This is a genomic window from Streptomyces sp. NPDC047982 (genome assembly GCF_043204165.1).
Classification (GTDB): Bacteria; Actinomycetota; Actinomycetes; order Streptomycetales; family Streptomycetaceae; genus Streptomyces.
In genome coordinates this window covers 115,344-222,053 of the sequence record NZ_JBIDBS010000009.1, presented here as the reverse complement: position 1 = coordinate 222,053, position 106,710 = coordinate 115,344, and the positions used below count along the sequence as shown (strand labels likewise).

The following is a 106,710-nucleotide window of genomic DNA, read 5'->3' as shown; positions in this document are numbered from 1 at the left end:
TCTCTCCCCCGACAACCTTTTTCTCCCGCCCACCCGGGCCCTTAATTAATACCCAACCCGGGGGGGGGGCCGGGGGGGGGCGCCCCCCCCGGGGGGGGGCCCCCCCCCCCCGCCCCGGCCATCACCTGCCCTTCGGACTGGCGGGTTTCGGCGGCGGTGGGGCGGCCGACGGGGTCGGCCGCTGTTGCTGTTGACGTCAGCGGCTGCTGTTGCCGCTGACGGCAGCGACTACTTGACGACGCCGAGCGAGACGTAGTCGTAACGGCCGTTGTAGGCGTCGGACATGTAGACGTTCGTCAGTCGCTTGCCGCGCCAGGTGATGTTCTTCTCGTAGATGAAGGGCATCCAGTCGGCCTGGTCGAGGATCCGCTTGTCGATCTGCGCGTAGATCTCACCGGCCTTGTCCGGGTCGGTCTCCGCGATCGCCTGGTCGAAGAGCTTGTCGATCTGCGGGTCCTCGATCTGCGACTCGTTGTAGTTACCGGTCTCCGAGAGGAAGCGGCTGTCCCACAGCGGCTGTCCGAAGCCCTGCCCGGACGGGAAGTCGGGGCCCCAGCCGCTCATGGTCATGCCGTAGCCGCGCTGCTTCACGACGGACGGCGAACCGCTGATGCTGGCCGCCTCGGCACCGTTGATCGGGTCGACCGCGACCTTGATGCCGACCTTGGCGAGCTGCGCCTGGAGCGCCTCGGCGGCGTCGACCTCGCCCGGGTTGTTGTTGCGGGCGGTGAGCTTGGTGGCGAAGCCGTTCGGCTGGCCGCACTGCTTCAGCTCGTCCTTGGCCTTGGCCAGGTCCGGCTTGCCCTTGCGGGCGAGGACGCCGTACGGGTCGTAGTCGCTGTGGCCCTTGATGGACGCCGGGAGGGCGCTGTTGGCGATCGCGCCACCGGCGATCTCGCCGCCGCGGACCTGCTGGAGGGCGGCGAAGTCCGTGGCGTAGAAGACGGCCTTGCGGCAGTGGACGTCGTCGAACGGCTTCGCGGCGTGAACGAGCGCGACATAGCGGATGAAGGACGTCTGCATGTTGTCCACGCTGTCCTTGTGCTTCTGGATCGCGGTCACGCGGCCGGACTGGGTCATGCCGGTGCCGTTCATGTCGACGTCGTAGTCGCCGTCCATCAGCTTCTTGTCGTTCTCCTCCAGGTTGGCGGAGATCGTCACGGTGATCTTGTCCGGGAGCGCGGCGCGCACCGGGTCCGACGACTTCTGCCACTTGTCGTTGCGGACGAGCACGATGCTCTTGTTCGGCTTGTACGACTCGAACTTGTACGGGCCCGAGGAGAACGGCCGCTGGGTGTACTTGGCCTTGGTGTCCTCGGACGCCTTCACCGGCGAGCCGGACGGCATGGCGAGGAACTGCTCGAAGTCACCGTTGGGCTTGGGCAGTTTGAAGATGATGGTGTTGTCGTCGGGCGTCTCGATCGCCTTCAGGCCGAGCTTGTCCGGGGACGAGTCCTTGTACGGGCCCTTGTACTCGCCCTTCGGGTCCAGCGTCTGCTTCAGGTACTGCGGGCCACCGGTGATGGTGTCCGTCGCCCAGATGCGCTCGATGCCGTACTTGACGTCCTTGGAGGTCAGCTTGGAGCCGTCCTCCCAGGTCAGGCCCTCACGCAGCTTGTACGTGTACGTCTTGCCGCCGTCCGTGATCTCGGCGGGGCCGGTGGCGAGGTCACCGACCAGCTTGGTCGAGGCGACGCCCGGCTTGGTGTCGTACGTGACCAACTGGCGGGTGTAGAAGCGCATGAAGTCCCAGGCCATGCCGTAGTAGGCACGCTGCGGGTCGGCCGAGTCCAGGTCCTGCTTGCCGACCATCTTCAGCGTCCCGCCCTTTTTGGTGGACGGGTTGGCGACCTTGTTGAACGCCGCGTTGAAGCCCGCGCCCTTCGCGCTGCCGCCCTCGCTGTCGCCGTCGCCGCCGCCGCACGCCGTGGTGGTCATCAGCGCCGCGACCACGAGAGCCGCACCAGCGGTGAGACGTCTTTTCGTGGAAACCGTGGACATTTTCTCGCAACCTCCGAGATCGCGGTCCCAGGCCGTTGCATGCCGGAGAACCATGGGAGAAGCCACCTGACGGTGCGGCAGGGGCAAGTCGTGGGTCATCGGGTCCCCTTGGGGTCGAGGGCGTCGCGCAGCCCGTCCCCGAAGAGGTTGAAGGCCAGTACGGTGATGAAGATCGTCACGCCGGGAAAGACCATGAACATCGGGTCGTGCTCGTACGTCTCCAGGGCGTCGCGCAGCATGCCGCCCCAGGAGGCCGTGGGCGGCCGGACACCGGCACCGAGGAAGCTGAGGGCCGCTTCGGTCAGGATGTTGGTGGGGATCATGAGCGTCGCGTAGACGGTGATCGGCGCCACCAGGTTCGGCAGCAGTTCGCGGAAGAGGATGTGCCCCCGCCCGCCGCCGAGGCTCCGCGCGGCCTCCACGTACTCGCGTTCGCGCAGCGACAGCGTCTGCCCCCGGACGATGCGTCCCACGTACGGCCAGCCGAAGAAGCCGATGACGGCGACGAGTACGGCGATACGCACCCCGCTGCCGGTGAGGCCGAGCAGGTCGTCGGGGAGGACGGAGACCAGGGAGATGATGAAGAGCAGTTGCGGGAAGGAGAGCAGCACGTCCATCACGCGGCTGATCACGGCGTCGATCCAGCCGCCGAAGTACCCGGCGACGATGCCGAAGAGCGTGCCCAGCGCCACGGCGACCAGGGCCGCCAGGAACGCCACGAGCAGCGAGATGCGGGCGCCGTAGACGATCCGGCTGAAGACGTCGCGTCCCTTGTTGGGCTCGACCCCGAAGAGGAAGTCGCTGCTCATGCCGCCCAGCGGCCCCGTGGGGAGGTTGGTGAGCGGATCGAGCTCGTCCTGGTGGAAGTCGTTCGGCGGGTGCCCCAGCAGGGAGACGATCACCGGCGCGAAGACCGCCACCGCGATCAGGAAGAGGACAACGATGCCACCCGTCAGAGCGACCTTGTCCTGCTTGAGGCGGCTCCAGGCGATCTGCTTGAGGGACCGCCCCTCGACCTTCTTCGCCCCGGAGCCGGCCGCGGGCCCACCGGTCGCGTGCGGATCCGTCTCCGTGGTCGGCTCGTGCAGTGGTGCCGTCATCGTGGCAAGGACCCCTCTCAACCGGCGGTGGCCGGGCCGAACTGGCCGCTGTGCGGCACGGATCAGTCAAGTCGTACGCGGAGGCGGCAAGACGCCCTTGCTGCGGGAGTCTTCATCGCCGCCGCGCGCGGTAGCCATACCGACAGGCGAATGGATGCCTAACCGTGATGCGGACCGGGGTGATCCGTTATCCGGACGGAACTGAACGGCCCCCGAACACAGGCCAGTTGAGGTTCAACGTGGCGATGAAACCCATACTCTTCGCTTTCGCCACCAGACGGTTCCTGAACGGAGATGCGCGACATGAAGGGCGCATGACATACGTCGGGACATTCCGGTCGAGCGACCGCGCTCAAGGCGTGAGGCAGGAGTCAACTCGTCGTGAAGCACGGGTACTCGGGCGCCCGCGTACGCGTCGCGCGGTACGGCGCACGCCCCCGTCGGAGACGGTGTCAGTACGCGCCCTGCGGCGGGTAGCCGTAGCCGGCCGCCGGGGCGTGGGCCTCGCGGTCGTAGAACGGACGGGAGTTGGCGCGCAGCCACATCGCGACCGGGTCGTACTCGTCGGACATCGCGACGGTGGAGACGGGCAGACCCTCCGGAACCGCGGCGACCGACTGCCGCATCATCGCGCGCACCGCGTCGACGGACGGCCGGCTCGTGTCGTACAGGTCGAGGCCGATGGCGAGGTACGCCGTCCCGAGCGCGGGCTGCACCCAGGCGCGGCGCAGCGAGCGGATCGCGGGAGTGCGGTGGGCGTTCTGCGCGAGCAGGGCGTAGAACTGCGGGATCTCGATGGCCGGCTCGGTGAGCCGGAGCGGACCGGCGGGCATCCGCTCCAGGCCGGTGGCGATCCGGCGCAGGTCCAGCCAGGGGATGCCGACGCCGCCGCCGGGGGCGTGCGGGTTGAGCCAGATGCCCCAGCGGTCGGGGAACAGGGCGCGGGCGATGTCGAGGCCGGTGACCACCTCATGGGCCCGGGTCCAGCCGCTGGCCGAGAGCTCCTGGGCGGAGGTCACGCAGGGGGCGTAGCCGAGGCCGTCGATCTCCATGTTTCCGTACTGGGCGTCGGGCGAACCCGCCTGGCCGTTCCAGAGAAGCATCCAGACGCGGCCGTTCGCGAGTGTCTGGAGCAACGCCTCGTACGCGTCGTAGCGCCCGGGCGTCACTTGGCGCAGCATGTGCTCGACCTGCCCGGCCGCCGCGGTGCCTGACGCACTCACTGGTTCCGCCCCTCTTCGATCCACTGTGCCGGCCCACCGCTCCCGGGGCACCCGGGCGCGGCATGATGCCGTCACACCCGCCATGAAACCAGCTTATGTGCCGGTCCTGACACCGACTTGACGCCTCGGGCCGGGAAGGTGGTCCGCGGCGTGCGCGGTGAGCGGTCCGCCCACCGCGCGTCCCGCACTGGCGTTCGCTACCGCGGGACGCGCTGGTAGAACGGACGGATCCGCTCCCGCATCCAGTCCCCGACCGGGTCCTGCGCCACGTCGAGCAGGACCAGGTTGACCGGCCAGGGCACCGTCACGCGGCCGAGCGCGCGGCCCAGCGCGTCCATCGGGGCGTCGCGCGCGGCCTCGTCCCAGGCGGCGAACTCGACGCCGATGAAGAGGACGGGGTCGCCGCCCTCGATGCTGGCCAGCGTGCGGCGGGCGGTGAGCACGACGCCGCTCTCCTCGAATTCCCCGGCGGCGGCGGAGAGGAAGTCGACAGGCTCCTCCTGCCAGTCCGGCTCGTACAGGCGGACCCGGCCTCCGGTGGCCGGTCCGTCCAGCGGGGTGCGTCCGGAGCGGCAGAGCTCGGCCACGGCGGGCGGCGGGAGCGGCATCCCGACCACGCCGCCGGGGTTCACGGCGATGCCGAGCTGCGGGGGCAGGCCGCGGGCGAATTCGACGGCGGGGGCGACGGTGTAGGACATCCGGTCGCCGACGCAGCCGAGGAACTGCTCTTCGGAGCTGAAGACGGGGACGTACGCGGCTCCGTCGATCTCCAGCGTCGGCAGGTCGAGGTCCGTGGAGTCGGGGCCGCCGCCGCCCGGCAGCGGCACCCATACGTGGCTGCGCCCGAGCACCTCGACGAGGCGCCCGCCGGCCTCCGCGACTCCCACCGAGGCCATCAGCACCTCTTCGAGCTCGTTGGCCGGCCATCCGCCCTGCGGATGGGACTGGACCTGCGCCGGAATGTCCACTGCTTCCCCTTCTTTCCCGAGCTCCTGCCCGAGCCTTCCGGCAGAAGGTTACGACCTGGGGCGGCAGGGCGGATCAGGGAGCGTCGTCGTGCGGCTTCGATCGCGAGGTGCAGGGGGGAGTCGATGCGGCGCGGAGGGGGTCTCCCCCAGGTCGAGCGAAGCCGGGACCCCGGGGAGGACCGACGGCGACGCGGCAAGCGCAGTCGCGGGGCGGCGCCGGCCCGCCCCCTGCCGTCCCGAGGTCGTCAGCGTCCCTCCCGGAGGTCGTCCGGGCCCGCTCCGGGCTCCGTGAACGTGATGTGGTCCAGCAGCCCCGCCGCCTCCCGGTCCAGGAGCACCGCCGAGGCGCAGCCGGACGGCAGCAGCCCCTTCTCGGCGTCCCGCAGCAGCCGGCCCACGGCCCTGCGGTGCCGGGCGAACGCGTACCCGGAAACGCCCCGGCCGCGTTCTCGCTGTCCCTCGCGCGCGGTCCGCGGCGTGACGTCGAGCAGGAGCAGGTGGAGGTCCCGGCCCCGGCGCCGTGCGTCACGGGCCAGCCAGCGGCGTACCCATGCCTGCGTTCCGCAGTCGTGCACGACGACGGACTCGCCCGAGCGCAGCGCCCGCCGCAGCCCCGCATAGTGGGCGAGGCGGACGAGAGGGCGGTAGAGGGCGTACGGAAGCAGGCGGGGCATCAGCCGCGCCCAGCGGTCCCGGGTGTCCTGCGAATCGATGGCGCGGACCGTGGCCGCGCGCCGGATGAGGGTGGATTTGCCGCTGCCGGGCAGCCCGGAGACCACCACCACGTCGCCCGCCGCGAAGCACAGGCCGCGCGGGGTGTGTCCGCCGCGTCGCCGCAGGTCGCGCACGACCGGCTCGGGACGGCCGAGCGCCGCCCCGGCCGAGGCCCCGGCCTGCGCGGGCATCGCGCCGTGCGCGGCCCCCGCGGTCGTCGCGTACCGCCGTGACGTCATCGCCCGCCCCCCTGTCGGATGTCCGCCCATGGCCGAAGTGTAAAGAAGTGGTAATGCGACACAACCGTCCACGCCGTTGAACTGCCCCGGGGACCGGGGCTCCACTCCGGCGCGATGCGTGCGATGATGGCCCGGCCAACTGCATACAGGCCGTTTGAATCCGCGCGGGAGAGTTCCGGTTCACCGCGTGGGCCGGGCGCCGAAGGAGCAAGTTCCTCCCTTGAATCTCTCAGGCCCCGTACCGCGCGGATGAGGCAGATCTGAAAAGCGGGCCGCTCGGCGGCTCCACCCAAGGTGCAAGCCGAACCGGACCCTTCCGGGGCTTTCGGCGAACCTCTCAGGTTCCGATGACAGATGGGGAGGGATCGTCCTCGCCGTCGTGCCCCCGGGAGCCACACCATGACCACCGCACCCCGCCGTACAGCCCACCCGTCTCCCACCACCACCCTGTCCGAAGGCGCTTCGCGCCACAGCCCCATTCAGGCCCTGCACCGTTCGCTGGGCGCGACCATGACCGACTTCGCGGGCTGGGACATGCCGCTGCGGTACGCCAGCGAGCGCGACGAGCACAACGCGGTCCGTACCAAGGCCGGCCTCTTCGACCTGTCGCACATGGGTGAGATCACCGTCACCGGCCCCGGTGCGGTGGACTTCCTGAACTTCGCGCTGGTCGGCAACATCGGCACCGTCGCCGTCGGCCGCGCCCGTTACACCATGATCTGCGCCGAGGACGGCGGCATCCTCGACGACCTGATCGTGTACCGGCTGGGCGAGGCCGAGTACATGGTCGTCGCCAACGCGGGCAACGCCCAGATCGTGCTGGACGCGCTCACCGCGCGGGCCGAGGGCTTCGACGCCGAGGTGCGCGACGACCGCGACGCGTACGCGCTGCTCGCCGTGCAGGGCCCCGCCTCCTCGGCCATCCTGGCCTCGGTCACCGACGCCGATCTGGACGGTCTGAAGTACTACGCCGGGCTGCCGGGCACGGTCGCCGGTGTCCCCGCGCTGATCGCCCGTACCGGCTACACCGGCGAGGACGGCTTCGAACTGTTCGTCGCGCCCGAGCACGCCGAGCAGCTGTGGAAGGCCCTCACCGAGGCGGGCGCCCCGCACGGCCTGGTCCCGTGCGGACTCTCCTGCCGCGACACGCTGCGCCTGGAGGCGGGCATGCCGCTCTACGGCCACGAGCTGACCACCGCGCTGACCCCGTTCGACGCCGGTCTCGGCCGGGTCGTGAAGTTCGAGAAGGAGGGCGACTTCGTCGGCCGCGAGGCCCTGAAGGCCGCCGCCGAGCGCGCCGAGACCGCCCCGCCCCGCAAGCTCGTCGGGCTGGTCGCCGAGGGCCGCCGGGTGCCGCGCGCCGGCTACCGCGTGGTCGTCGGCGGCGAGGTCGTCGGCGAGGTGACCTCGGGCGCCCCGTCGCCCACGCTCGGCAAGCCGATCGCCATCGCGTACGTCGACGTCGCCCACGCCACGCCCGGCGCCGAGGGCGTCGGAGTGGACATCCGGGGCAACCACGAGCCGTACCAGGTCGTGGCACTGCCGTTCTACAAGCGCCGGAAGTGACGCCCGTCCGCGGTGCCGGAAGAGGTCCCGGCGCCGCGAGCGGCCTCCGCACGCCCAAAAGTGACGTAATCGCGTCTCATACCGTAAGACCACCGTTCATCAGCACTCCCCCGCGTACAGGAGAATTCAGGTCATGAGCAACCCCCAGCAGCTGCGTTACAGCAAGGAGCACGAGTGGCTGTCGGCCGCCGAGGACGGTGTCGCCACGATCGGCATCACCGAGTTCGCCGCCAACGCGCTCGGTGACGTCGTCTACGCGCAGCTCCCCGAGGTCGGCGACACGGTGACCGCGGGCGAGACCTGCGGCGAACTGGAGTCGACCAAGTCGGTGAGCGACCTGTACTCGCCGGTGACCGGCGAGGTCACCGCCGCGAACCAGGACGTCGTGGACGACCCGTCGCTGGTGAACTCCGCTCCCTTCGAAGGCGGCTGGCTGTTCAAGGTACGTGTCGCGGAGGAGCCGAAGGACCTGCTCTCCGCCGACGAGTACACCGAGTTCTCCGGCAACTGAGACCCCAAGGGACCACCTGATGTCGCTTCTCAACTCCTCCCTCCACGAGCTGGACCCGGACGTCGCCGCCGCCGTCGACGCCGAGCTCCACCGCCAGCAGTCCACCCTCGAGATGATCGCCTCGGAGAACTTCGCTCCGGTCGCGGTCATGGAGGCCCAGGGCTCCGTACTCACCAACAAGTACGCCGAGGGCTACCCCGGCCGCCGTTACTACGGCGGCTGCGAGCACGTCGACGTCGTCGAGCAGATCGCCATCGACCGGATCAAGGCGCTGTTCGGCGCCGAGGCCGCGAACGTCCAGCCGCACTCGGGAGCGCAGGCCAACGCCGCCGCGATGTTCGCGCTGCTGAAGCCGGGCGACACGATCATGGGCCTGAACCTGGCCCACGGCGGTCACCTGACCCACGGCATGAAGATCAACTTCTCCGGCAAGCTCTACAACGTGGTCCCGTACCACGTGGACGACACCGGCCTCGTGGACATGGCCGAGGTCGAGCGCCTGGCCAAGGAGGCCAAGCCGAAGCTGATCGTCGCCGGCTGGTCCGCCTACCCCCGTCAGCTGGACTTCGCCGCCTTCCGCCGGATCGCGGACGAGGTCGGCGCGTACCTGATGGTCGACATGGCGCACTTCGCCGGGCTGGTGGCGGCGGGCCTGCACCCCAACCCGGTGCCGCACGCCCATGTCGTCACGACCACCACGCACAAGACCCTCGGCGGTCCGCGCGGCGGCGTCATCCTGTCGACGCAGGAGCTGGCCAAGAAGATCAACTCGGCGGTCTTCCCGGGTCAGCAGGGCGGTCCGCTGGAGCACGTGATCGCGGCCAAGGCGGTCTCGTTCAAGGTCGCGGCGACCGAGGAGTTCAAGGAGCGCCAGCGGCGCACGCTGGAGGGTGCCCGCATCCTCGCCGAGCGCCTGGTCCAGCCGGACGTCACCGAGGTCGGTGTCTCCGTGCTGTCCGGCGGCACGGACGTCCACCTGGTCCTCGTCGACCTGCGCGACTCCGAGCTGGACGGCCAGCAGGCCGAGGACCGGCTGCACGAGATCGGCATCACCGTCAACCGGAACGCCGTCCCGAACGACCCGCGGCCGCCGATGGTCACCTCGGGTCTGCGGATCGGCACGCCGGCCCTGGCCACCCGCGGTTTCGGGACCGAGGACTTCACCGAGGTGGCGGAGATCATCGCCGCCGCGCTCAAGCCGTCGTACGACGCCGACGCCCTGAAGGCCCGTGTCGTCGCGCTGGCCGAGAAGTTCCCGCTGTACCCCGGCCTGAAGTAGGCCGCGCGCGGACCGTGTCCCGGAACGGTCCGGGACACGGTCCGTCGTCTCTCGGACGGGGCACCGCGCACACTGGGCAGTGGGCAGTGGGCATGGTGCCCCGTCCCCCGGGCCCTGCCCTCCGCTCTTGCCCGGCCCCGTCCCCTGTTCTTCCCCGACCACCCTGCTCTTCGGGCCGACCGGCCCGTACGCGCACCACCGGCGGACAACGGCGTCTACCAACCCTGAGGAGTACCCGTGGCCATCTCGGTCTTCGACCTGTTCTCGATCGGCATCGGCCCGTCCAGCTCCCATACGGTCGGCCCGATGCGCGCCGCCCGTATGTTCGCGCGCCGGCTGAAGAACGAGGGGCTGATCGCCCACACCACCTCGATACGGGCGGAGCTGTACGGCTCGCTCGGCGCGACCGGCCACGGCCACGGCACTCCGAAGGCCGTCCTGCTCGGTCTGGAGGGCGATTCGCCCCGGACCGTCGACGTGGAGACCGCCGACGAGCGGGTCGAGCACATCCGCTCCACCGGCCGGATCAACCTGCTCGGCATGCACGAGATCGACTTCGACGCCGACGAGCAACTGGTCCTGCACCGACGCAAGGCCCTCCCCTACCACGCCAACGGCATGACGATCCTCGCCTTCGACCGCGACGGTGCGACGCTGCTGGAGAAGACGTACTACTCGGTCGGCGGCGGCTTCGTCGTGGACGAGGACGCGGTAGGCGCAGACCGGATCGTCCTCGACGACACGGTGCTGAAGCACCCCTTCCGCACCGGCGACGAACTGCTGCGGCTGTCCCGTGAGACCGGTCTGTCCATCTCCTCGCTGATGCTGGAGAACGAGAAGGCGTGGCGCACCGAGGACGAGATCCGCTCGGGTCTGCTCGGCATCTGGCACGTCATGCAGGCGTGCGTCTCACGCGGCATGTCCCGTGAGGGCATCCTGCCCGGCGGCCTCAAGGTCCGCCGCCGCGCCGCGACCACCGCCCGCCAGTTGCGCGCCGAGGGCGATCCCCAGGCCCACGCAATGGAGTGGATCACCCTCTACGCCATGGCGGTCAACGAGGAGAACGCCGCGGGCGGCCGGGTCGTGACGGCGCCGACCAACGGCGCCGCCGGGATCATTCCGGCCGTGCTGCACTACTACATGAACTTCGCGGCCGGCGGCGCCACCGAGGCGGAGAAGGAGGACGGCGTCGTCCGCTTCCTGCTGGCCGCCGGGGCCATCGGCATGCTGTTCAAGGAGAACGCCTCCATCTCCGGCGCCGAGGTTGGCTGCCAGGGCGAGGTCGGCTCCGCCTGCTCGATGGCCGCGGGCGCCCTCGCAGAAGTCCTCGGCGGCACCCCCGAGCAGGTCGAGAACGCCGCCGAGATCGGCATGGAACACAACCTCGGCCTGACCTGCGACCCGGTCGGCGGCCTCGTCCAGATCCCGTGCATCGAACGCAACGGCATGGCCGCGGTCAAGGCCGTCACGGCGGCGAAGATGGCCCTGCGCGGCGACGGCAGCCACAAGGTCTCCCTGGACAAGGTCATCAAGACCATGAAGGAGACGGGCGCGGACATGAGCGTGAAGTACAAGGAGACCGCGCGCGGCGGGCTGGCGGTCAACATCATCGAGTGCTGAGTGGGTGGGCCCCGCCCAGCGCTCCTGCCCCCGTCTCCGGCCCCCACGCCGCGAGGAGGGCCGCCGCCGAGCGGGCCAGGGGGTCGTCGCGGTGGCCGAGGCGTTCGGCGGCGCGCAGGACGTCCGTCAGGACGGCCGGGTCGTGGGCCCGGACGGCGAGGGCGAGCAGGGGGCCGAGGCACGCCGCCAGTTCCGCGCGCGCGGCGGGCGGGGCGGTCCGGGCCGCCTCGGCCGCGCCTCGGGCCCAGTGCCGGATCTCCTCGGGGTGTGCGCGGGGCAGCGGGAATCCGGTGGGTTCTGTGGGGCCCGAGGGGCCCGGCGCCTCAGCCGGCTTTCGCGCGGCGGAGGCGAGGGCCGAGGCGAGCGTGGTGTGGTAGCAGGTGCCGAAGAGGTACGCGGCGGCCTTGTCCCCCGCGAGTCCGGCCAGGATCTCGGGGCGGTGCACCGGACCGGGTACGGCGCCGTCCGGGCGCTGGGCGGCGGCCAGCGCGTTCCAGCCGGCCCGCCGCCACGGCCCCGCGACGGTCCTCGGAACGGGAGCGGTGTCCGGCCCCGTGCCCGGCCCCCCGCCGGCAACCGGAAGCAACCACCTGGACCCCGGACCGCGCCGGGAACCGGGCCCGCCCCTCTGTCCCGTGTCCAGGGCCGCATCGCACAGCAGCAGTTCCGCCAGGAGGTCCAGGCTCCCCCGGGCGAGGTGGACGCCGAGCAGCACCCGCACGGTCTCGCGCACCCGCGCCACCGCCTCGCCCCGGCAGGGCAGGCGGCGGCGATGGCCGAAGTCCGTCGCGTACAGGAGGACGTGGGTGAGCGCGTAGGTCTCGTCGCCCGTCAACTGGAGGACGTCCGCGCCCCGGGCGGCGATGCCCTCGCGGAAGAGCGGACCGAGGCCGGGCAGCGGGTCGGGGGCCGTGAAACCGCCGCGGTCGACGAAGTAGCGCAGCTCGAGCCGGGAGAGGACCGGCTTGTACGGCCGGCAGTGGCCGCCCGCGTCCGCCGTGAGCAGTGCCTGGCAGGCCGCGCGCAGCACGGGGTGCGGGCGGCCGAGGAGTTCCAGGAGCGCGGTCAGGTTGAGGTGGTACGGGAAGAACGCGTCGCCGCGACGCAGGCCGCGGGCGAACTCCGGCTCGTGAACGGTCTCCTCCGCGAGGTCGAGGGCGCGGGAGGGCAGGGGCGCGGTGGCGGGCATGATGCCCGAGCGGTCCAGGACCCTGACCAGTCCGAGGAGTTCGAGGAGCGGACCGGGCCGGAAGGGGCGGCGGGGCAGGAACTCCTCCCAGCGGCCCGGAGCGAACCAGTCCAGATGGGCCTCGATCCATCCCAGCGCCCCTGTCAGCACCCGACGGGCCGCCTCGTCCTCGGCCAGGAACGCATCACCGGTGCGCCCGGCGTGCGCGGGAAGCGGGGGCCAATACACCTCGTCGGTCGCGCCGTTCACCGCCCGCTCCGCAGCCGCAGCACCGTCATGGCGACGGCGAGGATCGCGGCGAGCGCGCCGAGATCCGCCCAGCGCGGCAGCAGACCGCCGCCGCCCAGCAGGGTCTGCCGCGCCAGATCGACGGCGTACGTCATGGGATTGACGTGCATGATCCAGCCGAGCCAGGCCGGAACGTCCTGCGGGCTGAAGACCGACCCGGACAGGAACAGCATGGGGAACATGGCGAGCTGGACGGTGGCCTGGAGCGTCTGCACGCGGGTGATGACGGTGGCCAGACAGAGCCCGATGACGCTGAACACGGTGGCGGCCAGCGCGTAGCAGCCGATCGCGGCGACGAACCGGCCCGCCGTCAGGTCGACACCCATCAACGGGGAGAAGGCGAGCATCACCGTGCTCTGCGCCGTCACCGTCCCCGCCCCTGCGACGACCTTCCCCAGCGGCAGGCAGACCGGGGGCACCGGTGCGACGAGGAGTTCGCGCAACACGCCGTACTCACGGTCCCAGGCGTACGTCTGGCCGGAGGCGACCCCGATCGACACGACCTGGATGGCAATGATCCCGGGAAAGACGTAGGCGCTGAACGGTGCGTCACCGACCGAACCGATCATCCCGTCGAAGCCGACCGCGTAGACCAGGACGAAGAAGAAGATCTGGGCGCCCTGACTGATGAGTACGCCCGGCCGTTTGGCCTGCCGCAGCAGATCGCGGTGGGCGATGACGCCGATGGCGCGCAGCGCCACCCGCAGCCGGCCGTCGTCGTCCGCGGGGCGGGGCGGGGCGCAGGCCGGGGCGGGAGCGGGGGCGTTCGTCGCGGTCATGGCGTGACCGCCTCCTCCGGCCGCTGCCGCGACTCGCCCTCGCGACCCCGTGCGCCCTCCCCGACCGCCGCATCCTTCCCTGCCCCTGCGCCTTCCCTCACCACCGCGTCCTCTCCGGCCACCGCCAGGTAGACGTCGTTCATGGACGGGTGGTGCACGGAGACCGTCAACTCCGGGACGTCCAGAGCCCGTACGACCTCCGCGATCCGGGCCTCGGGATCGGCGCAGTGCACCGCGACACCGCCGGGTCCGATCAGCGGCTCGAAACCGGCCGCGCGCAACTGCCGCGCGGCGGCCTCGTCGTCCGCGCAGCTGACCACGAGGCGGGACGACTCCAGGCCGTCCTTGAGACGGTCGACGCTGCCCTGCCGCACGACCCTGCCCTGACGCAGGATGACGATCTCGTCGGCGTACTCCGCCTCGTCCATGTAGTGCGTCGCGTACAGGACGGTGACCCCCAACTCGGCGCGCAGGCGCAGCAGATCGGCCCAGACGATGGCGCGGGCGGTCGGATCGAGGCCGTTGGTGGGCTCGTCGAGGACGATCAGCCCGGGCCGGTGCAGCAGCGCACGGGCGATCTCCACGCGTCTGGCCAGCCCGCCGGAGAGTTCCTCGACCGGTCGTCGACGACGGTCGCAGAGATCGAACAGGTCCAGCAACAGGCTGATCCGGGCCCGGGCGTCGGCCCGCTTCATGCCGTACAGCCGGGCATGGAACCACAGGTTCCGTTCGACGGAGAGCTCCTTGTCCAGGGTGCGTTCCTGGAAGACGAGACCGAGGCGGCGCCGCGCGGCCGTCGGTGAGTCGCGCACGTCGTGGCCGAAGACCCGGACCGTGCCCGCGTCGGGCCGGGCGGCCGTCGACACGACCCCCAACAGGCTCGACTTCCCCGCTCCGTTGGGACCGAGCAGGGCGGTGACCCGGCCCGGCGGCGAGCTGATCGATACCCCGTGCACGGCGGTCACCTTGCCGTGGCGTACGACGAGATCACTGATCTCGAAGGCCGGTGTCACGCTCCCGTGATGCGTCGAAGGCGGCCGGGCGGTCATGCCAGCCCCAGCGTACGGTCCCAGGGGAGCGGCCCGTCGGCGACGGGCAGCAGCGCGAGGGCGACCCCCGCCGCGCCCTCCAGCATGCCCGCGGTGTCGACGGCGCGGTGGGGTACGGGCGAACGGGCCGCGGCCGGGAAGCGCATGAGGTGACGGAACGCGAAGGGCGCGCTCTCATCGACGAGGTTCAGCACCTTGCCGGTCAGACGTCGGCGTCCGGCGCGCAGTTCGGGGTCGTCGGTCGCCTCGGCGACCCGGGCCACGACGCGTAGCAGGCCCGCGTATCCGTGGCAGACAGTGGGTCCCTCGATCGCCCACTCCGACTCGTGGCGGCGCAGCGCGGCCCGCAACGCCGCGACCGCTGCGGCGCGCCAGTCGGGCCGGTCCAGGGCGGTCCCTGCCCGGAACAGCGCGGCGGCGACGCCGGGGGTGCCGTAGCACCATGCCGTGCGGGTGAACAGCCGTCGCGGGCGGCGCGGCGCGAGCTCCTCGTCCCAGCCCGCACGGGCGGGCCAGTACGGACCGGAGTCGTCGCTCAGCGTCCAGCCCAGCAGCCAGTCGGCGATGCGCTGAATGGCGTCGCGCAGGTCGGGCGTGCCGTGTCCGGTCCCGTACGCGGTGCTCAGCACGGCGAGCGGTCCGGCGATGCCGTGCGCCATGCCGAGGTTGAAGTCCCCGCGCGGGTACGTCTCGCGGTCCCGGGCGCTGATCTGGAGACCGGCGGGCACCCACCAGCCGGGGACGCGGTGGCCGTCGGCACGGACCGGTGCGGTGAGGTCGACGAGGTGGCGCAGGGACGTGGCAAGCGCCGCTTCGACGACGGGGCCGCTCTCGGCCGGGTCGGCGACCGCGTCCAAAAGCAGTCGGGTCGTCCCCGACACACCGTTGACCAGGTCGTACGCGGCCCAGTCGACACCCGGGCCGCTCCTGCGCGCCCGGGCGCGGAAGACCCGCAGCCGTTCGGTCTGGTCCGCGGCCACCCAGGCGGCGAGCCCCCGCCGCAGTGAGCGGTAGTGGCCTTCGGGCCCCGCGCAGGTCTGTGCGGCGGCGAGCAACGCGGCCGGTCCCGAGAACAGGCCCCGGCTCGGCGCGGTTGCCATGGCGCGCCCGGCGGCCACGAGGTGGCGGTGGGCGACCTGCCGCCGGGCTTCGTCGGTACGGGCCAGTTCGCCGTGGAGGAGGGCGGTGCCCGGCAGCCCGTTGGCGAGTGTCAGAGGACCCCACATGACGGCGTCGTAGACGGGGTCGCGGTTGTCGTCGCGCGAGGCTACGGCGGCGACGTACTCCGGGTCGGCGAGCCGCTCGGCGACGAGACCGACGACCGCGTCCGCGGCGGGGGCCGGGCCGGGGTCCGGAGTGCTTCCCGCGCCGGCGGGGGCCGGGGGGCCTCCTGTGGGGGGTGTCTCGGGGTGGGTGCTGGTGGGGCTCACTGCTGGTGCCTCCGGCGGTTGGCGTGGTCCTGGACGGCGCCGCGGGCGATGCCGAGCACGGTCATTTCGCGGGCGCCGGAACCGCCGAAGAGGCGGTTGCACACCATGTGCAGCAGACTTCCGACGACCCGCCCCTCGGGCGTCTCCCCCGCCGCGCGCACGCACGCGGCGAGCCGTCCCACCGCCCGGTCGCGCGGGCGCAGCGCGTCGAGGACACGGGCGCCGGCCGGGTCCCGCGCGAGGACGGGCCAGCCGGCGTAGGGGTCGACCAGTTCGCGCCAGCGCGCGCTCCGGGCGCGGAAGGCCGCGGGGAGGTCGCGGCGCGAACCGGTCATGGACAACCAGGTCGCGGCGGCGTCGTCGCCGTACCCCTCGGCGGCCTTCGGACCACCGGGCACGGGCGTCCCGAACGCGTGGGCCAGCGCGGCGCAGGAGAGGACGGCGAGGTCGTCGACGTCGTAGCCGTTCGCGGGGTCCTTGGCCACACGCAGCAGTGCGACGGCGGCCTCGCTGTCGTACCGGAAGACGTCCTCGGCCGGGCGCCGGGCGGCGGGGCCGCCGTAGCGCTCGGTCTCCGGGTCGTACTGGTCGAGACTGTGGCCGCGCACCAGTCCCTCCCGCTGCCACCTCCGCAGCAGCGCGCCGAGCGCCGGGACGGCCGTGCCCCACAGGGTCTCGGGACGTGTGCCGTGCAGCCGCAGCCGCAGGTGGTGGCCGCGGTCGTCGGTGTACCGGACGAAGAACCAGCGGTCGGCTCCGTGCCGCCCGGCCAGCTCGACCAGTTCGGGCACATGCTCGCGCAGCAGATCGTCCTGGGCGCGCGCCGAACCGTGCAGCTTGAGATAGAGCCATTCGCCACCGAGGCCGTGGACCGGGCGCGGGGTCCGGGGCGTGTGCGAGGTGCGAGGGGAGTGCGGCGTGTGGACGGTGTACGGGGCGTGGGGCCGGCCGGGGGTGGTTGGCGCGTGCGGGGTGCGGAGCGGATCCGGGGTGCGCGGGGCGCTCGCTGCGGGCGAAGGCGCTGCGCCCGGCGTGCGGCTCTCGGTGCGACCGCTCCTCACGGGGCCGCGGCTTCCGGCGTACGGGCGGCGCAGCGGCCGGCCCGCGGCCCGGCGGGTCATCGGGACGACCAGTTCGACGACGTGCCCCGCGAGCGGACTGTCCAGCCAGTCCTCGTGCTCGCCGGGGACCTCCTGGGCGATGAGGTCCGGATGGCGCGCCAACTGGTCGAGCAGCAGTTCCCGGTGCCAGACGTCGTCGAGGTCGAGCAGCAGCCGCTGGTCGGCGGTGACCGCGAGGACCCGACGGGGCACGTCCCAGGCCGCCCGCCAGTCGGCCACGGCACGCCCCCAGTCGGCGGTACGGTCCCCGTCGTCCCTCGTCCGCAGCTCATGTGCCCGCGTCCGGAGGCCGTCCGGCCGCCAGACCGCGGAGGCCAGCACGAACCGCCCGCGGCGCAACCGGGGGACGAACGGCGCGTCGGCGAACGGGCCCCAGTTCCAGGGTTCCCAGAGCCGCTGCCCTTCCAGCCCGATCTCCCACAGCAGGCGGACGGCGTTCGGGGCCTGCGCGGGGGCGCTGACCATGTTGCCGAGGACGGGCACGATCTCGCGACGGGTGGGCATGTGCACGGCGGTCAGCCGGTCGAGGGTGGCCCCGATGCCGATGTCGACCAGGCGCAGTTCCTCCGTACCGGGCGCGTCGGGCAGGCCGACACCGATGCGCCGGCCGGTGGCCGGGATGGTGTGGGCCAGATTGGCGGCCCGGCCCGAGCGCGGCCGGAAGGCGAGGTCGACGGCGACGGCGTCCTGGACGTGCACCGGGTTCTCGCGGTGCAGAGCCGCGAACTCCGCCTCCCAGGAGGGGTGCTGGTCGGCGAAGCGGGCGAAGGTGGAACCGGCCCGGTGCGATCCGGGCGAGGGCGAGAGAAAAACCAGGAACTCCCCCGCGTCCAGCGCCGCCACCGAGGGGGCGACCACCTGCACCGTCACCTCGCAGGAGTTGGGCACGTCCGCGAGGTCGGCCGTGTCGTGACACAGCTCGTCGAGATCCGCGTCGTCGAGGACCGCCTCGCGCCGCCCGGACCGCTGCGCGACGGCCACGAGCCGGGCCACGGCGCGGTTCCTGCGGGCGGTACGAGGGCCCTCGAACGGCTCCGCCGGCACGGGCGCCGCCTCGCTGTTGGGCCAGCCGTAACCCGCCGGGGCACCGAGTCCGGTCGACGGGTCGAGGAGTTCGAGGACGGGCACCACCCGGTCGGCCCCGTAGACGTCGAGGAACCTGCGGTGGTGGTCGCGCAGCGCGAGGAGACCGAGCTTGGGCCGGGACAGCCGCCACATCACCCCGGCGGCGGCCTCGATCTCGTCGCGCACCGCGTACGGCAGACGCACATCGGCGTCGAGGCGGGTGTCGACGTGCAGGGGCGTGTCGTCGCGTTCCAGCGACCGCGCGGTGCTCAGCAGCCCGCTCAGCTCCTCCCGGCCGGCGCCGACGGGCCGGGTGTCGTACGCCTTCCTCCGCTCTTCGACGGCCAGCAGCGCGTCACGCATCCGGAGGGTCTCCCCGGACGGTTCGGTGACCCGGGCGAGCAGTCCGAGGACGTGGTGCAACGGGTCACCACCGTCCAGGGGCGGGCGCAGTCCGGTCAGGAGGATCTCCTGCCGCACCAGTTCGGCGAGCAGACCGCGCACCCGCTCCGGGGACGCGCCGGGGAACGCCTCGGTGGTGCGCCGGAGCAGTTCCCCGTACGGCAGGGGGTGGATGGCCTCGGCCACGGCCCGTTCCACCGCCGCCGTCCTGCGCACGGACACGGCGGAACGGCCCTCGCCGCCCTCGCCCGGGGGCACGCCCTGCGTGGAGGGGGCGGTCAGGACGAGGCGGTCCCCTCGCGCGACAAGGGCCTGGTGCGCCTGGACGGTGAGCGTGGACAGGACGGCCGGATCGCGTTCCAGCCGGTGGCCGATCCTGGTGAGCCACTGCATGTCGACATGGGTGCGAGTGCGGTGCGCCGTGCCGCGTTCGACCTTGGCACCGGTGCCGAACCGGCCGCGGGCGACGCCCGCGAACAGGCCGAACGGAGTGGGCCGGGTGCGCATCCTGATGTCGTAGCGGAGCACGGCGAGCGCGGCCCGGCGCAGTTGTCCGGGCTTGATGCCGCCGGGGCCGTGCTCGGAGACGCGACGGACCAGGGCGCCGAGGCTGGGAGAGGCGAGATCGAGCGCCTCGCCGAGAACCGTGTCCGCGGCGGCCGAGGCGAGGAGTCCGGCGCAGGCGTCGAGGGACCGGGGGTCTCCCCCGGCGGGAACGCGCAGGCCGCTCCCGGCCTCGGTCCGCGCCCCTGACGGAGGCGTCGGCGGCGCCAGCGGCGCGCGGTACAGGAAGACGTCCTTCGCCTCGAACGGCGTCCCGGGCGATGTCCGGCGCGGCTTCCGGGCGGATGTCCGGGGCGGTTCTTCGGTCGGTGTCCCGGGTGTCCCGCCGGGCGGCATGCCGAACGGTGACGGTGTCCCGGGCGGCGTCTGGGGCCGTTCCCTCACCGTCGTCCCCCTTCTCGTTCTCGTCCGGGCGGGCCCGGGGACGGTCCGTGGGGCCGCGCCGTCGTCCGCCCGGCCCCACGGTTGCGCGCCGTCAACAGCAGTGACTGCAGCCGGAGCCGCCGCCCTCACTGGTACATCCGGGCGTGCAGTAGGAGATGCTCGTGATGGCGGGGCCGGCGACGGACTGCTCCACGCCGATCTCCAGGTCGAGGTCGAACAGGTCGGTCTCGACGTCCGACAGCGGGGTGGGCTTGATTCCCATGCTGAACTCCTTGCTCCTCGGGGCCCCTTCGGCTTCCTTGACGGAGACCGAACGGTGGTCACGGAACGTGATCCATACATCACGATCCATGGCCGTCCGCGACCGTTCAATAGATTCCGCCCCGGTTGGCAGTCCTGGCAGTCCCGGCAGTCTCCGCAGGCAGTCCCGCGATCGAGGACGTCGATGCCCCCGCGACCGCTGCCCTTCACGGGCCGGACTCACGCCCATTACCACGACGGCCCACGACACGAGGACCGACCGCCACTCGCCCGGCTGAAAAATCCTTGATCGCGCCGACGGACGGTGAACCGTTCAGCGCTTTCTTGATACGTACGTGATGTGTGCTCGGACGAAGCTCTGCTATCCGCCGTCGCCCACGGCGACCAGACCGCCCTGCGAACGCTCTACGACAGGCATGCCGGCGCGATGCTCCGACTCATCCGCAGACTCACCTCGGACCAGGGCGTATCCGAGGAGATCCTGCAGGAGACGTGGCTGGCCGTCTGGCGCTCGGCGGCCGGTTTCCGGGGCGATTCCTCCGTCCGGGGCTGGCTGATGGGCGTGGCCAGACGACAGGCGCACAATCAACTCCGCGGGCGCCGACCCCAGTTGGCGGATCTGTCGGAGGCTCGGGACGTGGCCGACACCGCGCCGAGCGTCGAGGACCAGGTCGTGGTGGAGTCCGAGCGTTCCGCACTGCGGGAGGCGGTACGCGCGCTGCCCGAGCATCTGCGCGACGTCCTCGCGCTGGTGCTGTTCGAAGAGATGGCCTACCCGGAGGTGGCCACCGCGCTCGCCATCCCGGTCGGCACCGTCAAGAGCCGGATGTCCCACGCACGCAGGCGGCTGGGCAACATGCTCGCCGCCACGCGGCTGGAAGGATCGGGACAGCTATGAGTGATCACCTCGCGGACGACGTCCTGGCGTGTCTGGCACGCGCCGGGACCGTCGACGCGCACCACAACCGGCATCTGGGCGAATGCTCCGACTGCCGGAAGAATTTGGCAGTTTGGCAGCACATCACGTACGCGGTCCGCGCCGAGGCGGAGGCCGAAGGGGCCGTGGCCGTACCGTCCTTCGACGACCTGCTCGGAGTCCTCCCCGCCGCTGTCCCGCCGGTCGGTGCGGCTCCCCGTTCCCCCGTCGCCCCCGCCGCCCCCGTCGTACCTGCCGTGTCTGCCGTCCCCCCCGCCCCCCGAGCGGGACAGGCATCGGCCGCCGTACGGAAACGCTTCGCCGGACGGAGAACCGGGACCGTGACCGGCCGGGGATCCGCCACGCCCGGCGTCACGTCGACGGCCGCCTCCACGCCCGTCTCGGGCGCGGCCACCGGCCGTGCCGCCGGTCTCGTACGGCCCTGGAGGACCGCCTGGCAACTGGCCGTCCGGCAACTGGTGCTGATGCCCCGGCTCTGGGCGCCGCTCAGCGCGGCCGGCCTGGTCGCCGCCGCCCTGGTCTCCTCGGCGCAGATGCAGGAGCACATCGGGATGCGGCTGTTCGGGGCGGTGGTCGTGCTGTCCGCGCTGTTCGGGGCGCTGATCGTGGCCTCCCCCCGCCGGGATCCCAGACGCGAGCTGCTGTTCACACTGCCGGTCTCGCCCGCGGCGGTGTTCCTGGCCCGCCTGGCGACGGTCCTCTGCGTCGATCTGGCGCTCGCCATGGTCTGCTCCGCGTTGGTGCGGGGGCCTGGCTGGTGGGCGGTGGTGGCGAGTTGGCTCGGCGAGTCGCTGCTGGCGGCATCCCTCGCCCTCGCGCTCTCCGTCCGTTTCTCACCGCCGGTGGGCGCGGCGGCGGGGGGCACGCTGTGGTTCCTCGGCGTGGTCGGCGGGCCGCACGGACTGCTCAGCACGCCGGCCGACGCGCTGCTGGACTCGCTGCTGTCGACCACTCCGTGGACGCTTGCGACGACGGCGGCCTTGCTGGTGTGGGCCGCCCGGGCGATGCGGTCGTTCGGCGAGCAGGCGTCGTCGTAGCTCCGCCGTACGGGGCGCGCGCACGCGCGCCCCTGCCCCGCACCGCCGCTTCCGGCTCCTGGTGTGAACCGTCCCGGGCCGGACCGCTACGTACGGGGTGTATCGGGAGGCAGGGGAAACAACGGGAGGAGCGGAATCATGACCGCTGTGCCGTGGTGGGCCCACGAAGTACGTCGCTGCGGACGGCAGGCGTTCGTGCTGCCGGTTCTGGCGGCGCTCACCGCCTTCGCGGCCGTGGCCACGGGGTCCGGCACCGGGGTGGTTCTCAACCGGGCGCTGCTGAGCTGCGCCGTCCCCACCGCCACGGCCCTGGCGTGTGCGGCCGTGGTGGCGCGGGAGCCGATGCTGGAGCTCCATCTCTCCCTGCCCACCCCTTATCCGCGCACGGTCGCCCGCCGGTTGGCCTGGCCCGCGTCCGTGACGGCGGCCGCCGTCCTCCTCCTGGTGGGGCTGGTGGCGGCCACCGGTCACCGCCCCGGCCCCCTGGCCGCCCTGCTGGAGCTGTCCGGTCTTGCCGTTCTCCTGAGCGGTGCCGCCGTCTGGGCGACGGTACGGACGGGGTCGGCGGCGCCCGGGACCGGGCTGGTCGTCGCCGTGGTCCTGGCGAAGCTGTTGTTGATCGACCGTGTGGTGCCCGAAGGGGCGGCGCAGGCCGTGCCCGCCCTGCTGATCGGGTGCCATCTGTTCTCGCTGTCGCTGCGCGCGCTCCGCCCGGGTGCCCGTTGCGGGGCCCGGCTCGGTCATGGCGCCGCCCACCTCGACCCCCGGGAGGCATGATGACCGCTCTGTTGTGGACCCTTCGCTACGAGGCCCTGATGACGGCCCGCCGAAAGGTGGTCTGGGGCGCTGTCCTCCCCCTGGCCCTGCTGAGCCTGCTGCTGGTGATCACCTCGCCCGTCGTCGGCGGCCAGGGCGATCCGGCCGCCAGGACCGGAGCGGCAGGGGTGGTCGTCAACACCTTCTGCACCCTCGGCGTGGGTATCGCGCTCGCCGACCGGTTGCGGCGCGGTCTCGAAGCCCGCGGCATGGCCGAGTTGCTGGCCGCCACCCCCGCGGGGCCGCTGCCCCGCACCGCCGGGGTGCTGGGGGGACCGCTGCTGACCGCCCTGGCGCCGGTGGCCGGTCTCTATCTGCTGTACGCCACGGTGTTCTCGGTGGTCGGCGGTTCCGTCGCCCCGGTCAGGTCCGCGGTGATCGCGCTGGTCGCAGCCGTCGCACCGGCGGCGCTGCTGGTCACCACCTTCGCCGGGCTCCTGGGCGTGCTGCTGCCGGTGGCGGCGGCGCGCGTCGTGACGGTCGTGGTGTGGTTGTGGGCCTGTCACTTTCCACCGACCTTCTCACCACTGCCCACGCCGACCGGCACGGTCCTCTCCCCGCTCGGCGGCTACCCCTTGGCCGTCTGGGCTCACGCCCCGGAGGTATGGGCCACCCGGCAGGGCACCGGGGCCCTGCGCCCGGCGGTCGACGACGCGGCGGCGCTGTTGAACGTCGCCCTCGTCCTCGCGATGGCCGCGGCCTGCTATGTGCTGGGGCATCTCGCCGCCCGCACCGGACGACACGGAGCATCATGAACATCACCACGGAACGGCTGACGAAAATCCACCCCGGCGGCCTGTGCGCATTGGACGCCGTCGACCTCCACATCGAGAGCGGCACTGTCGGGCTGCTCGGCGCCAACGGGGCGGGGAAGACAACGCTGTTGCGCATCCTGACCGGTGTGCTGCGTCCCACCTCCGGGCGCGTCCACGTCGCCGGGCACGATCTGTCGACTAGCGCCGGGCTCACCGCCGTGAAACGCACCCTGGGCTATCTGCCGCAGGAGCTGTCCCTGTATCCGGACCTGACGGCACGCGAGTTCCTCGACTACATCGGTGTGCTCAAGGGCATCCACGACAAGCGGGAGCGGCGCCGTCAGGTCGACGAACGGATCGCCGAAGTGGGTCTGGCCGACCGGGCCCGGGAGCGACTGGCCGGCTTCTCCGGAGGGATGAAGCGGCGGGTCGGTATCGCGCAGGCCCTCATGGGTGCCCCGTCGGTGCTGATCGTCGACGAGCCCACCACCGGACTGGACCCGCATGAACGGATGCGCTTCCGCACGCTGCTCGCGAGCCTCGGTCACGGCCGCACGGTGCTGCTGTCCACCCACATCCTCGACGACGTCGCCCAGACCTGTCCCGATGTGGCCGTGCTCGCCTCTGGCCGCCTGGTCTTCCACGACTCCACCACCGCCCTGGTCAGTCAGGCCGCGGGCTGCACCTATGTGTGCCGTCCCGCCGGCCCCGCCGAAGGGCCGCCGCCCGGCGCCGAAGTGGTGAGCGCGGTGACCACCTCGGCAGGCACCGAGTACCGCATCGTCACGACCACTCCGCCCGCCGGGGCCCGCCCCGTCGAACCATCGCTCGAGGACGGATACGCCGCTCTTCTCGGCGCCGACGTCCGGACCCGCCCCACCAGCACTCCGACAGTGAGGTAGCAGACACATGACCACGCATCGCCGTTGCACCGCCGTCTCGGCTCTGACCGGTGTCGCGCTCCTGGCGCTCACCGCCTGCGGGGGCAGCGGCCTCAGCGAACCGGCCACCACGGACCCCGTACCGCTCCCCAGCCCGACCGCCACCAAGCAGGAGGTCAGCGAGAAGAACCTGGGCTACACCTGGCCGCTGACCGTCGATCGCGGAACCGCCGAATGCCGCAAGGGCGATCAGGCCGTGATCACCGTCCCCGACGGCACGACGTACGCGCTCAACGACCGTGCGCGGGACGCCGGGTACGCCGACATCGCACCGGTGCGCCTGTCCGGGGACGGCGGCGACAAGGTGAGCCTCGGCACGCTGATCAGCAGGACACTGAAACTCTGCAAGGTCGACCGATGACCGGAGACAGGTGTTCGCGGGCGAGTCATGGGCGTGACCCGACGTTGTGTGTCGCCCAGTGACCGCGGGACGACCATCACCGGGATCGACGCTACGGGGAACAGCGCCTTGCACCACAGCGAGCAGCAGCACGCACCGACCGCCACCGAGCTCCATGTCCTGGCCCATTCGGGACTCAAGCCGTACTTCGACCCGCCGCACGCGCTGCTGGGCATACTTCGTTCCGGTCTGGACCGGGTCGAGTTCATCAGCGCCGCCCGGCTGAACGCGCCGTGTGGTGCGCTCGATCTGCCGGTGCTGATGCCGGTCACCAGCGAGTTCCAGGCCGAGGAACTGCGTGCGGTGAGGGTGCGGCATCCGTTGTCCCTGCTCATCGCCGTCACCAACGACATCTCCGGGTATCGGACGTACTACGCGATCCGATCCGGCGCGAACTTCGTGCTCAACCTCGCCATACCTGGCGAGAGCCAACGCGATCTGCTCTATGCGCAGCTCAGGGCGCATCTCCTGGCCGGCCCCGGCGGTCCTTTCGCCCCCGTCGGGACGGCGGCCGACCGTGCCGAGGCCACGGCCGCCGGTGGGCAGGACGTACTGGTGGATCAGGTGGGCCCTCACCGTTGCCGGTTCCATGATGGAGAGCCTCCGGCGGGGGCTGGGGCCGACCGTGAGGGCGATGTCCCCGAGCAACGTCGGCGTCCTGCCGCGCCCTCGTACGATGCGGAGCTGTTGCGGTTGCTCTGTACACCCATCACTGTGGCCGAGATCGCGCGCCGTCATTACTACTGTTCCGAGCGGTCCATGTATCGCCGTATCCGCAGGCTCTACGACGATCTGGGGGTCGGAGGCCGTGCCGAACTGATGTCGTTGGCCGCTGTGCTCGGTCCGCGCCGTCCGGTGACGGCGCGGGCCTGCTGACGGTCGGCCCGACGGCGTGAGGCTGTTGGCGACGTGAGCCTGTCGGTGGCGGGGCAACCCGACCACCGCGCATGCGCGGCCCCTTCGCGGGACGGGCTCTTCGCATAGGCGACTTCTTCCTGTGCGGGAAGTGGCCGTGCACTCGGGCCGGGGCGGCCCCCGGGGTGGACGGGGGCCGCTTCCGGGTCAGCGGATGGCCGCGTCGGCAGACTCCAGGAGGTGGAAGAATCCGGCCTCCACGTCCCCGTCGACGGCGAGCCCGGCGAGGGAGCCTTCGTACTGGGTGCGGCCGGATGCCAGCACCTGCACCGTGTCGCAGACCTGGGCGACTTCCGCCAGTTGGTGGCTGGCGATCAGCACCGCCACTCCTTCGTCGGCCAGTGAGCGGATGATTCCGCGCATCTCGCGGATGCCGACGGGGTCGAGGCCGTTCGTGGGTTCGTCGAGAACGATCAGCCTCGGCCTGGCGAGCAGGGCGACGGCGATGCCCAGCCGCCAGCGCATGCCGAGGGAGTACGCGCCGACTTTGCGCCGTCGTGCGTCGGTCATCTTCACCAGGTGCAGCGCGGGGTCGATCCACTCGAACGGTACGCCGCGCAGTTTGGCGTGCAGCCTCAGCGTCTCGTCGGCCGTGAGGTTCGGCCACAGGCCGGGGACCTCGATCAGGGCGCCGACCTCGGCCAGCGCTTCGCGTCCGACCGGCCTGCCGAAGATCTCGATGGTGCCCGATGTGGGGCGTTGAAGGCCGAGCAGGGCTTTCATGAGGGTGGTTTTGCCTGCGCCGTTCGGTCCCAGCAGGCCGTACACCTCTCCGGCCTCGACCGTGAGGTCCACACCGTCCAGGGCGCGGTGGGGGCCGTAGTGCTTGTGCAAGCCTCGGATGGTGAGTGCCCGCGCCGTCTGTGTGTGCTGGCGGGCCGGTGTCGCGGTCATGGTCAGATCTCCTTACGGCGCATGTGCAGGCTGCCGACGACCAGCAGGACCGCGGTCAGCGCGGCGGCGAGGCCCACGGCGAGCGGGATGGCTGACATGTCGGTCACCGGGCTGTCCTTGGGGAGCGGCACCCCGTTGGGCCCGATTCCGGCGAGCGGCAGGACCACTCTCATCGGCCAGGCGAACGGGACGGCGTACCAGAAGACCTTGTCCGAGACGAGGGCCCCGCAGAGCAAGCCCGCGACGCCCACTCCGATGCTGGGGCCCATGCCCCACACCACCGCGACCAGCACCGCCAGCGCTGTCATCGACAGACCCACCAGCCAGGGCAGGTACACCGCGGCGACCACCGTCCCCATCGCTCCGGGGAAGCGGCCGCCGGCCAACGCGCCGAGGGAGAGCATCACGAGGAGCACGGTGGAGGAGAGGAACCCCAGAACGCCGAGGGCGGCGACCTTGCCGATGAAGTAGCGCCCACGTGGCACACCGTAGGAGAGCAGCAGCCGCCAGGCGTCCTGGTCGGCACGGACCGTGAGCGCCGCGGCCAGTCCGGCGGTCATCGGTACCAGCACGCCCCAGAACTCCAGGGTCACGTTCCGAAACACCTCGAAGGTCTGGCCCGCCTTGGCCTCGGATGAGCCGAGGGCGCCGAGGAAGAGAGGGATCGTGATGACGACGGGGGCGAGAAGGTGGTACCAGGGAACGAACCCTCGTTTGTTGCGGGCGAGTTCCGTACTCACCACCGTCGCCAGCGAGGGGTTGTCGCGACGCCCCGCGAGAGGCGGGGCCGCCATGTCGTACGCCATGTGTACTCCTACCTGGCCACTGTCGGTTGCACGAGGTACGTAGCCGTGGCCCGCGTCGAGGTTCACGGCCGGGGAGGCGTTGCCCCGTTCGGCAGCTGTCGGACAGATGGCGGACGACTGCCGAACGCCTGCCAAACGCGTGGCCGACGGGGGTGTCCCGCCGCACCCGAATGGGAGTGTCATGAGCGCCGCCGGGCTGTGCGCGCACCGCATGAGGGGCTCGTCCGCCCGGCACGGTCACACCACCGTCAGGGAGGAACATCGATGAACACACTCCGTCGCACGCTCGCCGTCGGGGTCATGGCCCTCACGTTCGCCGGGTTCGCGATCCCCGCCGCCTCTGCCCTCCCGGGCACCGCCCGGGCGGCCGTGGCGCGCGACATCTCCGTCATGAAGACCTGGCATGCCACGGTGCAGTGCCAGATCGTCCGTATCAGCGACAACCACGTCATCGGGTACGACAGGGCCGACGGCACCGGCAAAACCGAACAGGCGGCCATCAACGACGCGGCGCGCAACATCCCCGTCCCGGCGGGTCACTACAAGCGCCACTGCGACGCCAAGCGCACCTGGTAGCCTGCGGGAAGGGGGCGGAGGACTTCGCCCCCTTTTCCGTTTCCCCCGCTCTTTCCTCCCCCCCTTTACTCTCCGCCGTTCCTCTCCGCCGTTCCTCTGCGCTTACCTTTTCCCCTCCCCTCCTGCTCCCCGCCTTTTCCCCCTTTTCTCTCTGTTGATCCGGGACGTGAGCGATGCCTGAGAACCCGAGTGTCTGGGAAGTGCGGCTGGGTATTTACGCCACTCCGCAGCAAGCCGAAGAGATCAAAGAGCGCATCGCCAGGCTGCTCTGCCCCGATCCCGACCACGCCCCGCCGTGCCCGATTCCGTGGTCGGTGTCCCTTCGCCATGAGGAGGGGCTGGAAGAGGAAGGCTCGTACGCGGAACTGATCGAGCAGGCCGAGGCGGAGAAGCACCTCCGTCCGTAAGCCGGGACCGACCCCGATCCTGGGGCCCGAGTCCGGGCGCCGCCCCGTGCCGTCCGCATACGACGTTGCCTCAGCCGGGCGCGCTCCAAGCGACCCCAGCGGACCCGTGCCTTCCCCAGAGGCCGTGTCCTGTGAGGCGGGGGTTCGCAACGGCGCGAATTCGTCGATTTTCGCGCGGGTCGGCACGGACGGTGGAACTGCGGCGCGTCTGTGCCCAACATGGTTCGTGAACCACTCACAGACGATCAGATGTGTCCAAGCATCAGACACTTTCGGTCACATATGACCTCCCTCTCCCTCCCCCGCAAGATTGACCGGGGGATCACGCATGATGATGTCGCCGCCCTGTCCCGGGCGGGGCGTTTGCCGTCGTGGCCTGCAGACCCGGCCCCGATGCCCCGAACCGGGGGAGGAGAGTGAGCAGGGATGGCCGTCTCATCGCGCACGGCGATCCTCTGGCCGAAACCAGACGCCGAAGGGCGGCCCCCGCTCCTTGCGGACCGGCGCCGACGCACAAATTCGATCAGTTCCCCATTCATACCGTTCATCCGCATCGTCTTGACGAGGGGCACCAATGAGCCAGATCGCGCTGCCAGCTTTTCACATGCCGTTCGAGAGCACCGGATGCAATCCCGGCATCGAGGAGACCAGGAAAGCCGCCTGGGAATGGGCCGAATCCCAAGGGCTCGCGCTCTCCCCCACGGCCCGCAAGAAGATGATCCGGACCAGGCCGGAACTCTGGATCTCCCTCATATTCCCGAATGCTTCACAAGAGCATCTCGATCTCTTCTGCCAATGGCTCTTCTGGGCCTTCCTCGTCGACGACGAGTTCGACGACGGTCCGGCCGGCCGTGATCCCCTGATGTGCGAGGCGGCGATCGACCGGCTGGTGACCGTGCTCGACGGCGGGCCGCCCCGCGGTGCCATGGAGCACGCGCTCGTCGGGCTGCGGGAGCGGACGTACCAGGGCCGCCCTGCGCACTGGATCCGGCAGTTCCGCCGGGACACGGTCGCCTGGTTGTGGACCTACTACGCCGAGGCCGTGGAACGGGCCGCGGGACAGGTGCCGACCAGGGAGGACTTCGTGAGGCATCGCCGGGATTCCGTGGCCATGCAGCCCTTCCTGGACCTCCATGAGATCACCGCCGGGATCGACCTTCCGGAATCGGCCCGCGCCCTTCCCGCGTACATCGCCCTCCGCAACGCCGTGACCGATCATTCCGGGCTCTGCAACGACATCTGTTCCTTCGAGAAGGAAGCGCGGCTCGGTTACGAGCACAACGCCGTACGGCTCATTCAGCGCGAGCGTGGAGGCACTCTGCAGGAGGCCGTCGACGAGGCCGGGGCGCAACTCTCGGGTGTGGCGGAGCGCGTCCGGCGCGCCGAGCGGGAACTGGTCGAGCAGATCGCGGCGGCCGGGATCGAGGGCCCTGCCCGGATGGCGTTGGAACGGTGCGTACGGGACTACCGCGGCCTGGTCCGGGGGGACTTCGACTACCACGCCCGCGCTGAGCGCTACACCCGTCCGGATCTGGTGGAGATCGACGACCGGGACACGTTGTCCCGGTTCTTCGCCGCCTGACCGGCCGCGCGAGAGCCAGGCCCAAAACGGGCGGGGCCGGGGCCGTCCAGGCCGGTGCCCCATGGCCCGACGGGACTTTGGCCCTCCCCTTCCTGCCAGGCGCCGTTCCCTACGCCCCGGCCACCGGGGCCGCACGGTGGCTCTGGCCGGCCCGGACGCCCCGCAGGAACTGGCCGACGCGATGCACGCGGCGTGGGTACGGTTCGCGGCCACCGGCAAACCGGGCCGGCCGGTGTGGGACGCGTCCCGTCCGGTGAGGGGCTTCGGCCGGGACCATCCGCCGTGGTGTGCGCCCCGCGCGACGACGAACTACGTGGGAAGGCCCCCGGCCCGTGAACGTCGTCACGGGCCGGAGGCCCCGGCGGTTCGGCCCTTGTCCGGATCATTTCTTGTCCGGATCAGCCCCCTGGCATGCTCAACCCTTGTTCCGCGATGCCCAGAACTCGTCGAACGTGAGCAGCCCGTCGCCGTTGGCGTCGTGGTCGTTGATGATGGCCTGGGCCACCGTCTCGGTGACGTGGGGGTCGCCGAGCTGAGCCATCACGCTCTTGTACTCGGCGGCCGATATCAGCCCGTCGCCGTTCAGATCGAACCGCTCGAACGCCTTGCGTGCCGACTCGATGTCCGCCACAGCTCCGCCCTCCGTAATGCCTGACCAGTGCCTGACCAATGCCTGGTCAGTGCTTCATGACGGAGGTCAGATTAACCCGGCTCCATGAAGGGCGGTCGCGGCGGCCGGTCGTCACGCACGCTCCGTCCGCCACCGGCCGGACCTCGGCGGCTTGGCGGCTCAGCCGCGCCACGGCCGGTAGTGCGGGTTGTCGACGCACTTGCTCATGATCTCGGTCTTGGTCATCGGGTCGATCGGGCAGGCCCCCACGATGAACGTCCGGTCGACGCCTCCCGGGAAGGCGACCTCCACCTGGTCGGCGTACTTGTGGGTGTCACCGATCGTCTTGTTGATGTCGACGCCGCCGGGGGCGTCGATGTAGTAGTTGAACGCGGCCTTCCACCGCTTGTACAGGTCGTGGTCGTACGTGGTGGAGACGTACGGCGAGGGCTGGTTGACCAGGACGTACTTCTCCAGGTCGTACTGGCCGTACGCGATGTCCCGGGCGTGGAAGCCCTCGTCGAAGATCGTCTCCGGACCCCGGCTGTCCGCCCGGTAGAGCTGGCGGCAGTCGCTCCGCCAGGCGGGCCTCGGGGTGATCCGGCCGGCGTCGACGGGGTCGGCGGCGGCGAAGAGGCGGTCGGTGACGACCGGGCAGTCACCGGGCTTGAACGCGGCCGCCGCAGAAGCAGCGGGGGCCGCCGGGGCTGCGGGAGCGGCCTCGGTGGCGGCGGCCGGGCCAAGCGCCGCGGCGAGGGAGAGGACGAGAACTGCGGCCCGGTGCCGCACAAGAGAAGTGATCATCATGCGGATCACTGTCCCGGCAGAACCGTTACCGGCTGCGCACCATCCTCCGATGGTGAGCGGGTCCGGAGGAAGGTTGACGCCCGGCCAACCGATTCACCCCCAGGTCGACCGAAACATTTGATCCGTCCGATTTGCGCGATCTATCCGACTTGCGCCGGTCTCGGGGGTCGTCAGCGGAAGACGCCGGTGTGACCGAGCGAGTAGCGCCCCGGCTGCGGGTAGACGGCGAGACCGTGCGGGCCGCTGCCCACCGGGATCCGGGCGAGCTGTTTGCCGCTGTCGGTGTCGATGGCGTAGACCTCGGAGTGGTAACGGCCGCTCAGCCAGAGGACCTTGCCGTCGGCCGAGACCCCGCCCATGTCCGGACTGCCGCCGTTGGGCAGCCGCCATTTCTTCGTCACCTTGCGCTGCGCGAAATCGAAGACGGAGATGGTGCCCTCTCCCCGGTTGGAGACGTACATCTCCTCGGAGTCGCGGCTGACGTAGAGGCCGTGGGCACCCTGGCCGGTGGGGAGCAGCTTCGGGGTGGTGAACTTCTTCCCGTCCAGCGCCCACACCCCGTTCGCGATCATGTCCGCGATGTAGAACGTGCCGCCGTCGGGCGACAGCTTCACGTCCTGCGGCATCGCCCCGTGGAGCGGGAGTTTCTGCTGCCCGACGACCTCCATCCGCGCCGTGTCGACCTTGAGGAGTTCGGCGGAGAACTCGCAGGAGACGATGAAGTACCGCCCGTCGGCGGAGTAGTCGGCGTGGTTGACCCCGGCGCAGCCGACCGGGACCGTCTTGACGGTCTTCATGGTGTGGGCGTCGCGGAAGACCAGTTCGCGGTCCATGGAGGCCATGACCACGGCGTACTTGCCGTCGGGGGTGAAGTAGAGGTTGTACGGGTCGGAGACGGGCACCGTACGGCCGACCCTGCCGGTGGCGGGGTCGATGGCGGTCAGGCTGTCGCCGAGGTCGTTGTTGACCCAGAGGGTCTTCATGTCCCAGGACGGGACGACGTGCTGCGGCTGGCGGCCGACCTTGATGGTCCTGATGACCTTGTACGTCGCGGGGTCGATCACGGACACCGTGTCGGAGTTGGTGTTGGGGACGTACACGCGGGACGGGAAGTTTTTGACGGCCGGGGAGAGCTTCCCGGGCCGATCGGCGGCGTAGACGTCCTTGGGGTCGAGGACGGGCGGCATGCCGGGCAGTCCGGGAGCGGTGGTCGGGACGACGCGTGCGGCGCCGGTGGGCAGGGCGGCCTCGCTGCCGACGGCCTCGGCGTTTCCCTTCTCGGCGGAGGAGCCGCAGCCGGTGAGGGCGGCGAGGAGGACGCCCCCGATCAGGGCGGCGATGTGCTTGGCGGAGGGAAACATCAGGTCAGCAGCTCCGTGGTCGTCACCGCGCGCAGTCCGCCGCGGTCGATTTCGGCGAGGAGGAGAGGCGGGGCGGGGACCGTGTCCGCGTAGCCGAGATGCGGGCGCACCACCGATCCGTTGCGGATCTCCCCGGCCACCTTGCGGGAGGCGGCCGCGGCACCGGGAGAGGTGAAGTCGAGGGAGTCCACGTCGCAGGAGAGGACGTGCGGGTAGCCCGGCCGGGCGGCGAGCCGCTGTACGAGCGGGGTGGCGTACGGGGAGCCCGCGGGCCGGAACCAGGAGCCGATGGAACCGGTGAGCCGTCGCAGCCGCCCCGCACAGCCGGTGATCTCCTCGTACGCCGCGGCCTCGCCGAGCGAGCAGATGTCGACGTGGTGCCGGGTGTGGTTGCCGAGGTCGTGGCCGCCGTCGAGGATGCGGCGGGCCGTGTCGGGGTGCGCGTCGAGCCGGCTGCCGACGGCGAGGACGGTGATCCCGGCGGGGACCCGTCCGGCCTCGGCGAGTACGGCCCGGGCGAGGGCGGGGTCGCCCTGGCCGTGGAAGGTGGGGGCGGCGCGAGGGCGGTCGCGCGGACCGTGGTCGATCTGGGCCGGCTGTCCGGGGAAGCGCTGCGGCAGGGGCGCCGGGCGCGGGGCCGGAGGGCGGCCGGTCGCGGTGGCGGGTTTCCCCGGGCGCGCCCCGGCGGCGGTGGCCCGGGCCGACGCACCGGGGGCGTCGCGACGGTCCGCGCAGCCGGCGGCGAGGCCGGCGAGTACGGCCCCCGCTCCCGCGCACAGGGCCCTGCGGCGGCGCACCGGTCCGTCGGAGGCGTTCATGCGCAGACACGATAGGGGCGGGAGGCCCGCAGGGCGGCGACGCGCGCGCATGGGCGACGCGGACGAATCACTCGCCGAATCCCGTAAATGTTCGTGCTTTTCCAGGCAAGTGACCCATCACACCTGTGAATGATTGAAGAAATGGCAACATATGCAGGGAATGTCCCGTTTGCACCTTTGGCGGTGAGGTCGCCCGTCTGCCATAGTCGGTGACACGACCCGCATCGACCCGAGCTCGGTCGTCACGAGCGGCCGTGAACACACCCCCCATGTCACGGCCCCACACAGCAGCCCCCGAAGCGCCTCACAACGGCAGCCCGGGGGCCGCTGTGCTTCCGGGGCGACCCCCGGGAGTCCGCGCGCACCGGCCCGACGGTGACGGTCGGGCAGTGGTCAGCGGTCGGAGGTCCGCATCTCGAACCAGGTGGTCTTGCCCCGGGGCAGCAGATCCACTCCCCACCGGTCGGAGAGCTTGTCGACGAGGAACAGCCCCCGCCCGCTGACGTCCATCTCGCGCACGGGCATCAGGCACGGCAGCCCGCGCGAGGGGTCGCGCACCTCGATCCTGATCCAGCCGCGGCGGCGCAGCATCCGCAGGCCGAAGACCCGGGCGCCGGTGTGCCGCACCGCGTTGCCGACGAGTTCCGAGACGAGCAGTACGGCGTACTCGGCGATCTGCGGCGAGAGCCCCCACTGCCGGAGCGCCACGTGCGAGGTGAGCCGCCGTGCGTGGGCCGCGGACTCCGGACGGGAGGGAAGCCGCACCTCACCCTCCGCCGGATCGCCGAACAACTCCATTGCCTCGTACGCCCGTTCGTCTTCGCCGTTCGCCGTCCAGCGTGCCGCCGTCGCGCCCGCGCGCGGTCGCGGCTGTTCCACACCCTCCAGGCCCGCCATGCACACCATCATGACCGCACGGCGGGCGCCCGGGGGGCCTTTCCGAAGGAATCGCCACTCCAGAACGCAATAAATCTGCAGTATTCGCATGGCATATGCCAGCGACAGGACGCCGCCCGGAATCACTGCCCCGACCTGCGAGGGTCACACCTCCGGGCGCATAATCCCGCTCACATCGGTGGCCGGATCCCGAGAACCCCTCAAGATCCGGCGAGTCCGCCCGCACGGAGCAACCGTCGCCCCTGCACGCATAACTGACGTCTCATCAGAGGAACGTGGCCTTGCCCGGCCCCTCCTCCACGAAGCTGCGCATGCCACGCTGCCGGTCCTCCGTCGCGAACAGCCCGGCGAACCAGTTCCGTTCGATCGTGAGCCCGGTATCGATGTCCGTCTCCAGGCCCGCGTCGACGGACTCCTTGGCGGCGCGCAGCGCGAGGGCCGGGCCCTTCGCGAGCGCGGCGGCCCAGGCACGGGCCTGCTCGTACACCTCGGCGGCGGGCACCACGCGGTCCACCAGACCGATCGTCAGGGCCTCCTGCGCCTTCACGTGCCGACCGGTGAAGATCAGGTCCTTGGCCCGGGAGGGGCCGACCAGCCGGGCGAGCCGCTGGGTGCCGCCCGCGCCGGGGATCAGCCCGAGCAGGATCTCGGGCTGGCCCAGCTTCGCGTTGTCGGCCGCGATCCGGAAGTCGGCGCAGAGCGCCAGCTCGCAGCCGCCGCCGAGCGCGTAGCCGGTGACCGCGGCGACGACCGGCTTGGGGATGCGGGCCACGGCGGTGAAGGCGTCCTGGAGCGCCTTGGACCGCACGACCATCGCCGTGTGATCCATCGCCTGCATCTCCTTGATGTCCGCGCCCGCCGCGAACACCTTCTCGCCGCCGTAGAGGACCACGGCCCGCACGTCGTCGCGGCGGGTCGCCTCCTCGGCGAGATCGCGCAGCCGGTCCTGGGTGGCCACGTCCAGGGCGTTCATGGGCGGTCGGTCCAGCCGGATGGTGCCGACGCCGTCGCTTGCTTCGAGGGTTACGGTCATGGGAGGAGGTTAACCGTCGCTCACGCGGGCGGGCCCGGTGCTGTGGGTCACAGCACCGGGCCCGCCCGCGTTCCGCACGGCCGGAGCTACTTCGTCCACTCCGACCAGGGCATGTTCCAGCCGTTGAGGCCGTTGTCCGGCCGGATCGTCTTGTCCTGGGAGTTCTTCACGATCACCACGTCGCCGATGAGCGAGTTGTCGAAGAACCAGGCCCCGGCCGTCTTCTTGCTCCAACCGCCGCGCACGTCCTGGAGACCGACGCAGCCGTGGCTGGTGTTGGCGCTGCCGAAGACGCCGGGACCGCCCCAGTAGTTGCCGTGGATGAAGGTGCCCGAGGTCGACAGCCGCATCGCGTGCGGGACGTCCTTGATGTCGTACTCGCCGCCGAAGCCGACGGTGTCACCGTTCATCCGGGTCACCTTCAGCTTCTCGCTGATGACCATCTGACCGTTGTACGTGGTGGTCGCCGGGGCGCCCGCCGAGATCGGGATGTCCCTGATCTCCTTGCCGTCGCGGACGACCTTCATCCGGTGCGTCTTCGCGTCGACGGTGCTGACCTGGCTGCGGCCGACGGTGAAGGAGACCGTCTTGGCCTGCTTGCCGTAGACGCCCGGACGGCCCTCGACGCCGTCGAGGTCGAGCTTCACGGTCACCTTGGTGCCGGCCGCCCAGTACTTCTCGGGGCGGAAGTCGAGGCGGTCGTTGCCGAACCAGTGGCCCTCGATCGGCACGGACGGCTCGGCCGTCACCTCGATGGCGTTCTCGACCGCTTCCGGGTCGGTGATGCCCCGGGTGAAGTGGATCGAGACGGGCATCCCGACACCGACCGTGGAGCCGTCCTCCGGGGTGTACTGCCCGATGAAGGTGTTCTGCGGGACCAGCGTGGTGAAGCTGGTGTCCTTCGCCGACTCACGGCCCTTCGCGTCCTCGGCCACGGCGTGCACCTTGTACTTGGTCGCGGCTGCCAGATGCCGGTCGGGCGTCCAGCTCGTGCCGTCCGCCGCGATCTTCCCCTCGACCTCGGCGCCCTTGGGGTCGGAGACCTTGACCGTGGTCAGCTTTCCCCGCGCCGCGGAGATCTTCAGCGCCCCGCTCGTGGCGACGGACTCCGCCCCGTCCTTCGGCGCGACGGTCACCACGGCCTGCGACGCGGTGGTGTCCTCGGCCTTCGCCCCGTCCTTGCCGTCCCGGCCCGCGTCCCCGGCGTCGTTCCCGCCGCACGCCGTCACCAGCATCAGCAGCGCCCCCAGGGCCAGAGCCAGTGGTCCGCCGGCTCCGCGCCCGCGCCTTGCGCTGCCCGCCCCGGCCGATCTCCCCGACATCGGCTGCCCGTTCAATGTGTTCGTCTCCCCTCGCACGGCCCGGCCCCGCCAAGGCCCTCGGGGGCCCTGGGCCCCCGCCCCCGCGCGCTGCACATGCGCGCTCAGCGAAAGATAATCACACTGATCGCGGCGAGGAGACCCCCGGGATGTCACCGTTCCGTCCCAACTCGTCCATCCGGATGTCTCCGGGCGGGCATACGCCGGGGCCGCCGGGATCGGCAGGCTCACGCCGGGGCCGGCGGAGGGCCCGCCGGGATCGCCAGGCGTACTCCCGGGCTCGACGGGCCTACGCCTGCCGATCAGCGGAGGGCGGAGCCCGCCTTCCACTTCTTCCAGCCCAGGTTCCAGCCGCTGAGCCCGTCGTCCGGCGCGACCCGCCTGCCCCGGGAGTTGACGACCTCGATCACGTCACCGACGAGGGTCCGGTCGAAGAACCAACCCGCCGGGGTGTCGCCCCCTCCGCCCCGTACGTCCCGGAGTCCGACGCAGCCGTGGCCCACGTTCGCCGAGCCGAAGACCTCGTCGCCCGACCAGTGGTCGCCGTGCAGGAGGACGCCGGAGCCGGTGAGCCGCAGGGCGTGCGGGACCGCCCCGCCGTCGCGCTTCCCGTCGCAGCCGACCGTGCCGCCTTTCGCGCGGGTCACGTCGTCCATCGCACCGACCACCATCCTGCCGTTGTACGTCTCCGCGCCCGGGCGTCCCGCCGTGACCGGGACGGTGGCGACGAGTTGGCCGTCGCGGCGGACCTCCATCGTGTGCGCGGCCACGTCGACCAGGGTCGTCTGGGAGCGGCCCACCCGGAAGACGACCGTCCTGTCCCGGCTCCCGTACACGCCGGGCGCGCCCTCCACGTCCCGCAGCCGGGTCCTGACGGTGACCTCGGTTCCCGGTGCCCAGTACCCGGCGGGTCGCAGATCGAGACGGCCGTCGCCGAACCAGTGCCCCGCCACCTCGACGGCCGGCACCGCGGTCACCTCGATGGCCCGCTCCACCGCGGCCCGGTCGACGACCGGCCTGCTGAAGGCGAAGGAAACGATCATTCCGGTGCCCACCGTGGAACGGCTCTCCGGTGTGACGCGGGCGGTGAAGCGGTGCTCGGGGACGGCCGTGGTGAAGGTGGTGCGCCGGGTGACCTCGTGCCCGTCGCCGTCCGCGGCGACCGCGTCGACGCGGTACGTGGCGGCGAGTCCGAGCCGCCCCTTCCGCCCGTCGCCCGACGACGTCCAGGAACGGCCGTCGCGCGCGATCCGGCCCGGCACCCGGTGCTCCTGCGCGTCCTCGATCCGGGTGACCCCGACCCTCTTCAGCCGCCCGTCCGGGACCCTCACCTCCACCCGGTCGTCCGGAGCGACGTCCCGTGCCCCGTCGCGGGGGGTGACCCGGATCGCCTTCTCCGAGGAGCGGTGCTCACCGCCGAAGGCGGACGGGCCGTCGGCGCAGCCGCTCAGTACGGCGGCCAGCGCGGCCAGCACCCCCAGTGCACCCGGTACGGCGGCGGTTCCTCTCCATGTCGGCACGGTGGCCGCGCGAGCCACCGTCCTCTTCGCTGCGTGGTTCACGTCCCCCCAACGACACGGGCCGGTCACGGGCAACGTGGGGACGGCCGGACCGGGCACCGCGGGAGCGGGGCCGCGAAGGAGGGGCGGGCGGAGGAGGGGCGGGCGCAGGCGTCAGCCGAGGATGCCCCGGTCGTAGCCGACCGCGACGGCGGCGGCCCGGTCCTTGGCCCCGAGCTTGGCGAAGACATGGGTGAGATGGGTCTTCACGGTGGCCTCGCTGATGAACAGTTCGGCGGCGATCGCACGGTTGGAGGTGCCCTTGGCGACGAGTGCGAGCACCTCGCGCTCGCGGGCCGACAGGGGTTCGTTGCGCGGCGCGGACGGGGTGCGCACCCGTGAGACCAGGCGCGAGGCGACGGCGGGCGAGAGGACCGTGCGGCCTTCGGCGGCGGCGCGGACGGCGTGGAACAGCTCGTCGCGGGGCGCGTCCTTGAGCAGGTAGCCGGTCGCGCCGGCCTCGATCGCGGGCAGCGTGTCGGATTCGGTGTCGTACGTGGTGAGGACGAGCACCCTGGCCCGGGAACCGCGCCGGGTGAGTTCGGCGATCGCGGCGACCCCGCCGCCGCCCGGCATCCGCAGGTCCATCAGCACGACGTCCGGGTCGAGCCGGGCCACGAGGTCGACGCCGGCCACCCCGTCCGACGCCTCCCCGAGCACCCGGAACCCGGGCGCCGATTCGAACATGCCGCGCAGACCGTCCCGTACGACGGGGTGGTCGTCGACGACGACGAGCGTGATGACGTGTGCGGGTTCCTCGGCCATGACGAGCCAACCGTACTGGTCACCGGCCGTCCCGGACCAGCGGCACCAGGGCACGGACGGCGGTGCCCCGGCCCGGCTCCGTCTCCAGCTCGACGGTCCCCGCGACGCGTTCGGCGCGGGCCCGCATGCCACCGAGCCCGAAGCCGCCCGTGCCGCTGCGCGGCGGCAGAGCGCCCGGGTCGAAGCCCCGGCCGTCGTCCCGTACGTCCAGGCCGAGTTCGTCGTCCATGAACGACAGGGTCAGACCGACCCGTGAGGCCGCCGCGTGGCGTCCGGCGTTGGCGAGGGCCTCCTCGGCGATCCGGAGCAGGGTGGCGGCGATCTCGTCGTGGACCGGTTGGACGGTGCCGGTGACGGTGAACTCGGCCCGGATGCCGTGCCGTTCGGTCCAGCCGTCGACCGTCTTGCGCAGTGCGCCGGGCAGGTCGTCGTGGACGAGCGCGGCCGGGACCAGATCGTGGACCGAGCGACGCGCCTCGCCCAAGCTGTGCCGGGCGAGGGCGGTCGCCCGGTCGAGGTGACGGCGGGCCAGTTCCGGATCGGAGTCGGAGACCGACGCCACCACCTGGAGCTGGGCGATGATGCCCGCCAGGCCCTGGGCGAGGGTGTCGTGGATCTCGGCGGCGAGCCGCCGCCGCTCGTCGGCGACGCCCGCCTCCCGGGCCTGGACGAGGAGTTGGGCGTGCAGGCCCGCGTTCTCGGCCAGGGCCTGTTCGAGGCGGGCGTTGGCGGACTCCAACGCGCTGATGGTGTCGGCCTGGGCCCGTACGTGCTCGGCCTCCCGGTCGCCGATCTGGGCGAAGACCATGGTGAGCGTCGCGTGCAGGGCGAAGAGGATGCCGAAGGCGACCCAGCTCATCGGGCCGGCCGGCGGGAGGCCGCCGCACTGCGAGCCGGCCAGGATGACGGCGGTGGCCAGCAGCCCGGGACGGACGGCCCGCTCCGCAAGCAGCCGGGCGGCGTCGAAGTAGCCGATCACGGCGAAGATGGAGAAGAACGGGTTGCACCAGGTCAGTGCGAAGGCGAGCGCCGTGCGGGCGCCGAAGTAGAACCCCGCCCCGCTCGCCCCCGGCTCTGTCGCGGGCCCGACCCGGCTCCACCAGAGCTGGAGGGCGAGCGTCGGCGGGAGAAGCGCCGCGGCGACGTGGACGTCCGCTTCGGACATGATGGCCTCGGCGGTCACCGCCGAGGCCGCGGTGCTCAGCGCGAGCAGGCCGTACGGCCCGTACCGGAAGAACCGTTCCCACCACTGGGCCGCCGTCGTCGGTCCGGCCTTGCTCATTCTCGTCGTGTCCCCCGTGTCCATGGGCGAAGTGTGTCCGAGAAGCGTCTCTCGCGGGGGCGAGGTCCGTGAGCGAGGTGTTCGGCGCGGATCCATGAGCCGGGCGTTCCCGCGGATCACCTGGCCCCCGGAGCGGTCACTCCCAGCGGAACAGACGGATCGCCAACAGCGTCGCGAGCGCCGTCCACAGGGCGACCGCGCCCAGATGGACCCAGCCGGGCCAGCCGCCGGATGCCGCCTGGTCCAGGGCCTGGGAGGCCGCGCCGAGCGGGGTGACCTGGACGATGTGGCGCAGGGTGCCGGGCATGGACTGCACCGGGATCCACACCCCGGCGGTGAACATCATGACCAGGGAGACGGTCGATCCGACGGCGGCGGAAGCCTTGGCGGTGCGGGAGACCGCGCAGACCAGCGCGCCGATGGCCAGCACGCCCGCGACCGCCAGGAGCAGGGCCAGGGTGTAGCCGAGCGGCTGCTTCGGCAGTCGTACGTCGAAGGCCGCGCGGCCGATGGTCAGGACCAGGGCCCCGGAGACGAGAGCGGCGGCCCCGTGCAGCGCGAGCTGCGCGATGAGCAGGACGGACGGCCGTACGGGTGTGGTCGACAAGCGGCGCAGGATTCCGCGTTCGCGGTAGCCGGTGAGGACCGTCGGCATGGTCTGCCCGGCCATGACCATCGCGAGCAGCACCGCCACGGGTACGTAGAGGTCGATGACGCGACGGCCGCCGAGCTCGTCGTCGGGTTCACGGAAGGACGGGATCAGGCCGAGGATCGTCATCAGTGCGGCCGGGAAGACGAGGATCCAGAACAGGCTGCCGGGTTCGCGGAGGAACAGCCGTGTCTCGGTCCGCAGGACGGCCGCCCACGGCGGGCGGGGCTTCGCTGCCCGGGTGGGCGCCGCGGGGTCGGCGGCGGGGTACGTCGTGGTCATCTCAGGCCGCCTGTTCGGTCAGGTCGAGGTAGGCGTCGTCCAGGGTCGCCTCGGAGATACGGAGCTGGTGTGCGGTGACGCGGTTGCGGGCGAGCAGCGAGATCACCGCGTTGACGGTCTCGTCGGTGCCGTGGATCACGATCCGTCCGTCCTTGCGCTCGGTGCCGGCCGCTCCGGGCAGCGCGTCGAGTTCGCTGTCGTCCAGGGGCCGGGACGGGGTGAAGGCGATGACCGTGCCGCCGTCGGCCCTGCGGATCAGCCCGGACGGGGTGTCGAGGGCGACCACCCGGCCCTTGTCGATGACGGCGACGCGGTCGCAGAGCCGCCGGGCCTCCTCCATGAAGTGGGTGACCAGGAGGACCGTCACGCCGCTCTCGCGCACGTCCTCGATGAGCCTCCAGGTGTCCCGGCGGGCCCGCGGGTCCAGGCCGGTGGTCAGCTCGTCGAGGACCACGACTTCGGGATTGCCGAGCAGGGCGAGCGCGATCGACAACCGCTGCTTCTGGCCGCCGGACAGCTTGGCGTACCGGATACCGTACGAGGTGTGCAGGCCGAGCCGTTCGGCCGGCGCGCGCCAGTCGACCGGGTCCGGGTACAGGGCGCTGTACAGCTCCAGCGCCTCGGCGACGGTGATCTTCGGCTGGAGCTCGCTCTCCTGGAGCTGGGCGCCGAGCAGCCGGGTCACCCGGTCGTGGTCGGCCACGGGGTCGAGACCGGCGACGCGGACCGTACCGGCGTCGGGGACCCGCAGCCCCTCGACGCATTCGACGATGGTGGTCTTGCCCGCGCCGTTGGGGCCGAGGATGCCGAAGATCTCCCCCGCCTCGACGGTGAAGCTCACCCCGTCCACGGCAGGTCGCCCCCCGTAAGCCTTGCGCAGGCCGCTGACTTCGATGATTGCCATGCCCCGAGGATCGTCGCGGGCGGGGCGCCCCACCATCGTCCATCGCGCTCGAAGGCGCATCGTCCGATCGGTTGACCGGGACGTACGACCCTGGGCCGGGAGTCCGGGCGGGGGCGGGTCCGGGCGCGGGCGGGTCCGGGCGATTCGGGGGCCGTGCGGACCGGCCGACGGGCACGTGGCCTGCCGAAGGGCACATGGCCGTCTGACAGGTACGCGATTACCTGACGGAGCGTCACCGCCGGGCGGCCTGAAAAAGCATGAGCGAGGACAGCGGCGAACCGTAGGCTCGTGCGTGATGCCCCAAAAACATGCAGACTCCGAGGAACGGTCCACGGTGCGCTCCCTGCTGCGGCTGTGGCCCTATGTGAAGCCGGTGCGCAAGCGCCTGTTCAGTGCCGCTCTGGTGGCCGTCGTGGCATCGTGCATGGGCCTGGTGATCCCCCTCGTGCTGAAGTGGATGGTCGACGGCCCGGTGGCGGAACGGGACCCGGGCGGAGTCTGGCTCGGTGCGCTGTACCTGCTGTTGCTGGGCGTCGCCGAGGCGGGGCTCTTCGGGCTGCGGCGCTGGCTGGTGGCCCGGCCGATGGCCGGGGTCGAGGCGGCGATGCGGGCCGATCTGTACCGGCATCTCCAACGGCTGCCGGTAGCGTTCCACGACCGCTGGTCGTCGGGCCAGTTGCTCTCGCGCGCGACCACGGACCTGATGCTGCTGCGCATGTTCCTGGTCTTCCCGCTGACCTTCCTGCTGGTCAACGGCGCGACGATCCTGGTGGGTTTCATCATTCTGCTCATGCAGCGGTGGACGCTGGGGCTGGTGCTGCTCGCTCCCGTGGTGCCTTTGATCGTCGTCTGCGCGCTCTTCGAGACGAAGTACTCGACCGTGGCGCGCAGGGCCCAGGACCAGGTCGGCGATCTCACCACGGTGGTCGAGGAGAGCGTCCTGGGCATCCGCATCATCAAGGGCTTCGGCCGGCACCGCAGCCAGGCCCGCGCGTTCCGCGCGCTCTCCGAGCGGCTGCGGGGCACGGAACTGGGCAAGGCGCGGCTGCTCGCGGCCCTCTGGGCCGTCATCACGACGGTTCCCGAGCTGGCCATCGGGGCGGCCCTGGTCCTCGGCACGGTCCAGGTCGCCGACGGCGGACTCTCGGCGGGCACCCTCGTCGCCTTCCTCTCCACAGCCCTCGCGCTGCGGTGGCCCATCGAGTCGATCGGCTTCCTGCTCGCGATGAGCCAGGAGTCGGCGACGGCGACGGAGCGGTACTTCGAGGTGATGGACGTGGCGGAGGAGAGCGACGAACCGGCCGGGCCGACCGGAGGGGCTGGTGCGGCCGGTACGGTCGTGGCGGCCAGTACGGCTGGGGGGAGGGGAGCAGCCGGTGCGGTCGAAGGGCTCAGCGCGGCCAGTACGGCACGTACGGCCGGCACGGGCAGTACGGCCGGCACGGGCAGTACGGCCAGCACGAACGGAGCAGCCGGTACGCACGGAGCAGCCGACGCGGCTCCGGCAGACGGGCGGGGCGGAATGGTGTTCGAGGGGGTGGAGTTCCGCTATCCCGACGCGGATCCCGGATCCGCGCCCGTGCTGTCCCGGATCGATCTCGGCATCCGTCCCGGCGAGACGATGGCCCTGGTCGGGGGCACGGGCTCCGGGAAGACGACGCTCACCGCCCTCGTGCCCCGCCTGTACGAGGCCACCGCCGGACGGATCACGCTCGACGGCCGGGACATCGCCGCCATGTCCCGGCAGGAGCTGCGCGGGCTGGTGTCGGTGGCCTTCGAGGAGCCGACGTTGTTCTCCGCGACCGTCGGCGAGAACGTCTTGATGGGCGCCGAGGGCTCCGGGGAGGACGAGCTGCGCCGGGCGCTCGCGATCGCGCAGGCCGACTTCGTGCACGACCTGCCGGACGGCATCGACACCCAGGTCGGCGAACAAGGGCTCAGCCTCTCCGGCGGGCAGCGCCAGCGCCTCGCGCTGGCCCGCGCCGTGGTCGGCCGCCCCCGCTTCCTGGTGCTCGACGACCCGCTCTCCGCCCTGGACGTGCACACGGAGGCGCTGGTGGAGGCCGCGCTGCGCCAGGTCCTGGAGGAGACGACGGCGATCGTGGTCGCCCACCGGCCGTCCACGGTGATGCTCGCGGACCGGGTGGCGCTGCTCTCCGGGGGCCGGATCGTCGCGGTCGGTACCCACCAGGAACTGCTGCACAGCAGCGCGGAGTACGCCCGGCTGATGTCGGGCGACGGCGCGGAGCAGGGCGCCTTCCCCGACCCGTCCACCGACGGCCGCTTCGTGCCGGACGTCCCCGCCGAGAAGGGCCGCACCCGATGACCAGTACGACGACGACCGGCCCCGGCGGGCATCCCGACGCACGGAAGAAATCCGCTGCCCGGGACCGTTCCGAGGACGGCAGGGCCCCGTCCGACAGCACCGGCACCGACGTCGGAAGCGGCAGCGGTGCGGGAGACCGTGTCGACCGGGACGACCTGCCCACTCCCCCGGGCGCCACCCGCGCGCTGCTGTTCTCGCTGCTTCGGCCGCACCGGGTCCGGGTGCTGGTGGCCGCGCTGGTGTTGCTGGTCCAGCAGGGGGCGGTGCAGGCGGGCCCGCTGCTCGTCGCGTACGCCATCGACAGCGGTGTGCCCGCGCTCCGCGACGCGGACCACGGGCCGCTGATCGCGGTGGCCGTCGGGTACGCGCTGTGCTCAGCGGTCGCGGGCGGCATGCAGTACGCCTTCATCGTGGTCTCCGCGCGGATCAACCAGGACGTGCTGCTCGATCTGCGCGGGCGGATCTTCCGTCACGCGCAGGCGCTGAGTGTGGACTTCCACGAGCGCTACACCTCGGGCCGGCTGATCTCGCGCTCCACCACGGACGTCGAGGCGCTGCGGGAGTTGCTCAGCGAGGGTCTCCAGGAACTCATCACCGTGATCCTGTCGTTCGTCTCCATCTCGCTGTTGCTGCTCTGGCTGGACTTCGGCCTCGGCGCGACGGCCATGCTCTCCCTCGTCCCCCTGTATCTGCTGGTCCGCCTCTACCAGCGGCGGGCCGGGGTCCTGTATGCGGCGCGGTCGACGGCGATCGCCGCGGTCATCGTGAAGTTCGCCGAGTCGATGAACGGCATCCGCCCCGTCCAGGCGTTCCGCCGGGAGCGCGTCAACGACGCGCACTTCGAGAAGCTCAACCACGCGCACCGGTGGGCGAACGGCAGCGCCACGCTGGAGATGGCCCGCTATGTCGTCAGCTCCCGGCTGGTCGCCAACACGGCGGTCGCGGGCATCGTGCTGTGGGGCGCCTACCGGGTGGCGTCGGGCACCCTGGCGCTCGGGGTGCTGGCCGCGGCCGTGCTGTACCTGCGCCGGCTGTACGACCCGATCGACCGGCTGGGCATGTTCCTCAACTCCTATCAATCGGCGGCGGCCTCGCTGGGGAAGATCGCGGGTCTGCTGGCCCAGACCCCGTCCGTTCCCGAGCCTGCGGACCCGAAGGAACTGCCCGCGCTCAGGAGCGGGCACCGGGGCCGTGAGGTCGTCTTCGACTCGGTGCGTTTCGCCTATCGCACGGGCGGCGAGGTGCTGCCCCGCTTCGATCTGACGATCCCGGCCGGTCAGACCGTCGCCGTGGTCGGTTCGACGGGCGCGGGCAAGTCGACGCTGGCCAAGCTGCTGGCCCGCTTCTACGACCCGTCGGGGGGCCGGGTGCTGCTCGACTGCACGGACCTGCGGGATCTCGCCGTGCCCGAGTTGCGGCGGGGCGTGGTGATGGTGACGCAGGAGGCGTTCCTGTTCTCCGGGACGGTCGCCGAGAACATCGCGATCGGCAGGCCGGAGGCGACTCGCGAGGAGATCGAGCAGGCGGCCCGGACGATCGGCGCGCACGAGTTCATCGCCGGCCTGCCGGAGGGCTACGACACGGACGTGCGTAAACGGGGCGGCAGGATCTCGGCCGGCCAGCGCCAACTGGTGGCCTTCGCACGCGCCTTGCTCGCCGACCCGTCGGTGCTGATCCTGGACGAGGCGACGAGCTCGCTGGACATCCCCGGTGAACGGGCGGTGCAGCGGGCCATGGACACGGTCCTGCACGGCCGCACGGCGGTGGTGATCGCCCATCGCCTGTCGACCGTGGAGATCGCGGACCGGGTCCTGGTGATGGAACACGGCCGCATCGTCGAGGACGGCGCCCCGTCCGAACTCATCGGCGGAGCGGGCAGGTTCGCGGGCCTGCACCGCGCGTGGCGGGAGAGCCTGGCATAGGCCCAGCGCCCCCGGCCCGGGCCGGCCGGCCGCTCAGGTCCGGCCGACCGGCGGTGAGGACCTGAGCCGAGCGCGGCGCCGTGACGGTGTGTGCGCCGCGGGTCAGCGCTCGCCGAAACCCCCAAGCTCGCCGATGAGCCGCTGACGGGCCGCATCCAGTTGTTCGGAGTACGAGGAATCGAAGACCGATGGCAATTGCGTCTCCAGCGCCCCGCTGATCCTGAACAGAGCCGCCCAGACCGCCCGGTCGTCGACGAGCGCCGAGAAATCCTCCCGGTGCATGACACGGCTCATCCAGTCGGACAGGACGAGTGCCTGATCGTCCGTCAATTCGATGTTCACGCAGATCCTTCTTCGCTTCGTTGCCCTCGCGTCGGCGACCCAGTACTACAGCTTCCCGTCCCGCAGCAGGTAGGTGAGCTGATCGCCCGAGGACCGCCATCCTCCGAGGTACTCTCCGACATTCGGACCGTTCGCGGCGAACGAGGCGTGCAGTCCGGTGTCGTCCACGTAGTGGACGGCGTCCCGCCCCCTGTACGTGCCCTTGATGCGCCGCGTTCCCGGGTTCTTCACGAATTGCGCGATGGCTTGGATGAATGCCTGCCCGTTGGCCTTGTTGTACGGGCCCTTCACGCCGAAGTCCTCGGCATGCCTGATGCCCTGGTCGCTCGTCCGCATGTAGTGATGCGGAAGCTTGTCGGGCGACATCCAGTTCGTTCCGCATCCGGGCCCGCTGTTGTGCACGAGTACAGGAGCGGTCCCCGCCAGCACGTAGTACGTGTGGAGGCCACTGACGGTGAGGTCGTACGTGCGCTGACGACCCTTCTCGTCGGCCACCCCCACGACCCGGAGGGACGCGCCCGTCGGGCTGCGCAGTTCGTCGCCGGGCCGGATGTCCCCGGCGTCGGCCCAGCGCCCGGCGTCGGTCAGCCAGAACGGGTGGTTGTCGGTGGCGGTGAGGGTGGCGCGGCCCCGGTCGGTGACGACGGTGAGGCGTGTGAAGTCCTTGTCGTCGTCGGTGGTGATGGTGTCGGTGACCGGTCGTGCGGCGGTGGTTCCGGTCTCGGGATCGGTGGCGGTCACCCGGTCGCCGACGCGGATCGTCTCGATGGCCCGGTGAGTGCCGTCCGCGAGGAGGACCCGGGTGCCGGGCGGGAAGCTGTGGAGCTTGACGCAGTTCCCGCCGTCCCGTTCGCGTCGGACGCGGTCGACGAGCTGTTTGACCTCGACGGTGGCGAGGGCGCGGGCGTCGATCAGGGTGCTGGCACGCAGCGGGATGCTGTAGCGGACCGTTCGGCCGCCGCTGGCACGGGACTCGGCCAGGGCGTCGGCCCTGTACTTGGCGGCGACCGACGTGTAGACGGGGCCTGCGCCGGGGTTGGTGCAGGTGAGGGTGCCCGAGACGGCGTTGCCATTGAGCGGGAACGTGCCGCGGCTGCTGGTGCACCGTCCCGCGGACTGTCCGCCGATGGTGAAGGTCGCGCTCATGACGGCCATGACCTTGCCGTCGGTGACACGGGTCCTCGCCCCGCTCGTGACCTTTCCGGTGAACTTCTGGTGCGCGGTGCATCCCTTTGAACCGCAGTTCAGGTCCCCGGAGCCGTCGAGCGTGAAGTTGATGCCCTGGTCGCTCGCGTCCTTGAGCTGCTCGGCGTATGCGAGCAGGGTGTCGTACATCGCCTTGATGCCGTCACCGACGATCGGGGTCAGGTCCAGCCCCTCGGAGCCGCCGTTCGCCAGTGGCCCGGTGGTCACCCGGGGGATCTCGGTGGGCCGCTCCCCGTTCTGCCACTTGTCGGCCATCTCGGACAGGTCGTAGGGCTCCAGCCGCAGGACCCGGTGCGGCTTGTTCCGGGTGACGAGGAGACGGCCGGCGGAGGTGTCGACCCCGAGGGCGGGTGTCCCGTTCACCGTGGTCGTCCGCCTCGGCGTCGAGGCGTCCGACCGCGGGCCGTCGGCCAGGACCTGGAGCGCATGCGACAGTTGAGCCGCGAGCTTCGACGGGGAAGGCCGCCGGTCGAGTATCTCGTCGAGGATGTCGGAGTTGCCGTAGAACCCGACCGTCCATTCACCGGGCGCCTCCGTACCCGGCGTCTTCGCGCCCGATGAGGAATCTATGTCGGGGACCGGATCCACCTTCCAGCGGGTGAAGTCCTTCCGGCCGATCCTCAAGACGTCGCGGTCGTGCCGCTTGATGCCGGAGCTCGTGCTGCCGAACTGGCTCCCGGAGGCCGTGACGGTGATGTCCCGCTCCGTGATGCCGGCGATCGCCGTGTCCCGGTAGCGCAGCCCGTCGGCGCCGCCCAGGTCGTCGACCGCCTCCTCGAAGGGCCGCAGGTCATGTCTCGCCGCGGCCGGGGCGGATTCGGAGGAGTCCACCCAGGTCAGCAGTCCGCCCACCAGCGCCAGGACCAGAGTCCCGACCCCGGCGAGGAGCAGCACGCGCCCCCGTCCGGACAGCGCCCGGAAGCGCTCTCTCCACGGGCGGCGCACCGGCGCCGGTGGGTGATCGGGCGGTGGCGGTACGAACGGGGCACCCGATGGCGGCTGTCCCGGGGCGCCCCACTGCCCGTCGGCGGGACTCAGCTCGGTCATGACTTCCCCTCATCCGTGTCGACGTCGCGCCACCGCTTCGGCGGAGCCGTGGCGCCGCGGTCCGGAGCGCCGGCCCGGCGGGAACGTGTCCCGCCCCGGGCCGACTCACCCCCCGTTCCGCGCACCACGGACTCAACGCCCTTTCGAGTCAAGCAAGTTGGCGGAGTCCGGCGCGCTCACGACCCAGTGTGAAGGCCCAACTCCCATAACCGGAAGCCTTTCTAGAAAAAAATCTAGAAGGAGTGTTCTACGCTGTCCGTGTCGAGAGCCCCAGGGCATCCGTCCCACGAGACCGAGGACGTCCGTTCGATGAGACCGAAGCAGCAACGCGGGGAGGCCACGGTCGAGCAGGTACTGGAGGCAGCGCTGCGGATTTACGCCTCCGAGGGCGAAGCCGGTCTCACCGTCGGCGCGATCACCAAAGCCAGCGGGGTCAGTTCCGGCAGCGTCTACCACCACTTCGGCAACCTGCACGGGGTGGTCGCCACACTCGCGCTGCGGTCGGTGGGCCGACTCCTGGACGCGCTGACCAGAGCACTGGAGCAGGCGACCGACGCCCGCTCCGGCGTCCTGGCCGTCGTCCGGGCCTACCTCGACTTCGCACAGGCCCATCCGGAAGCGGCCCGTCTCATACACTCCGTCACCACGGACCACGAGCTGATGACCCGCACCGGGCAGATCCGTGAGTCCCAGGAGGCCCGGCTGACACCGATCGCCGTCTGGATCCACACCCACACGAAATCCGGCGAACTCGCCGAGCTCCCCGCCCCCGTGATCGAGGCCCTCGTCCTCGGCCCGGTCGTCGCCGTCGTCCGCCGCTGGCTCACCGTGGGTGACGTGGATCTGACGGAGGCCGAACGGACCCTGCCCGAGCAGATCTGGCGCTCCGTCAGCAACGCCCGTAACGTCTCGACCGCCTCCGGCCATTCCTGACTGGTCGGAGCATATGCGGGCGAAGCGGAAGCGACCTTCCGCCGCGGCGGCGCGCCACCGCCGCGAAGCCCGACGCACCCCGAGCCAGACACGCCCTGCCGAACGACGATACGAAAGGCCGTGCGCACGGCCACCAGATCGCCGACTCGTACGCCGCGTCAGCGTACGGGTACACGGAGTGGACTCGCTCACTGACTGTCCGTAACGATGTCGACGCCAGGTACGAGCGCCGGGACGACGCGAAGTCCCCCTTGCTCGAACGGAGTTACGGGCCAAGGGAAGGCAGGTACCAGTCGTGACGGACGGTGCGGAGGCAAGCAGTGCAGAGGCGCGCATCGCGGAACCGGGCAGCGCGACCGCAGGCATCGCGGAACCGGGCCGTACGGGGACAGGCGGCGCTGCGGCAGGCAGTACGGCCGCGGGCAGTACGACGGCAGGCATCCCGGCCGCGGACAGTGGATTCGCGAACGGCCAACTCGCCTGCGGTGGCGAGCCGGAGGCATCGGACAGCCTCAAGGCGTTCGGCGCGGTCGTCAAGGCGTTCCGCAGGCGGGCGCGGCTGACACAGGAGGAGTTCGCCCCGCAGGTCCGGTACTCGGTTCCCACGGTCGCCTCCATCGAGCAGGGCCGCCGGTTTCCGTCGCTCGAATTCGTGGAGCGGGCGGAGGAGGTACTGGACGCGTTCGGGGCGCTGCGGGGAGCGGCACGGCATCTGTCGCGGCGGCCGGGCCTCGCGAATTGGTTCCGTCAGTGGGCGGGTGTCGAGGCGGACGCGGTGAGCCTGTACACGTACGAGTGCCGTGTGGTGCCGGGCCTGTTGCAGACGGAGGCGTACACGCGGGTGGTGTCGCTCAGCGTGCCGCCACGGCCGGACGAGGAGGAACTGAACGCGCGCGTCGCGGCACGACGGGACCGCCAAGGGCTGCTGTCCACGCGCCGGAAGCCGCCGACGACGTTCAGCTTCATCGTGGAACAGGCGGTGCTGGAACGGCACACGGGCGGGGAGGACGTGACGCGTGAGCAGTTCGATCACCTGCTGGACGTGATCGAACGGCACTGGAACATCGAGTTCCAACTGATGCCGCTGCGGCGGCCGATGCACGCGGGGCTGGACGGGCCGATGCGACTGGCGGAGACGCCGGAACACCGGTGGTTCGGGTACTCGGAGGGGCAGAAGAACGGACGCTTCATCACTGACACGAAGGAGATCAGCGTCCTCCACCGGCGTTATGCTTCACTGCGCTCACAGGCCCTGACCCCTGAGGATTCCCTCAGCCTGTTGAAGCGAATGCGAGGAGCGCTATGAGCACGTCCGAACTGACCTGGTTCAAGAGCAGCTACAGCGGCTCCGAGGGCGACGACTGCGTCGAGGTGGCGCTGTCCGGCCGCCTCCAGGAACCGACCACGGCCGTCCACGTACGGGACTCCAAGCTGGACCGCAGCCCCCAACTCGCCCTGGCTCCAGGGGCCTGGCAGAGCTTCCTCTCCTACGCCACCCGGGACTGAGAACTCCACAACACGCACGCGACGCTCCGCCCCGACGCAGACCGGGGGCGGGGCGTCGCGTTTCGCCTCCGTACACGCCCCACCCCCGACCGCCGGGGCTTGAAGTCGCCGCCGCGCGGCTCCGGTCGGTGTACGGGCCCGGGGCCGCGCCGCCTGCCCGGGCCCGGCGAACGGTTTCAGTCACATCCCATTCCGTCTCGGCCAGCCGAACACCTGCTGCCGGAACGACTGTTCGCATACGGGTGCCACAGAGCCGTCGGCGTCCCGCGCTACGGATTCAGCCGATGCGGGCCCCACTGCGACACCCGGGTATTGATCGGCGAAACGTCCGCTTAACGAACACGGTCTTTCCGGCAACGAACGAGATCCGGCCAAGTTTTTGACGCGCCCCTGACAGGGGCACCCTCGGGCTGACACTCTTCACCCCGTTCTGCGCACTTCTCATTCACCGGCCGGCAGACACTCACCGGCCGGTACCCCCCTTGCAGAAGGAGTTCGCGTGAGATCCACGCCCAGCCGTCGCGCCACCGCGACCGGTGCTCTGATAGCGGCAGCGGCACTTCTCGCCGTCGGCGTCCAGGCCGGAACGGCCACCGCCACGCCCGGCAACACCACCGCGGAGGCGGCGACCGCCGGCGCCAAGTTCGGTGCACTGGCCAAGCAGCTCACCCCGTCCCAGCGTGTCGAGCTGATCCGCGCGGCCGACGCGACGAAGGCGGCCACGGCCAAGGAGCTCGGACTCGGCTCCCAGGAGAAGCTCGTCGTCAGGGACGTCGTCCAGGACAACGACGGCACCACTCACACGCGTTACGAGCGCACGTTCGCCGGTCTCCCGGTGCTCGGCGGTGACCTGGTCGTCAAGCAGTCCAAGGCCGGTGTGACCAAGAGCGTCACCAAGGCGTCCAAGGTCACCAGCAGCCAGTTGAAGGCCGTGGACACGAAGGCCGATGTCGCGCCCGCCGTCGCCGAGAAGCAGGCGCTCGGGCTCGCCAAGGCCGACGGCTCCAAGAAGACCGAGGCCGACCGGGCGCCCCGCAAGGTGGTCTGGATGGCGCAGGGCAAGCCGCAGCTCGCCTACGAGACCGTCGTCGGCGGCCTCCAGCACGACGGCACCCCGAACGAGCTGCACGTCATCACGGACGCGGCCACCGGGGCGAAGCTGTACGAGTGGCAGGGGGTCGTGAACGGAACCGGCAACACCCAGTACAGCGGCCAGGTCACCCTCGGCACCGCACCGTCGTACACCCTGACGGACACGGGCCGCGGCAACCACAAGACCTACAACCTGAACCGCGGCACCTCCGGCACCGGGACGTTGTTCACCAACTCCACCGACGTGTGGGGCAACGGCAGCCCGTCGAACGCCGAGACCGCGGCCGCGGACGCCCACTACGGCGCGGCCGAGACCTGGGACTACTACAAGAACGTGCAGGGCCGCAGCGGCATCCGCGGTGACGGCGTCGGCGCGTACTCCCGGGTCCACTACGGCAACGCCTACGTCAACGCCTTCTGGCAGGACAGTTGCTTCTGCATGACGTACGGCGACGGCGAGGGCAACAACAAGCCGCTGACCTCGCTCGACGTGGCCGCGCACGAAATGACGCACGGTGTCACCGCCGCCACCGCCAACCTGGTCTACAGCGGTGAGTCCGGTGGCCTCAACGAGGCGACCAGCGACATCTTCGCCAGCGCGGTCGAGTTCTACGCCAACAACTCGTCCGACAAGGGCGACTACCTCATCGGCGAGAAGATCGACATCAATGGCGACGGCACTCCGCTGCGCTACCAGGACAAGCCGAGCAAGGACGGCGCGTCCAAGGACTCGTGGTACTCGGGCATCGGCAACATCGACGTCCACTACTCCTCGGGCCCGGCGAACCACTTCTTCTACCTGCTCTCCGAGGGCAGCGGCGCCAAGGTCATCGACGGCGTCTCGTACGACTCCCCGACCTCCGACGGTCTGCCGGTCACCGGCATCGGCCGCGACAAGGCCGCGCTGATCTGGTTCAAGGCCCTCACCACCAAGTTCACCTCCACCACGAACTACGCGGCGGCCCGCACCGGCACCCTCGCCGTGGCCGGTGAGCTGTACGGCACGACCAGCGCCGAGTACAAGTCCGTCGCCGACGCCTGGGCCGGCATCAACGTCGGCTCGCGTCCCGGTGGCGGCGAGCCCAACCCCGGCGGCAAGGTCTTCGAGAACACCGCCAAGGTCGCGATCCCGGACCGCGGATCCGCCGTCACCACCTCGGTGAACGTCACCGGTGTCACGGGCAACGCCCCCAGCACCCTCAAGGTCGGCGTGGACATCACCCACACCTACCGCGGCGATCTGGCCATCGACCTCGTCGCCCCGGACGGCTCGACCTACCGGCTGAAGAACGCCCAGCTCGGCGACTCGGCGGACGACGTGGTGGAGACCTACACGGTCGACGCCTCGTCCGAGGTCGCCAACGGCACCTGGAAGCTGAAGGTCCAGGACATGTACTCGGGCGACAAGGGCACCATCAACGGCTTCAAGCTGACCTTCTGAGACGACGGGTGAGCGTCTGAAGCCAGGCAACGCGTCCTGAACCCCTCTCCGGACCCCGGCCCGGAAACCCCCGCCCGGGAGGAGCACCCGCTCCTCCCGGGCGGTCTTGCGTGTACGGGCTCAGCGCATGAGCAGGCCCGCGCCGCCGTCCGCCGTGGTCTTGGCGGGCAGCGCGACCAGGCCGAGTTCGGCGCCGGTCGCGAGTCTCGGATGCGCGGGCAGGACCCGCACCGTGTAGCCGTACGGACCGGTGCGGTCGAGCACCAGCGGCCCTTCGTAGAGCCACCGGCCGTCCAGGTCCTGGCCGCCCGCGGGCTTCAGCGGGAGGACCTGGGCGTCCGAGATCCCGTCGGCGGCGTCCACCCGGCCGGCGACCGCCTGCACCTCGACGTCGTCCGGGTCCAGTTCCCCGAGGGCGACCCTGGCCCGCAGCATCAGCGTCGAGCCCAGTTCGGCCGAACCCTCCCCCGCGTCGGGCGCCTCGGCCGCCACGTGGTCGACGGCGACTCCCGGCCAGGCGGTGCGGACCGTGGCCTTCCAGCCGGCGAGGCGGCGTGCCGCGCCCCGGTCCATCGCCCGTTGCGCGAGCGCCGCGGGCGCGTACAGCCGCTCCACGTACTCCGCCACCATGCGCCCGGCGAGGACCTTGGGGCCGAGGTCGCGCAACGTACGCCGGACCATCTCGATCCAACGCCCCGGGAGCCCCTCGTCGTCCCGGTCGTAGAAACGCGGCGCGATGCGGTCCTCGATCAGCTCGTAGAGGGCGCCCGCCTCCAGATCGTCGCGGCGGTCCTCGTCCACGGCCAGTCCGTCGGCTGTGGGGATCGCCCAGCCGAAGTCCGGCTCGTACCACTCGTCCCACCAGCCGTCGAGAACCGAGAGGTTGAGACAGCCGTTGAGCGCGGCCTTCATCCCGCTGGTGCCGCACGCCTCCAGGGGGCGCAGCGGATTGTTGAGCCAGATGTCGCAGCCCGGGTAGAGCTTCTGCGCCAGGGCCATGCCGTAGTCGGGCAGGAAGACGATGCGATGGCGGACCCGGGGGTCGTCGGAGAAGCGCACCAGTTCCCGCACCAGCCGCTTGCCGCCGTCGTCGGCGGGGTGGGCCTTGCCCGCGACGACGATCTGCACCGGGCGCTCGGGATGGGTCAGCAGTGCCCTCAGCCGGTCGCGGTCGCGCAGCATGAGGGTCAGCCGCTTGTACGAGGGCACGCGCCGGGCGAAGCCGATCGTGAGCACGTCCGGGTCGAGCACGCCGTCGATCCAGCCGAGTTCGGCCGGCTCGGCGCCCCGGTCGCGCCAGGAGACGCGGAGCCTTTCGCGCACCTCGGTGACCAGTCGGGCGCGCAACTCCCTGCGCAGGCACCAGAGTTCGCGGTCGGGGATGTCGGTGGCGCCGTCCCAGGGTCCGGCGACGCCGTCCCAGCGTCCGGGCGACCCGCCGTAGCGGCCGCACAGCCGCAGGATCTCGGGGGCGACCCAGGTGGGTGCGTGGACTCCGTTGGTCACCGAGGTGATGGGCACCTCCTCGGCATCGAAGCCCGGCCACAGCCCGGCGAACATCTCGCGGCCGACCCGCCCGTGGAGGGTGGAGACGCCGTTGGCCCGCTGGGCCAGACGCAGCCCCATCACCGCCATGTTGAAGACGCGCGGCTCACCGCCGGGGTAGGTCTCCGTGCCCAGGTCCAGGATGTTCTCGACGTTTACACCCGGGAGTTCGCCCTCGTCGCCGAAGTGCCGGGCGACGAGTTCGCGGTCGAAGCGGTCGATGCCGGCCGGCACGGGCGTGTGGGTGGTGAAGACCGTTCCGGCGCGTACGAACTCCACCGCCGCGTCGAAACCGAGCCCGGTGTCGGCGAGTTCACGGATGCGTTCGAGGCCGAGGAACCCGGCGTGCCCCTCATTGGTGTGGAACACCTCGGGTGCCGGGTGGCCGGTGAGGCGGCAGTACGTCCGCACCGCCCGTACCCCGCCGATGCCGAGCAGCATCTCCTGGAGCAGCCGGTGCTCGCTGCTGCCGCCGTACAGCCGGTCGGTCACCTCGCGTTCGCCGGGCGCGTTCTCCTCCACCGCGGAGTCCAGCATCAGCAGCGGCACGCGTCCCACCTGGGCCTGCCAGATGTGGGCGTGCAGCGAGCGGCCGCCGGGCAGCGCGAGGACGACCCGGCTGGGGGTGCCGTCGGCCTCGCGGAGCTGGGTGAGCGGCAGCTCGTCCGGGTCGAGCACGGGGTAGTGCTCCTGCTGCCAGCCGTCGCGCGACAGGCTCTGGCGGAAGTAGCCGTGCCGGTAGAGCAGGCCGACGGCGACGAGCGGGACGCCCAGATCGCTGGCGGCCTTGAGGTGGTCGCCCGCGAGGATGCCGAGCCCCCCGGAGTACTGGGGCAGGGCGGCGGTGACGCCGAACTCGGGCGAGAAGTAGGCTACGGCGGCCGGGAGTTCCACGCCCCGACCGAGTTGTTCCTGGTACCACCTGGGCCCGTCCAGGTAGTTGCGCAGATCCGCGGACACCTCGGCCAGCCGCTGCAGGAACTGTTCGTCCGCAGCCAGCCCGGCGAGCCGTGCGGCGGACGCGGCGCCGAGCAGCCGCACGGGGTCGCACTCCGCCGTCCGCCGGGTCTCCGGGTCGACGGCCTGGAAGAGTTCACGGGTCTCGGTGTGCCAGGACCAGCGCAGGTTGTGGGCGAGGTCGCTGAGCGGTCGAAGGGGGTCGGGGAGGACGGGACGCACGGTGAATCGACGAATGGCCTTCACGTGCTCCACCTTTACAGGGGACGTACCGTTCCCGGCGCAATGCACGCCCGACGCGGGGCGCTCCGCACCGTTTCACGCCCGCGCGGCACTTCACACCCGGCCGTTCGAGTGCCATTTGAGTGAATGCGAAAGAAGCGGCCACGCCCACACACCGTCAGCCGCCGACCGAGCGGCCGGGAGCGGCTAGAAAGGACGGACCCCCGTCGGTCGCGGTGGGCATATCCGGCCCCTCCGCGAGACCGGCGCGCCCTGCTCGGTCCGAGCCCTGTCCCCAGAGGATTCCATGATCGGTCGCATTCCCGTCCTCGACGTCCGCCCCCTCGTCGACTGCGGCAGAAGGCCAGCCAAGGCGGTCGTGGGTGAGACCTTCCAGGTCACCGCGACCGTCTTCGGGGAGGGCCACGGTGCCGTCGCCGCCAATGCGGTCCTGCTGGATCCGAACGGGTGCCCCGGCCCCTGGACTCCGATGCGCGAACTCGCCCCCGGCACCGACCGGTGGGGCGCACACGTCACCCCGGACGCCGAAGGCTTCTGGACGTACGCGGTCGAGGCATGGAGCGACCCGGTCACCACCTGGCGTCACGAGGCCGGCATCAAGATCCCGGCGGGGATCGACACCGCGCTCGTACTGGCGGAGGGCGCCGAGCTGCACGAGCGCGCCGCCGCGGGCGTGCCCAAGCGGGACCGGCGCGAGGCCGTGCTGGCCGCGGCCGACGCGCTGCGCGACGCGTCGCGCCCGGCCGCCGCCCGGCTGGCCGCGGCGCTGACCCCCGAGGTACGGGCCGCGCTCGACCGTCATCCGCTGCGTGAACTGATCACCGAGTCCGCTCCGCTCCCGCTGCTGGTCGAGCGCCGAAGGGCTTTGTTCGGCTCCTGGTACGAACTGTTCCCCCGGTCCGAGGGCGCCAGGATCGAGCCCACCGAACCAACCGGACCGACCGGAACGAGCGGGCCGACCGCGTCGTCCAGGCCGTCCGGGCCTGCCGGGTCCGCCGGGTCCGCCGCGCCGTCCTCCGGTCCGTCCGGGGCCACGGCCGCCGCACCCGCGCCCCGGATCGTCAGCGGCACCTTCCGTACCGCCGCGGAGCGGCTGCCCGCGGTCGCCGCCATGGGCTTCGACGTGGTCTACCTTCCTCCCGTCCACCCCATCGGCAAAACTCATCGCAAGGGCCCCAACAACTCGCTCTCCGCCGCCCCGCACGACGTCGGCGTGCCGTGGGCGATCGGATCGGCCGAGGGCGGTCACGACGCCGTCCACCCGGAACTCGGCACCCTCGACGACTTCGACCACTTCGTCGCGACCGCGCGCAAGCTGCGCATGGAGATCGCGCTGGATTTCGCGCTCCAGTGCTCCCCCGACCACCCCTGGGTCAAGGAGCACCCGGACTGGTTCCGGTATCGCGCGGACGGTTCGATCGCCCATGCCGAGAACCCGCCGAAGAAGTACCAGGACATCTATCCGATCGCCTTCGACAAGGACATGCACGGTCTGGTGGCGGAAACGGTTCGCATTCTCCGTTTCTGGATGGACCACGGAGTGCGGATCTTCCGGGTCGACAATCCGCACACCAAGCCGGTGGTCTTCTGGGAGAAGGTGATCGCGGACATCAACGGGACCGATCCGGATGTGATCTTCCTGGCCGAGGCATTCACCCGGCCCGCGATGATGCGAACGCTCGCCGCCATCGGCTTCCAGCAGTCCTACACGTACTTCACCTGGCGTGACAGCAAGAAGGAGATCACCGAGTACGTCACGGAACTGGCGGGCGAGACCGCCTCGTTCATGCGGCCCAACTTCTTCGTGAACACCCCGGACATCCTGCCGGGCCACCTCCAGGACGGGGGACGACCGGCCTTCGAGGCGCGGGCCGTGCTCGCCGCGACGCTGGCGCCTTCCTGGGGCGTGTACGCGGGCTACGAGCTGTGCGAGAACACCCCGGTGCGTCCGGGCAGTGAGGAGTACCTCGACTCGGAGAAGTACCAGATCCGGATCAGGGACTGGGAGGCGGCGGCGCGCGAGGGACGCTCGCTGGCCCCGCTCATCACCCGTCTCAACCGCATCAGGCGGTGTCACCCGGCTCTCCAGCAATTGCGCGATGTGCACTTCCACTCCGTCGACAACGACGCGGTGATCGCGTACAGCAAACGTTCCGGGCCGGACACCGTGCTGGTGGTCGTCAACCTCGACCCGCACCACACCCAGGAGGCCACGGTCTCGTTGGACATGGCGCGACTCGGCCTCGACCGGCACGAGAGCGTGCCGGTGCGCGACGAGCTCACCGGCGACACCTATCACTGGGGCAGGACCTTCTATGTGCGCCTGGAGCCGGGCGTCACGCCCGCGCACCTCGTGGTCCTGCGACCGTCCCCGTCTACCGGAGGGTCACCCACACCATGATCGTCAATGAGCCCGTCCCCGACACGTTCGAGGACACCCCCGCCAAGGACCGCGATCCCGACTGGTTCAAACGCGCCGTCTTCTACGAGGTACTCGTCCGTTCCTTCCAGGACTCCAACGGCGACGGCGTCGGCGACCTCAAGGGCATCACCGCCAAGCTGGACTATCTCCAGTGGCTGGGCGTCGACTGCCTCTGGCTGCCACCGTTCTTCAAGTCCCCGCTGCGCGACGGAGGTTACGACGTCTCCGACTACACCGCCGTGCTGCCGGAGTTCGGCGATCTGGCCGACTTCGTGGAGTTCGTCGACGCCGCGCACCAGCGCGGCATGCGCGTGATCATCGACTTCGTCGTGAACCACACGAGCGATCAGCACGAGTGGTTCCAGCAGTCCCGCACCGACCCGGAGGGCCCGTACGGCGACTACTACGTCTGGGCCGACGACGACAAGCAGTTCCAGGACGCCCGGATCATCTTCGTCGACACGGAGACGTCCAACTGGACGTTCGACCCGGTGCGCAAACAGTACTACTGGCACCGGTTCTTCTCCCACCAGCCGGACCTCAACTACGAGAACCCTGCGGTGCAGGAGGAGATCCTCGCCGCATTGCGGTTCTGGCTGGACCTCGGCATCGACGGATTCCGGCTGGACGCGGTGCCGTACCTCTACCAGCGCGAGGGAACCAACTGCGAGAACCTGCCCGAGACGCACGACTTCCTCAAGCGGGTGCGCACGGAGATCGACACGCACTACCCGGACACCGTGCTGCTCGCCGAGGCCAACCAGTGGCCGGAGGACGTCGTCGACTACTTCGGCGACTACCAGCGCGGCGGGGACGAGTGCCACATGGCGTTCCACTTCCCGGTGATGCCGAGGATCTTCATGGCGGTCCGGCGTGAGAGCCGCTACCCGGTCTCCGAAGTCCTGGCGAAGACCCCGGCGATCCCGAGCAACTGCCAGTGGGGCATCTTCCTGCGCAACCACGACGAGCTCACCCTCGAAATGGTCACGGACGAAGAACGCGACTACATGTACGCGGAGTACGCCAAGGACCCGCGGATGCGCGCCAACATCGGCATCCGGCGGCGCCTGGCGCCCCTGCTGGACAACGACCGCAACCAGATCGAGCTGTTCACCGCGCTGCTGCTGTCCCTGCCCGGCTCCCCGATCCTGTACTACGGGGACGAGATCGGGATGGGCGACAACATCTGGCTGGGCGACCGCGACGCGGTGCGCACCCCGATGCAGTGGACTCCCGACCGCAACGCCGGCTTCTCCTCCAGCGACCCCGGGCGGCTCTACCTCCCCACGATCATGGACCCGGTCTACGGCTACCAGGTCACCAACGTCGAGGCGTCGATGGCCTCGCCCTCGTCGCTGCTGCACTGGACACGGCGGATGATCGAGATCCGCAAGCAGAACCCCGCCTTCGGACTCGGCTCGTTCAACGAACTGCCCTCCTCCAATCCCGCCGTGCTGGCCTTCACCCGCGAACACGGGGACGACCTGGTGCTGTGCGTGAACAACTTCTCGCGGTTCGCGCAGCCCACGGAGCTCGATCTCCGCTCGTACGACGGACGTCATCCGGTCGAACTGATCGGCGGGGTGCGCTTCCCGGCCATCGGCTCACTGCCCTACCTGCTGACGCTGGCGGGGCACGGGTTCTACTGGTTCCGGCTGCGGAAGGACGTGCCACCTAGCTGACGATGTGTCACTTGACGCCAGTGAACGCGGGGCGGTGTCCGCCGCCCCGCACGGGGGAACATCCCTCGCCTCACCTCGCCCCCTGCCCCCTCGCCCTCACGAACGCCGCTCCACCTCGAACGCTTCCGGACCCCCGGGGCCTTCCGAGCCCCTGCGACCCCTGCGGCCCCTTTCGGCACTCGGGCCCCTCCGGCCCCCTCTGCAAGCCGAGTCCGTACGGACCATCCTGACCCGACACGTCCCCCACAGTCGGACAGCCAATGCCGCAATCCGGGACACTCTTCACATCCTGTGATGTGCCGGGGGAAAGGACGCGTTGCCATGTCGGAGGCTGCATCCACTCGGGTCCCCCTGGCCGACAGCACAGCTCTGCTTCCGTCCCTCGTCCCCTTGTTGTACGAATGGCTGCCCCGGCAGCGGTGGTTCGCGGGCAAGGGGCAGCCGATCACGGGCTTCTCGCTGGTCTCGGTGACCGAGATGCTGCCGATGGACGCCCCTGCCGTGGCCGCCGGATCCGGGGCCGGGCTGCTCCATCTTCTGGTGCGGGCCCATCAGCCGTCGGCGCCCGCACGTTGGCCCGCCGACTGCTACCAACTGCTGCTCGGCGTACGGGCGGCGCTGCCACCCCCGCTGGCGCCCGCGCTCATCGGCCGCCCGGTGGACGGACCGCTCGCCGGCCGCACGGTCTACGAGGGGCTGCACGATCCCCGTCTCTCCGCGCTCCTGCTGGAGCGACTGCGCACCCCCGGAACCCTCGGCGCCCTGCGCTTCGACCGGGGCGGCGCCCCCATCGCCTCGGGACCCGCGCCGCGCGTGCTGGACACCGAGCAGTCCAACACCTCCCTCGTCTACGGCGACACCTACATCCTCAAGATCTTCCGCCGGGTGTTCCCGGGCACCAACCCCGATCTGGAGCTGCCGCTGGCGCTCGCCCGCGAGGGCTGCGGCCGGGTGCCCGCGCCCGTCGCCTGGTTCGAGACCACCGCACCGGAAGCGCTCACCCTCGGCGTTCTCCAGCCGTTCCTGCGCGGTGCGCAGGACGGCTGGCAGCTCGCCCTGCGCGCCCTCGCCCGGGGCCACGACTTCACCGACGAGGCACACGCCCTCGGCAGGGCGACCGCAGAGGTCCACACCGCGCTGGCCGCCGCGCTGCCCACGCCCGCCCTGCGCCCCGCCCAGACCGCGCACCTGGCGGCCGGGATGACGCGGAGGCTGGAGGCCGCGGCGGTCGCGGTGCCCGCGCTCGTGCCGTACGTGCCCGGTCTGCGCGCGGCGTTCGAGGCGTTGGCCTCGCTCGGGGACCGGGGTGTCGACCGGGCGGCCCAGCGGATCCACGGCGACCTCCATCTCGGCCAGACCCTGCGCGCGGCCGACGGTTTCTGGTCGCTGATCGACTTCGAGGGCGAACCGGCCAGGCCGCTGGCCGAGCGCCGCCGCCCGCAGCCACCGGTGCGCGACGTCGCGGGCATGCTCCGCTCCTTCGACTACGCGGCCCGCTCGCACCGGCCGTGGAACGCCGAGTGGGCGGCTCGCTGCCGGGCCGCGTACTGCGAGGGGTACGCCGAGGCCGCGGGCGTCGACCCGCGCAGCGAACCGGAGCTGTTGCGCGCCCACGAGACCGACAAGGCGGTGTACGAGGTGCTGTACGAGGCACGGCACCGGCCCGACTGGCTGCCGGTCCCGATGGCGGCCATCCACCGCCTGGCCGCCGTCGCCGACTGACGGGCCGCCCACCCGGGACCCGTCCGGCATCCGGCCGTTGCCCGTCCGCCACGGCCGGCGCCTGTCCTCCCTGTTCGCTCCGACCACATCCATCCCGCGAAGGAGGCCGTCCCCGTGACCGCCCGTAAGCCGTCCCGCAACACGCCCGTCGACGAAGCACCCGCCACGCCCCCGGCCGCCTCTGCCGCCGCCCCGGTCGCCTGCGCGCGGCCCGCCACGGCGGACCCGGCGCCCGCCACCTCGATGGCCACGCCTTCAGTGACCGCGCCGTCGATGGCCACGGAACCGGCCACCACCGCCCCCACCTCTTTCACCACATTCGCCCCGTTCACCCCATCCGGCCCGTCCGCCGGTTCCGCCCCCACCGCCGCCACATCCGCCCCGGCCCGGCGGGGGCGGCCCGCCGCCGAGCGGACCGAGCCCGCGCGCCCGCGCGCGCAGGGCTCCGGCGGCCAGGGCGTCCGCGAGGCGCACCCGCTCGACGACGGCGACCGGGCCCGGCTGCTCGCCGGGGAGCACCACGACCCGCATGCCCTGCTCGGCGCCCATCCGGTGCGCGGCGGGGTCGTCTTCCGGGTACTGCGCCCGTTCGCGCGGTCCGTGACCGTACTCGCCAAGGGGCTGCGGGTGCGGCTCCACGACGACGGGGACGGCCTCTTCTCCGGGCTGCTGCCGATGCCGTCGCTGCCCGAGTACCGCCTCCTGGTGGCCTACGAGGACACCGAGACCGAGGTGCACGACCCATACCGCTTCCTGCCCGCGCTCGGTGAACTCGATCTGCATCTGATCGGCGAGGGGCGGCACGAGGAGCTGTGGACCGCGCTCGGCGCGCACCCCATGGAGCACCAGGGCGTGGCGGGGACCCGGTTCACGGTCTGGGCTCCCGACGCGCGCGGGGTGCGGGTGGTCGGGGACTTCAACTTCTGGGACGGCGCCGGGTTCCCGATGCGTTCGCTGGGCTCCAGCGGCGTGTGGGAGTTGTTCCTGCCCGGGATCGGTGAGGGCACGCTGTACAAGTTCGACATCTGCCGCCCCGACGGTTCGCACACCACGCGCGCCGACCCGATGGCGCGCCGCACCGAGGTGCCGCCCGCCACCGCTTCGATCGTGACGGCCTCCCACCACGAGTGGCGCGACCAGGAGTGGATGGCGCACCGCGGTGACGTACCGGTGCACGAGGCACCGTTCTCCGTCTACGAGGTGCATCTGCCGTCCTGGCGGCCGGGATTGACTTACCGACAGTTGGCTGATCAGCTCCCGGGGTACGTACGGGAGCTGGGCTTCACGCACGTGGAGCTGATGCCGGTGGCCGAGCATCCCTTCGGCGGATCGTGGGGCTATCAGGTCACCGGCTTCTATGCGCCGACGTCCCGTCTGGGCACGCCGGACGACTTCCGTCACCTCGTCGACGCGCTGCACGGGGCCGGGATCGGTGTGATCGTGGACTGGGTGCCCGCACATTTCCCGCGCGACGACTGGGCACTCGCCCAGTTCGACGGCCGTCCGTTGTACGAGCACGCGGATCCGGCGCGGGCGGCGCACCCGGACTGGGGCACGCTGGAGTTCGACTACGGGCGCAAGGAGGTGCGCAACTTCCTGGTGGCCAACGCGACGTACTGGTGCGAGGAGTTCCATGTCGACGGGCTGCGGGTCGACGCGGTCGCCTCGATGCTGTACCTCGACTACTCGCGCGAGGACGGGCAGTGGTCCCCCAACGAGCACGGGGGCAGGGAGAATCCGGACGCCGTCGCCTTCCTCCAGGAGATGAACGCCACCGTCTACCGGCGCAACCCGGGCGTCGTGACCATCGCCGAGGAGTCGACCGCCTGGGACGGCGTGACCCGCGCCACCCACCATGTCGGGCACGGCGGTTACGGCGGCCTGGGCTTCGGGCTGAAGTGGAACATGGGCTGGATGCACGACTCCCTCCAGTACATGACGAAGGACCCGGTGCACCGCAAGTACCACCACGACGACATGACCTTCTCGATGGTGTACGCGTACAGCGAGAACTACGTGCTGCCGATCTCGCACGACGAGGTGGTGCACGGCAAGCAGTCGCTGGTCAGCAAGATGCCCGGCGACTGGTGGCAGCGGCGCGCCAACCACCGCGCCTACCTCGGCTTCATGTGGGCCCACCCCGGAAAGCAACTCCTCTTCATGGGACAGGAGTTCGCGCAGGGTGCGGAGTGGTCGCAGGAGCACGGCCCGGAGTGGTGGCTGCTCGACCCGACGTACGCGTCGGCGGGCGACCACCGGGGGGTGCGCGACCTGGTCGCCGATCTGAACGCGGTGTACCGCGCCACCCCCGCGCTCTGGCAGTGCGACACCGAGCCGGAGGGCTTCTCCTGGGTGGACGGCGGCGCGGCCGAGGACAACGTCTTCGCCTTCCTCCGCCACGACAAGCACGGTGCGCCGCTGCTCGCCGTCAGCAACTTCTCCCCCGTGGTGCGGCACGACTACCGCATCGGCGTCCCGGACGTGCTCGGCGGCCGGGGGGCGTGGGCGGAGGTGCTCAACACGGACGCGGCGCGGTACGGCGGCAGCGGCGTGTGCCACCCCGATCCGCTGAAGCCGGAGGCGATCTTGGCCCACGGCAGGAACGCCAGCGTGACGCCGACGCTCCCGCCGCTGGCGACGGTGTGGCTGCGGCCGGTCTGATCGCGGCCGCGTCCGGGGTCAGCCGCAGGTGGTGAACTCGGGTGCGGTCTTCGCCAGGTAGACGCTCGCGTGGCCCTGGTCGTCACTGATCAGGGGCACCGTGACGGTGTCGTGCGCCTTCCACGGGTATCCGTTCGCGTCGAAGGTCCAGTCGCCGGTCACCTTCGTGGCCAGCTTCGACAGCGCCACCCAGCCGTACTGCTGCTGCGGGACGGTGATGGTCAGGCTGTTCCCCAGCGTCTCGCTCAGGCTGTACGTCACGCTGCCAGAGATGGTCTGGGAGACGCTCGCCTGGACGGGGCTTGCCGCTCCCGAGCCCACGCCCGAGGTGAAGGACACGCCGAGCGTGCTCGTCCATCCGCTGGTGGTGGTCAGCGAGAACGTCCACGGCACCGGCGCACCGGTGCCGTTGTACCAGACGGGCGAGACGCACTCGACGGGCAGCGGCTCGGCGGGGGCCTGGGTCCCCTTCGTCCACGAGCAGGTGGCCGCGTCCTTCTGGCAGCGCTTGGAGGCGTACTCCACTGCGGCGTCGAGGGCGGCGCCCGAGGCCGCGGCGGGGATCCTCCACTGCTGCGCGGCGGAGCCGTTGCAGCCGTAGGTCTGGGTCCACGCGTCGTCGTACTGGGCGTTCAGGACGACGTCGACGCACTTGTTGTCACCGGCGTTGCGGATCATGAAGGTGTTGGCGACGCCGGTGACGGGCTGGAAGTACCAGCGCTGGGAGGCGGCCCCGGAGCACGACTGCTGCCTCAGCGGAAGGCCGGTCGCCACGCACTTCCCGGTGAAGTCGTTGGCCAGGGTGAACGACCCGTCGGCCTGCTTGTTGACGGTCCACTGCTGGTGGTGGCCGGGCGTGGAGTTGGTGACGACGTAGACGCCGTCCCCCGTGTTGCCGTTCTGCACGTCCAGGTTCCGGCCGTTGCCGGCCGCGGTGAACGTCAGCCCGGCGAGGCCGGACGCCTCGGCCGCCCGCGCCGTTGCGGTCTGCGCGGTCAGGCCGAGTACGACGGCCAGCGCGGCCGCGAAGGTGGCCAACGCCCTGGGCAAGGCGCGGCTTGCACGCGAATTCATGACGGGTCCCCCTGTGCGATCAATGGATTGCTCGGAGTGATGGCGCCCGTCACGCTAGCGCCGTCCGCCCGCCCGCGAGGGGCGTCTCGGCGACAATGGCCGACACCCGAGGTGTCGGCCGGAAGACGCCGATCGCCGGGATCCGGCCGCCCCCAGACCGCCCCCAGCACGTCCTCCCGAGCCCGTCCTCCCCAGCACGTCCTCCCGCTCCTGAAGGACCCGGGAGCACGTACGGGGGCCGTCGCGGATGTGCCCGCGACGGCCCCTCGTCGTGGTGTTCCGGAAAGCCGCTACGCCTTCGCCATGGCGTGTTCCTGGTCGCCGGCGCGCGGCTCCGGAACGTCCGCGCCCTCGCCGTCCTGGCCCAGCATCCTCTCTTCCCACGGAAGCGCGCCGGAGAGGACCTGCTCCACCCGCTCCTTGTCGATCTCCTTCGTCCAGGTGCCGACCAGGACGGTGGCCACCGCGTTTCCGGCGAAGTTCGTCAGGGCGCGGGCCTCGCTCATGAAGCGGTCGATGCCGACGATGAGCCCGACGCCGTCGACCAGCTCGGGCCGGTGCGACTGCAGACCGCCCGCGAGGGTGGCCAGGCCCGCGCCGGTGACCCCGGCCGCACCCTTGGAGGCGATGACCATGAAGACCAGCAGCGAGATCTGCTCCCCGGCGCTCAGCGGGTCGCCCAGCGCGTTGGCGATGAACAACGAGGACATCGTGAGGTAGATCGCGGTGCCGTCGAGGTTGAAGGAGTAGCCGGTCGGCACGGTGATACCGACGACGGGCTTGCTGACCCCCAGGTGCTCCATCTTCGCGATGAGCCGCGGCAGCGCCGATTCCGAGGAGGAGGTGGAGAGGATCAGCAGGAACTCGCGGCCGAGGTACTTCAGCAGCGCGAACAGGTTGACCCCGGCGACCAGCCGCAGGATGGTGCCGAGCACCACGAAGACGAAGATCGCACAGGTGACGTAGAAGCCGATCATGATGACGGCGAGGGACTTCAGCGCGTCGACGCCGGTCTCGCCGACCACGGCCGCGATCGCGCCGAACGCGCCGACCGGGGCCGCCCACATGATCATGGCGAGGATGCGGAAGACCAGGCGCTGGATGTGGCCGATGCCGCGCAGCACCGGTTCGCCCGCCGCTCCCATGCCCTGGAGCGCGAAGCCCGCGAGCAGGGCGACCAGCAGGGTCTGGAGCACCTGGCCCTCGGTGAACGCGGACACGATCGTCGTGGGGATGATGCCGAGCAGGAAGTCCGCGGTCGACTCGCTCGCGCCCGACGCCTGCTTCTCACCGGCGGCGCGTGCCGCCTCGGTGATGTGGAGGCTCTGGCCGGGCTCCAGGAGGTTGCCGACGAGCAGACCGATGGCGAGCGCCACCGTCGACATGACCAGGAAGTAGCCGAGGGCGAGTCCGCCGACCGCGCCCACCTTGGCGGCCTTGCGCACCGATCCGACGCCCAGCACGATCGTGCAGAAGATGATGGGCGAGATCATCATCTTGATGAGATTCACGAAGCCGGTACCGATCGGCTTGAGCTCGACGGCGACGCCCGGGGCCACGAAGCCCACCAGAATGCCGAGGCCCACGGCGGCGATCACGGCCAGATACAGATAGTGCGTGCGGTCCCGCTTGGCGGCTGCCACTCCCACGGGGGTTCTCCTCGGCTCGTCCGGGTCGCTCCCCCGTCCCTGGGGGCGCAAGGGCTGTCCGGCGGATCGAAGCCGGAAAAACCCTCGGTGAATATCTCTCTCCGTGTGAGGGCGGTCACCGTTACGTGCATTTCGTTCATATGTTTCCGGCCAGGCAGACTGGGGGACATGCGTCTGCCCCGTACCCGTCCACGCAGCCTGGCCGGTCAGCTCTTCACGATGCAGGTGGTGCTGGTCGCGGCGGTGGTGGCGGGCTGCGCATTCTTCGCGTACGCCTCCGGCCGGGAACAGGCGGACGAGACGGCGGCCCGGCAGGTCAGGACGGCGGCGCTGGCGATCGCCGGTTCCCCGTCCGTGCGGGAGGCGATCCGCACTCCGGACCCGTCCGCCGTGCTCCAGCCGTACGCGGAGAAGGTCCGCAGGGACACCGGGATCGCGTTCGTCACCATCATGTCCCCGGAGCGGATCCGCTGGACGCATCCGGACACCGACCGGATCGGGGAGGAGTTCCTCGGCCACACCGCGCGGGCACTGCGCGGCGAGACGTTCACCGAGACGTACACCGGGACCCTCGGCCCCTCGATCCGGGTCGTCACCCCGATCCGGGACGGCGGCAGGATCACCGGCCTGGTCAGCGCGGGCATCACGGTCGACCGGATCTCCTCGCAGGTGCGGGCGGAGCTGCGTGCGCTGGGGCTGGCCGCGGGCGGGGCGCTGGTGCTCGGCGGTCTCGGCACGTACGTGATCAACGCCCGGCTCCGCCGCCACACGCACGGCATGAACGCGGCCGAGCTGAGCCGGATGCACGACTACCACCAGGCCACGCTCCGCGCGGTGCGCGAGGGGCTGCTGATGCTCGACGGGCAGCGCAGGATCGCGCTGATCAACGACGCGGGCCGGGAGTTGCTGGGGCTGGGACCGGACGTTCTCGGGCGCCGGGTCGCCGATCTGGCGCTTCCGGCGCCGCTGACCGGGGCGCTGCTCGCCACCGAGGAGCGCGTCGACGAGCTTCACCTGACGGCGGACCGGGTGATCGTGGTCAATACCCGCGCGGTGGTGGGCGGAGAGCGGCGCGGCACCGTCGTGACCCTCCGCGATCACACCGAACTCCAGGCGCTGTCAGGCGAGTTGGACTCCGAACGAGGGTTCACCCAGGCATTGCGCTCGCAGGCCCACGAGGCGGCGAACCGGCTGCACACCGTCGTCTCGCTGATCGAGCTGGGGCGGGCCGAGGAGGCGGTCGGTTTCGCCACCGCGGAACTGGAGCTGGCCCAGACCCTCACCGACCGGGTCGTGGGCGCGGTCGGCGAACCGGTGCTGGCGGCACTGCTGTTGGGCAAGGCGGCGCAGGCCAATGAGCGGGGTGTGGAGCTGGTGCTCGCGGAGGACAGCCTGATCGACGACGGTGCCCTGCCCGCGACGCTGCCGGACCGGGACCTGGTGACGATCCTCGGCAACCTGATCGACAACGCGGTGGACGCGGCGTCGGAGGCGGCGGCCGGTCCACCGGCTTCCCCGCCCGCCTCCGGCCCGCCCGGGTCGCCCGCCGTCCCCGGCGCGTGCGATCCGGTCGTGCCCGCTTCCGCGGCCGTTCCTGCCTCCGGGGCCGTTCCTGCTTCCCTGGCCGTTCCTGCTCGCCCGGCCGTTCCCACCCACCCTGCCGTGCCCGGGCCGCGGGGTGAGGATGCGGGGCGTCCCGCGGGAGGTGCGGCCCCGGGCCGGACAGGGCGGGCCGGACGGGCCACGGTCACCGTCACCGCTCTCGCCGGGGAGGACGAGTTGCTGCTGAGGGTCGCCGACACCGGGGCGGGGATCGATCCGGCCGACGCCGCCGAGGTGTTCGACCGGGGCTGGTCCACACACGGCACGGGCCGGGGAATCGGGCTGGCCCTCGTGCGGCAGGCGGTACGGCGCAACGGCGGCACGGTGGATCTGGACCAGGGTCCGGAGGGCGGCGCCCGGTTCACGGTCCGGCTGCCGCTGACGACCGGCGACCGCGCGAAGCACACCGTCGGGGAGGATGTTCCGTGATCCGGGTGCTGGTCGTCGAGGACGACCCCGTCGCCGCCGACGCCCATCGGCTCTACGTGGGCCGCGTCCCCGGGTTCGAGGTGGCCGCGGTCGCGCACTCGCGCGCGGAGGCCGTACGGGCGCTGGACCGCACGCCGATCGACCTGCTCCTCCTGGACCTGTACCTGCCCGACGGGCACGGCCTGCAGCTGCTGCGCTCGCTGCGCGCGGCCGGGCACGTGGCGGACGTCATCGCGGTGACTTCGGCACGTGATCTGTCGCTGGTCCGGGAAGGGGTGTCGCTCGGGGTCGTCCAGTACGTGCTGAAGCCGTTCACCTTCGCCACACTGCGCGACCGGCTCGTCCGCTACGCGGAGTTCCACGCGGCGGCCGGTGAGGCGAGCGGTCAGGACGAGGTGGACCGCGCGCTCGGAGTGCTGCGCGCCCCGCAGCCGAACCGGCTGCCGAAGGGACTGAGCGCCCCGACCCTGGAAGCCGTCACCCGCGTCCTGCGGGCTTCGGACGGCGTGACGGCGGCGGCGGCCGGGACCGAGCTGGGCATCTCACGGATCACCGCGCGCCGCTACCTGGAACACTTGGTGACGACGGGACGCGCGGTGCGCAGACCGCAGTACGGCCAGGTCGGACGCCCGGAGCTGCACTACCGGTGGATGACCCGGGACCACTGATCCCGTCGAGGCGGCAACACGCCGTCGGGGCGGCAGCAGGCCGTCGGGTATGGCACCCCGTAGGGGCGGCCGGCCCGACCGGCCCCGCCCAGGCGCAGGGATCGTACGGGCTTCGGCCCCGTGCGGGCATAGGACCTTCCTACGAGCCGCGATATCGGCGGAACACACCGTGGTCGGACGGCGTGCCCGCTCCTACGGTGAAGCCGTGCGCCCCTCCCACTCCCCCGGCTCCCCCTCGTCCTTCGGCTCCCGACCCCCCTTCGACTCCTCCGCCGCACGCCGCCTCCGTGAGGCCCTCGGGATGCTGCCCGGCCATGTCGCGTACGGCCTCGCGGCCCAGTACGGACTCCGGATCAGCACCGCGACCGTGATCGCCTGGGAGCACGGGCGCGCCGTCCCGACCGGACACGAACTCACGGCGCTGGCCGGGGTGTTGTGGTGCTCACCAGGCGAGTTGCTGACCGCCGCGCGCACGCTGCGGGAACACCGGACGGCTCGGCGGCTGACCGTGGCGGAGCTGGCCGGTCTGGTGGGGTTGGCGCCCGCCGTTTACCTGCGGATGGAGGAGTCGGGGCGCTGGCGGGGCAACGAGCGCCAGTCGGCGGCGCTCGCCGAGGCGCTGGGGCTGACGGCCGCCGGGCTGGTGACGGTGTCCGGGCAGGACGAGGAGCTGGCGGAGCTGCTGCGCGCGGCGGTCACGACGCGTCGGCAGGCGCACGTCCGGGCGGTGGCGAAGCTGGTGCGGCTGGAGCGGGGGCTCCTCCAGGACGTACTGGACCAGCTCCACGCCGACCACCGGGCGTCGACGGCATCGGCACCGGGCCGGACCGGCAGGGCCGGGGAGCCGTCCGGGGCGCCGTCCGGGTCGCCGGGTGACGGGGAGCGGGCGTTCCTGGAGGGGATCGTGGAACGGTTCTGGCGGACAGCGGGGGTGCGGGGCGGGAACGTCTGAACCGCTCGCCGTCACGCGGCCGTCCGGACAGGGCTGGGACATGTCCGGGACAGCGGCAAGCCTTGTTGATCCGAGTCGGTGACTCAGGAGTGGACTTTGGCGGCGCGGCCCCCGCAAGGCCCTGGCCCGCCGAGGGGAAACGGCCGGCGGTCCGGCCCTTCCACGGGGGAGGGTGAGGACCGCCGGACCCTGCCTTCTGCTCGCGACCGCTCGCGGCGCGGCGCGGCGCGGGGCGGCACAGGAGGGGACGGGGCGGGGCGGATCAGAAGACCGACTCGGCCTCGTCCATCCGGTTCTTGGGGACCGTCTTGAGCTGGGTGATGGCGTCCGCCAGCGGAACCATCACGATGCCGTTGCCGCGCAGCGCCGTCATCCGGCCGAAGTCGCCCCGGTGCGCGGCCTCCACCGCGTGCCAGCCGAAGCGGGTGGCGAGCACCCGGTCGTACGCGGTCGGCGTGCCGCCGCGCTGCACATGGCCGAGGATGACCGGCCGGGCCTCCTTGCCGAGCCGCGTCTCCAGCTCGATGGCCAGCCGGTTGCCGATGCCCGGGAAGCGCTCGTGACCGTACTGGTCGATCTCGCCCTTGGCGTACGGCATGGAGCCCTCGGCCGGGTGCGCGCCCTCGGCGACGCAGATCACCGCGAACTTCTTGCCGCGCGCGAACCGTGCCTCGACCATCTTGACCAGGTCGTCGACCTCGAAGCGACGCTCGGGCAGGCAGATGCCGTGCGCGCCGCCCGCCATCCCGGACTCCAGCGCGATCCAGCCGGCGTGCCGTCCCATCACCTCGACGACCATGACCCGCTGGTGCGACTCGGCGGTGGTCTTCAGACGGTCTATGGCGTCGGTGGCGACGCCCACCGCCGTGTCGAAGCCGAAGGTGCGGTCGGTGGCGGAGATGTCGTTGTCGATGGTCTTGGGGACGCCGACGACGGGCATCCCGGCGTCCGCCAGCATCCGCGCGGCGGTGAGGGTGCCTTCGCCGCCGATCGGGATGAGTGCGTCCATGCCGTAACGGCGGCTCAGCTCCGCGCAGTTCTCCGCGGCCTCGCGCAGCCGGGCGCGCTCCAGGCGGGCCGATCCCAGTATGGTGCCGCCGCGGGCGAGGATGCCGCTGACGGCGTTGAGGTCGAGGGGGCGGTAGTGGCCGTCGAGGAGGCCCTTGAACCCGTCCTCGAAGCCGATGACCTCGTCTCCGTGCCCCACCACGGCACGGTGCACGACCGAGCGGATCACCGCGTTCAGACCCGGACAGTCGCCGCCTGCCGTGAGAACTCCGATGCGCATCGTCCTGTGTCTCCTGCCTCGCTGGTGCCGTGCGTTCCGGGGGCGAGGAAAAGATCCCCCGTTGCGCGAACCATGACGATTGTCCCACGTGGTCTGGACCTCATGGTCTCGCCCGTTCCGGTGACGTCCGCCCGGGTGGCACGTCGCGCGCGGGGATGATTCCCCGGCGCGCCGGGTGGGGCGCGCACGCCGCGCACACGAGGGGGCACGCCCGGCGGGCGGCGTCGCGCACGCCCGGCGTATCGTCAACATGGCGATACGTCCCCAACCGCACATATGGACGGGAGAGCACGCGTGACGCGCAGCGTGTACGTGACCGGGATCGACCGGAGCGACGGCCGGCAGGTCGTCGATCTGGGAGTCATGGAGCTCCTGACGCGTCAGGTGGACCGGGTCGGGGTGTTCCGGCCGCTGGTCCACGACGGTCCCGACCGGATGTTCGAGCTGCTGCGGGCCCGCTACCGGCTGCTCCAGGAGCCGGCGTCGGTCTACGGGCTGGACTACGGCGAGGCGTCCGCGCTCCAGGCCGAACAGGGTACCGACGAACTGGTCTCCCGGCTCGTCGAACGTTTCCACCAGGTGGCCCAGCGCTACGAGGTGGTCCTGGTCCTCGGCACCGACTTCGCCGACACCCAGCTCCCCGACGAGCTGGCGCTCAACGCCCGCCTCGCCAACGAGTTCGGCGCCTCGGTGATCGCGGTGGTCGGCGGCCGGGGCCAGAAGGCGCAGTCCGTGCGCGCCGAGGCGCGCAACGCGTACCGGGCGTACGCGGGGCTGGGCTGCGACGTCGTCTCGGTGATCGTGAACCGGGTGGCGGCCGAGGACCGCGACGCCCTCGCGCAGCGGCTGGCGTCGCAGCTGCCCGTTCCCTGTTCGGTGCTGCCCGACGACGCGGCGCTCTCCGCGCCGACCGTCGCCCAGATCACCGCGGCGCTCGGCGGCACGGTGCTGCTCGGCGACGACTCCGGGCTGGCCAGGGACGCGCTGGACTTCGTCTTCGGCGGCGCCATGCTGCCGAACCTGCTGAAGGCGCTGACGCCGGGCTGTCTGGTGGTCACGCCCGGGGACCGGGCGGACCTGGTGGTCGGCTCGCTGGCCGCGCACAGCGCCGGGACCCCGCCCATCGCCGGTGTGCTGCTCACCCTGGACGAACATCCCGGTCCGGAGATCCTGACCCTGGCCGAGCGCCTCGCGCCGGGCACGCCGGTGGTGTCCGTGGCGGGAGGCTCCTTCCCCACGGCGTATGAACTCTTCTCCATGGAAGGCAAGTTGAACGCGGCGACGCCCCGGAAGGCGGAGACGGCCCTGGGCCTCTTCGAACGCCACGTGGACACCAGTGCCCTGTTGGAGCGGATCTCGGTGGCCCGCAGCGGGCGGGTCACCCCGATGATGTTCGAGCACGAGTTGCTGGAGCAGGCGCGCGCCGACCGGCGCCGGGTGGTCCTGCCGGAGGGCACCGACGAACGGGTGCTGCGCGCCGCCGACGTCCTGCTGCGCCGTGACATCTGCGACCTCACGCTCCTCGGCGAGCCCGACGTCATCCGGAAGAAGGCCGCGGATCTGGGCATCGATCTCGCCGGTACGCAGATCGTCGACCCGCAGACCTCCGAGCTGCGCCTGCCGTTCGCCGAGCGGTACGCGCGGCTGCGCGCGCACCGCGGCGTCACGGCCGAGCTGGCGTACGACGTGGTCGCGGACGTCAACTACTTCGGCACGCTGATGGTCGAGCAGGGCTTCGCGGACGGCATGGTCTCCGGGTCCGCGCACTCCACCGCGGCGACGATCCGTCCCGCGTTCGAGATCATCAAGACCAGGTCCGCAGGCGCCGGCGACGCGACGAGCGGGCCCGGCACCTCGATCGTCTCCTCCGTCTTCTTCATGTGTCTGGCCGACAAGGTCCTGGTGTACGGCGACTGCGCGGTCAACCCGGACCCGGACGCGCGGCAACTCGCGGACATCGCCGTGCAGTCGGCCGCCACCGCCGCCCGCTTCGGCGTGGAGCCTCGGATCGCGATGCTGTCGTACTCGACGGGTACCTCCGGTTCGGGCGCCGACGTCGACAAGGTGCGCGAGGCGACGGCCCTGGTCCGGGCGAGCCGGCCGGACCTGCTGATCGAGGGGCCCATCCAGTACGACGCCGCGGTGGACCCGGGTGTCGCCGCGACGAAGCTGCCCGGTTCCGAGGTGGCGGGTCGGGCGACGGTGCTGATCTTCCCGGACCTGAACACCGGCAACAACACCTACAAGGCCGTGCAGCGCTCGGCGGGCGCGGTCGCCGTCGGACCGGTGCTCCAGGGGCTGCGCAAGCCCGTCAACGACCTGTCCCGCGGCGCGCTGGTCCAGGACATCGTCAACACCGTGGCCATCACCGCGATCCAGGCGCAGGGCAAGGAGCGGACGGCATGACCGCCCCGGCCCTCACAAGCTCCCCGGCCCCGGGAGGACCCGAGGTCCCGGACGGCTCCCCGACCCCGGAAGGCGGCTCCCCGACCATGGCGGCGCATCGCGTACTCGTCCTCAACTCCGGCTCCTCGTCGGTGAAGTACCAGCTCCTGGACATGAGCGACCACTCCCGGCTGGCGGTCGGGCTGGTCGAACGCATCGGCGAGGAGACGTCCCGGCTGATGCACACCCCGCTGGCGGACGGCATCGGCGAGCGGCGGGAGCGCACCGGCCCCATCCCCGACCACGAGGCGGCGCTGAAGGCGGCGGCCGAGGAGCTGGCGGCCGACGGGCTGGGCCTGGACTCCCCCGAACTGGCGGCGATCGGCCACCGGGTGGTGCACGGCGGGCTGCGGTTCACCGAGCCGGTGGTGGTCGACGACGAGGTACTGGAGGAGATCGAGCGCCTGGTCCCGGTGGCCCCGCTGCACAACCCGGCGAACCTCCTCGGCATCCGTACCGCGCAGGCGCTGCGCCCGGACCTGCCGCAGGTGGCGGTGTTCGACACGGCGTTCCACACGACGATGCCGGAGTACGCGGCGCGGTACGCGATCGACGTGGAGACCGCCGACGCGCACCGCATCCGGCGCTACGGATTCCACGGCACCTCGCACGCGTACGTCTCGCGCAAGGCCGCCGAACTGCTGGGACGCGCGCCCGAGGACGTCAACGTCATCGTGCTGCACCTGGGCAACGGCGCCTCCGCGTCGGCGGTGGCGGGCGGCCGGTGCGTGGAGACGTCGATGGGCCTGACCCCGCTGGAAGGGCTGGTGATGGGCACGCGCTGCGGCGACATCGACCCGGCCGTCACCTTCCACCTCCACCGCGTGGCCGGGATGTCGACGGACGAGATCGACGACCTGCTCAACAAGCGCAGCGGTCTGGTCGGGCTGTGCGGCGACAACGACATGCGGGAGATCCGGCGCCGGGTCGACGACGGCGACGAACGGGCGGCGCTGGCCTTCGACGTCTACGTGCACCGGCTGAAGAAGTACATCGGCGCCTATTCGGCGGTCCTCGGGCGGGTGGACGCGGTGGTGTTCACGGCGGGGGTCGGGGAGAACTCCGCACCGGTGCGGGAGGCTGCGATCGCCGGACTGGAGGAGCTCGGCCCGGCGGTGGACGCGGATCTGAACGCCGTACGGTCCGGCGCGCCGCGGCTGATCTCGCCGGACCACGCGCGGGTGGCGGTCGCGGTGGTGCCGACGGACGAGGAGCTGGAGATAGCCGTCCAGACCTTCGCTCTCGTCGGACAGGAGCACAACTGAGCACCCCCACGCCCCTTTGTACCTACCGCCCAACGGAATATTCCGTTACTGAACAAACCGATAGGATCCGCCTCATGCGCCGTTCCAAAATCGTCTGTACGCTCGGCCCCGCCGTCGACTCGCACGAGCAGCTCGTCGCGCTGATCGAGGCCGGCATGAGCGTGGCCCGTTTCAACTTCAGCCACGGCAGCCACGAGGAGCACCAGGCCCGTTACGACCTGGTCCGCAGGGCCGCCGCCGAGACCGGCCGCGCGGTGGGCGTGCTCGCCGACCTCCAGGGCCCGAAGATCCGCCTGGGGAAGTTCGCCGAGGGACCCGTCGAGCTGGTCCGCGGGGACGAGTTCACCATCACGGCGGAGGACGTGCCCGGCGACAAGTCGATCTGCGGCACGACGTACAAGGGCCTGCCCGGCGACGTCGCCAAGGGCGACCCGATCCTGATCAACGACGGCAACGTCGAACTGAAGGTCGTCGCGGTCGAGGGCCCCCGGGTGAGGACGATCGTCATCGAGGGCGGTGTCGTCTCCGACCACAAGGGCATCAACCTGCCCGGCGCGGCGGTCAACGTCCCTGCGCTGTCCCAGAAGGACGTCGAGGACCTGCGGTTCGCGCTGCGGATGGGCTGCGACCTGGTGGCGCTCTCCTTCGTGCGGGACGCCGACGACATCAAGGACGTCCACAAGGTGATGGACGAGGTGGGCCGCCGGGTCCCCGTCATCGCCAAGGTGGAGAAGCCGCAGGCGGTCGAGCACATGCAGGAGGTCGTCATGGCCTTCGACGGTGTGATGGTGGCCCGTGGCGACCTGGCCGTGGAGTATCCGCTGGAGAAGGTCCCGATGGTGCAGAAGCGCCTGGTGGAGCTCTGCCGGCGAAACGCCAAGCCGGTGATCGTGGCGACCCAGATGATGGAGTCGATGATCACCAACTCGCGGCCGACCCGCGCCGAGGCGTCCGACGTCGCCAACGCGATCCTGGACGGCGCGGACGCGGTCATGCTCTCCGCCGAGTCCAGCGTGGGCGCGTACCCGATCGAGACGGTCAAGACGATGTCGAAGATCGTCGTCGCCGCCGAGAACGAGCTGCTCTCCAAGGGCCTCCAGCCGCTGGTCCCGGGCAAGAAGCCGCGCACCCAGGGCGGTTCGGTGGCCCGTGCCGCCTGCGAGATCGCGGACTTCCTGAACGGCAAGGCGCTGGTCGCGTTCACCAAGTCCGGCGACACGGCCCGCCGCCTCTCCCGCTACCGCGCGGCCCAGCCCATCCTGGCCTTCACCACGGACGAGTCCACCCGCAACCAGCTCGCCCTGAGCTGGGGCGTCGAGGCCCACGTCGTCCCGCACGTGGACAACACGGACGCGATGGTCGACCTGGTCGACGCGGAGCTGCTGAAGCTGGACCGCTACAACGCGGGCGACACCATGATCATCACAGCGGGCTCGCCCCCCGGCATCCCCGGCACCACGAACATGGTGCGCGTGCACCATGTCGGTGGCGGAGCGCGCGACTGACGCGGCCGGTACGGACCGGGCACGCGTAGACGGGTACGCATACGGCGAGGCGGTGGCCGCACTCCCCTCGGGGGTGCGGCCACCGCCTCGTGCGGCTCCCGAACGGGTCGGTGTCGGCTAGCCGTTGGCGCCGGTGAAGTAGTTGCGCAGACCCGGAATCGTGAGCGTTCCGCCGAACTGGCCGGCCTGGGTCACCTTGACCTTGGTGAAGAAGGCGAACGGGACGTTCAGCGGCGGCGGGGACTGCGGGCTGAACGTGACCGGGATGAGGCCGAACAGATTGCCCTTCAGCTCCTCCGTGTACATGGTCACCATGCCGTTGCGGATGGTGGACGTGGAGCCCTTGCGCGCCTCGACGTGGGCCGTGGTGCCGTTCGGGCCGACCGTCTTCTGGTGGAGGTCCTTGATGTCGATGGAGCTCGCGGTGAACTTCAGCACCTTCTTGACGGTGCCGTCGTACGTCTTCACGTCGACGATGCCCTTGTAGTCCAGCCCGTTCAGGGTGAGCAGCGAGCTGTCCAGGATCCACGGGTCGGTGGGGAGCAGCGGCACGCCCGTCTCCAGATCGGCCGCGGCCAGTGCCTTCGGGTCGGCGGTCGGACAGGGGAAGCGCGGCTTGGCGCCGTCCGGGATGTCCTCGTCCTTCTTGGCGTCGAGTCCCTTGACGCTGTCGTCGAGTTCCTCGACCGGCGCACCTGCCTTCTCCGCGGCCTCACGGATGGCGGCGGCGGCCCTGTCACCGGTCTCCTTCGCCGGGTCCGCCGGATCCGTGGACTTCTTCGCCGGGTCCGCGGGCCCCCGCCCGGGCTCGGCGGAGTCACTCGGCGACGGCTTCGGGGACTCGGTGCCGGTGGACGGTGACGAGGACGGGTCGGCGCTCTCCTTGTCCGGGGTGCCGAACAGGTCCCTGAGCGCGTCGCCGACACCCAACGGATCAAGCGGGTCCTTCGACTTCGTGGGGGTGGGTGTGGCGCTCGGCGTGGCGGCCGGGGAATCAGCGGTACGCGCATCGGAAGCGGTCTCGGGCTCGGACCCGGACCCGGATTCGGTCCCGGACCCGGACCCGGACTTCGCCGCGTCGTCCGCCGGCGGGGTCACCGAGGGCTTCGGCGCCCGGTCCTCGTCCGTGCCCCCGGAGTCGGTGGCGGACGGGGACGGGGACTCGCTCGGTTCGTCGGAGCGCGTCACACAGGGGCCGGGTGCGAAGGGGATGTCCGGGTGGTCGTCGGCCAGCGCGAGCCGGGGCGTCAGCCCCATACCCACGAAGACGGCCGTCGGCATCGCGGCGAGCGCGAACGCCTTGCCCGCGGGGATGTGCAGCTTCGTCAGCAGCGACTTCCTGGGGACCGCGTGACGCGGTCCGATTCTCGTCCGGTTGTCCTGGTCCTCCCCGGTCGAGTTCAGCTGTGTCTCGTCACCCCGCACGATGCCTCCCGCTGTCGGCCTCGACCGTCGCCTCGTCGTCCTGATCCGGCTTCCGCTGCGGCACCGCCGCCGCCTTGCGGAGGTCCGGTCCGGGCTCCCGTATCCCCGTACCCGCGTCCTCGAACTCCCTGTCCCGTATGCCGGTGTCCAGGACTTCGGGCTCCGGCTGCCCGGGGGCCCAGGAGACGGAGAGCGCGCCGCCGAGCAGGGCGAACAGGAAGCCGACCACGAAGCCACCGACATTGGCGACGGGTATGGAGACCAACGCCAGCAGGATCGTGGCGACCCCGGCGAAGACCCTCACGATGTGGTGGAACCACATCGTGAGGCCCAGCGTGACCAGCAGGACGCCGATGATCAGTGATCCCGCGCCGGCGGTCGTGGACATCGTCAGCGTGACGTTGCCGAGGTGCATGTTGGCGTACGGGAAGTACATGATGGGGACACCACCCACCATGGTGAACAGGCCCGCCCAGAACGGCCGGTTACCCCGCCAGGTGCGGAATTCGCGCCGGAAGACACGGAGAAAGTGCTCGTTGTGCCCTGTGGACTCGGGGCTCATGGAAAACAGCTCCCTGGAACCGGTACTGCTGAGAGAAGAGAAAGGGTGGGCGGTCGGAGCCCCCTCGCGTGGACCCCGACCGCCCCGGGCGAGCGCTTAGTAGCACTCTTGGTCGGTGCCCCTGGAAAGCCGCAGCTTCAGACCACTGAGGTTGAAGGTGCCCGCCGTGGTGGCCCACGCCTGCTGCTTGACGTTCGTCAGCAGGGCCTTCTCGGCCCGCTGGGCGAAGCCGTTGGGGTTGGCCTGGGTGTTGGGCTGAATGCCCGGCTTGCCCTCCGACTTGGGCAGGGATCCCGCGGCCACGCCGATGTCGATGTTCTTGAACTTGGCGTCGGCGTCCAGCTGTGAGACATCGAGGTAGAGGTCCTTGGCGTAGACGCGGTTGTGGCCCTTGCCACCCGCCTCCAGCCTCAGTGTCACGGTACCGATGCCGAGCGGCAGGTTGGGCGTGACGACCGACTGGCACATGTTGGTGATGTAGGCCTTGCTGAAGCCCGACACCGCCACCGGGGCGGCCATGTCCTTGCCGTCGAGCGTCTTGCCCGTGGCGATGCTGCCGTACTGGACGAAGTCCCAGCCCTCGAGCTCAGCGGCCTTGACCTTGAACTCCTGGCCGGACACGCTGAACGACGCCGCCAGGGCGCCCTGGGCCAGACCGATGCCCACCGCGGCGGTCGCGGCGACGCTCGGCACCATGACCAGAGCGAAGCGCTTCCATCTCGTGCCGCCACGAACCTGGGAACTCATTCTCTTTCCTCCTTCTCGGACGTACATCTCCGGTACGGGCCGGGCCCGTCCTGGGATGGGAGAAGTGCTACGTCCTCGGTAAGGAGAGCGCCCGCGCACGGAGGCAGGAACCGCGTCCGAGTCACCGGCGATCACCCCCGAGCGACAACCACCGGCCGCGCAGTCGCGCGGCCCGATCGGACAGGCCCTGCCGGACTGGCAGGAACCCCCCTGTCCGGAGCCGGCGTCACTGCCACCGGCCCACTCGGTGGGGACCCAACGGAGCCACCGCACCGGCTGGCGGCCGGGCTTGGCGTCATTGGACCGAGCGTGGCCGATCGTGGTGCATTCCCGCCCGCCGCACAAGGGGTTCGTTACTCACTGGTAATGGCGTGGTGAACGAGGCGCGACAGGGTGACACCACCCGGCCACACAGGGTGGTCTCGAACGGAAGCGCGAAAGGGCGGATTGAATCCCTTTTCGGACAGAAGCCAAGGGGTGATTTACTGCCAGTAACAGGCAGTCTCTTTATCAAGATTTGGTAAAGGGGAACCGTCTCTTATCGTCCGATCGCGAAAACGGCCGCGGTACCCCGTGGGCACCGCGGCCGCGTTGTCACATCGGCACAAGACCCGCGTCGCGTTTCGGTACGCGACCCGCGTCGGATCAGAACAGGACCCGCGCCAGCGCCGTACGCGCGGCGGTCACCCGCGGGTCGTCGGGGCCGATCACCTCGAACAGTTCCAGCAGCCGCACGCGCGCGGCGTCCCGGTCGTCGCCGAAGGTGCGACGCACCGTCTCGACGAGCCGGCCGAAGGCGTCCTCGACATGACCGCCCACCAGATCCAGGTCGGCGGCGGCGAGTTGGGCGGCGACATCGGCCGGGCGTTCGGCGGCGTCCCTGCGCACCTGCTGCGCGTCCATCTCCCCGACCCGGGTGAGCAGTTCCGCCTGGGCGAGGCCCAGCTTGGCCTCGGTGTTGGACGGGTCGTCGGCCAGGACGTTCTTGTACGCCTGCACGGCGCCGGCGAAATCGTTGGCGTCCAGGGCCCGAACGGCCGCTTCGAGCAGGGCGTCGTACGGACCGGCGGGGACCTCGGCCGGGGCCCGCTCGGCCGCTTCAGCGGCGTCCTGGTCGACCGCGATGCCGGTGAGGCCGAAGCGCTCCTCACCGACCTGGATCAACTGGTCGAGCGTCTGGCGGATCTGGGCCTCGGGTGCCGCGCCCTGGAAGAGCGGGAGGGCCTGCCCGGCGACGACGGCGAAGACCGCCGGGATGCCCTGGACGCCGAACTGCTGCATCAGCATCTGGTTGGCGTCGACATCGACCTTGGCCAGCAGGAAGCGGCCGTTGTACTCATGGGCCAGGCGCTCCAGGAGCGGGCCCAGTTGCTTGCACGGCTGGCACCACTCGGCCCAGAAGTCGAGGACGACCGGGACCTCGGCGGAGCGCTGGAGGACGTCGCGCTCGAAGCCCGCCTCATCGACGTCGATCACCAGGGCGGACGGCGGCACGGCGCCCGTGCCGCCCTGCCGGGCGGCGTCGGCGCGGGCCTGCTCCGCCTTGGCCTTGGCCTCACCGGCCGCCTTCACTGCGGCGAGGTCGACGACGCCGCTCATGGACATGTTCCTAGGCTGCATACGTACATCCTCCCCCCTCGGCACACCGATACGGAAAGCGATGGCCGAACCGCACCCGTCCGCGCTGCCGCCGGTGTGCGGAGTGGACGGCCGGACACGGTTCGAGGGCCCCTGAATGACCCGGTCGGCGCCGGGTCCCCACCCGGTGCCTGTGGCTGTCGTTCGGCCGTGGCGTCAGGACGACGTGACCGCCGCCTTACGCTACGGCCCGTAGCGTAACTGCCCGGCACCCCTCGCGCACAGGGGCCCTCGGTGATCTGTCTCACGGCTCCGGGGTCCGTTCGGTTCTCCTTACTGACCGGTATGGTCGCGGCATGCCGAGCCGCAGCCGTCCCGAATCCCCACGAACGGGACGCCCGCGCAGCGTCGCGGCCGATGAAGCGATCCTGGAGGCGACCCGGGCGTCCCTGGTCGACCTCGGCTGGTCGAGGCTGACGATGGGTGCTGTGGCGGCGCGCGCCGGGGTCGCCAAGACGACGCTGTACCGGCGGTGGGCGGGCAAGAACGAGCTGGTGGTGGACGCCGTAGCGGTCCTCTTCGACGAGCTGGAGCTCCCGGATCTCGGCAGCCTGGCGGCCGATGTGCAGGCGGTGGTGCTCCAGTTCGCGGCGCTGCTGGAACGGCCCGAGACCCGGACCTCGCTGATGGCGGTGGTCGCGGAATCGACCCGGGACGAGGCGCTGCGCACCCGGATCCGCGACTCGATCGTGGACCGGCAGAAGCGGCTGGTGCTGCAGGGGCGCCGGCGCGCCCAGGAGCGGGGCGAGTTGCCCGTCGAGCAGGACGAGGGCCTCGCGGACCGGGCCGCGGACCTGATCTTCGACGTGATCGCCGGGGCGGTCGTGCACCGGGCCCTGGTGAGCGCCGAGCCCATCGACGAGGAGTGGGCCGGACGCTTCACCGCGTTACTGCTCGGAGGGCTCGTGGCGGTCGCCTCGGCGTGAGCCGCGGCCCGCTTCCCCGCGGCCGGCCCGCTTCCGCGCGGCCTGCTTCCGCGCGGCCCGTTCCCCCGTCTGCCGGGCCGCCGTGCGCCGGGCCGCCGTGTGCCGGGCCGCCGGTCCGGCCGTACACCGCGTACGGCGGGACCGGCGGTCGGGCCTCAGAAGCCGGCCGGCTCCGTGTAGACGCCCCACTCGTCGCGCAGGGCCCCGCAGATCTCGCCGAGCGTCGCCTCGGCCCGTACCGCGTCGAGCATCGGCCCGATCATGTTGGAGCCGTCGCGGGCGGCGGTCAGCATCGCGTCCAGCGCCGTCTTGACCCGCGCGTCGTCGCGGGCCTCCTTGCGGCCGGCGAGCACCCGGACCTGCTCGCGCTCGACCTCATGGCTGACGCGCAGGATCTCCAGGTCGCCGGTGACCGAGCCGTGGTGGACGTTGACGCCGACCACGCGCTTGTCGCCCTTCTCCAGGGCCTGCTGGTAGCGGAAGGCGGACTCGGCGATCTCGCCGGTGAACCACCCGTCCTCGATGCCGCGCAGGATGCCGGAGGTGATGGGCCCGACGGGGTGCTGCCCGTCGGGGTGGGCCCGCGTGCCGCGCTCCTTGATCTGGTCGAAGATCTTCTCGGCGTCGGCCTCGATGCGGTCGGTGAGCTGCTCGACGTACCAGGAACCGCCCAGCGGATCGGCCACGTTGGCGACGCCGGTCTCCTCCATGAGGACCTGCTGGGTGCGCAGCGCGATCTCGGCGGCCTGCTCGGAGGGGAGCGCGAGGGTCTCGTCGAGGGCGTTGGTGTGCAGCGAGTTGGTGCCGCCGAGGACCGCGGAGAGCGCCTCGACCGCGGTCCGTACCACGTTGTTGTACGGCTGCTGGGCGGTGAGCGAGACACCGGCGGTCTGGGTGTGGAAGCGGAGCCACTGCGCCTTGTCGGTCTTCGCCCCGTAGGTCTCCTTCATCCAGCGGGCCCAGATCCGGCGGGCCGCGCGGAACTTGGCGATCTCCTCGAAGAAGTCGACGTGCGCGTCGAAGAAGAAGGAGAGGCCGGGCGCGAAGGTGTCGACGTCCAGCCCGCGCGAGAGGCCGAGCTCCACGTACCCGAAGCCGTCGGCCAGGGTGTAGGCGAGCTCCTGGGCGGCCGTCGCACCGGCCTCGCGGATGTGGTAGCCGGAGACGGAGAGCGGCTTGTAGGCGGGGATCTCGCGGGCACAGTGCTCCATGAGGTCACCGATGAGGCGCAGGTGGGGCTCGGGCTGGAACAGCCACTCCTTCTGCGCGATGTACTCCTTGAAGATGTCGGTCTGGAGCGTGCCGTTGAGCACGCCCGGGTCGACGCCCTGGCGCTCGGCGGCGACCAGGTACATGCAGAAGACCGGGACGGCGGGTCCGCTGATCGTCATGGACGTCGTGACATCGCCGAGCGGGATGTCGCGGAACAGGACCTCCATGTCCGCCGCGGAGTCGATGGCCACCCCGCAGTGCCCGACCTCGCCGAGCGAGCGGGGATCGTCGGAGTCGCGGCCCATCAGCGTGGGCATGTCGAACGCGACGCTCAGCCCGCCGCCGCCCGCGGCGAGGATCATCTTGTAGCGCTCGTTGGTCTGCTCGGCGTTGCCGAAGCCGGCGAACTGGCGGATCGTCCAGGTGCGCCCCCGGTAGCCGGTCGGGTGCAGCCCTCGGGTGAAGGGGTACTCACCGGGCCAGCCGATCCGCTCGAACCCCTCGTACGTGTCCCCGGGGCGGGGGCCGTACACGGGCTCGACCCGGTCTCCCGAGAGTGTCGTGAAGTCCGCGTCACGCTTGCGGGCCTTGTCGTAACGGGCCTGCCAGCGGCGGCGGCCCTCCTCGATCGCGTCAGCGTCCATACCATCGAATTTACTAGGACGTCCTAGTAAATGTCGATGGCAAACCGCCCGGCGCTCGATACGGCACGGGGCGGTTCGGGGTGGGGCCGGGTGGTCCGGACCCCGGTGACCCGGGCTCCGAGCGGTTGTGGCCCCGGCGGCTCAGGCCCGGACGGTGGCCGCTGCGCCCTCGGCGATCAGCGGCTCGACCTCGCGGACGATCTTGCGCTCGACGAAGAACGCGGCGGTCGGGATGGTGCCGGAGAGCAGCACCCAGAGCAGCTTGCCGACCGGCCACTTCGCCTTGGAACCGAGGTCGAAGGCGAAGACCAGGTAGATGATGTAGAGCACGCCGTGGAGCTGGGAGACGACGAGCGTCAGGCCCGCACCCGTGTCGAAGCCGTACTTGAAGACCATGCAGGTGCAGAGCACCAGCAACATGACAGCGGTGACGTAGGCCATCACCCGGTACCGGGTCAGCACACTGCGTTTCATGGCATCGAGCGTAACCGGACGCCTGTTGCGATCTTGCAGCGGGCCGGGATCCCGGAGCGCCGTCCCGCGCTCTCCCCGAGGTCCCGGAGCGAGGCCGTCCTCACGGTCGCGCCGAGTCCCGGGTCGAGGCGGTTCCGCGGTTCCCCGGGCCCCGTGCCGAGGCCGCCCTATTGCTCCTTGAAGTCCTGGGCCGCGATCCGCAACGGCCGCAGCATGGCGAAGATCTCCGCGCACTCCTCGGCGTCGTACACCCCGAGCCCGAAGTCCATGGCGACCAGGTCCTCGGTCGCCGCCTCGACGACCTCGCGGCCCTTGTCGGTGATGGAGGCGAGGGTGCCCCGCCCGTCGTTCGGGTTGGGGCGCTTGTCCACCAGGCCGGAGCGCACCAGTCGGTCCACGGTGTTCGTGACGGACGTGGGGTGGACCATGAGCCGCTCCCCGATCTTGGACATGGGCAGTTCGCCCGCCTTGGAGAAGGCCAGCAGCACCAGCGCCTCGTACCGGGCGAAGGTCAGCCCGTAGGGCTTGACCACGGCGTCGACCTCGGCGAGCAGGATCTGCTGCGCGCGCATGATCGAGGTGATCGCGGCCATCGAGGGCACCGGCCCCCAGCGCTGCTGCCAGATCTCGTCGGCGCGGGCGATGGGATCGAAGGGGAGACTGAGCGGCTTCGGCACGTAACCGACCTTACCCACTGGTCATATGGTGGTCAGCCTCGTCTCGGACTTCGGTCCGTACTCCCTCCCGGAGTCCGGTCGCCGGTCGCGGCTCCGTCCCGGAGTTCGGCCGGGACCACGTCCCGCGCCTCGGCCGGGCCGCGGTCGGCGGGGGCGGTTCTCCTGACCTCCCGTACGAGCGGCAGCAGGCACAGGACGCCGAGCGCCCCCGCTCCGGCGACCACGTGGTGCACGGGGAAGAACTCGGCGGCGAGCCCGGCGAGGGCCATGCCGACGCCCTGCAGCGTCATCATCCCGGCGGTGAGCACGGTCATGGCCCGACCGCGCAGCGACTCCGGTACGGCCGCGACGAACCACTTGTCCAGGCCGATGACGTACGCCCCGCCCGCTCCCGCCAGCGCCAGGACGATCGCGGCCGGGACCACTCCGGGGCGGAACACGTACAGCACCAGGGGCAGCAGTTCCAGGGTCGCGGCCGGCAGCACGATCAAGGAGCGCAGACGGGGCGAAAGCCCGGCGCCCACGTACAGTTCCGCCGCGATCCGGCCGACCGGCATGGCGCACATCAGCAGGCCGAGCGCGGCCGAACCGACCCCGATCGCGTCCGCGTACGGCGCGGCGAGCGCCGCGGGCGCGACCAGGAACAGCGGAGGCACCCAGAACAGCAGCATCAGAGCACGGATCCGGCGGTTCCCGAGCAGGCTGCGGGCCCCGGTGAGCGACTCCTTGAGCAGAGTGCCGCCGCCCGACCCGGCGTCGGCCCCGCCGGTCCTGGCCGGACGGGCACGGGTGCCGAAGCGGAGCAGGGCCGCCGAACAGAGGAACGTCACGGCAGTGATGGTGATCGCGCCGCGCGGGGTCACCACGGCGAGCAGCATGCCGCCCGCGCCGAAACCGATGAGCACGGCGCTCTGCGAGACGATCCGCAGCAGCGACCGGCCGAGGACATAGCGGTCGCCCTCGCCCAGGATCTCGGTGAGCGCGGCCATCCGCGTCCCGGTGAAGACCGGCGACACCGCGGCGACCAGGCAGCGCAGGGCGAGCAGCCCCCCGACCGGGGTGCCCGGCAGCACCATCCCGGCGACGCACGCCGCACACACCAGGTCGCAGGTGACAAGGACCCGGCGGGCGGGGTACCGGTCGGCGATCCCGGCGAGGAATGTGCCTCCGACGAGGTACGGGAGGAATCCGAGCGCGAAGGTGAGCGCGCTGAGCAGGGGCGAGCCGGTGAGGCCGTACACCAGGACGGTGAGGGCGAGTTCGCTGACGACGACACCGAGGAGGGAGAGCAGGTGCGCGGCGAAGACCGCCCGGAACTCCCGCACGGCGAAGACGGCGCGGTAGCCGCGAGGGGCGCGGGGTTTGCTGGTGGTGCGGACGGCGGCCGGGACGGTGGTGGTGCGGTTCTCCGGCGAGGCGTCGGCGGGCGGGTCCTGCCGCACGACGGCGGGCCGGTGCCCGGACGCCGCCTGCGCCGCGCGGGGCCGCGCCGGCGTGCTCCTGGTACTTCTTGGCATGGGCGCAGCCTGCGGGGTCGGCGCCGCCCTTTCTAGACTTTCGGTCCCCACCGAAAGTTCAGGGACACCTCACCCGAAGGCGGCACATGTCGTTCCAGTTGCACCTCGACGAGAGCGACCTGCTGCGCTGCCGGTTCGCGCTCTCGCCGCTCGGGGAGACGCAGGCCGCGGTGCGCGTGCTGGCCCAGCCCCACCGGCACGGCTATTACCTGCCGTGGCTGCGGCTGATCCGGGAGGCGGCGGCCGGGCTCGATCTGGGACCGTTGTGGCTGCTGATGCCCCGGAGCGGGCACACCCCGGACTTCTTCAACCCGCCGCCGCCCGGTCCGGTTCCCTCGTTCGAGGACGAGATCGCGGTGGTGCGCTCGCTCGATCCGGAACTCGTCCGCCGGGACCTCGAACTGTCGCTGGAGGGCCGTCCGGAGGCGCTGCGCTCCCCCACCGCCCAGGCGCTGCTCGCCGATCCCGCCCAGGCCGTGCGGGTCCTGGCCGATCTGCTGGAACGGGCCTGGCGGGTACTGGTCGAACCGCACTGGCCACGGCTGCGCGCCCTGCTGGAGGCGGACATCGCCTATCACTCCCGGCGGCTCGCGGCGGTCGGCTTCGAACGGCTGCTGGAGGAGCTGAGCCCCCAGCTGAGCTGGTCGGATTCGGCCCTCACCATCGTCGGGACACGGGGGCGGCACAGCCGGGTGCCGGGCGGGCAGGGGCTCGTCCTGGTCCCGAGCGTCTTCTGCTGGCCGGACGCGGTGAGCGGCTTCGAACCGCCGTGGCAGCCGGCGATCATCTATCCGGCGCGCGGGATCGGAGGGCTGTGGACGCGCTCCGCCGACCGCACCCCGCAGGCGCTCGCGCGGCTGCTCGGCCGGGGACGGGCCGAGGTCCTGTGCGCGCTCGACGAACCGGCCGGGACGAGCGCGCTCGCCCACCGGCTGGGCCTCGCGCTCTCCTCCGTGTCGGAGCATCTGTCGGTGCTGCGCGCGGCGGGGCTGCTCACGTCGCGGCGGTACGGCCACCAGGTGCTGTACGAGCGGACCCCGCTCGGGATCGCCCTGGCCGCCCCGGACGGCCACGCCGGGCCGGACGGCCCATGACGCAGGAACCCCCGGCGACGGCCAGGGGTTCCTCGGGTTCACGCGCACGTAAGGCTTCGCGTGTACGCACGCCTTCACGCAGGCGTACGGCTCGGCGCGGGCGCACGCCTTCACGCGGGCGTACGGCGGGCTCAGCCCTCCGAGAGGTACCGCTCGACGGTCTCCACCTTGGACGTCAGGCCGTCCGTGACGCCTGGGCGGATGTCGGCCTTCAGGACCAGGCTGACGCGTCCGGCACGGGCCTCGACGGCGGCGACGGCGCGCTTGACGACGTCCATCACTTCGTCCCACTCGCCCTCGACGGAGGTGAACATGGCGTCCGTGCGGTTGGGCAGCCCGGACTCACGGACGACCCTGACGGCGTCGGCGACGTACTCGCCGACGTCCTCACCGACGCCCACCGGGCTGACCGAGAACGCGACGATCACGCGCCCACCACGCCCTCCCGGCGGGCCCGGGCGGCGATGACGTCGTCGGCCTCGTAGCGCTTGAGCAGCTTGTCCGCGTACAGCCCGCCGAACGGCACCAGCGCGAGCAGGAAGAAGAACGCGACCCGCTTCAGCGGCCACTTGGTCTTGGACCAGACGTCGAGCAGCAGAACGGCGTAGATCACGAAGAGCACACCGTGCACGATGCCGAGCGGCATCATCAGGAAGTCGATGTCCGAGACCCGGCTGAGGATCGAGCCAAAGATGATCAGCGCCGGGAAGGAGAGCGCCTCGGGAATCGAGATGAGGCGCAGCCGGTGCAGGGCGGTAGCGGTCTTGATGTCCACGAGGGCACCTTCGGTGGGAGGGGCGTGACAGCTTGTGAACGGGGGCACAAGCGCCCCCATTGTGGCATCGACGCGGGCGGGATCCGGCGCCGGGGGCGTATGTCCCCGGTCACGAACACGCGGCGCCCGGAACGTGTGCCGCGCGCGTGCGCGGGCCGGTTGAGGTCGGCCCGCACGTCGCCGGACTCCGGGCCACGTTGCCGCGCGCGTGCGCGGGGCGGTTCGTCCCGGGTCTGTGCGGATCCGGTACCGGGTGCGCATCAGGGGTGATTCAGCGGCGCTGTTCGGCCTCCGGGCCCTGTCCGGGCCGGGACGCTGCCGATACCGTCGGGCGGGTGGCGATGTTCCGACTCCAAGGCAGCAGAACTCTGGCCGTCGACCTGAACGGCGACGCCGTCAAGGCCAAGAACGGCTCGATGGTCGCGTACGACGGCCGGATGACGTTCAAGAAGATGACCGGCGGCGGCGACGGACTGCGCGGCATGGTGACGCGCCGGCTGACCGGTGAGCAGATGTCCGTGATGCAGGTGACGGGCAAGGGCACCTGCTACTTCGCCGACCGCGCGAGCGAGATCAGCCTGGTCTCCCTGCACGGCGACAAGCTCTACGTCGAGGCGAGCAATCTGCTGTGCACCGACGCCGGGCTGCGCACCGGCACCACCTTCACCGGTCTGCGCGGCGGGGCGAGCGGCAACGGGCTGTTCACCACGACCGTCGAGGGGACCGGCCAGGTGGCGGTCACGTCGGACGGCGCGGCCGTGGGGCTGCGGGTCTCGCCGCAGTACCCGCTGTTCGTCGACCCCGGCGCCTACATCGCGCACCAGGGGGATCTGCGGCAGCACCTCCAGACCGGGGTGAACTTCCGGACGCTGATCGGCGAGGGCTCGGGCGAGGCGTTCCAGATCCGGTTCGAGGGCGAGGGGATCGTGTACGTCCAGCCCAGCGAGCGCAACACCCTGGGGGGCGAGCTCTGATGCCGTTCCGCGAGATCAACCAGAAGATGGTCGAGGCGACGGTGGTCCCCGGCCAGAAGCTGTACAGCCAGCGGGGCGCGATGCTCGCCTACCGCGGCGACGTGTCGTTCACGCCGGACATCCGGGGCGGCCAGGGCGGTGTGCTGTCGATGATCGGCCGCCGGGTGGCGGGCGAGGCGACACCGCTGATGACGGTCGAGGGGAACGGCACGGTGATGTTCGGCCACGGCGGCCATCACGTCCAGGTGATCGAGCTGTCCGGGGACACCCTGTACGTGGAGGCCGACCGGCTGCTCGCCTTCGACGGCTCGCTCCAGCAGTCCACCATGTTCATGGGCTCGCAGGGCGGGGTGATGGGCATGGTGCGCGGCCAGGTGACCGGTCAGGGCCTGTTCACCACGACGCTGACGGGCCACGGCGCGGTCGCCGTGATGGCCCACGGCGGGGTGGTCGAGCTGCCGATCACCCCGGACAACGAGGTGCACGTGGACCCGCAGGCGTACGTCGCCCACCACGGGGACGTGCGCAACAAGCTCTCCGCCGCGCTCGGCTGGCGCGAGATGGTGGGGCGTGGCTCCGGCGAGGCGTTCCAGCTGGAGCTGAGCGGCAGCGGCGCGGTCTACGTCCAGGCATCGGAGGAGAAGCTGTGAGCACACCCGTCGTCCTCGACCCGATGACGCTGCCGTCGGACGACAACGTCAACGCGTACACGTTCTGCGTGGAGCTGGCCGGGAGTCAGTGGTTCCTGCAGAAGGGCAAGATGATCGCCTATTACGGGCGGATCGAGTTCGACGGCGTCGGCCACGGCCGCTTCGAGCGGCTGCTGCGGACGAGCTTCCACTCGCCGCTGCACGCGAGCGACTGGGTGGTGGCGGGGGGCAGCGGCAAGATGCTGCTCGCAGACCGGGCGTTCGACGTGAACTCCTACGACCTGGAGGACGGGAACCTGACGATCCGTTCGGGCAATCTGCTGGCGTTCCAGCCTTCCCTCGCGCTCAAGCAGTCGATCGTGCCGGGGTTCCTGACGCTGATCGGCACGGGGAAGTTCGTGGCCGCGTCCAACGGTCCGGTGGTCTTCATGGAGCCGCCGCTCCGGGTCGATCCGCAGGCGCTGGTGGGCTGGGCCGACTGCCCCTCGCCGTGCCACCACTACGACCACGGGTATCTCACGGGTGTGCTCGGCGGTCTGCGGGCGCTGACCGGGATCGGCGGCACCTCGGGCGAGGAGCACCAGTTCGAGTTCGTGGGAGCGGGTACGGTCCTGCTCCAGTCGTCGGAGGCGCTGGTGCCCGAGCAGCCGACGGGCGCGACGCCGCCGCAGCCGGGGGTGCCCGGCGGCTCGGGTCAACCTGGCGCCTCACCCCGTCCGTCCGGTCAGCTCGGGGACCTCCAGCGTCGCTTCGGGTGGTGAACGGTAGCCTGCGCACTGTGACGCCGGGCGTCCGCACCCCGCGCTCCGAGCCGCGTTCGAGCGCTTGCCGTGGACGCCGCGCCCCCGTTTCGTCCGTCTTTCAACTTCTTAGGTAGAATCGTTATATGGAGACCGAGACCGAGACCGCCACCCGCTGGCTGAACAACGCGGAGCAGTGCGCCTGGCGCACCCATCTGGAGGTCAGCAGACTGCTGATGCACCAGCTCGAGAAGGACCTCCAGCCCTTCGGCCTGACCATGAACGACTACGAGATCCTGGTCAACCTCTCGGAGTCGGAGGGTCAGCGCATGCGCATGAGCGACCTCGCCACGGCGACGCTGCAGTCCAAGAGCAGGCTCTCCCACCAGATCACCCGCATGGAGAACGCGGGCCTGGTCCGCCGGGTGAACTGCGAGTCCGACCGGCGCGGACTGTACGGAGTCCTCACCGAACACGGCGCGGAGACCATGCGGAAGGTGGCGCCGCACCACGTGGCGTCGGTGCGCAGGCACTTCATGGACCTGCTGACGCCGGAGGCGCTGGACGACCTGCACACGGCGCTGACCCCGGTGGCCGAGCATCTGCGCGGCCATCGCGGAAAGCTCTGACCGCCGCGGGAAGAGCTGCCCTCGGCGGAAGGATCCGACCGCGGGTGACGTGACCCCGCGGGCCATCCGCGCGAGCCGCGGGCCATACGGCACCGCGGGTGACACGGCCCGCGGGTCGCGCCCCCGCGTGCGGCATCACTCTCAGGCGGCACGAAACCGGCGAGGTGGTGCGCGCGCCGAGGGCGGGCCGATCCCCTGCCGGGCGGACTCGACGCGGCGCTCGCCCGACGGTGTCCGCGGTGGGGCGGGGGCGTCCGGCTCAGTCGGCGGCCGGCAGCCACAGCTCGAAGCGCGCGCCGCCCTCCGGCGCATCGCCCACCGTCAGCCGGCCACCGTGCCGTGCGGCGACGTCACGCGCGATGGCCAACCCCAGCCCGGCGCCGCCCTCGTCCCGCGTACGGGCGTCGTCGAGGCGCACGAAGCGTTCGAAGATCCGTTCACGCTCGTCCGACGGTACCCCCGCCCCGTCGTCGGTGACCGCGACGGCGATCCCGCCGCGCTCCCGGCGTACCGAGACCGTCACCGCGTGCTCCGCGTGACGCTCGGCGTTGTCCAGCAGATTGCCGATCACCCGGGCCAACTGTCCCCGGGAACCGGACACTTCGAGACCGCCGGACTCCGGTACGCGCACCGTGGGAGGAATCCGGTCGCCGGTGCGCTGGGAGACCTCCTCGTGGACCAGCGCGCCCAGGTCCAGCGTCGTACGGCCCGGCCGCTCCCCCGCATCCAGCCGGGCGAGCAGCAGCAGGTCGGCCGCCAGCGCCTGGAGCCGTACGGTGTCGGCGACGGCGCCCGGCAGGTCCAGCAGGGCCGGATGCGCGGCGCCCACCTCCAGTTGGGTGCGCAGCGAGGCGATCGGGCTGCGCAGCTCGTGCGAGGCGTCGGCGACGAAACGCCGCTGCCGCTCCACGGATGCCTCCAGGGCCGTCAGCGTCTCGTTGGTGGTACGGGCCAGCCGGGCGATCTCGTCGCGGGAACCGGGCTCCGGCACACGCCTGCTCAGGTCCTCGGACGCGGTGATCGCGGCCATCTCCCGGCGGATGCCCTCGACCGGGCGCAGCGCCCGGCGGGTCACCAGCCAGGTCACCCCGGCGACGACGAGGAGCAGCACCGGCAGCCCGGCCAGCATCGCGGTGCGCACGCTGCCGACGGCCTCCTGCTCGGCGGCCAGCGGAGCGCCCGCGTGGACGGTCAGGGTCGTCCCGGCGGGGGTGGTCGCCCGTACGGAAGCGAAACGGTAGTCGGCCCTCTCGCCGTCGACGGTGGCGGTGCCGTTGACGAAGTCCTGGTCGTCGGAGTCGACCTCGCCCCGGCCGGGGGCGGGGCGGCCGCCGTCGCCGTCGTCGTCATCCGCGTCGTCGTCCCCGGAGCCGGGAGCGGAGCCGTCCGGGCTCGCCGGTGCGGTGGAGGGGGCCGGGGTGACGCGGTCCGTCCCGGTCCCGGAGATCGCCTCCAGGTCCTTCGACACGGCGACCACCCGCCCGTTCTCGTCCGTCACCTGGACCGGGTGGTCCTCCTCGTCGCGCATCTCCAGCCGGTCGTACGGCACGCCGAGGGCGAGCTGCCCGGCGACCTCGCGGGCCACCACCTCGGCCTGGAGCCCCGCCTGACCGGTGAGGTTCGCGCGCAGCACGAGGAGCACGGCGAGCCCCGCCCCGACCAGTGCGAGCGCGACGACGGCGGTGGCGCCGAGCGCCGCCCTGGTGCGTACCGACGTCACGGACCCTCCTCCAGCCGGTACCCGGCACCACGCACCGTGCGGATGGCCGCCGCGCCGAGCTTGCGCCGCAGCGCGCTGACGTAGACCTCGACGATGTTCGGGTCGCCGTCGTAGGCGAAGTCCCAGACGTGTTCCAGGATGTCCGCCTTGCTCACCACCTGTCCGGGCCGCAGCGCGAGCTGTTCCAGCACCGCGAACTCCTTGGCGGTGAGGGCGATCTCCGTTCCGGCGAGGTGGACCCGGCGGGCGGCGGTGTCCATGCGCAGGGCGCCGACGGTGACCACCGGCGAGGCGGGACCGCCGCCCCGGCGCCGCAGCAGCGCCCGGATCCTGGCCACGAGCACCACGTACGAGAACGGCTTGGTCAGATAGTCGTCGGCCCCGGTGTCCAGGCCCTCCGCCTCGTCGTACTCGCCGTCCTTCGCGGTCAGCATCAGGATCGGCAGGTCGTGCCCCAAGGCGCGCAGCGCGGCGCAGACCCGGTAGCCGTTCATCCCGGGCAGCATGACGTCGAGGACGACGAGGTCGTACGCGCCTTCGGCGGCCCGGTGCAGCCCTTCGAGGCCGTCGTGCACGACGTCCACGGCGAAGCCCTCGGCGGTGAGCCCGCCGGCCAGGGACGCCGCCAGCCGCTTCTCGTCCTCCACGATCAAAAGGCGCATGGACCCAGGGTCGCAAACCGATCCTGAAGACGGTTTCAGCCTCCTTCAGGCTGCCTTCAGCATCACCCCGGCAGTGTGGGACCCGTCGATACCGGACACCCGATCGGGGAGGTACCCCATGAAGCGCAAAACCGTCGTCGCCGCCGTCGCCGCGGCCGTGCTCGTCGGCGGCGGGACCGCCACCGCCGTGGCCTTCGCGGACGAGGGACACGACCGCGACGCCGCCCGCAGCAGCGCGCCGAGCGGCCAACCCGCCCGCGTGGACATCGGGGGCGCCACGGCCGCCGCCGTGAAGGCCGTCCCGGGCACGGTCACCGAGGCCGAGCTGGACGACGAGGACGGCGGGCTCGTCTGGGAGCTCGAGGTGTACGGGTCCGACGGCACGTGGCACGACGTGACGGTGGACGCGGGCAACGGCAAGGTGCTCGGCACGCACGCCGCCGACGGCCACGACGCGCACGCCCCCCGCTCGGCCGCCGTCTCCCTGGACGCGGCCGTCAAGGCCGCGCTCGGGACCGCGCCCGGGTCGGTGACGTCGGTGGACCTGGACGACGACCACGACGGCCGGGGCGGGGTGTCGCACTGGGAGGTCGAGGTCCGGGGCGAGGACGGCACGCACCACGAGCTGAACGTCGACGCGCGGACCGCGAAGGTCACGGCGGACCGGTCGGACGACGGCGACCACCACGACCGCGGTGAGCACGACCGGGGCGAGAGGGGCGACCAGGACGAGCACTGAGGTCCGGGGGCGGCCGGGCGTTCCGGGCCGTCGGTGGGCAGCCTGCGTCGGGTCAGGGCGCGTAGCTCATGACCGTCCCGTCCTCGAACGAGAGGAAAGCGACGTTCCCGCGCGCGACGAGCGAGATGCCCGCCGGATCGAGCGGATCGGTGCCGGGCCATCCGCCCGCCGGGTTGCCGGAATAGCCCGGGTCCCCCTCGGCGGCCAGGTCGACGGGCTCCACCTTCCGCTCGCCCACGACGAGGGCCCGCCCGCCGACGACGGACGGCCGGCCGAAGATGTTCATGCCCTCGCCGCCCTCGTACGTGCCCCAGTACTGCCGTCCGTCGGACAGACCGAACGCGTACGTCCGCGTCCGGCTGCTCACCACGACCTTGCCGTCGCGGGAGAGGGCGGGCCGGTAGGCGATGTCCACCCCGGCGGCGACCGAGCGGCGGTTCTCCGGGGCCGTCACGTCGACGACCGTCAGGCCGTCCGAGCCGGAGCACAGGAGTTGCCTCCCCTTCAGGACCGGCGTCCGGCAGGCGATCTCACCGGCCGGGACGCCGCCCAGCCGGCTGCCGTCCGCGCCCTTGAGGACGGTGACGCCATCGCCCGTCGCGACGAGCCGGCCGTCGGCGAAGGCCAGCTCGGCACCGTCGGCCGGGTCGTCCCACTCCTCCTCCCACCTGAGTGCGTGTCCTCCGGCGAGTGCGCGGGCGGCGACGTGGGCGCGGCCGGTGCCGCCGGGCGTCGTGGCGTAGTAGAGCACCCCGCCGGACTCGACGGAATCGGTCACGCGGGCGCCTGCGGGCAGCGGCTCCCGCCACCGCTCGGCCCCGTCGGTCAGCCCGCGCGCGACCAGGGCTCCGTTCTCGAAGGCGTACACGGTGGTGCCGATGACGGCGGCCACCGAGGCCGGACCGGTCCCGGTGCGCCCCGGCGGGGTCTCCCAGCGCTGCCTCCCGCTCGCCGCGTCCAGCGTGGTGATACGGCGGGGGCCGCCGCAGACCAGCGACGTGTCCGCGAGCACGCACTGCGCCGGGCCGTCCTCGATTTTCACCGCCCACGGCTTCCACCCGGCGGGCCGGGCGGCGAGGTCCGCCGCCGCGGCTCCGAAGTCGCCCGTGCGCCCGGCGTCCGCGCCGGGTACGACGACGGCCCCGCCGCCGCGCCGGGCGGCGGCGGACGCGGAGGCGGACGGTTTCCCCGTGCCGTCCCCGCCCCCGGCGTTCCGATCGAGGAGCCCCGGCAGAGTCACGGCCCCGAGCCCCGCGCACACCACGACGGCGGCCGCCGCGAGCCCGATCCGCAGCCCCCGCTCGCGCCGCCCGTCGCCCGGCACGGGCACCGGCACCACGGGAGTGGGCGGCACGGCGGGGCGGCCACCCCGGTCCGGGGCACGGGACGGGACCGGCGGTACGACGGCCGACGGCACGGACGCCTCCGCGGCGGCGCGCGCCCCGGCCGCGTGCTCCGCCAGCAGTCCCCGTACCGCGTCCGTCCAGGGGAACGCGCCGGGCCCGGCCACCGGCGCGTGCCCGACGGGCAGCAGCATGTCGACGAGCTGCCGCGGGGTCGGCCGGTCCCCGGCCGCGGTGCGCAGGCATGCCTCGATCACCTCGCGCAACCGGGGCGGCACGCCGGACAGTTCGGCCTCGCCCCGGGAGATCCGGAAGATCACGGCCGCCATGTCCGAGTCGTCGAACGGCCCGCGCCCCGCCGCCGCGAAGGCGAGAACCGCGCCGAGGCAGAACACGTCGGACGCCGGGACGAGCGAGCGTGATCCGTTGACGTGCTCGGGCGAGATGTAGCCGGGGCTGCCCACCACGACCCCGGTCCGGGTCAGCTGAGTGGCGTCGAACGCCTGGGCGATCCCGAAGTCGATCACCTTCGGCCCGTCCGCACCGAGCAGCACGTTGCCGGGCTTGAGGTCGCGGTGAAGCACGCGCACGGCGTGCATGTCGGCGAGCGCGCGGGCGAGACCGGCGCCCGTCTCCCGTACGACGTGCTCGGGCATCGGCCCTCCCCGGGTCACCGCCTCGGCGAGCGAGGGGCCCGGGACGTACTCGGTCGCCAGCCAGGGCGGCCGTCCGGACGCGTCGCCGCCCACCAGGGCCGCGGTGTGCGGGCTGTGGACGGCGCCCGCCGCGTCGACCTCGCGCCGGAAGCGGATCCGGAAGCCGTCGTCGAGGTCGAGGTCCGGGCGCACGGTCTTCAGCGCGACCAGCCCGACGAGCGGGTCGGTGACGCCCGCCGGTCGCGCCAGGTACACCTCGCCCATGCCGCCCGCGCCCAGCAGCCCGAGGAGCTGGTACGGGCCGATCACTCCGGCCCGGCCGGGCGGAAGCGGCTCGATCACTGTGCGGCTCCAGGGCTGTTCGTGGGACGGTTCACTCGGGGGCGGTGACGGTTCATCCGGGGAGTGGTACGGACAGAGCGGTGCCGTCGTCGTAGACGACGTGGACGACGCCGCCGACCGGCAGCACCTGCGGGTCGAGCAGTTCCTTGTCCAGTTCGATGCCGTTGGGGACGGGGTCGTACGTCGGTGTCGGGCTCGGGCCCGGGGCGCCCGCCGGCCGGGTCCGCTTCAAGGGGCCGAGGCTGCCGTCGCGGCGGATCGGGACGGTGTACAGGGTCGTGCTGTCCGCCCACACCAACGTGTCCGCGACGATCAACGGGTCGGAGACCGGGTTGCTCATACCCGGCGCCTGCTTCCCGCCGAGCGGGAACCGGCCGAGCGTCCGGCCGCCGTCACGGCTCACGACGACGAGCTCGTCCGGCACGCCCGGCGTGTACTCGTCCCCCCTCCGGCGGAGCGTGATCACTGCGTCGTCGAGCGCGGTCAGGCTCGCCCCGGCGGCCAGTGCCTGGTCGAACGGCACCCGCCCCCGCGCCCTGAGCGTCCCGGCCTCGTACTTCATCGCGATCATGTCCAGACCGAAGCCGGAGGGGTCGTCGTTTCGGACCTTGGCGGCGCAGAAGGCCGAACGACCCCGCACGCGCAGTTCCCCGCACCCGGAGCTGTCCCCCGTGCCCTGGACGGCCTCGCCACCGGCCGTGCCCAGCAGGGCGCCGTCCTCGGGCCGGAACGCCTTCGGCGCTTCCTCGCCGATCGCGTACAGCACCCTTCCGTCGGTGGCGACCGGCCAGAAGTTGCCCTTCTGCCCGTTGGAGATGATCTGCGGGGCCAGCGGCTTCTCCCACTTCCGGGCGCCGGTGGCCCGGTCGTGGGCGGCGAGCGAGGCACCGTCCGGGGAGGTGGTGGTCGCGGCGAAGACCAGGTCCCCGAGGACCAGCGGGGCGCTGTCCAGGTCGTGCGCGCCGCCGGCCGCGGTCTCCCAACGGACGGCGCCGGTCCGCGCGTCCAGCGACTGCAGCCGGCCGCCCGCGGCGAGCAGCACGGTGTCGTCGTGGACGGTGGGCCGGGTGGCGTCGGCCGGCATGAAGAACTGGCCGCGCGGCCCCCAGCCCGCCGCCCTGGTCGTCTGGCCGGTGTCGAACGTCCACAGCCGGTGCCCGTCCGCCGCCGACAGCGCCTCGTACGTGCCGTCGACGAGCCGGCACACGAGCACGTCGCGGCCCGCGGAGCAGCCGATCGGCGACCGGGCGAGCTTGCCCTTCCAGGGCTTCTTCCAGCCCGTGGGCCGGACGTCACGGCCGTAGGGGACCGTGCCCGAACCGTCCGGTCCGCCGTTCTCGGACACCCCTGCCACGATCCGTGCGGCGGGCGAACCGCCCTTGCCCGTCCCCGCGTCGGCGGGGTCGTGGTCGCCGCCGTTGTTCCGCCAGGCGAGGATGCCGCCGGTGGCCGCGCCCAGCACGATCAGCGCGGCGAGGGCGACGCCCAGGGCGCGGCGGGAGCGGCGCGGGGGCGGGGCGAGGCCGGGGCCCCGGGTGGGCGCGATGTGCAGGCCGGGCACGAAGTCGGTGCCCCGGGTGGGCAGTTGGTGGGGTGCGGCGTGGCTGCCGGTGGCGGCCTCGGTGGGGGTGTATCCGGGCAGCAGGGGGCCGCCGAGTGCGAGGACGCGGGCCAGTTCGCGTTCGTACTCGGCGATGTGACGGGCCACCGGGTCCGGCCACCGCCCGGCGGCCCCGGTGGCCAGCCGTCGGGCGAGTTCCCCGGCGGTGGGGCGGGCGGACGGATCGGCGGTCAGGCAGTCCGTCAGGACGGCGCGCAGCGCCTCGGGCACGTCGTCGAGATCGGCCTCGACGTACTTGACCCGGTAGAGCACGGCGGCGACCGGGCCGTCCCCGAACGGATCGCGGCCGGTGGCGGCGAAGCAGAGCACGGAGGCGAGGGAGAAGACGTCCGAGGCGGGGACGACCCGCCCGCTGCCCGCCACGTGCTCCGGGGACATGAAGCCGGGGCTGCCGACCATGCGGCTGGTGGTGGTGAGCGGGGTCGCACCGGGGTCCCGGGCGATCCCGAAGTCGATGAGGCGCGGGCCGTCCGCGGCGAGCATCACGTTGCCGGGCTTCACGTCACGGTGGACGATCCCGGCCGCGTGGACGGCGGCCAGGGCGTGGGCGAGCCCGGCGCCCAGCATCCGCACCTCGGCCTCGTCCATCGCCCCGGCGCCCCGGACGGCGGCGGACAGGGTGGGACCGGGCACGTATCCGGTGGCGAGCCAGGGCATTTCGGCTTCGGCGTCCCCGTCGAGCAGGGGGGCGAGGTGGGGGCCGGCGACGGACCGGGCGACGGCGATCTCGCGGCGGAAGCGGTCGCGGAAGCCCGGGTCGCCCGCGACATCGCGGCGGACCGTCTTGACGGCGACCGGGACACCACCGGCCCCCGGACCGCCTTGCGCATCGCCTTCACGCAGCCCGAGGAACACCTCCCCCATGCCGCCCGCACCGAGCCTGGCCCGTATCCCGTAGGGCCCGATCCGTCTGGGCGAGTCCTCCCGCAACGGCCCCAGCATGCGCCATCCCCCCCGTCGATACGCGCGCAGCGCCGGGAACACCGGAGAGGGCCGGGGTCCGTCGCGTGCGTCCGGCGGTAATTTTGCCACGGACACGTCATCCGACGCGGTGCCGGACCTGTCACGGGACGGCACCGAAAGCGCGCCCCGGGGCGGTGTCCGACGCCCCCTCGGCGATGGCTTCAGGGGCGGGCGGCCTGTTGACGCGGCGGCCCCGTCCCGCCCGGTCCACGGACCAGGGCGAGCGGGGCCGAGGTCCCACCGACCGGCGGACCGGCGACATGAACCGACGACCCGTCAACGGAGCGGGGAGGCACGCGCGCCCCGTACGCCCGGGCCCCGGGCCGGGGCGGCCCGCTCGGCCCCGCTCAGGCTTCGGTGAGCCCCGCCACCAGTTCGTCCGCCGCCGCGTACGGGTCGAGGCCGCCCGCCACGATGCGCTCCGCGAGCGCGCCGAGGTGGCGGTCGCCGTGCAGATCACCGATGCGCTCACGCAGCCGCGTGACGGCGATGGTCTCGACCTCGTGGGCCGCGCGGACCGTGCGGCGTTCGGTGAGGACGCCACGCTCCTCCATCCATGCCCGGTGCTTCTCCAGCGCCTCGACGACCTCGTCGATGCCCTGGCCCCGGGCGGCGACCGTCTTCACGATCGGCGGGCGCCAGTCGCCGGGGCCGCGGGCCTCGCCCAGGCCCAGCATGTGGTTGAGCTCGCGCGCGGTGGCGTCCGCGCCGTCCCGGTCGGCCTTGTTGACCACGTACACGTCGCCGATCTCCAGGATTCCGGCCTTCGCCGCCTGGATGCCGTCGCCCATGCCGGGGGCCAGCAGGACGACGGAGGTGTCGGCCTGGGAGGCGATCTCGACCTCGGACTGGCCGACGCCGACGGTCTCGACCAGGATCACGTCGCAGCCCGCCGCGTCCAGCACCCGGATCGCCTGCGGCGCCGCCCAGGCCAGCCCGCCCAGATGCCCGCGGGTGGCCATGGAGCGGATGTAGACGCCCGGGTCGGAGGCGTGCTCCGACATCCGCACCCGGTCGCCCAGGAGCGCGCCTCCGGAGAAGGGCGAGGACGGGTCGACGGCCAGGACACCGACCCGCTTGCCGGCCCGCCGGTACGCCGAGACCAGCGCCGACGTCGACGTCGACTTGCCGACACCGGGCGAGCCCGTCAGGCCGACCACGTACGCGTTGCCCGTCAGCGGCGCCAGGGCCGCCATCACCTCGCGCAACTGCGGCGACGCCCCCTCGACCAGGGAGATGAGCCGGGCCACGGCCCTCGGCCGGCCGGCCCGGGCCTGCTCGACCAGGGTGGGGACGTCCACCATCACCGCTCCGTTCACTCGCGCGTGCTCCACGTGTAGTACGTACGGCCCACCCGGGCCGTTCCCGGGCATGCGGCCCGGACCCTCTGGCATGCGTACGGTCCGTCCCCGGGCCCGGGCGTGCGGCCCGGACCGGGGCGGGCCGTACCGGCCTACTTCTTCGGGACGCGGACGATCAGCGCGTCGCCCTGGCCTCCGCCGCCGCACAGCGCCGCCGCGCCGATGCCGCCGCCGCGCCGCTTCAGCTCCAGCGCCAGATGCAGCACCAGCCGGGCGCCGGACATGCCGATCGGGTGACCGAGCGCGATGGCGCCGCCGTTGACGTTCACCTTGTCGGAGGTGACGCCGAGGTCCTTCATGGACTGGACGGCGACCGCCGCGAACGCCTCGTTGATCTCGATCAGGTCGAGGTCCCCGACCTGGATGCCCTCCTTCTTCAGGGCGTGCGCGATCGCGTTGGACGGCTGCGACTGGAGCGAGTTGTCGGGCCCCGCCACATTGCCGTGGGCGCCGATCTCCGCGATCCACTCCAGGCCCAGCTGCTCGGCCTTGGCCTTGCTCATGACGACGACGGCGGCGGCGCCGTCGGAGATCTGCGAGGAGGTGCCCGCGGTGATCGTGCCGTCCTTGGTGAAGGCCGGGCGCAGCTTGGCGAGGGACTCGACGGTGGTCTCCGCGCGGATGCCCTCGTCCTTGGCGAAGAGGACCGGGTCGCCCTTGCGCTGCGGGATCTCGACCGGGGTGATCTCGGCCTCGAAGACGCCGTTCTTCTGGGCGGCGGCGGCGCGCTGGTGGGAGAGGGCGCCGATCTCGTCCTGGGCGGCGCGGGTCAGGCCCAGACGGGTGTTGTGCTTCTCCGTGGACTCGCCCATCGGGATGTTCTCGTAGGCGTCGGTCAGACCGTCGTACGCCATGGAGTCGAGCATCTCGACGGCGCCGTACTTGTAGCCCTCGCGGGACTTCGGGAGCAGGTGCGGGGCGTTCGTCATCGACTCCTGGCCGCCCGCGACGACGACCTCGAACTCACCGGCGCGGATCAGCTGGTCCGCCAGCGCGATCGCGTCGAGTCCGGACAGGCACACCTTGTTGACCGTGAGCGCGGGGACGTTCATCGGGATGCCCGCCCGGACGGCGGCCTGGCGCGCGGGCATCTGGCCCGCACCCGCCTGGAGCACCTGGCCCATGATCACGTACTCGACCTGGTCGCCGCCGATGCCGGCACGGTCGAGAGCCGCCTTGATGGCGATGCCACCGAGGTCGGCCCCGGAGAAGCTCTTCAGGGAACCGAGGAGACGGCCCATGGGCGTACGAGCGCCCGCGACGATCACTGAGGTGGTACCAGTCGTTCCTGACATGAGGCGCAGCCCCTTGGGATGAGATGTGAACGAGGGTTTACTCGAATGTACTGAGGGCCACCCCGCCCGTCATCCGGCAGCGAGTGTGACGGCGCGCACGTTGCGTAACCATCGGCGGAGCGCTGCACTGGTTCCATGCTGACGCGAATCGACCACATCGGAATCGCCTGTTCCGACCTCGACACGACCATCGAGTTCTACCGGTCGACCTACGGGTTCGAGGTGTTCCACACCGAGGTCAACGAGGAGCAGGGCGTACGCGAGGCCATGCTCAAGATCAACGATACGTCCGACGGCGGCGCTTCGTACCTCCAGCTCCTGGAGCCGATCCGGGAGGACTCCCCGGTCGGTAAGTGGATGGCGAAGAACGGCGAGGGCGTCCACCACATCGCCTTCGGCACCGCGGACGTCGACGCCGACGCGGCGGACATCCGGGAGAAGGGCGTCAGGGTGCTCTACGACGAGCCGAGGACCGGGTCGATGGGGTCCCGGATCACCTTCCTGCACCCCAAGGACTGTCACGGTGTCCTGACCGAACTGGTCACGTCCGCAGCGGAGCACTGACCTCCGGATACCTGGCCCGGTAGAGTGGGCTGTTCCGGGCCGGGGCCGGGTCGGGGCCGCGGCGCGTCCCCAGCCGTTGATCTGTCACCATTCCCCGGGGGACCGTTCACCGGCGAACGGTACTCGTAGGAGAGTTGCGACCAGCATGGGACGGATGGGACCGCGCAGTGCGGGGCTACGAACGCCAGGAGAGCCACCGAGCTGACGACGACCATCTCTCGCGGTTCGAAGCCGAGATGGACCGGCTGAAGACCGACCGGGAGAAGGCCGTCCAGCACGCCGAGGACCTCGGTTACCAGGTCGAGGTCTTGCGCGCCAAGCTGCACGAGGCTCGGCGCAATCTCGCGAACCGTCCCGCGTACGACAACGCGGACATCGGTTACCAGGCCGAGCAGTTGCTCCGGAACGCGCAGATCCAGGCCGAGCAGCTGCGCACCGACGCCGAGCGGGAGCTGCGCGAGGCCCGTGCGCAGACGCAGCGGATCCTTCAGGAGCACGCCGAGCATCAGGCGCGGCTCCAGGCCGAGTTGCACAACGAGGCCGTGCAGCGCCGCCAACAGCTCGACCAGGAGCTGGCCGAGCGCCGCCGTACGGTCGAGTCGCACGTCAACGAGAACGTCTCCTGGGCCGAGCAGCTGAGGGCCCGGACGGAGTCCCAGGCGCGCCGACTGCTGGAGGAGTCCAGGGCCGAGGCCGAGCAGGCGCTGGCGACGGCACGGGCGGAGGCCGGCCGACTGGCGGAGGAGACCCGGCAGCGGCTCGCGTCCGAAGCCGAGGCGGCCCGCGCCGAGGCCGAGGCGTTGCTGCTGCGCGCCCGCAAGGACGCCGAGCGGATGCTGAGCACCGCCTCCGCGCAGGCGCAGGAGGCGACCAGTCACGCCGAGCAGCTGCGGTCGTCGACGGCCGCCGAGACCGAGCAGGCGCGGCAGCAGACCGCGGAGCTGAACCGGGCCGCCGAGCAGCGCATGCAGGAGGCCGAGACCCGGCTGCGCGAGGCCCGGCTGGAGGCCGAGAAGGTCACCTCGGAGGCGAAGGAGGCGGCCGTCAAGCGGCTGGCCGCCGCCGAGTCGGACAACGAGCAGCGCACGCGCACGGCCAGGTCGGAGATCGCCCGGCTGGTCGGCGAGGCCACCAAGGAGGCCGAGACGCTCAGGGCGGACGCCGAGCAGGCGCTCGCCGATGCCCGCGCCGAGGCGGAGCGGCTGAAGTCCGAGGCGGCCGAGAAGGCCCGTTCGGCCGCCGCCGAGGACGCCGCCGCCCAGCTCGCCAAGGCCGCCAGGTCCGCCGAGGAGGTGCTGACCAAGGCTTTCGAGGACGCGAAGTCCACCACCCGGGCGGCGAGCGAGGAGGCCGAGCGGATCCGCCGCGAGGCCGAGGCCGAGGCGGACCGGCTGCGCGACGAGGCCGCCGAGCAGGCCGACCAGCTCAAGGGCGCGGCCAAGGACGACACCAAGGAGTACCGGGCCAAGACGGTCGAGCTTCAGGAGGAGGCGCGTCGGCTGCGCGGCGAGGCCGAGCAGCTGCGCTCCGAGGCGGTCGCCGAGGGCGAGCGGATCCGGGGCGAGGCCCGGCGCGAGGCCGTCCAGCAGATCGAGGAGGGCGCGAAGACCGCCGAGGAGCTGCTGGCGAAGGCCAAGAGCGACGCGGAGGAACTGCGCACCACCGCGAGCACGGAGAGCGAACGGGTCCGCACGGAGGCGGCCGAGCGTGCCGCCGCGCTGCGCAAGCAGGCCGATGAGGCCCTGGAGCGCGCCCGCACCGAGGCGGAGCAGCTGCGTGCCGAGGCCGAGGAGCAGGCCGGGTCCACCACCACGGCGGCGGAGCGGGCGGCGGCGGAGCTGCGCGAGGAGACCGAGGGCGCGGTCGCGGCGCGGCAGGCGGAGGCGGCCGAGGAGCTGGCCCGGCTGCATGCCGAGGCCGAGGCCAAGGTCACCGCCGCCGAGCAGGAGCTCACGGACGCGCGCGCCGAGGCGGAGCGCATCCGGCGCGAGACGAACGAGGAGTCCGAGCGGCTGCGCACGGAGGCCGCCGAGCGGCTGCAGGCGCTGCGTGAGCAGGCGGAGGCCGAGGCGGAGCGGCTGCGCGACGAGGCCGCCGCCGACGCCTCGCAGTCGCGGGCGGAGGGCGAGTCCACGGCCGTACGGCTGCGGTCGGAGGCCGCCGCCGAGGCGGAGCGGCTCAAGTCCGAGGCCAAGGAGAGCGCCGACCGGCTGCGGTCGGAGGCCGCGGCCGCCGCCGAACGGGTGGAGGCGGAGGCCAACGAGGCGCTGGAGGCCGCGCGGGAGGAGGCCAACCGGCGCCGCCGGGAGGCCGAGGAGACCCTCGGTGCGGCCCGTACCGAGGCGGACCAGGAGCGCGAGCGGGCCCGCGAGCAGAGCGAGGAACTGCTCGCCTCCGCCCGCAAGCGGGTCGAGGAGGCGCAGGCCGAGGCCCAGCGCCTGGTCGAGGAGGCGGACGGCCGGGCGACCGAGCTGGTCGCCGCGGCCGAGCAGTCCGCCCAGAAGGTGCGGGACGCGGTCAGCGGGCTCCAGGAGCAGGCCGAGGAGGAGATCGCCGGGCTGCGTTCGGCCGCCGAGCACGCCGCGGAGCGGACGAAGTCCGAGGCGCAGGAGGAGGCGGACCGGGTCCGCACCGACGCGTACGCGGAGCGCGACCGGGCCGGCGAGGACGCGGCCCGGATCCGTCAGGAGGCGCGGGAGGAGTCCGAGGCCGCGAAGGCGATGGCCGAGCG

At 71.7% G+C, this 106,710-nt stretch carries 86 protein-coding genes, 1 pseudogene and 1 riboswitch (1 of these 88 cut by a window edge); of the genes and pseudogenes, 40 read left to right on the top strand and 47 right to left on the bottom strand.

The window, feature by feature from the left end; genetic code table 11:
• Positions 1 to 228: 228 nt before the first annotated feature.
• From ACGF2V_RS14175 to ACGF2V_RS14155, 5 genes are all read right to left on the bottom strand, one after another.
• Positions 229 to 2,001, bottom strand: a complete 1,773-nt coding sequence (locus ACGF2V_RS14175) for an ABC transporter substrate-binding protein (protein WP_362626067.1) — start codon at positions 1,999 to 2,001, stop codon at positions 229 to 231.
• 95 nt (positions 2,002 to 2,096) lie between these two features.
• The gene (locus tag ACGF2V_RS14170; protein ID WP_362626064.1) at positions 2,097 to 3,101 is read right to left on the bottom strand and encodes an ABC transporter permease; all 1,005 of its coding nucleotides are present in this window, start codon (positions 3,099 to 3,101) and stop codon (positions 2,097 to 2,099) included.
• Positions 3,102 to 3,553: 452 nt separating this feature from the next.
• Positions 3,554 to 4,324 (bottom strand): enhanced serine sensitivity protein SseB C-terminal domain-containing protein, encoded by a 771-nt coding sequence (locus tag ACGF2V_RS14165; RefSeq protein ID WP_362626062.1) that lies wholly within the window; start codon positions 4,322 to 4,324, stop codon positions 3,554 to 3,556.
• 197 nt (positions 4,325 to 4,521) lie between these two features.
• The gene (locus ACGF2V_RS14160) at positions 4,522 to 5,292 is read right to left on the bottom strand and encodes an enhanced serine sensitivity protein SseB (RefSeq protein WP_362705237.1); all 771 of its coding nucleotides are present in this window, start codon (positions 5,290 to 5,292) and stop codon (positions 4,522 to 4,524) included.
• A 245-nt stretch (positions 5,293 to 5,537) separates the two neighbouring features.
• Positions 5,538 to 6,245: an AAA family ATPase gene (locus tag ACGF2V_RS14155; RefSeq protein ID WP_362626157.1), complete on the bottom strand. Its 708-nt coding sequence runs from the start codon at positions 6,243 to 6,245 to the stop codon at positions 5,538 to 5,540.
• Positions 6,246 to 6,400: 155 nt separating this feature from the next.
• A riboswitch (glycine riboswitch) is annotated at positions 6,401 to 6,499 on the top strand.
• 145 nt (positions 6,500 to 6,644) lie between these two features.
• On the opposite strand from ACGF2V_RS14155, the gene gcvT reads away from it, so the two are divergent.
• The 4 genes from gcvT to ACGF2V_RS14135 all read left to right on the top strand — a co-directional run bounded on the left by gcvT (position 6,645) and on the right by ACGF2V_RS14135 (position 11,221).
• Positions 6,645 to 7,811 (top strand): glycine cleavage system aminomethyltransferase GcvT, encoded by a 1,167-nt coding sequence (gcvT, locus tag ACGF2V_RS14150; RefSeq protein ID WP_362626057.1) that lies wholly within the window; start codon positions 6,645 to 6,647, stop codon positions 7,809 to 7,811.
• Between the two features lie 133 nt (positions 7,812 to 7,944).
• On the top strand, positions 7,945 to 8,322 hold the full coding sequence (gcvH, locus tag ACGF2V_RS14145) for a glycine cleavage system protein GcvH (protein ID WP_362626054.1): 378 nt from the start codon (positions 7,945 to 7,947) through the stop codon (positions 8,320 to 8,322).
• Positions 8,323 to 8,341: 19 nt separating this feature from the next.
• Positions 8,342 to 9,601, top strand: a complete 1,260-nt coding sequence (gene glyA, locus ACGF2V_RS14140; RefSeq protein WP_362626050.1) for a serine hydroxymethyltransferase — start codon at positions 8,342 to 8,344, stop codon at positions 9,599 to 9,601.
• A 237-nt stretch (positions 9,602 to 9,838) separates the two neighbouring features.
• Complete coding sequence (locus ACGF2V_RS14135) at positions 9,839 to 11,221, top strand: L-serine ammonia-lyase (RefSeq protein ID WP_362626047.1); 1,383 nt, start codon at positions 9,839 to 9,841, stop codon at positions 11,219 to 11,221.
• On the opposite strand, the gene ACGF2V_RS14130 is transcribed toward ACGF2V_RS14135, so the two are convergent.
• The 6 genes from ACGF2V_RS14130 to ACGF2V_RS14105 all read right to left on the bottom strand — a co-directional run bounded on the left by ACGF2V_RS14130 (position 11,208) and on the right by ACGF2V_RS14105 (position 19,754).
• Positions 11,208 to 12,659 carry a DUF6895 family protein gene (locus tag ACGF2V_RS14130; protein ID WP_362705239.1) on the bottom strand — a complete coding sequence of 484 codons (1,452 nt, stop codon included), beginning with the start codon at positions 12,657 to 12,659 and terminating at the stop codon, positions 11,208 to 11,210. The two genes, ACGF2V_RS14135 and ACGF2V_RS14130, sit on opposite strands and share 14 nt — an antisense overlap.
• The gene (locus ACGF2V_RS14125) at positions 12,656 to 13,477 is read right to left on the bottom strand and encodes an ABC transporter permease (RefSeq protein ID WP_362705242.1); all 822 of its coding nucleotides are present in this window, start codon (positions 13,475 to 13,477) and stop codon (positions 12,656 to 12,658) included. Before ACGF2V_RS14125 ends, ACGF2V_RS14130 begins: the two co-directional genes overlap by 4 nt.
• Complete coding sequence (locus ACGF2V_RS14120) at positions 13,474 to 14,490, bottom strand: ABC transporter ATP-binding protein (protein WP_362705245.1); 1,017 nt, start codon at positions 14,488 to 14,490, stop codon at positions 13,474 to 13,476. The genes ACGF2V_RS14125 and ACGF2V_RS14120 overlap by 4 nt, the downstream gene beginning before the upstream one ends.
• A gap of 32 nt (positions 14,491 to 14,522) precedes the next feature.
• Positions 14,523 to 15,956, bottom strand: a complete 1,434-nt coding sequence (locus tag ACGF2V_RS14115) for a lanthionine synthetase C family protein (protein WP_362705248.1) — start codon at positions 15,954 to 15,956, stop codon at positions 14,523 to 14,525.
• Positions 15,953 to 19,492 carry a thiopeptide-type bacteriocin biosynthesis protein gene (locus ACGF2V_RS14110; protein WP_362705250.1) on the bottom strand — a complete coding sequence of 1,180 codons (3,540 nt, stop codon included), beginning with the start codon at positions 19,490 to 19,492 and terminating at the stop codon, positions 15,953 to 15,955. The genes ACGF2V_RS14115 and ACGF2V_RS14110 overlap by 4 nt, the downstream gene beginning before the upstream one ends.
• Before the next feature lie 91 nt (positions 19,493 to 19,583).
• Positions 19,584 to 19,754, bottom strand: coding sequence for a gallidermin/nisin family lantibiotic (locus ACGF2V_RS14105; RefSeq protein WP_362622052.1), 171 nt, complete (start codon positions 19,752 to 19,754; stop codon positions 19,584 to 19,586).
• A gap of 339 nt (positions 19,755 to 20,093) precedes the next feature.
• Here ACGF2V_RS14105 and ACGF2V_RS14100 point away from each other — a divergent pair, with 339 nt between their 5' ends.
• The 7 genes from ACGF2V_RS14100 to ACGF2V_RS14070 all read left to right on the top strand — a co-directional run bounded on the left by ACGF2V_RS14100 (position 20,094) and on the right by ACGF2V_RS14070 (position 25,515).
• The gene (locus ACGF2V_RS14100) at positions 20,094 to 20,651 is read left to right on the top strand and encodes a sigma-70 family RNA polymerase sigma factor (RefSeq protein ID WP_362622050.1); all 558 of its coding nucleotides are present in this window, start codon (positions 20,094 to 20,096) and stop codon (positions 20,649 to 20,651) included.
• A complete protein-coding gene (locus ACGF2V_RS14095; protein WP_362705253.1) occupies positions 20,648 to 21,727 on the top strand; it encodes a hypothetical protein in 1,080 nt (359 codons plus the stop codon). Before ACGF2V_RS14100 ends, ACGF2V_RS14095 begins: the two co-directional genes overlap by 4 nt.
• A 138-nt stretch (positions 21,728 to 21,865) precedes the next feature.
• A complete protein-coding gene (locus tag ACGF2V_RS14090; RefSeq protein ID WP_362622044.1) occupies positions 21,866 to 22,504 on the top strand; it encodes a hypothetical protein in 639 nt (212 codons plus the stop codon).
• A complete protein-coding gene (locus tag ACGF2V_RS14085) occupies positions 22,501 to 23,298 on the top strand; it encodes a hypothetical protein (RefSeq protein WP_362705256.1) in 798 nt (265 codons plus the stop codon). Before ACGF2V_RS14090 ends, ACGF2V_RS14085 begins: the two co-directional genes overlap by 4 nt.
• A complete protein-coding gene (locus ACGF2V_RS14080) occupies positions 23,295 to 24,200 on the top strand; it encodes an ATP-binding cassette domain-containing protein (protein ID WP_362622039.1) in 906 nt (301 codons plus the stop codon). Before ACGF2V_RS14085 ends, ACGF2V_RS14080 begins: the two co-directional genes overlap by 4 nt.
• Positions 24,201 to 24,207: 7 nt before the next feature.
• Positions 24,208 to 24,600: a DUF2511 domain-containing protein gene (locus ACGF2V_RS14075; protein WP_362622037.1), complete on the top strand. Its 393-nt coding sequence runs from the start codon at positions 24,208 to 24,210 to the stop codon at positions 24,598 to 24,600.
• 108 nt (positions 24,601 to 24,708) lie between these two features.
• Complete coding sequence (locus ACGF2V_RS14070; RefSeq protein ID WP_362622034.1) at positions 24,709 to 25,515, top strand: DNA-binding response regulator; 807 nt, start codon at positions 24,709 to 24,711, stop codon at positions 25,513 to 25,515.
• Positions 25,516 to 25,701: 186 nt separating this feature from the next.
• On the opposite strand, the gene ACGF2V_RS14065 is transcribed toward ACGF2V_RS14070, so the two are convergent.
• Positions 25,702 to 26,448, bottom strand: a complete 747-nt coding sequence (locus ACGF2V_RS14065; RefSeq protein WP_362705259.1) for an ATP-binding cassette domain-containing protein — start codon at positions 26,446 to 26,448, stop codon at positions 25,702 to 25,704.
• A gap of 2 nt (positions 26,449 to 26,450) precedes the next feature.
• Entirely contained in the window at positions 26,451 to 27,254 is an 804-nt protein-coding gene (locus ACGF2V_RS14060) for an ABC transporter permease (RefSeq protein ID WP_362705262.1), read from the bottom strand.
• A gap of 264 nt (positions 27,255 to 27,518) precedes the next feature.
• Between ACGF2V_RS14060 and ACGF2V_RS14055 the strand changes: the two genes are divergently transcribed.
• The 4 genes and pseudogenes from ACGF2V_RS14055 to ACGF2V_RS14040 form a co-directional block, all read left to right on the top strand.
• Entirely contained in the window at positions 27,519 to 27,830 is a 312-nt protein-coding gene (locus ACGF2V_RS14055) for a hypothetical protein (RefSeq protein ID WP_362622027.1), read from the top strand.
• Positions 27,831 to 28,030: 200 nt separating this feature from the next.
• Complete coding sequence (locus tag ACGF2V_RS14050) at positions 28,031 to 28,237, top strand: hypothetical protein (protein WP_362705265.1); 207 nt, start codon at positions 28,031 to 28,033, stop codon at positions 28,235 to 28,237.
• 604 nt (positions 28,238 to 28,841) lie between these two features.
• Positions 28,842 to 29,819: a terpene synthase family protein gene (locus ACGF2V_RS14045; RefSeq protein WP_362705428.1), complete on the top strand. Its 978-nt coding sequence runs from the start codon at positions 28,842 to 28,844 to the stop codon at positions 29,817 to 29,819.
• A 133-nt stretch (positions 29,820 to 29,952) separates the two neighbouring features.
• Positions 29,953 to 30,155: pseudogene (locus ACGF2V_RS14040) on the top strand (carboxylesterase/lipase family protein); the annotation flags it as partial.
• A 79-nt stretch (positions 30,156 to 30,234) separates the two neighbouring features.
• Here ACGF2V_RS14040 and ACGF2V_RS14035 read toward each other — a convergent pair.
• The 12 genes from ACGF2V_RS14035 to ACGF2V_RS13980 form a co-directional block, all read right to left on the bottom strand.
• Positions 30,235 to 30,450: an EF-hand domain-containing protein gene (locus tag ACGF2V_RS14035; RefSeq protein WP_073784587.1), complete on the bottom strand. Its 216-nt coding sequence runs from the start codon at positions 30,448 to 30,450 to the stop codon at positions 30,235 to 30,237.
• A 159-nt stretch (positions 30,451 to 30,609) separates the two neighbouring features.
• Positions 30,610 to 31,233: an ADP-ribosyltransferase gene (locus tag ACGF2V_RS14030; RefSeq protein ID WP_362622233.1), complete on the bottom strand. Its 624-nt coding sequence runs from the start codon at positions 31,231 to 31,233 to the stop codon at positions 30,610 to 30,612.
• 173 nt (positions 31,234 to 31,406) lie between these two features.
• Positions 31,407 to 32,597, bottom strand: a complete 1,191-nt coding sequence (locus ACGF2V_RS14025) for a YncE family protein (protein WP_362705268.1) — start codon at positions 32,595 to 32,597, stop codon at positions 31,407 to 31,409.
• Entirely contained in the window at positions 32,597 to 33,415 is an 819-nt protein-coding gene (locus tag ACGF2V_RS14020; protein ID WP_362705270.1) for a polysaccharide deacetylase family protein, read from the bottom strand. The genes ACGF2V_RS14025 and ACGF2V_RS14020 overlap by 1 nt, the downstream gene beginning before the upstream one ends.
• A gap of 393 nt (positions 33,416 to 33,808) precedes the next feature.
• Entirely contained in the window at positions 33,809 to 34,324 is a 516-nt protein-coding gene (locus ACGF2V_RS14015) for an ATP-binding protein (RefSeq protein ID WP_362622015.1), read from the bottom strand.
• A gap of 253 nt (positions 34,325 to 34,577) precedes the next feature.
• On the bottom strand, positions 34,578 to 35,345 hold the full coding sequence (locus ACGF2V_RS14010; RefSeq protein ID WP_362705272.1) for an enoyl-CoA hydratase-related protein: 768 nt from the start codon (positions 35,343 to 35,345) through the stop codon (positions 34,578 to 34,580).
• 86 nt (positions 35,346 to 35,431) lie between these two features.
• Complete coding sequence (locus ACGF2V_RS14005) at positions 35,432 to 36,682, bottom strand: Ig-like domain-containing protein (RefSeq protein ID WP_362622009.1); 1,251 nt, start codon at positions 36,680 to 36,682, stop codon at positions 35,432 to 35,434.
• Positions 36,683 to 36,966: 284 nt separating this feature from the next.
• On the bottom strand, positions 36,967 to 38,226 hold the full coding sequence (locus ACGF2V_RS14000; protein WP_362705274.1) for an Ig-like domain-containing protein: 1,260 nt from the start codon (positions 38,224 to 38,226) through the stop codon (positions 36,967 to 36,969).
• Between the two features lie 111 nt (positions 38,227 to 38,337).
• Entirely contained in the window at positions 38,338 to 38,988 is a 651-nt protein-coding gene (locus ACGF2V_RS13995; protein ID WP_362705277.1) for a response regulator transcription factor, read from the bottom strand.
• Between the two features lie 19 nt (positions 38,989 to 39,007).
• Positions 39,008 to 40,294: a sensor histidine kinase gene (locus ACGF2V_RS13990; RefSeq protein WP_362622002.1), complete on the bottom strand. Its 1,287-nt coding sequence runs from the start codon at positions 40,292 to 40,294 to the stop codon at positions 39,008 to 39,010.
• Positions 40,295 to 40,406: 112 nt separating this feature from the next.
• Positions 40,407 to 41,201 (bottom strand): ABC transporter permease, encoded by a 795-nt coding sequence (locus tag ACGF2V_RS13985; protein ID WP_362621999.1) that lies wholly within the window; start codon positions 41,199 to 41,201, stop codon positions 40,407 to 40,409.
• Position 41,202: 1 nt separating this feature from the next.
• Positions 41,203 to 42,105 (bottom strand): ABC transporter ATP-binding protein, encoded by a 903-nt coding sequence (locus ACGF2V_RS13980; protein WP_362705279.1) that lies wholly within the window; start codon positions 42,103 to 42,105, stop codon positions 41,203 to 41,205.
• Between the two features lie 295 nt (positions 42,106 to 42,400).
• Between ACGF2V_RS13980 and ACGF2V_RS13975 the strand changes: the two genes are divergently transcribed.
• Positions 42,401 to 44,431 (top strand): ABC transporter ATP-binding protein, encoded by a 2,031-nt coding sequence (locus ACGF2V_RS13975; RefSeq protein ID WP_362705282.1) that lies wholly within the window; start codon positions 42,401 to 42,403, stop codon positions 44,429 to 44,431.
• Entirely contained in the window at positions 44,428 to 46,353 is a 1,926-nt protein-coding gene (locus ACGF2V_RS13970; RefSeq protein ID WP_362621991.1) for an ABC transporter ATP-binding protein, read from the top strand. Before ACGF2V_RS13975 ends, ACGF2V_RS13970 begins: the two co-directional genes overlap by 4 nt.
• A gap of 102 nt (positions 46,354 to 46,455) precedes the next feature.
• On the opposite strand, the gene ACGF2V_RS13965 is transcribed toward ACGF2V_RS13970, so the two are convergent.
• Both ACGF2V_RS13965 and ACGF2V_RS13960 read right to left on the bottom strand, forming a co-directional pair.
• Complete coding sequence (locus ACGF2V_RS13965) at positions 46,456 to 46,695, bottom strand: hypothetical protein (protein WP_362621988.1); 240 nt, start codon at positions 46,693 to 46,695, stop codon at positions 46,456 to 46,458.
• 45 nt (positions 46,696 to 46,740) lie between these two features.
• On the bottom strand, positions 46,741 to 48,948 hold the full coding sequence (locus ACGF2V_RS13960; protein ID WP_362705285.1) for a polymorphic toxin-type HINT domain-containing protein: 2,208 nt from the start codon (positions 48,946 to 48,948) through the stop codon (positions 46,741 to 46,743).
• A gap of 309 nt (positions 48,949 to 49,257) precedes the next feature.
• Between ACGF2V_RS13960 and ACGF2V_RS13955 the strand changes: the two genes are divergently transcribed.
• From ACGF2V_RS13955 to ACGF2V_RS13940, 4 genes are all read left to right on the top strand, one after another.
• Complete coding sequence (locus tag ACGF2V_RS13955) at positions 49,258 to 49,881, top strand: TetR/AcrR family transcriptional regulator (RefSeq protein WP_362621982.1); 624 nt, start codon at positions 49,258 to 49,260, stop codon at positions 49,879 to 49,881.
• A gap of 439 nt (positions 49,882 to 50,320) precedes the next feature.
• A complete protein-coding gene (locus tag ACGF2V_RS13950; protein WP_362705430.1) occupies positions 50,321 to 51,187 on the top strand; it encodes a helix-turn-helix transcriptional regulator in 867 nt (288 codons plus the stop codon).
• Positions 51,184 to 51,387 (top strand): DUF397 domain-containing protein, encoded by a 204-nt coding sequence (locus ACGF2V_RS13945; protein WP_362705288.1) that lies wholly within the window; start codon positions 51,184 to 51,186, stop codon positions 51,385 to 51,387. Before ACGF2V_RS13950 ends, ACGF2V_RS13945 begins: the two co-directional genes overlap by 4 nt.
• A 499-nt stretch (positions 51,388 to 51,886) precedes the next feature.
• Positions 51,887 to 53,920 (top strand): M4 family metallopeptidase, encoded by a 2,034-nt coding sequence (locus tag ACGF2V_RS13940; RefSeq protein ID WP_362621976.1) that lies wholly within the window; start codon positions 51,887 to 51,889, stop codon positions 53,918 to 53,920.
• 120 nt (positions 53,921 to 54,040) lie between these two features.
• Here ACGF2V_RS13940 and glgP read toward each other — a convergent pair whose 3' ends face one another.
• The gene (gene glgP / locus ACGF2V_RS13935; RefSeq protein ID WP_362621973.1) at positions 54,041 to 56,668 is read right to left on the bottom strand and encodes an alpha-glucan family phosphorylase; all 2,628 of its coding nucleotides are present in this window, start codon (positions 56,666 to 56,668) and stop codon (positions 54,041 to 54,043) included.
• Positions 56,669 to 56,951: 283 nt separating this feature from the next.
• On the opposite strand from glgP, the gene ACGF2V_RS13930 reads away from it, so the two are divergent.
• From ACGF2V_RS13930 to glgB, 4 genes are all read left to right on the top strand, one after another.
• Complete coding sequence (locus ACGF2V_RS13930) at positions 56,952 to 59,066, top strand: maltotransferase domain-containing protein (RefSeq protein WP_362705291.1); 2,115 nt, start codon at positions 56,952 to 56,954, stop codon at positions 59,064 to 59,066.
• Positions 59,063 to 60,769 carry a maltose alpha-D-glucosyltransferase gene (treS, locus tag ACGF2V_RS13925; protein WP_362621967.1) on the top strand — a complete coding sequence of 569 codons (1,707 nt, stop codon included), beginning with the start codon at positions 59,063 to 59,065 and terminating at the stop codon, positions 60,767 to 60,769. Before ACGF2V_RS13930 ends, treS begins: the two co-directional genes overlap by 4 nt.
• Positions 60,770 to 61,090: 321 nt before the next feature.
• Complete coding sequence (locus ACGF2V_RS13920; RefSeq protein ID WP_362705294.1) at positions 61,091 to 62,491, top strand: maltokinase; 1,401 nt, start codon at positions 61,091 to 61,093, stop codon at positions 62,489 to 62,491.
• Positions 62,492 to 62,605: 114 nt separating this feature from the next.
• Positions 62,606 to 65,152, top strand: a complete 2,547-nt coding sequence (gene glgB / locus ACGF2V_RS13915; protein ID WP_362705297.1) for a 1,4-alpha-glucan branching enzyme — start codon at positions 62,606 to 62,608, stop codon at positions 65,150 to 65,152.
• A gap of 18 nt (positions 65,153 to 65,170) precedes the next feature.
• Here the strand turns inward: glgB and ACGF2V_RS13910 are convergent, their stop codons facing one another.
• Entirely contained in the window at positions 65,171 to 66,226 is a 1,056-nt protein-coding gene (locus ACGF2V_RS13910; RefSeq protein ID WP_362705300.1) for an RICIN domain-containing protein, read from the bottom strand.
• 290 nt (positions 66,227 to 66,516) lie between these two features.
• Positions 66,517 to 67,875 carry a cation:dicarboxylate symporter family transporter gene (locus tag ACGF2V_RS13905; RefSeq protein ID WP_362621956.1) on the bottom strand — a complete coding sequence of 453 codons (1,359 nt, stop codon included), beginning with the start codon at positions 67,873 to 67,875 and terminating at the stop codon, positions 66,517 to 66,519.
• 168 nt (positions 67,876 to 68,043) lie between these two features.
• On the opposite strand from ACGF2V_RS13905, the gene ACGF2V_RS13900 reads away from it, so the two are divergent.
• From ACGF2V_RS13900 to ACGF2V_RS13890, 3 genes are all read left to right on the top strand, one after another.
• On the top strand, positions 68,044 to 69,906 hold the full coding sequence (locus tag ACGF2V_RS13900; RefSeq protein WP_362621954.1) for an ATP-binding protein: 1,863 nt from the start codon (positions 68,044 to 68,046) through the stop codon (positions 69,904 to 69,906).
• A complete protein-coding gene (locus ACGF2V_RS13895) occupies positions 69,903 to 70,574 on the top strand; it encodes a response regulator (RefSeq protein WP_362621952.1) in 672 nt (223 codons plus the stop codon). The genes ACGF2V_RS13900 and ACGF2V_RS13895 overlap by 4 nt, the downstream gene beginning before the upstream one ends.
• Before the next feature lie 301 nt (positions 70,575 to 70,875).
• Complete coding sequence (locus ACGF2V_RS13890) at positions 70,876 to 71,526, top strand: XRE family transcriptional regulator (protein WP_362622228.1); 651 nt, start codon at positions 70,876 to 70,878, stop codon at positions 71,524 to 71,526.
• 262 nt (positions 71,527 to 71,788) lie between these two features.
• On the opposite strand, the gene ACGF2V_RS13885 is transcribed toward ACGF2V_RS13890, so the two are convergent.
• Positions 71,789 to 72,814, bottom strand: a complete 1,026-nt coding sequence (locus ACGF2V_RS13885; protein WP_362621950.1) for an ATP-dependent 6-phosphofructokinase — start codon at positions 72,812 to 72,814, stop codon at positions 71,789 to 71,791.
• A gap of 294 nt (positions 72,815 to 73,108) precedes the next feature.
• Here ACGF2V_RS13885 and pta point away from each other — a divergent pair, with 294 nt between their 5' ends.
• The 3 genes from pta to pyk all read left to right on the top strand — a co-directional run bounded on the left by pta (position 73,109) and on the right by pyk (position 78,029).
• Positions 73,109 to 75,220 carry a phosphate acetyltransferase gene (pta, locus tag ACGF2V_RS13880; protein ID WP_362621948.1) on the top strand — a complete coding sequence of 704 codons (2,112 nt, stop codon included), beginning with the start codon at positions 73,109 to 73,111 and terminating at the stop codon, positions 75,218 to 75,220.
• An 86-nt stretch (positions 75,221 to 75,306) separates the two neighbouring features.
• A complete protein-coding gene (locus ACGF2V_RS13875; protein WP_362622226.1) occupies positions 75,307 to 76,524 on the top strand; it encodes an acetate kinase in 1,218 nt (405 codons plus the stop codon).
• Between the two features lie 74 nt (positions 76,525 to 76,598).
• Complete coding sequence (gene pyk / locus ACGF2V_RS13870) at positions 76,599 to 78,029, top strand: pyruvate kinase (protein WP_362705302.1); 1,431 nt, start codon at positions 76,599 to 76,601, stop codon at positions 78,027 to 78,029.
• Positions 78,030 to 78,146: 117 nt separating this feature from the next.
• On the opposite strand, the gene ACGF2V_RS13865 is transcribed toward pyk, so the two are convergent.
• The 4 genes from ACGF2V_RS13865 to ACGF2V_RS13850 form a co-directional block, all read right to left on the bottom strand.
• Positions 78,147 to 79,454, bottom strand: a complete 1,308-nt coding sequence (locus ACGF2V_RS13865) for a hypothetical protein (RefSeq protein ID WP_362705305.1) — start codon at positions 79,452 to 79,454, stop codon at positions 78,147 to 78,149.
• On the bottom strand, positions 79,444 to 80,016 hold the full coding sequence (locus ACGF2V_RS13860; protein WP_362705307.1) for a DUF6114 domain-containing protein: 573 nt from the start codon (positions 80,014 to 80,016) through the stop codon (positions 79,444 to 79,446). The genes ACGF2V_RS13865 and ACGF2V_RS13860 overlap by 11 nt, the downstream gene beginning before the upstream one ends.
• 96 nt (positions 80,017 to 80,112) lie before the next feature.
• Positions 80,113 to 80,763: a DUF6230 family protein gene (locus ACGF2V_RS13855; protein WP_362705309.1), complete on the bottom strand. Its 651-nt coding sequence runs from the start codon at positions 80,761 to 80,763 to the stop codon at positions 80,113 to 80,115.
• A 645-nt stretch (positions 80,764 to 81,408) separates the two neighbouring features.
• Entirely contained in the window at positions 81,409 to 82,383 is a 975-nt protein-coding gene (locus ACGF2V_RS13850; protein ID WP_362621785.1) for a tetratricopeptide repeat protein, read from the bottom strand.
• 314 nt (positions 82,384 to 82,697) lie between these two features.
• Here ACGF2V_RS13850 and ACGF2V_RS13845 point away from each other — a divergent pair, with 314 nt between their 5' ends.
• On the top strand, positions 82,698 to 83,327 hold the full coding sequence (locus ACGF2V_RS13845) for a TetR-like C-terminal domain-containing protein (RefSeq protein WP_362705313.1): 630 nt from the start codon (positions 82,698 to 82,700) through the stop codon (positions 83,325 to 83,327).
• Positions 83,328 to 83,482: 155 nt separating this feature from the next.
• Here ACGF2V_RS13845 and ACGF2V_RS13840 read toward each other — a convergent pair whose 3' ends face one another.
• From ACGF2V_RS13840 to ACGF2V_RS13825, 4 genes are all read right to left on the bottom strand, one after another.
• Positions 83,483 to 85,183, bottom strand: a complete 1,701-nt coding sequence (locus ACGF2V_RS13840; RefSeq protein ID WP_362705315.1) for a methylmalonyl-CoA mutase family protein — start codon at positions 85,181 to 85,183, stop codon at positions 83,483 to 83,485.
• Positions 85,184 to 85,324: 141 nt separating this feature from the next.
• Entirely contained in the window at positions 85,325 to 85,657 is a 333-nt protein-coding gene (locus tag ACGF2V_RS13835) for a DUF3817 domain-containing protein (protein ID WP_362621789.1), read from the bottom strand.
• Between the two features lie 167 nt (positions 85,658 to 85,824).
• A complete protein-coding gene (locus ACGF2V_RS13830) occupies positions 85,825 to 86,334 on the bottom strand; it encodes a MarR family transcriptional regulator (protein WP_362621931.1) in 510 nt (169 codons plus the stop codon).
• A gap of 32 nt (positions 86,335 to 86,366) precedes the next feature.
• Positions 86,367 to 87,851, bottom strand: a complete 1,485-nt coding sequence (locus ACGF2V_RS13825) for an MFS transporter (protein WP_362705317.1) — start codon at positions 87,849 to 87,851, stop codon at positions 86,367 to 86,369.
• Positions 87,852 to 87,937: 86 nt separating this feature from the next.
• Between ACGF2V_RS13825 and ACGF2V_RS13820 the strand changes: the two genes are divergently transcribed.
• The gene (locus ACGF2V_RS13820; RefSeq protein WP_362705319.1) at positions 87,938 to 88,945 is read left to right on the top strand and encodes a DUF5937 family protein; all 1,008 of its coding nucleotides are present in this window, start codon (positions 87,938 to 87,940) and stop codon (positions 88,943 to 88,945) included.
• Positions 88,946 to 89,076: 131 nt separating this feature from the next.
• Here the strand turns inward: ACGF2V_RS13820 and ACGF2V_RS13815 are convergent, their stop codons facing one another.
• Both ACGF2V_RS13815 and ACGF2V_RS13810 read right to left on the bottom strand, forming a co-directional pair.
• Positions 89,077 to 89,373, bottom strand: a complete 297-nt coding sequence (locus ACGF2V_RS13815; RefSeq protein ID WP_362621792.1) for an MTH1187 family thiamine-binding protein — start codon at positions 89,371 to 89,373, stop codon at positions 89,077 to 89,079.
• Positions 89,370 to 89,720 carry a DUF3817 domain-containing protein gene (locus ACGF2V_RS13810; protein WP_362621793.1) on the bottom strand — a complete coding sequence of 117 codons (351 nt, stop codon included), beginning with the start codon at positions 89,718 to 89,720 and terminating at the stop codon, positions 89,370 to 89,372. The genes ACGF2V_RS13815 and ACGF2V_RS13810 overlap by 4 nt, the downstream gene beginning before the upstream one ends.
• Positions 89,721 to 90,061: 341 nt before the next feature.
• Here ACGF2V_RS13810 and ACGF2V_RS13805 point away from each other — a divergent pair, with 341 nt between their 5' ends.
• From ACGF2V_RS13805 to ACGF2V_RS13790, 4 genes are all read left to right on the top strand, one after another.
• Positions 90,062 to 90,694, top strand: coding sequence for an AIM24 family protein (locus ACGF2V_RS13805; protein ID WP_362705433.1), 633 nt, complete (start codon positions 90,062 to 90,064; stop codon positions 90,692 to 90,694).
• On the top strand, positions 90,694 to 91,344 hold the full coding sequence (locus tag ACGF2V_RS13800; protein WP_362621797.1) for an AIM24 family protein: 651 nt from the start codon (positions 90,694 to 90,696) through the stop codon (positions 91,342 to 91,344). Before ACGF2V_RS13805 ends, ACGF2V_RS13800 begins: the two co-directional genes overlap by 1 nt.
• On the top strand, positions 91,341 to 92,105 hold the full coding sequence (locus tag ACGF2V_RS13795; RefSeq protein WP_362621799.1) for an AIM24 family protein: 765 nt from the start codon (positions 91,341 to 91,343) through the stop codon (positions 92,103 to 92,105). Before ACGF2V_RS13800 ends, ACGF2V_RS13795 begins: the two co-directional genes overlap by 4 nt.
• 125 nt (positions 92,106 to 92,230) lie before the next feature.
• Entirely contained in the window at positions 92,231 to 92,713 is a 483-nt protein-coding gene (locus ACGF2V_RS13790; RefSeq protein ID WP_362621801.1) for a MarR family transcriptional regulator, read from the top strand.
• Between the two features lie 259 nt (positions 92,714 to 92,972).
• Here ACGF2V_RS13790 and ACGF2V_RS13785 read toward each other — a convergent pair whose 3' ends face one another.
• Positions 92,973 to 94,433 carry a HAMP domain-containing sensor histidine kinase gene (locus tag ACGF2V_RS13785; protein ID WP_362705322.1) on the bottom strand — a complete coding sequence of 487 codons (1,461 nt, stop codon included), beginning with the start codon at positions 94,431 to 94,433 and terminating at the stop codon, positions 92,973 to 92,975.
• A complete protein-coding gene (locus ACGF2V_RS13780) occupies positions 94,430 to 95,095 on the bottom strand; it encodes a response regulator transcription factor (protein ID WP_362621805.1) in 666 nt (221 codons plus the stop codon). Before ACGF2V_RS13780 ends, ACGF2V_RS13785 begins: the two co-directional genes overlap by 4 nt.
• Before the next feature lie 118 nt (positions 95,096 to 95,213).
• Here ACGF2V_RS13780 and ACGF2V_RS13775 point away from each other — a divergent pair, with 118 nt between their 5' ends.
• A complete protein-coding gene (locus ACGF2V_RS13775; RefSeq protein ID WP_362621807.1) occupies positions 95,214 to 95,834 on the top strand; it encodes a PepSY domain-containing protein in 621 nt (206 codons plus the stop codon).
• A gap of 52 nt (positions 95,835 to 95,886) precedes the next feature.
• Here ACGF2V_RS13775 and ACGF2V_RS13770 read toward each other — a convergent pair whose 3' ends face one another.
• From ACGF2V_RS13770 to ACGF2V_RS13755, 4 genes are all read right to left on the bottom strand, one after another.
• Positions 95,887 to 98,175 carry a protein kinase gene (locus ACGF2V_RS13770; protein WP_362705325.1) on the bottom strand — a complete coding sequence of 763 codons (2,289 nt, stop codon included), beginning with the start codon at positions 98,173 to 98,175 and terminating at the stop codon, positions 95,887 to 95,889.
• Positions 98,176 to 98,227: 52 nt separating this feature from the next.
• A complete protein-coding gene (locus tag ACGF2V_RS13765; RefSeq protein WP_362705328.1) occupies positions 98,228 to 100,738 on the bottom strand; it encodes a serine/threonine-protein kinase in 2,511 nt (836 codons plus the stop codon).
• A 368-nt stretch (positions 100,739 to 101,106) separates the two neighbouring features.
• Positions 101,107 to 102,063, bottom strand: coding sequence for a methylmalonyl Co-A mutase-associated GTPase MeaB (gene meaB, locus ACGF2V_RS13760; protein WP_362705435.1), 957 nt, complete (start codon positions 102,061 to 102,063; stop codon positions 101,107 to 101,109).
• Positions 102,064 to 102,212: 149 nt separating this feature from the next.
• The gene (locus ACGF2V_RS13755) at positions 102,213 to 103,415 is read right to left on the bottom strand and encodes an acetyl-CoA C-acetyltransferase (protein WP_362621812.1); all 1,203 of its coding nucleotides are present in this window, start codon (positions 103,413 to 103,415) and stop codon (positions 102,213 to 102,215) included.
• A gap of 135 nt (positions 103,416 to 103,550) precedes the next feature.
• On the opposite strand from ACGF2V_RS13755, the gene mce reads away from it, so the two are divergent.
• Together mce and scy are read left to right on the top strand one after the other, a co-directional pair.
• A complete protein-coding gene (mce, locus tag ACGF2V_RS13750) occupies positions 103,551 to 103,979 on the top strand; it encodes a methylmalonyl-CoA epimerase (RefSeq protein WP_362621814.1) in 429 nt (142 codons plus the stop codon).
• A 167-nt stretch (positions 103,980 to 104,146) separates the two neighbouring features.
• On the top strand, positions 104,147 to 106,710 hold the 5' portion of the coding sequence (gene scy / locus ACGF2V_RS13745) for a polarized growth protein Scy (protein ID WP_362705331.1). The gene runs 1,348 nt beyond the window's last position; 2,564 of the gene's 3,912 nt are visible here — the first part of the coding sequence; it begins with the start codon at positions 104,147 to 104,149; its stop codon lies beyond the right edge, outside the window.

Bases quoted from the DNA above. Each gene is read 5' to 3' on its own strand.
- ACGF2V_RS14095 (WP_362705253.1), top strand. From the start codon at position 20,648: ATGAGTGATCACCTCGCGGACGACGTCCTGGCGTGTCTGGCACGCGCC.
- ACGF2V_RS14025 (WP_362705268.1), bottom strand. From the start codon at position 32,597: ATGTTTCCCTCCGCCAAGCACATCGCCGCCCTGATCGGGGGCGTCCTC.
- ACGF2V_RS14075 (WP_362622037.1), top strand. From the start codon at position 24,208: ATGACCACGCATCGCCGTTGCACCGCCGTCTCGGCTCTGACCGGTGTC.
- ACGF2V_RS14105 (WP_362622052.1), bottom strand. From the start codon at position 19,754: ATGGGAATCAAGCCCACCCCGCTGTCGGACGTCGAGACCGACCTGTTC.
- ACGF2V_RS14055 (WP_362622027.1), top strand. From the start codon at position 27,519: ATGAACACACTCCGTCGCACGCTCGCCGTCGGGGTCATGGCCCTCACG.
- ACGF2V_RS14085 (WP_362705256.1), top strand. From the start codon at position 22,501: ATGATGACCGCTCTGTTGTGGACCCTTCGCTACGAGGCCCTGATGACG.
- ACGF2V_RS13985 (WP_362621999.1), bottom strand. From the start codon at position 41,201: ATGACCACGACGTACCCCGCCGCCGACCCCGCGGCGCCCACCCGGGCA.
- ACGF2V_RS13805 (WP_362705433.1), top strand. From the start codon at position 90,062: ATGTTCCGACTCCAAGGCAGCAGAACTCTGGCCGTCGACCTGAACGGC.
- ACGF2V_RS13920 (WP_362705294.1), top strand. From the start codon at position 61,091: ATGTCGGAGGCTGCATCCACTCGGGTCCCCCTGGCCGACAGCACAGCT.
- gcvT (WP_362626057.1), top strand. From the start codon at position 6,645: ATGACCACCGCACCCCGCCGTACAGCCCACCCGTCTCCCACCACCACC.
- ACGF2V_RS13890 (WP_362622228.1), top strand. From the start codon at position 70,876: ATGCTGCCCGGCCATGTCGCGTACGGCCTCGCGGCCCAGTACGGACTC.
- ACGF2V_RS13990 (WP_362622002.1), bottom strand. From the start codon at position 40,294: ATGGACACGGGGGACACGACGAGAATGAGCAAGGCCGGACCGACGACG.
- ACGF2V_RS14010 (WP_362705272.1), bottom strand. From the start codon at position 35,345: ATGACCGTAACCCTCGAAGCAAGCGACGGCGTCGGCACCATCCGGCTG.
- ACGF2V_RS13775 (WP_362621807.1), top strand. From the start codon at position 95,214: ATGAAGCGCAAAACCGTCGTCGCCGCCGTCGCCGCGGCCGTGCTCGTC.
- meaB (WP_362705435.1), bottom strand. From the start codon at position 102,063: ATGGTGGACGTCCCCACCCTGGTCGAGCAGGCCCGGGCCGGCCGGCCG.
- ACGF2V_RS13930 (WP_362705291.1), top strand. From the start codon at position 56,952: ATGATCGGTCGCATTCCCGTCCTCGACGTCCGCCCCCTCGTCGACTGC.
- ACGF2V_RS14015 (WP_362622015.1), bottom strand. From the start codon at position 34,324: ATGATGGTGTGCATGGCGGGCCTGGAGGGTGTGGAACAGCCGCGACCG.
- ACGF2V_RS13875 (WP_362622226.1), top strand. From the start codon at position 75,307: ATGGCGGCGCATCGCGTACTCGTCCTCAACTCCGGCTCCTCGTCGGTG.
- ACGF2V_RS13860 (WP_362705307.1), bottom strand. From the start codon at position 80,016: ATGAGCCCCGAGTCCACAGGGCACAACGAGCACTTTCTCCGTGTCTTC.
- ACGF2V_RS14155 (WP_362626157.1), bottom strand. From the start codon at position 6,245: ATGACGTCACGGCGGTACGCGACGACCGCGGGGGCCGCGCACGGCGCG.
- ACGF2V_RS13780 (WP_362621805.1), bottom strand. From the start codon at position 95,095: ATGCGCCTTTTGATCGTGGAGGACGAGAAGCGGCTGGCGGCGTCCCTG.
- ACGF2V_RS13855 (WP_362705309.1), bottom strand. From the start codon at position 80,763: ATGAGTTCCCAGGTTCGTGGCGGCACGAGATGGAAGCGCTTCGCTCTG.
- ACGF2V_RS13840 (WP_362705315.1), bottom strand. From the start codon at position 85,183: ATGGACGCTGACGCGATCGAGGAGGGCCGCCGCCGCTGGCAGGCCCGT.
- ACGF2V_RS13970 (WP_362621991.1), top strand. From the start codon at position 44,428: ATGACCAGTACGACGACGACCGGCCCCGGCGGGCATCCCGACGCACGG.
- ACGF2V_RS14125 (WP_362705242.1), bottom strand. From the start codon at position 13,477: ATGACCGCGACGAACGCCCCCGCTCCCGCCCCGGCCTGCGCCCCGCCC.
- ACGF2V_RS14065 (WP_362705259.1), bottom strand. From the start codon at position 26,448: ATGACCGCGACACCGGCCCGCCAGCACACACAGACGGCGCGGGCACTC.
- ACGF2V_RS13765 (WP_362705328.1), bottom strand. From the start codon at position 100,738: ATGCTGGGGCCGTTGCGGGAGGACTCGCCCAGACGGATCGGGCCCTAC.
- ACGF2V_RS13980 (WP_362705279.1), bottom strand. From the start codon at position 42,105: ATGGCAATCATCGAAGTCAGCGGCCTGCGCAAGGCTTACGGGGGGCGA.
- gcvH (WP_362626054.1), top strand. From the start codon at position 7,945: ATGAGCAACCCCCAGCAGCTGCGTTACAGCAAGGAGCACGAGTGGCTG.
- ACGF2V_RS13825 (WP_362705317.1), bottom strand. From the start codon at position 87,851: ATGCCAAGAAGTACCAGGAGCACGCCGGCGCGGCCCCGCGCGGCGCAG.
- ACGF2V_RS13945 (WP_362705288.1), top strand. From the start codon at position 51,184: ATGAGCACGTCCGAACTGACCTGGTTCAAGAGCAGCTACAGCGGCTCC.
- ACGF2V_RS13885 (WP_362621950.1), bottom strand. From the start codon at position 72,814: ATGCGCATCGGAGTTCTCACGGCAGGCGGCGACTGTCCGGGTCTGAAC.
- ACGF2V_RS14080 (WP_362622039.1), top strand. From the start codon at position 23,295: ATGAACATCACCACGGAACGGCTGACGAAAATCCACCCCGGCGGCCTG.
- ACGF2V_RS14045 (WP_362705428.1), top strand. From the start codon at position 28,842: ATGCCGTTCGAGAGCACCGGATGCAATCCCGGCATCGAGGAGACCAGG.
- treS (WP_362621967.1), top strand. From the start codon at position 59,063: ATGATCGTCAATGAGCCCGTCCCCGACACGTTCGAGGACACCCCCGCC.
- ACGF2V_RS14175 (WP_362626067.1), bottom strand. From the start codon at position 2,001: ATGTCCACGGTTTCCACGAAAAGACGTCTCACCGCTGGTGCGGCTCTC.
- ACGF2V_RS13845 (WP_362705313.1), top strand. From the start codon at position 82,698: ATGCCGAGCCGCAGCCGTCCCGAATCCCCACGAACGGGACGCCCGCGC.
- ACGF2V_RS13995 (WP_362705277.1), bottom strand. From the start codon at position 38,988: ATGGCCGAGGAACCCGCACACGTCATCACGCTCGTCGTCGTCGACGAC.
- ACGF2V_RS14030 (WP_362622233.1), bottom strand. From the start codon at position 31,233: ATGATCACTTCTCTTGTGCGGCACCGGGCCGCAGTTCTCGTCCTCTCC.
- ACGF2V_RS14090 (WP_362622044.1), top strand. From the start codon at position 21,866: ATGACCGCTGTGCCGTGGTGGGCCCACGAAGTACGTCGCTGCGGACGG.
- mce (WP_362621814.1), top strand. From the start codon at position 103,551: ATGCTGACGCGAATCGACCACATCGGAATCGCCTGTTCCGACCTCGAC.
- ACGF2V_RS13835 (WP_362621789.1), bottom strand. From the start codon at position 85,657: ATGAAACGCAGTGTGCTGACCCGGTACCGGGTGATGGCCTACGTCACC.
- ACGF2V_RS13900 (WP_362621954.1), top strand. From the start codon at position 68,044: ATGCGTCTGCCCCGTACCCGTCCACGCAGCCTGGCCGGTCAGCTCTTC.
- ACGF2V_RS14170 (WP_362626064.1), bottom strand. From the start codon at position 3,101: ATGACGGCACCACTGCACGAGCCGACCACGGAGACGGATCCGCACGCG.
- ACGF2V_RS13960 (WP_362705285.1), bottom strand. From the start codon at position 48,948: ATGACCGAGCTGAGTCCCGCCGACGGGCAGTGGGGCGCCCCGGGACAG.
- glyA (WP_362626050.1), top strand. From the start codon at position 8,342: ATGTCGCTTCTCAACTCCTCCCTCCACGAGCTGGACCCGGACGTCGCC.
- pyk (WP_362705302.1), top strand. From the start codon at position 76,599: ATGCGCCGTTCCAAAATCGTCTGTACGCTCGGCCCCGCCGTCGACTCG.
- ACGF2V_RS13975 (WP_362705282.1), top strand. From the start codon at position 42,401: ATGCCCCAAAAACATGCAGACTCCGAGGAACGGTCCACGGTGCGCTCC.
- ACGF2V_RS13790 (WP_362621801.1), top strand. From the start codon at position 92,231: ATGGAGACCGAGACCGAGACCGCCACCCGCTGGCTGAACAACGCGGAG.
- ACGF2V_RS13800 (WP_362621797.1), top strand. From the start codon at position 90,694: ATGCCGTTCCGCGAGATCAACCAGAAGATGGTCGAGGCGACGGTGGTC.
- ACGF2V_RS14020 (WP_362705270.1), bottom strand. From the start codon at position 33,415: ATGAACGCCTCCGACGGACCGGTGCGCCGCCGCAGGGCCCTGTGCGCG.
- ACGF2V_RS13910 (WP_362705300.1), bottom strand. From the start codon at position 66,226: ATGAATTCGCGTGCAAGCCGCGCCTTGCCCAGGGCGTTGGCCACCTTC.
- ACGF2V_RS13755 (WP_362621812.1), bottom strand. From the start codon at position 103,415: ATGTCAGGAACGACTGGTACCACCTCAGTGATCGTCGCGGGCGCTCGT.
- ACGF2V_RS13955 (WP_362621982.1), top strand. From the start codon at position 49,258: ATGAGACCGAAGCAGCAACGCGGGGAGGCCACGGTCGAGCAGGTACTG.
- ACGF2V_RS13820 (WP_362705319.1), top strand. From the start codon at position 87,938: ATGTCGTTCCAGTTGCACCTCGACGAGAGCGACCTGCTGCGCTGCCGG.
- ACGF2V_RS14060 (WP_362705262.1), bottom strand. From the start codon at position 27,254: ATGGCGTACGACATGGCGGCCCCGCCTCTCGCGGGGCGTCGCGACAAC.
- ACGF2V_RS13850 (WP_362621785.1), bottom strand. From the start codon at position 82,383: ATGCAGCCTAGGAACATGTCCATGAGCGGCGTCGTCGACCTCGCCGCA.